This window comes from Asticcacaulis sp. P2_B1 (assembly GCF_056404915.1).
Window position 1 is genome coordinate 797,075 of the sequence record NZ_JBFUDD010000002.1, and the last position, 113,068, is coordinate 910,142.

The following is a 113,068-nucleotide window of genomic DNA, read 5'->3' on the forward strand; positions in this document are numbered from 1 at the left end:
TCGAGCAAGTCACCCCTGCGATGCGCCGCACTCGTTCCTTGCGCCCGCCGCGCCGCGATCACCCCGTCGACCATCCCGGCCCACCGCTTGCGAAACCGACGGCGCGCACCCTGGGCCCAGGCAAGATCGTCCTCGTCCTTCGCCATGGCATCGAGCGGATTGGGCCTTCCGGCGCCATTGAGGTAATCCCGCGTCATCGCCGCCAGCTCGGCGCGATCGCCGTCACCCGGCAAAGAAAACAGCGCCATCAGCACGGCATCCAGGGTCGAGCGATGAAACACCTCCGACATTTGCGTGCGATCGATGCCGTCCAGCCGCTGCAACATGCGCACCGAGGCTGTCTGGAAATGCGGGATCAGGTCGTTGGTCGCCGCCGGACTGAATAAGGGCGCCAGCATACGTCTCTGTTGCCGCCAGTCCTCCGCCTCGGCCAGGAACAGCCCCGAGCCCATGGCCGGGCGGAACAAACGCGGCTGGATGATCGGCCGGCGATAATTGGCCATATTGGCCTGAAGCACGTGATGGATGGCGGCGGGGTCGTTGACTGACAGGCTGTCGATACCAAACGCCTTCGCCCGCCCATACAGGATGTCGAACGCCTGTTCGGAATAAACCGACAATGGATTGATAAAAAATTGCGGCAACCACCGCCAGGTCGGAAGCGGCCCGGGATGGATCCGGTGAGCGGGTGGAAAAATGCGTGCGGAAAGGTCATCCATGCTGGCCACCATAGCCTGCGGGAGGTCGTTACCGCAACTGCGGCTGAACCGCGCATTCACCCCCGCTTAATCCTGGGAACACAAACCCCTTGAGATGGGTCTTTTTCGCGCCCTCGAATTGCCTTGCGGCACAGTTACGGTTAGATCGCACGAACACAAAAGGTAAAAACCATGACGACCCTGACCCGCCGCTTCTTCCTGACCGCTGCTACCGGCCTGACAGCCGCCGCGGCCGTCCCGGCCTTCGCCGGCAAGAACGACAACGGCCTGCTGTTCCAGCCGACCTTCAATCCCGCCGACAAGGCCCGTATCGCCAAGGCCACCGCCTATCTGCAAGCGCTCGGCACCGGCCAGGGCCGCTTCCAGCAGGTCGATTTCCGCGGCCGCACCACCAATGGCAACTGGTACCTGCAACGCCCGGGCAAGATCCGCTTCGAATATGACGCCCCCTATTCCCTGCTGATCGTCTCCGACGGCCGCAACGTCAATATGTGGGATCCGCGCCTGCAATCCTTCGATCAATATCCGCTCGACGAAACCCCATTGTCGCTTTTCCTGTCGAAACAGATCAGCTTCAATCAGGGCGTCATCATCGCGGCCGTGTCGTCCAATGCCGCCGGCTTCACCCTCAAGGCGCGCGATCGCCGCAAAAGCGTCGGCGGCTTCGTGACGATGAACTTCGCCCAAGATGCCGCCGGTAATGTGATGCTGAAAGAATGGACCGTCGTCGACCAACAAAACCGCCCGACAACGGTAAAATTGGTCAGTTTCACACGTGATTCGCGTCTCAAGCCCGAGTTATTCGTGCTCAATAAGCCGCAGAAGAAATAATAATCGCGTTTCCACTTTTACGCTTGCAGTTTTTTCGTGAGCGTGTTATTTTTCACACATTGGAAACAGGCGGCGGTGCGTTTCCAAAACGTGCGTTTTTCCCTTTTTTCTCTTCGTGTTATGTGCCAAAATCTTGCCCGGTTCGTCACCACGAACCGGGTTTTTTGTATATTCTCAAAGCCTTACTCAGTTAGCAGATTGTTAATCCATGCGTTTGTCGCTGGTCTCGTGGAACGTCAACTCCGTCCGGCTGCGCATGCCGCAGATCGCGCAATTCCTTAAGCAAACCGACACCGATCTCATCTGTTTGCAGGAGATCAAATGCCAGGAAGACGAATTTCCGCGCCAGGATTTCATCGATCTGGGCTTTCCGCACATCCATATTGCCGGCCAAAAAGGCTGGCATGGCGTTGCCCTGGCATCGAAACACCCGTTCGAAGTTCAGGAGCTTTTACCCTTCTGCCGTCGCGGCGAAGCGCGCGTCCAGGCCATCAAAATACAGGCGGGCGCCGGCCATCCGGTCGATATCTGGAACTTTTATATCCCGGCCGGCGGCGATGTTCCCGATCGCGAAGGCAATGACAAGTTCGATCACAAGCTGACCTTCTACGAACGCCTGACCGAACACCTGCACCACCGCGACCCGGACAAGCCCCTGCTGATTTGCGGCGACTTGAACATCGCGCCCGGTGAGTTCGATGTCTGGAGCCACCGGCAAATGCTGCGCGTCGTCAGCCATACGCCGGTCGAAATCGCAGCCTTCGACGCCCTGATGGTCGCCGGAAAGTTGCACGACCCCTTCCGCGTCACCTATCCCAACCCGCAAAAGATCTTTTCATGGTGGAGTTATCGCGCCGCCGATTTCCGCAAATCCAATCGCGGCCTGCGCCTCGATCACGTCCTGCTCAATCCCGGCCTGATGGCGCGCGTCGACGGCGATATCACGGCCAAAATCCACGACGATATCCGCGAATGGGAACGCCCATCGGATCACGCCCCGGTCCAGGTTGTCTTTGATATCGCCTAGACCTTGGCATCCTATAGAAGAATTTATCCACAGATAAGCACAGATAAGCACAGATGAAGTAAGTAAGACTTAACTCTAAAAGCACGAGAGAAACACAAAATCAGAGAGTGTCTTCGCGCGAAGCGCATAAATCCAGGATCAATATTCGCCCTTTGGGCGCAAACAGATTAAGCACTTAAATTTTTCGTGCTTTTGGCTTCGCCGAACTTCGTTTCGTGTTCAGAACCTTACTTACTTCATCTGTGCTTATCTGACTTATCTGTGGATAAAACCTTACTTACTATACTCCGAGATACATCATGTCCGAAGCCCAACTCCCACCCGCCCTCCTCGCCAAGGCCGATTTCCGCCACAACGAATATGCCTGGCGCGTCGCCGACCTGCCCGAAGTCATCGCCACGGCCAAGGCCATGGGCCTGCGCAATATCGGCGGCCAGCTGCAGATTCGCACCGCCGACGCCATTGGCGAATGTGATTGGGTCGGCATAGATGCCTGTCAACTGATCCCACCCATGCTGCCGTGGGAAGCGATGGTCGAGATGTCGGCCAATATCGCCCTGGCCGACTTGGCTCAGCTCCAGGCCGAATTCGACTTCGCCGCCGAAATCACCGAAGCCTTCCCCGGTCCGGTCGAACGCCATCTGACATCGGGCGGCACGCTCGACGACATCATCTGGTTCGTCTGGTACGCCGATTCCGAGGTAGAGGCTGCGGCTGCGGCACCGGAAGTGCCGGAAGGCTGACGTTGCACACGTGGCCTCACTTAACCCAAGCGGCTTCCCAGCCATCATAAGTGCCGTTTTTTGAGGCTGCCAGATCATCGAATTTGTGGCTAAGCGGCAAGATGTTGTCTTCGCTGGGGATCATGGTTTTGTTAGCCGCCAAGGTCCAGTCGGTATAACCGTCAATCTGATGGATATCGACGGTGAACCCCATGTCGGCAACGGTCGCCCGCAAGGATTCCGCGTCGGCCTGGGTCGGGAAATATAGATAGAAGATGACATCGGTCGGCTTGGTGATGTCCGAACCCTGCTCTTTCAATTGAGCAATGACCAACCTGTCGGCGTCATCAGCCGTGTTGGCTGTTGCGCCCAAGGTCACCTTTGATGTGGTATCCGCCCAAACCGGATTGTTTTGAGCCAACGCATTGTGGGCTGCGGACAGGATCGCCAGAGCAAACGCTCCGGTGATCATCGCTTTTGTTAGATGCGTCATTCTACCCCCCTTAGCAATGTTGGAACATAACGACTCCAGATTCAGTCGCCACACATATCCCCTCGCCCCTTTTAATGGGAGAGGGTGGCGGGCTTTAGCCCGCCGGGTGAGGGGTTCTTTCTTCCGGCTGTCGTTTCAATCCGAAGCCAACCCTAGAACTGTAGACGATACCCGCCGGCATCGGTCATCAATAACCGCGCATTGGCCGGATCGGGCTCAATCTTTTGCCGCAGCCGGTAAACGTGGGTTTCCAGCGTATGGGTGGTGACGCCGGCATTATAACCCCACACCTCGGTCAACAGCTCTTCACGCGTAATCGGCTTGCCGCCGGCGCGATAAAGATATTTGAGGATATTGGTTTCCTTCTCGGTCAGGCGCGTCTTCTTCTGCGTCTGATCGACCAGGACCTTCAGGGCCGGCTTGAATTCGTAAGGCCCGATGCGGAACGTTGCGTCCTCGCTGGTCTCATGCGACCGCACCTGGGCGCGAATGCGTGCCAAGAGGACGGCGAAGCGGAACGGCTTGGTGACATAGTCATTGGCGCCGGCGTCCAACCCCAGGATCGTGTCCGAATCCGAGGTCTGGCCCGTCAGCATGATCACCGGCGTCGTCAGCCCACCCTTGCGCAACAGGCGGCAGGCTTCGCGGCCGTCCATGTCGGGCAGGTCGACATCGAGCAGGATCAGGTCGGCATTGACGCTCTTGCCCAGCCTCAGGCCTTCGGAGCCGTTGGCGGCCTGAATGACCTTGAATTCTTCGTGAAGTTCGAGCTGCTCGGCCAAAGCTTCGCGCAGTTCATCGTCATCATCGACTATAAGGAGGGTTTTTTGTTGCACCATGATCCTGTATCTTGTGTCTTATCGTTATGATTAAGCAGCAAAAGCTTCGAAATGGTCAAGACTTTTACGGCACGGGCCGATCACACACTTGGCATAGACCAACATAGTGTGCGTTGCGCCCTGGGAAAAGGGGGCGTTCTGTCCGCCGCCGATAAAAGAGAGGGCGATGGCGCCACGCCGCTGGGAATCTGGCCCATCCGCTACGTATTTTACCGTCCCGACCGCCTCGCCAGACCTGAAACCGTCCTGCCGGTCGTGGCACTCGCCGAAGACGATGGCTGGTGCGACGACGTGTCGTCGCCAGACTATAACCGCCATATCAAGCTACCCTCCGCCTTCGGCCACGAAAAGCTTTGGCGTGACGATCATGTTTACGACCTGATCGTCGTCCTGGGTCACAATGACGATCCCGTCGTCCCGGGCATGGGCTCGGCCATCTTCCTCCACCTGGCGCGCGAGGATTATTCCGGCACCGAGGGCTGCGTCGCCGTCACCCAGGCGGATCTGCTCGAGCTATTGAAAGATGCCGAGCCGGACAGCGCTATTGAGGTCGTGGCCTAGCGACGCTCCGAATAGGAGCGATTCGGAGTGTCGATTTCACGTCATTATTTATATAATTCAACGGGTTAACATATTTCGGAGCGCTGCGGTATAGCCGATAAAGGGCCCACATCCACTCCGAATGATCCGGCCAGGCCCACACCGCGGCTCGGTTTACCGGGCGCCGAAGATCGCCGAGCCGACCCGGATTTCATGCGAACCGAAGGCCAGGGCCGTCTCATAATCGTCGCTCATACCCATGCTGAGATGGCCAATGCCGTTGCGTTCGGCGATTTTGCGCAGCAAGGCGAAATACGGCCCGCGCGGTCCCTCGACCGGCGGAATGCACATCAGCCCCGCAATCGTCAGCCCATGGACCTCCCGCGCCGCCGTCAGGAAAGCATCGGCCTCTATCGGCAAAACACCCGACTTCTGCTCCTCTTCGCCGATATTGACCTGGACATAGAGCGCCGGATGCCGACCCTGTTTCTGGATCTCGTCGGCCACCGCCCGCACGATCTTTTCCCGGTCCAGGCTCTCGATGACATCGAAAAATCCGACCGCCTCGGCCGCCTTATTGCTTTGCAACGGCCCGATCAGCCGCAGCTCCAGGTCCGGATAGCCCCCCCGCACCGGCGCCCACCGTTCCATGGCTTCCTGGACCCGGTTCTCGCCGAAACGCCTGTGCCCGGCCTCGAGTACCGGCGCGATCGCCCCCCACGGCTGGTTTTTCGATACCGCCGTCAGATAGGCCGCGTCGGTCGGGCGCCCTGCCGCCTTTAGGGCCTTGTGCATCTTCGCTATCAGCTTAATATAGGCCGCAATCGATGGCGCAGGCTGGGTATCCAACGATGACATATAAAACCCGCTTCAAGTATCTGTTCGACAAGGCCACAGACATAGCCCACGCGGCTCACGCTTTGAACCCCAAAGCGGCGCATCTGCCGGCCCTTTTTTTCTTCAGCGATCCACAGCGCACGCCCCACCCCGAGGACATAGCGACCCTGCTGCCCGAGGGCTGCGGCCTCGTCTATCGCCATTTCGGCGAAAGCCACGCCCCGCAGCGCGCGCGGCTGCTGCGCAAGATTGCCAGCGACCATGGCCTGACTCTTCTGATCGGTGAGGACCACGACCTGGCGATCGAAGTCGAGGCCGATGGCGTCCACCTGCGCGAACAAAGCCTGTGGCGCGCCGCCGGGCTCCACGCCGCCCACCCCGAACTCAAGCTGACCATAGCCTGTCACGATGCTGACAAGGTGCGCGACATCCCGACCGATGCCGGCCTGTGCGCCATCTTCGCTTCACCCGTCTTCGCCAGCGCCAGCCTGTCGGCCGCCGGCGTGACGCCGCTCGGACCCAAGGGCGCCCGCGCCTTCGTCGAAGCGGGCAGTCTGCCGGTCTACGGTTTGGGAGGGATCAATTGCGACAATATCGCTAACTTGCGCGACAGCGGTCTGTCGGGCGTCGGCGCCATCGATGCATTTAATGTAGTTTAGACGTTCAGAACTTGCCCGTTCTTAGAACTTAAACGTCGTCTCGAGACGGACGCGCGGCTGCTTCTTGTTTTGCAGCTGATTATTCGGTTCCGGCTTCAACGGGTCGCTCTTCTCACCGAAGCCGACCGTACCACCGACGCGCAGCGACGGGGTGAGCTTATAGAAGGCGCCGGCATCGATATCGTTCAGGCCGGACGGCGAGGTCTCGGGCTGGTTGACATCGAACTTCATGCCCCACTTGCCCTTCAGATTGAAGGTGTAGACCTTGGACTGGTTCTTGGAAAAACCTATGTCATTGGCGAACGTATCGCTGGCGGTCGCCAAAGGCGTCAGCGTCATAACATCGGCAGAAGACTTTTGTGCCGGAGCGGCATAGGTCAGGGTGCTGCTTCCGGCCAAAGCCAGAACAACCAAACCCGCCACCAAAGACACCCCACCACGGTTCATGTCACTTTATCTGCTTCAAGCTGCCCGGAGCACAAATTCCGGGACGTGTTCTACACACCTATTTAGGCATAGATATGTCAAATTTGGATTAAGGCCTAACGTCGCACCGGTCAAATATATATCTGACAAATAGCCTTAACCGATGAACTTCACTCATATGATGTGTTGAATCCGCAACGCCTTCCTCGTGGGAAACCTACCCAACAGGCGAGCGGCCCCACTATACCGCCATCCCCTCAACCGCGCTTTTCCCATATATTTCAAGCGAGAAGCGAACTATCACAGGCTTGCAGCATCTTTACGGCGGTTGCGCCTTTAATTTGCCTTTGTGGTGATAATCTTATAGCGCCACCTCTTGTCATACCCCCTCTCTCGCATGCTATAGAGGGGCAAATGCAGGAAACGGCGTTAATTTCAAGGAATCCCGGCTGAACAAAAGCGGATTCACATCAGATGCGGAGTGATCATTCAATGACGACTATGCGGACATCAGTCCTGGCCTTGGCTGCGCTCGCGGCGTGCCTGTCGCTCGGCGCCTGCGCCAGCCTGGGGTCGAAATCCGGCTCCACCGCGTCCGCCAACACCACGTCGCCCGAAGAAGACAAGATCCCTCTGGCTCACCTGTTCGGTTTCGGCGGCGATAAGAACAAGAAGTCGAGCTATAACGAGCAAGCCGGAATAGGCGTCAACGCCTATCTGTGGCGCGCTTCGCTCGACACCATCTCCTTCATGCCCCTGACCTCGGCCGATCCCTGGGGCGGCGTCATCATCACCGACTGGTACGCCAATCCGCAAAAGCCGGACGAACGTTTCAAGACTACCGTCTATATCCTGGATTCGCGCCTGCGCGCCGACGCCCTCAGCGTCTCGGTCTACAAGCAGGTCCAGCAAGGCGGCCAATGGGTCGATGCCGACGTCTCGGCGCAAACCCAAATCGATATCGAAAACGCCATCCTGACGCGCGCCCGCGAACTTCGTCTCTCCGACGTCAAGAACTAAGCACGCCTCCACTGCATCTTTAAGAGCCGCCGTGGGCAACCATGGCGGCTCTTTTTATGCTCCGCGGGCCAAGGGGCAAGCCCCTTGGAACCATGACAAAGCACTGGCATCGCAAGCCAAGCCACCTTATAAGCACCCTTCCCTCCAGATCGACGTAAAGCTTCATGGCCCGTTACAATCCCAAAGAGACCGAACCCCGTCAACGCCAGCGCTGGGACGACGCCCAGGTCTTTCTCACCCAAGAAGCACCGGGCAAGGATAAATATTATGTCCTCGAGATGTTCCCCTATCCGTCGGGGCGCATCCATATGGGCCACGTCCGCAACTACGCCATGGGCGACCTGGTCGCGCGCTTCAAACGCGCCCGCGGTTTCAATGTCCTCCACCCGATGGGTTGGGATGCCTTCGGCATGCCGGCCGAAAACGCCGCCATGGAACGCAAGATCCACCCCAAGGGCTGGACCTACGACAATATCGCCAATATGCGCAGCGAGCTGAAGCGGCTGGGCCTGTCGATCGACTGGACGCGCGAATTCGCCACCTGCGATCCGGCCTATTATGGTCAGCAGCAAAAGTGGTTTCTCGACCTGCTGAAAAATGACCTGGTCTATCGCCGCGAAAGCCAGGTCAACTGGGATCCGGTCGACATGACCGTCCTGGCCAACGAACAGGTCATCGAAGGCCGCGGCTGGCGCTCCGGCGCCCTGGTCGAAAAGAAGAAACTGACCCAATGGTTCATGCGCATCACGCGCTTCGCCGACGACCTGTTGACCGGGCTGGAAGGCCTGGAACGCTGGCCGGACAAGGTGCGCCTGATGCAGGCCAACTGGATCGGCAAGTCGCGCGGCCTGCGCATGCGCTTCCCGTTTGCCGGTGAGGCGCCGGCCGGTTTTGAGGCCGGGCTGGACATATACACCACCCGCCCCGACACCCTGTTCGGCGCCGGTTTCGTCGCCATCGCCGCCGATCATCCCTTGGCGGATCATGCAGCCGCGACCAATCCCGAACTGGCGGCCTTCCGCAAATCGATCGCCAAGGGCGGCACCTCCCAGGCCGATATCGACACCGGCGAAAAGCTGGGCTTCAATACCGGCATCCAGGTCGAACACCCCTTCAAGCCGGGCGAAACCCTCGACGTCTGGGTCGCCAATTTCGTCCTGATGGATTACGGCACCGGCGCCATTTTCGGCTGCCCCGCCCACGACCAGCGCGATTTGGATTTCGCCCGTAAATACGACCTGCCGGTCATCGAAGTCGTGCTCCCGCAAGGCGCCGATCCCGAAACCTTCAAGGTTGGTGACGAGGCCTATACCGGTCCCGGCCATATCTTCCATTCCGGCTTCCTCGACGGCCTGGATATCGAACACGCCAAGAACGCCGCCATCGACAAGATCGAGTCGATGAACCTGGGTGAAGGCGCCACCGTCTTCCGCCTGCGCGATTGGGGCGTGTCGCGGCAACGCTATTGGGGCTGCCCGATCCCGGTCATCCATTGCGATGACTGCGGCGTCGTGCCCGTGCCCGACGATCAGCTGCCGGTCGTCCTGCCCGAAGACGTCACGTTCGACGTCCCCGGCAACCCGCTGGAGCGCCATCCGACCTGGAAGCACGTCAAGTGCCCGCATTGCGGCAAGGATGCCCGTCGCGAGACCGATACGCTGGATACCTTCGTCGACTCGTCGTGGTATTTCGCCCGTTTCACCGACCCGACCTCGGCGACCCCGATCAACAAGGCAGCGGCCGACCACTGGCTGCCGGTCGACCAATATATCGGCGGTGTCGAACACGCCGTCCTGCACCTGCTCTATGCCCGTTTCATCACCCGGGCCCTGAACCACTGCGGCTATCTCGACGTCAAGGAACCTTTTGCCGGCCTGTTCACCCAGGGCATGCTGACCCACGAGACCTACGAAGATGGCGAGGGCAAGTGGGTCGAGCCGGCCGATGTCGAGCTGTCGAGCGAAAACAATGTCCGCAAGGCCACGCGTATCTCGACCGGCGAAGTGCTGACGATCGGCGACATCGAAAAGATGTCGAAATCGAAAAAGAACACCGTCGCGCCCGAGGATATTTTTGATACCTACGGTGTTGATTCGGCGCGCCTTTTCGTCCTGTCCGACTCACCGCCGGAACGCGACGTGCAATGGTCGACCTCAGGAGTCGAAGGCTCCTGGCGCCTGACCCACCGTATCTGGGACCTGTTCGACGCCCTGCCGGCCGAGGATGTGCCCGAGGTCGGCGACGCTGGCACGGCCCTTCTGAAAGCCGCCCATAAGACGGTCAAGTTCGTCACCGAAGGCTTCGAGGGTTTCCGCTTCAACGCCGCCATCGCCAAGCTGTACGAGCTGGTCAACACCATCCGCTCCAGCAACGTCTCTGAAACGGGCGCCAAGGCCCGCCGGGAGGCCTTGACCCTGCTGGCTGGCCTGATCGCGCCTGTGACGCCGCACCTGGCTGAGGAGTGCTGGACGCGCCTTGGCCACGACGGCCTGATCGCCAATGCACCCTGGCCGAAATTCGATCCGGCCCTGGCCCAGGACGACGTCTATGTCCTGCCCGTTCAGGTCAATGGCAAGAAGCGCGGCGAAATTTCCATTCCCAATGGCGCCAGCGAAGAGCAGATTCGCGAAACGGCCCTTGCGGATGAAGGCGTTAAGCGGCATCTTGACGGCGTTGCGATCCGCAAGATCATCATCGTGCCGGGCCGTATCCTCAACTTCGTGGTAGGCTGACCCTTATGCGCAATCTCCTCAGGCTCCTGACCCTGTGCTGTTTCGCCGGCGCCACGCTCGCCCTGTCGGCCTGCGGCTTCGCACCGCTCTATGCCCAACAGGGTTTGACGTCGAGCATGCGGCAGATCGGCATCGAGGTGCCGGACACCCGTACCGGCTATTTCCTGCAGCAGGACCTGCGCAACGGTTTCGGCGGCGATGACTCGTCGCCCAAGGCCTATATCTTGACCGTCAAGATGAGCGAGCGCCATTTCAGCATCGGCTACAAGGTCGACGACACGTCGACCAAGTCGGAAGTCACCAGCTCAGTCTCCTATGTCCTGGCCGATGCGAATACGGGCAAGGTGTTGTACAAGGACTCGTTCACCGAAACCGTCACCTATGACACCACCAGTTCGCCCTTGACCGGCGTGGTGTCGCAGCAGGATGCTCAGGAACGCATCGCCGTGGCTATTTCGCAAAAGATCCAAACCAATCTGGCGCTCTATTTCCATGATGGTGTCACGGGGCGAACACCTCCGGCCATTACGGTTCAGAAGGATAATCCGACGGACAGGAATCCGGTGGGACCCAAGGATTCGACATCTCAGGACGCAACATCTCAGGATTCAGTGAGCCAGTGATCGTTGTGATCGCAGCATGAAACTCGCCAAGCGACCCGAAATCGACGCCTTCTTCAAGAAACCGCCGGCCCACATGGTCGGCGCCCTGATCTATGGCAAGGACCGCAGCCAGGTCATCGAACGCGGCACGGTTCTCGCCAAACAGATCGTCCCGGACATTACCGATCCGTTCAACGTCTCCCTGCTCACCGACAGCGATCTGGAAAGCGATCCGGCGCGTCTCGAAGGCGAGCTGCAATCCCTGTCCTTGATGGGGGGACGGCGGTTGATCCGACTCAAATTTTTCACCGAAAAGGCGACGCTCGACAAGGCCGTTGCCGCCAGCCTGAAAGCCCACGCCGCCGGCGAATTCAACCAGGAAGCCTTTATCGTCATCGAAGCCGGCGGCTTGGGCGGCGATTCCAGCCTGCGCCGTCTGGCCGACGCCGACAAGAACTTGGCCAGCATCGCCTGTTACGAAGACGAGACCGGCGACGTCGTCCGCATGGCGCGTGAAACCCTTACCCAGAACGGCGTAGCCCTGACCAGCGCCGCCATGGACATCTTCGCCCAGCGCATGCCCAAGGAACGCGGCGTCGCCCAGCAGGAGGTCGAACGCCTGATCCTGTTTATCGGGCCCAATTCGCACCAGACGCTGAATGAACACGAGCTGGAAGAATTCCTGGGGGTCGAGCCCGATGCTTCGATGTTCAAGGCCGCAGCCGATGCCTTCGGCGGGCGCATGAAACCCGCCCAGGCGGGCTTGCGTCGCGCATTTGCTGAAGGTGAGAGCGGCGCCGACGCCCTGCGTGCGCTCAGCATGCACCTCAACAAGGTCAGGCTGCTTAAAAGCTTGATGCAGAAGGGCTTGGGCACCAAGGAGGCGACGCGCGCCGCCGGCGTCTTCTGGAAGGACGAGGCCGACATGTTACGCCAGGCCCAGGCATGGAACGACCATACGCTCGATCCGTTGGCCCGCGACCTGATCGAAGCCGACAAGGCGTGCAAATCGACCGGCATGCCCGACCATTTGATCGCCGAACGCCTGTATTTGCAGATCGCCGGCAAGGCCGCACGGGCAGGACTCTAAACAAAATCCGTTGCGCAGCCTTGTGTTCAGCGCATCAGCAAAAAGATTCGGAGTGGATCAGGCCGGTTTTCGGAGCGACACTCCGTAACCGGCGCTCCGAATGGGCTATTTCATCAGCTTGCGGCAGAGTTCATCAAGCTGTTCCAGGGTGCTGTAGCTGACGCGCAATTCGCCCTTGCCGCCCTTGTCATCGAGCTTGACCGTGAGGCCGAGGGCTTCCTGAAGATCCTGTTCGAGGGACAAGGTATCGGCATTGGGTTGTGTCTTGGCCTTGGGCTTGGCCGTTTTGGCCACCAGGCCTTCATCGCGCACCAGAGCCTCGGTTTCGCGCACCGACAGACCTTCGTCGATGACCTTTTGAGCCAGTTCGATCGGGCGATGGGCGGTGACCAGGGCACGGGCATGGCCGGCCGACAGCAGGCCGTGCATGACATGGTCCTGGACGACGTCGGGCAGGTTTATCAGGCGCAGGACATTGGCGATATGGCTGCGCGATTTGCCGACAACTTGGGCCAGGGCGTCCTGGGTACGACCGAAACGTTCGATCAGAACCCGGTAAGCCCTTGATTCTTCGATAGGATTCAGATCGGAGCGCTGGACGTTTTCGATAATGCCGATTTCCAGCGCCTCGATGTCGTCCATTTCCTTGATGATGACCGGCACGGTATGCAGGGCGGCCCTTTGGGCGGCGCGCCAGCGCCGTTCGCCGGCGATGATCTGGAATCGGCCGGGCCTACCCGGTGCTGCCCGGACCAGAATCGGCTGCAAAATGCCCTTCTCGCGGATCGACGCGGCCAGTTCCTCAAGGTCGCCATCGACGAAAAGACGACGCGGCTGATCGGGGTTCGGCATCAACAGTTCGATCGGCTGTTCCAACCCGCGAACCTGCTCGACCGAGCGTTCACCGGCATTTTCCGCATCGGTTTTGGGGCTATGAGTATCCTGTTCGCCCAACAGCGCCGACAGACCGCGGCCCAAACCTCTTTGTTTTTCAGACATTTATCGACTTTCTATGAGATCAGGCGGCTTTGGCGCGGCGCGTCCGTTCGCGCGCGACCAACTCCTTGGCCAGCTTGATATAGGCCTGGCTGCCCGAACATTTGATATCGTAGATCAGGGCCGGCTTGCCGAAGGACGGCGCTTCGGAGACACGGACATTGCGCGGTATGACCGTGTCATACACGAGATGACCGAAGTGTGACCGAACATCTTTTTCGACGTGGCCGGACAGGGCATTGCGCTTGTCGAACATGGTCAGGACAATACCCTGCAGGCTCAGTTTCGGGTTCAAGCTGCCGCGCACCAGATCGATCGTGCGCATCAGCTGGCTGAGACCTTCGAGAGCGAAGAATTCACACTGCAGAGGCACCATGACCGCGTCGGCCGCGCTCATGGCATTGACCGTCAGGAGGTTGAGCGACGGCGGACAATCGATCAGGATATAGTCATAGGGCGGATTATCCTGGTCCAGACCTTCGATGGCGTCGCGTAAACGGTACGAGCGGCGCTCGGCCTGACCCAGTTCGATTTCGACGCCGGACAGGTCGGGATCGGACGGCAGGAGGGATAATCCGGGTACGGACGTTTTGACGGTCGTGTCGGCGATCGGCTTTTGGTCGACGATGACATCATAGAGCGAGGTGGCGCGTTGGGCCTTGGCAACACCCAGGCCTGTCGAGGCATTACCCTGCGGATCGAGGTCGATGAGCAGGACTTTTTGCCCGATGGCCGCGAGCGCCGTACCGAGATTGATCGCCGTCGTCGTCTTGCCGACACCGCCTTTTTGGTTAGCGATGGCGAGGACACGTAGCTTGGAATCGAGATTATCGAGCACGGCGCAGCCTTTGAATATGGATCACCCGTCCGCGCGGATCGCTGATGGACTCACCTATACTTACGTCAAATCGCCAGCTTTTTCCAGCTTCCTGAAGCTCCTCATCGACCTTTTCCCCCTTTAAAAACCAAGCATCGGCGCCATTAACGATAAAGCCTTCGGCAAAGCCCAGCAGTTTGGTCATGGGGGCGCAGGCGCGCGCCGTGACGACGTCGACGCGAAGATCGACATTCTCGGCGCGGTCATTGATGACGGTTGCCGGCAGGTCGAGATCGGTGACGACGGTCTGCAGGAAACGGCAGCGCTTGGCGAGCGAATCGATGAGGTGGACATGCGGCCGGTCGATGCTGCTGTGCTTGAGCAGTATGGCCAGGACGATACCCGGAAAGCCGGCGCCGGCACCCAGGTCCGCCCAGGTCCGGGCATTGGGCCGGCGGTCGAGCAATTGCGCGCTGTCGAGCACGTGGCGCGACCAGAATTCCGGCAGGGTGGCCGGCCCGATCAGATTCATGACAGCATTTTGGGCGGCCAATTGATTGCGGAAGATCTTGAGGTCGGCAATGGCTTCGTGTTTCACGTGAAACATCAGCTTTGTCGCCATCTCTTCCGGCGTCATAAACTCATTCATGCGGTACGCTTAGCCTGGTTACGAACATAGAACAAAAGCGTCGTCAGGGCGCCCTGGGTCATGCCTTCGATACGGCCCGCCTGGCCCAGGGTTTGCGGGCGGATGCGCGCCAGCTTTTCCTTGGCTTCGTTCGACAGGCCATTGATGGCCATATAGTCGAGATCGTCCGGGAAGCTCAGGTTTTCGTCCTTGCGGAACGAGTCCATCTCCGCCTTTTGCCGGCCCATATAGCCGGCATAGAGGGCGTCGATTTCGACCTGTTCGTAGAGCGTGTCCGGCCAGTCGGCGATTTCCGGCCACAGGGTTTCGAGCTTGCCGCGGGTGCAGCTGTCATAGGCCAGGAGCTGCATGACATTGCGGCGTTGGCCATCGCCATTGACCTGGATGCCCTGGTCCAGGGCTTCCTTGGGCGTGGCGATGAGAGCGGCCGCCCGATCGCGGATGGCTTTCAGGGCTTCACGCTTGTCGGTCCAAGCGGCCTTGCGCGTGGAGCCGACGACACCAATGGCCAAGCCCTTGTCCGTCAGGCGCTGATCGGCATTGTCGGCACGCAGCGACAGGCGGAATTCGGCGCGGCTGGTGAACATGCGATAGGGTTCGGTGACGCCGCGGGTGACCAGGTCGTCGATCATGACGCCGATATAGGCTTCGTCGCGGCCGAGAATCGTCGGGCCATAACCGCCGGCGGCCGCGGCGGCGTTGATGCCGGCCATCAGGCCTTGGGCGCCGGCTTCTTCATAGCCGGTCGTGCCGTTGATCTGACCTGCCAGGTAGAGGCCCGGTAGATTCTTCAGTTCGAGGGTCGGGTGCAGTTCGCGGGGGTCGACATAGTCGTATTCGATGGCATAGCCGAAGCGCTTGATGACGACGTCTTCGAGGCCGACAATTGTGCGCAGGAAGGCTTCTTGCGTCGCTTCCGAGACGCTGGTCGAAATGCCGTTGGGATAGACGGTGTCGTCGTCATAGCCTTCGGGTTCGAGGAATATCTGATGCGAGATCTTGTCGGCGAACTTGACGACCTTGTCTTCGATCGACGGGCAATAGCGCGGGCCGCGGCCGGCGAGGAAACCGCCATAGACGGCGGATTCGTTGAGGCGATCGGCGATAATGGCGTGGGTTTTTTCGTTGGTATAGGTGATCCCGCAGGCGATCTGCGGCCGGTCGATCGACGCCGTCAGCATGGAAAAGGGCTGGATCGGAACGTCGCCCAGTTGTTGTTCCAGGCGGTCCCAATGGATGGTGTTGCCGTCGAGGCGCGCCGGCGTGCCGGTCTTTAGGCGCCCCATGTCGAGATTCAGATCGTAAAGGCGTTGGCCCAGGCCATTGGCCGGCGCGTCACCCCAGCGGCCGGCGGAGATGCGGGTTTCGCCGATATGGATGATACCGCGCAGGAATGTGCCGGTAGTGAGGACGACGGCCTTAGCGAGATAACGCGTATTTTCGCCGTCGATGACGCCGGTGACATGGCCGCTATCGACGATCAGATCTTCGGCGGCGCCTTCGATGATGGTCAGGTTGGGGGTTTGGAACAGCTCGGCCTGCATGGCTTCGCGGTAGAGTTTGCGGTCGATTTGGGCGCGCGGACCGCGGACGGCCGGGCCCTTGGACTTGTTCAGGACCTTGAACTGCATGCCACCGATGTCGGCGACGCGGCCCATTAGGCCGTCAAGGGCGTCGATTTCACGGACCAAGTGGCCTTTACCCAGGCCGCCGATGGCCGGGTTGCAAGACATTTCACCGAGGGTGGCGGATTTGTGGGTCAGGAGGAGGGTCTTGGCGCCCATGCGCGCAGACGCGGCCGCGGCTTCGCAGCCGGCATGGCCGCCGCCGACAACAATTACATCCCACAAGGTTTGGGTTTCGGTCATTATAGCTCTCTACAGGAAGGCGCTGGCTATAGCAGATAAGATAAGGCTGGTCGATTGGTAATGATGGGCCGGGCATGAGCCATAAGGAGGTCTCTGACCTATCTGGCACAGCGCACCATCGGACATTCTTGTCACTGGTGACTTCCGTTAATACGCCCCACCACCGCATCTAGCCGCGAAGGCGCGGCGTCGTGCGGTCCCCCTCCCCGGCAAGCGGGGAGGAACAAGTGGTTTACTCGTTCGTACCGTTATTTGCCGATGCAGAAGCTTGAGAAGATGACGTCGAGGACGCCTTCGACGTCGTAGCGGCCGAACAGGGCTTCGAAGCTGTTGACCGCAGAGCGGATGTTTTCAGCGGTCAATTCGGGGACAGACAGGTTCGAGCGCAGGGCGATGGTCAATTGATCGCGGGCTTCGGTCAGACGCTCGATATGGCGTTGGCGGGTAGCCGCGGGAAAGGTGCGGACGGAGAGTTGCTCGCTCACCGTGGTTTCGATGGTTTGGACCAGATCGGCGATGCCAACATCATTGGCGACGCTGACGGCAAACACCGATGTTTCACGTGAAACACGCAAGCGCGTGACGGCCGCCCTCTCCTCTTCGCCGGCTTCGTCGATCTTGTTGAAGACCATCAGATCGCCGGCGCGGAAATCATCGGGCAAGGCCGGCGCCGTGGCGTCGATGACCCAGAGGCGCAGATCGGCTTCTTCGGCCTTGGCGCGGGCGCGGCGGATGCCCTCGGCCTCGACGACCTCGTCGGTGTCGCGTAGGCCGGCGGTGTCGTAGAGCAGGACGGAATAGGGCCCGATGCGGAGTTGGGCTTCGATAACGTCACGTGTGGTGCCGGCGATCGGGGTTACGATGGCGGCTTCGGCCTTCAGCAGGGCATTGAACAGGCTTGATTTGCCGGCATTGGGCTCGCCGAGGATGACGATGCGATAGCCTTCGCGGATTTGGCGGCCGCGGTTGGAATCGGCGATGGCAGTGGTCAGGGCCTGTTCGACGGCGCGGATGCGGGCGAGAATGGTATCTGTCAGTTCCGCCGGCAGGTCTTCGTCGGGGAAGTCGATATAGACTTCGATGCGCGCCAGGACATCAATCAGGTCGGAACGCCAGGCTTCGTAGTGTTGTTTCAGGCCTCCGCCGAGTTGAGTCAGGGCCTGCTGGCGCTGGGCATCGGATTCAGCGTCGACCAGGTCGGCGATGGCTTCGGCCTGTGTGAGGTCGAGTTTACCGTGTTCGAGGGCGCGGCGGGAGAATTCACCGGGTTCGGCGAGGCGCAGGCCGAGTTCGGTCAGGAGGGTATAGAGGCGATCGAGAACCGCTTTTGAACCGTGGACGTGCAGTTCGACGCAGTCTTCGCCGGTGAAGCTGTGGGGGGCCTTGAACCAGAGGACGACGGCTTCGTCGATCAGCTCTTTCTTGTAGATGAGCGGGGTATAGGTGGCGACGCGGGGTTTGAGATGTTTGTCGATCAGGGTTTGGACGGTTGCGAGAGCCCGGTCGCCTGACAGCCGGATGATCGACACCCCTGCCCGGCCCTGGGCACTGGCCAGGGCGAAAATGGTGTGTTTCACGTGAAACACTCCTTACTTATGGTCGGGCTTGCCTGAATTGAACGGATTCATCGTCGCCTGGGCGGCCGATTGCATCAGCTTCATGAATTGGTCCTGGGCGTGAACGCCGACGCTGGACCACGATTTCATGATCTCTTCGGGCTGCATGGAGTGGATATTGGTCTCGACGCGTTTGCGCATCTGCTCGACCATGAAAGCGTTCAAGGGTTCGACGTCGGGGAGACCGAGAAAGGCCCGTGCTTCCGCCGGGGTGCATTCGACATCGACCGATACTTTCATGTTCGACTCCTAAATGATTCCAATCAGATATGAGCCTGTCATGGCTGATTGACAAGACGCGTGAAACGGCAGGACACCCCCCACCGCATCTAGCCGCAAAGAGGCGGCGTCGTGCGGTCCCCCTCCCCGCATAAATGCAGGGAGGCATAAGGGGTTTTCGCTTAGGTGTTCATGCTTTGGAAGAATTCGGCGTTGTTCTTCGTCTGGCGGAGTTTGTCGCTGAGGAACTCGATGGCATCCTGGGCGCCCATAGGGTTGAGGATCCGGCGCAGGACGTAGGTCTTTTGCAGGTTCGACTTGTCGGTGAGCAATTCTTCCTTGCGGGTGCCGGACTTGAGGACGTCCATGGCCGGGAAGACGCGTTTGTCGGCGACCTTGCGATCGAGGACGATTTCCGAGTTGCCGGTGCCTTTGAATTCTTCGAAGATGACTTCGTCCATGCGCGAACCGGTATCGATCAGGGCAGTGGCGATGATGGTCAGCGAGCCGCCTTCTTCGATATTACGGGCGGCGCCGAAGAAGCGTTTCGGGCGTTGCAGGGCGTTGGCGTCGACACCACCGGTCAGGACCTTGCCGGAGGACGGCACGACGGTGTTGTAGGCGCGGCCGAGGCGGGTGATCGAGTCGAGCAGGATGACGACGTCGCGTTTGTGTTCGACCAGGCGTTTGGCCTTTTCGATAACCATTTCAGCGACTTGCACGTGGCGGGTGGCCGGTTCGTCGAAGGTCGAGGAGATGACTTCACCGCGGACGGTGCGTTGCATGTCGGTGACTTCTTCCGGGCGTTCGTCGATAAGGAGAACGATCAGGTAGCAGTCGGGGTGGTTGGCGGCGACCGATTTGGCGATGTTTTGCAGCATGACGGTCTTGCCGACGCGCGGCGGGGCGACGATCAGGCAGCGTTGGCCTTTGCCGAGCGGGGCGACGATATCGATGATGCGGCCGGAGCGGTCTTTGAGGGTGGGATCTTCGATCTCCATCCACAGGCGTTGGTCGGGATAGAGGGGGGTCAGGTTATCGAAGTGGACCTTATGGCGGATGTTTTCCGGGTCTTCGAAATTGATCGCCTGAGTCTTGAGGAGGGCGAAATAGCGTTCGCCTTCGCGCGGGCTACGGATCGGTCCTTCGACGGTGTCGCCGGTGCGCAGGCCGTAGCGGCGGATTTGCAGGGGGCTGACATAGATGTCGTCGGGGCCCGGGAGGTAGTTGGCTTCGGGCGAGCGCAGGAAGCCGAAACCGTCCTGGAGGACTTCGATGACGCCCGAGCCGCTGATTTCGACGCCGTCTTCGGCGAGGGCTTTCAGGATGGCGAACATCATGTCTTGTTTGCGCATATTGCTGGCGTTTTCGACGCCCAGCGATTCGGCAAAGGTCAGGAGGTCGGTGGGGGTTTTGTCCTTCAGGGTTTGCAGGGACATTTTTTGGCCGGACAGCGGGCCTTCGACGGTATCGTCGCCCTCATCGCCTTCAAGTTCGTTGTCGTTATCGTCGGTGACTTGACCGGCTTCGACCAGTTCTTTTTCGGTGAGTTCGTTATTGCTGTCGTCGCTCATGGGGAGGTCTTTCTTATATTCAGGCGGGACGCAGAGGCTTGTGGCGGGCGAATGGCCCGCTGAAGCGTATTGAATGTCCCCTAGCCGTTTTCACGTAACGTATTGAAAAGGCTAAAATATCGATGTGTTTGATGAGGCTTTTCCACAGAACGTGGCGCCCTTGGGCTCGAGAGTGGTTCGAGCAGTCAGGTGTTAGATAGCGTATTGGTGGCTGGAATCAAGTGAATTTACGGGGCGTGGGGTCTGCGACCCCACATCCTTGCTTCTTCTTTTCTTGCCCTGGCCCAAAGGGCCGAGGCAAGAAAAGAACAGGGAAGACCTGGGGCCACAGACCCCAGACCCCGTAAGATTACCGTGATCCATACTCCAACGTCACAGACAACACCATGATGATGGCCAGGACAAACGGCACTTCGTTGATCATGCGCCAGAACTTTTCCTTCCCGACAATCTCGCCGGCCTGCATCTTCTTGAAGCGCACCGCCAGGAAATGATGATAGATCGTCATCAAGACCACACCCAACAGCTTGACGACGATCCAGGCGCTCAACAACGACGCCCAGTGGCTGTGAAAGCGCATATATAACAAGGTCAAACCCATGACCCAGGCGACAATCATCGCCGGGTTCATAATCACCCGCAACAGATTGCGCTCCATCACCTTGAAGACGTCCGTCACCGCCGGAACCTCAGCATTTTTGACGTGATAGACAAACAAGCGCGGCAGGTACAACAACCCGGCCATCCAGGCGATCACCGCCAGAATATGCAAGCCGCGAACTAAATCATACCAATTCATGCGCGCCTCCGCTTTGGGCAATAGCTGTGACAGGCCGCGCAATCATGATCACCGACCACCACACCGGCCGAACCGGCCACTTTCAATATCTCATCGCTCAAGGCCGAAATAAACCCGGGATTTGTCCCCAGAGCCGGCACGCGGATATAGTCCCCTACCCCATTTTCCTTTGCCAGATGGGCATATTCGATATCCAGCTCGACCAGGGTCTCGATATGCTCGGACACAAAGGCGATCGGCACCAAGATCACCGATTTGCCGTCGCGGCCAGCCTGCTTGATCGTCTCGTCCGTCGACGGACCGATCCATTTCATCGGCCCGACCCGGCTTTGATAACAGACGACATGGTCATGATCGCCGACGGTCGCCATGATCCTGGCGACGCAGGTTTCAACCTGCTCCTGATAGGGATCGCCCTTCTTGATAATGCTTTCCGGCAAGCCATGGGCCGAAAACAACAGACGGTAATCACCCGGATTCTTCACAGCCTTCAGCTTGTCCGTCACCGATTGGGCATGGGCGGCAATGAAGTTGGCGTTGTCGGAATAGCAACAGACGGCATTGACCGGCGCCGAACCCTTATAGGCCTTGGTAAAGGCCTCGAACGACGACAGGGTCGTGGTGCTGGAAAATTGCGGATAGAGCGGCAACAACACGATCTCGTCCGGACACCAGGCATCGATATCGGCCACGGTCTCTTCGATAAAGGGATGCCAGTAGCGCATGCCGATAAAGACACGGACGTCGGCGCCGGCGAGCTTGGCATTGATGTCGCTTTGCAGGGCAAAGGCTTGGGCCTGGGTTTCTTTCAGGATCGGCGAGCCACCACCCATATAGGCATAGTTCTTCTGCGCCGGCTTCTCGCGTCGGGTGGAAATCAGCTTGGCGACGCCCTGACGCAAACCCCACGGCAGGCTTATAATATAAGGATCAGCGAAGAGGTTATAGAGAAATCCTTTGACGTCCGCCTGACCCAGGGGCCCGCCGAGATTGAACAGGACGACCGCCAGGCGTTTTGGAGAAGGCTGGGTCATGCCCGGATCCGCCGCAAGGCCTGCTCGACGTGCTCGATCGGCGTGTCGGGGAAGATGCCATGGCCAAGATTGAAGATGTACGGCCCCTGCCCCCAGGCCCCGCGCAGGCGATCTACGGCTTCGTCGAGGGCCGGGCCGCCCGAACGCAGTACGACAGGGTCCAGGGCGCCTTGAATGGCCGTCCTGGCCTGTAATTCGACGCCGAGCTTCAACGGTGTGGCCGTCCCGAGCGCCAGGGCGTCGACGGGCACCTGGTCGAGATAGTCGTGGCAGCGGGCTTCGGCGCCGCGGGGGAAGCCGATGATCGGCAGGGTCACGCCCAGTTCGCGCACGCGTTTGACCAGGCGGAGATGGGGTTGGATGATCAGGGAGTCGAAATAGGGATCGGGAAAGCCTTCGGCCCAGCTTTCGAATATCTTCAGGACTTGCGCCCCCGATTGCGCTTGCATCAGGAGATACTGCGCCGAGGCTTCGATAACGATATCGATCAGGTCCAGCACGTTGGCGTAATCGTCATAGACGAAGGCGCGGATGAGGCTGCGATCGTGGGCTTTGCGGCCGTTGAGCATATAGGTGAGGACGGTCCAGGGCCCGCCGCAAAAACCGATCAGCGTGGTTTCGGGTCCGAGCTCGGCTTTGACGCGTTGCAGGGTTTCGCCAACGTTCTTAAGGGCTTCGCCGGCATGGGCCGCCTTTTCCCGCATGGCATCTTTGTTTGGCAGGTCTCCGAGGACTGGGCCTTCGCCGGCGGCAAAGGTCAGGTCTTGCCCCAGAGCGAGTGGGATCATGAGGATGTCGGAGAACAGGATGGCGGCGTCGAAGCCGAAGCGGCGAATGGGTTGCAGAGTCGCTTCGGCAGCTTTTTCAGGGTTAAGGCAGAAGTCGACAAAGCCTGAGGTGGAGGCGCGTAGTTCACGGTATTCCGGCAGGTAGCGCCCGGCCTGACGCATAAACCATACTGGGGGTACCGGAAGCGTTTGACCGCCGAGAACCGATAATAGCGATGGCTGAGTGGTGGTCATGAGTCAATCCGGGTTGGGCCAGGGTTAAACGAGCGCATACCTCTTGGCTTACTCTTTTAAAAAAAGAAAGGGTTTGAAGAGGTTTTAGTAGGTCGAATCCTGCGCAAAATCGTCGCAGATTTGTCAGGACTCACCGTTTTTTCACAGTCCGGCGCGATCGGGATAACCGCCGTCCACAGGCTGTGGGAAAGGCGCATAATTAACCAAATCTTTATTTTTCCTTAAGACTTTCTTAACCCTTTGAGCGATGGCCTGTGAAGGGTTAATAAAGTGTTAAGATACGCACACAAAACCGTCACACGTTTATACATTGTTAACCATAGGCGCGATTCCGGGATAAATGGCCAACTTGTCAACCGCCGTGCACAGGCGCTTCGGCGGCTTGGGTGATTTTGGCCGTGTGCCCACAAACTGTGCGTAGTTTTCCACCGATTCGAGTCACAACTTTATTTACGGGGTCGAGGGGCCCGAGGCCCCTCGCCTTCCCTTTCTCTTTCTTATATGAGTCTCTTATGTCTCTCGCACCCTTGAAAATCGGCACCTATTTCCACGTTCACCTGGTTTCGGATTCGACCGGTGAGACCTTGAACGCTTTGGCCAAGGCGGCGGCGGCGCGGTTCGAGGGCATTTTGCCGATCGAGCATATTTACGTGTTGATCCGCTCGGAGAAGCAGTTGGAGCGGGCCTTGGTGGAGATCGAGAGTTTCCCGGGGATTGTGTTGCACACCATGGTCGATATGGATTTGCGCAATGCTTTGGAGAGCCGGTGCCGGGAGTTGGATATACCGGCGATCGGGGTATTGGATCCGTTGGTGGTGGCGTTTTCGCGGCATTTGGGGGCGGCGGTATCGAAGCGGGTCGGGGCGCAGCACAATCTCGACAACGAGTATTTCGAGCGCATCGAGGCTTTGAATTATGCCATTGCGCATGATGACGGGGCGGCGGCGGACAAGTTGCGGCAGGCGGATGTGGTGTTGGTCGGGGTGTCGCGGACATCGAAGACGCCGACCTGTATTTACCTGGCGCACCGGGGGATCAAGGCGGCCAATATTCCGTTGGTGCCGGGGCGTGATCCGCCGGAGGATCTGGAGTCGATGAATATCCCGTTGATCGTAGGATTGATCGCGTCGCCGGAGCGGCTGATTTCGATCCGCAAGAACCGGTTATTGACGTTGAATGACGACCGGCCGAGTTCCTATACGGACCAGGAGGCGGTGCGTGAGGAGATTATCCGGGCCAGGCGATTGTTCGAGCGCAAGGGGTGGCCGGTGATCGATGTGACGCGGAGGTCGATCGAGGAGACGTCGGCGACGATTATCAGCTTGTTGAATGAGAAGCGGACGGGGAGGCTGGGCGGGATATAGTCCAAGGTTTAAGTTGCAGGGGCGGGGGCCCCTGCACCCCGATACGATACAGCGATTAAATGGCTTATAATAAAAAGTTTGGGCCCTTCGAGCCCAGACTTTTTATTATATAAGTCGCTTAAACACTGACATGTTATGGGGTGCAGGGGCCCCCGCCCCTGCAATCCTTATCCCTTTGAGACTATGACCCGCCTCATCCTCGCCTCCCAATCCGCCGCCCGTTCCCAGCTCCTCAGCCAAACCGGCCTGACCTTCGACAAAATCCCCGCCCATCTCGACGAGGACGGCATCAAGGACGACTGCCTGGCCCGCGGCCACAGCCCGAAATCCGTTGCGCTGCGCCTGGCCGAAGCCAAGGCCATGCACGTCGCCACCCGCCACCACGGCCTCGTCATCGGCGCCGACCAGGTCCTGCAACTCGAAAAAGACCTGATCAGCAAGTCGCGCGACCTGAAAGAAGCCCGCGCCCTCCTCAAACGCATGAGCGGCAAAACCCACTACCTTCACTCCGCCATGGCCCTGGCCGAAAACGGCTACCTTGTCTGGTCCCACGTCGAAACCGCCGAAATGTCCGTTCGGCCCCTCAGCGACCACTTCATCGACACCTATCTCGAACAAACCGGCGAAACCATCCTCAGCAGCGTCGGCTGCTACCAACTGGAAGGCGCCGGCATCCACCTGTTCGACGCCATCCGCGGCGACTATTTCACCGTGCTGGGCCTGCCCCTCCTCCCCCTCCTCGCTAAATTCCGCCAATTGGACGTCGTGACCGCATGAAAGACACTCTACCCACCGGCGCCGCCATGGTCGCTGCCATTGTCGGCCAGCCGGTCCACCACAGCCTGAGTCCGTTCCTGCATACGGCCTGGCTGCGCAATTTGGGCCTGAACGGCGTCTATGCCGCCTTCTCGCCCAAGGACGAACACGATTTCGACCGCCTGATCCTGTCGTGCCGCTCAAACGGCATCAAAGGCCTCAACGTCACGGCGCCGTTCAAAGCCCAGGCCCTGGCCATGGCCGATACCATAGCCGACAGTGCCAAGTCGTGCGGCTCGGCCAATCTCCTGACGTTTGACGAGGAGGGCTATGTCCACGCCCAAAGCACAGACGGCTACGGTCTGACCCGCGCGTTCGAGCTCCAGGCGCCGAAATGCGACCTGTCGGCCGGCCCGGTGGTGATCATGGGCGCAGGCGGAGCGTCGCGCGCCGCGGTCGCCGCCATGCTGGACGCCGGTTGCACGGACGTGCGGATCGTCAACCGGACGCTGGCCCGCGCCGAAGAGCTGGTTTTTACCTTCAAAACCGGGGTTACCGCCTATGATTTGACCCAGGTCGACCGGGCCTTTGCCGGCGCCGTGGCGGTGATCAATGCGGCTTCGGGCGGACCCCTGCCCTTGTTCGACGCCCTGCCCGATACGGCGACCGTCATGGACATGACCTACCGGCCGCTCAAAACCGCGTGGTTGCAGGCGGCCGAGGCGCGCGGCCTGGGGATCGTCGACGGTTTGCAGATGCTGATCGAGCAGGCCCGGCCCTCATTTGAGGCGTTTTATGGTGTTTTGCCGTTTGGTGGCTTCGATATCCGCGGTTTGGCGCTCGGCTATCTCGGGGAAAAGGCATGATCCGGCTGGGGCTGACCGGCTCGATCGGCATGGGGAAATCGACCATCGCCGGCATGTTCCGCGACGAAGGCGTGCCGGTGTGGGATGCCGATGAGTCGGTGCATCGGCTGTATGCGACGTCGGATGTGGCCAAGACGCGGTTGCGCCAGGCGTTCGGCGATGTGCTGACGGACGGGGTTGTCGACCGCGTCAAGTTGTCGGCGGCGCTGAAAATGCGGCCGGAGGGTTTTGAGACGCTCAATGCGATTGTGCATCCTTTGGTGGTTGGCGACCGGAGGGATTTTATCGCCGAGCATTTCGACGCGCCTTTGGTCGTGACCGACATTCCGCTGTTGTATGAGACTGGCGCCGAGGCCTTGCTGGACAAGGTGTTGGTGGTCAGCGCGCCGGCGGATGTGCAGCGGCAGCGGGTGATGGCGCGGCCGGGCATGACGGCTGAGAAGTTCGAGGCGATCCTGGCGCGGCAGATGAGCGATGAAGAGAAGCGCAAGCGGGCGGATTTCGTCATCGACACGTCGCAGAGTCTCGAGGCGTGCCGGGCAGAGGTGAGGGCGTTGATCGCCTCTTTACAAATCACCTAGCGTTCATCAATTAAGGGGGGTGTTAGTTAACGCGCTTTTTAATCCAAAAAGTGCGGTACACTTTTTGGAAAGCGCTTGTGGCCACAGAAATCGTCCTCGACACCGAAACCACCGGCATTGACCACAAGCGCGGGCATCGCCTGATCGAAGTGGGCTGCATCGAGATCGAGGATCTGTTGCCGACGGGCAAGACGTTTCACCGGTTTATCGACCCTGAGCGTGAGATCGAGGCGGATGCCATTCGCATTCACGGCATTACCAATGAGATGGTGCGCGGCAAGCCGTTGTTTTCGCATATTTGCGACGAGCTGACCGACTTTATTGGGGATCGGAAGATTATCGCGCACAATGCGGCGTTCGACCGCGGCTTCATCAATATGGAGTACGAGCGGCACAACCGGATGGGGCCGCCGACGGAGCAGTGGATCGATACGCTGGAGATCGCCCGGTTGAAGTTCCCGGGCAGCGCCAATTCGTTGGACGCTCTGTGCAAGAGGTTCAATATTTCCCTGGCTGAGCGGGATTTGCACGGCGCCTTGATCGATGCGCGTTTGCTGGCCAGTGTCTATTTGGAATTGCTGGGCGGGAAGGAGCGGGGGCTCGACCTGGAGATGGTGGGGGCGCGGGCCGAAGCGATCCAGATGGCTGGCCATTCCAGTTATGGTCCGCGGCCGAGGGCTTTGGCGCCCAGGATTACGGCGGGGGAGGCGGCGGCGCACCAGGCGTTTGTGGAGAAGTATCTCAAGGACAAGACATTGTGGAAGTGACGGGGCGTGGGGTCCGCGACCCCACATCTTTCTTCTTCCTGACTTAGCCTTGGCCCTTTGGGCCAGGCTTAGTCAGGAAAAGGGAAGGCTTGGGGCCTCAGGCCCCAAACCCCGATACTCCACTATGCCTGACCTTGTGCACTCTGCTGCGCCAACGCGTTCGCCTTCTGCTGCATATACAAGGTCCCGAAATCGATCGGATCCAGGAAGAAGGGCGGCGTGAAACCACCGTCAGCCGACACATCGGCAATGATGCGGCGGGCGAACGGGAAGAGATAACGCGGGCACTCGACCAGCAAGGTCGGCTCGACCATCGCCTCGGGAATATTGCCCAGCTGGAACAATCCGCCGTAAACCAGCTCGATCGCGAACATCGGACCTTCCGGCGTCGCCGCCTTGACCGTCAACTTCAAATCGACCTCGAACAAACCATCCGTGCGGCCCTTGGCGCTCATCTCGACGCCCAGATCGACTTCCGGACGCGCGTCCATGCGCAGACTGTTGGGCGCACGCGGATTTTCAAACGAAAAATCGCGGATGAATTGCGCCAGAACCTGCATGTTCGGCACGGCTTGCTCAGGTGCGCCGGTCTCGGCGGGCATATCAGACATTAACTTAGCTCCGAATTTGTCACCGGAAATACGGCTCCCGGCGTGTGTGGAAACGCTGCTAACAGATAAGAAAATTTTAAGCAATCAAACGAAGAGTTCCCCTGAACCAAAACTAATCCTATATAGTCGTGATACACAGGCTTTTAAGCCGGTCATAAAGAGATACCTCGTGCCGAATATGATTGCCCTGGGCATTTTTGCCGTCGTTGCCGTCGTCATCCTGTTCCAGCTCTATAACGTGCTGGGAAAGAAGGTCGGCTTCCGCGCGGAAGAAAAGCCCGCCGGCGCCCGCCCGGACGAACTGGAGCTGACGCCCCGCGTCGACAAACCGGCGGAATCGCGCATGCCGAATCTCGAAGCGCTCAAAACCCGCGACAGCAATTTCAACGAAATCAACTTCCTCGAAAAAGCCCGCGAAACCTACGAACAGGTCGTCATCGCCTTCCACAAAGGCGAGATCGACGGCATCAAAGACAAGCTGTCGGAAAAAGTCTTCTCCAGCTTCGCCAAAGCTGTCGCCGGCCGCGACAAAGCCCCCGAGAATACGGTCAGTTTCGTCGACGCCCCCAAGGCCGACCTCGACGTCATCGACTTCCAGGATGATGTCGCCCAGATCCGCGTCCGCTTCCTGTCCGAACTGGCCTACGAAAGCGCGCCCACGGCAGAGGTCATGGGCGAAACCCTGGCGCCGAAAGAAACTGACATCACACCGTCCGGCGTCCCCGTCACCCTGACCAAGGACAAGGACGCGCCCAAGCCGCACAAGACCTATAAGCGCACCGCCGAATACTGGACCTTCCAAAAAGGCCTGCGTACCCAGAACAGCCCCTGGCTGCTGACGAAAGTAGAGGCGGCGAAAGCATGAAGCTCCGAGTACTCTTGGGCCTTGCCCTGACCCTTCTGGTCGCTGCCTGCGCCGAGAGGCCCGTGACTCCACCGGTGGTGACCCCGCCGGTCACGCCCCCTGTCGTCACACCGACACCGCCCGTAACGCCGCCGGTCTATCTGCCCACGCCCGTGCCGGAAGGCAAACGCCTGGCCAACCTGCCGGGCTGGGACGCCACCGACCCCTTCATCGCCATCGAAGCCCTGCGCGCCACCTGCATCTACAAGCATGGCCGGCAATATGCCGATGTCTGCGCCGCCATGGCCGCAGAGGATTTCGAGTCGCCCGAACAGATCAAGGCCTTCCTCAACGCCCACCTGCAAATCGAGAAAATCGACGGGCAGGGGACCCTGACCGGCTATTTCGTCCCCGACTATGACGCTTCCTATAGCCAAACCACCGAATTCTCGCAGCCCGTGCGGCCACGCCCGGCCGACCTGGTCTATGTCGCCGGGTCGCAAATGACGCCGTCGCAAACCGCCGCCAAAGTGGCCGCGCGCAAGGTCGGCGACAAATACGTGCCCTATTATGCCCGCGCCGATATCGAACTGATGCCGGTCACGACATCCTACTACATGCGGCCGGAAGACTATTTCTACATGCAGCTGCAGGGCTCGGCCTTTCTCGACACCCCCGACGGCAAACGCGTCTATGCCGCCTATGCCGCCGATAACGGGCTGACCTTCGTCGGCATCGCCAAGGTGATGGTGCAACGCGGCTACCTGACGGCCAACCAAACCTCGGGCGACAATATCCACCAATGGCTGGCCGATCATCGCGGCCCGGAAGCCACCGACGTCATGAACGCCAATCCACGCTATGGCTTCTTCGCCATCCAGCCGGACCAGACCGAGCCGCTGGGCGCCGCCGGCCTGCCCCTGCCGCCAGGCTCGGCGATCGCGCTCGACCCAGCCTATCACGACCTGGGCGACCTGTTCTGGGTCGACGCCGATGCCGGCAACCTGAGCGGCGCCTTCCCGGTCTATCAACGCATGGTGTCCGGCCTGGATACGGGCGGCGCCATCAAGGGCAATATCCGCGCCGATCTCTATGTCGGCCACGGCCAGAAGGCTGGCACTGAAGCCGGCCGCATCAAGCACAATCTGCGTCTGTGGCGGGTCGTGCCCTACGTGGCGGAATAATCGGCGCCTTATTTTGCGTTAAGAACCATGCGCCGCCACCCAATCGGCAATCACTTTCAAGGCGACCGGCGCCATGGTTTCCTCGATGGCGCCGTACTCGCCGGGTGAGCCGGTCTTCGCGTCCTGGAACAGGTGGTTGAGACCCGGAAGTTCGGTTATGGTCACATCGGCATCGTCCTTCAGGGCAGCCTTGATAGCCGCCAGATTTTCCTCCGGCTCGACCTGCGTATCCAGCGACCCGTTGATCGCCAACACGGGCACGCGCACCTTGCGCAAGGTGGGCGCCGGATCGTAGCGCAGCATATAGTACATCCACGGACCGGTGATCAGGGCGATGGTCTGGTCGACTTCGTCGCTCTTGAGCTGGCCGGCCGCGATCGCCGGGGCCGTCAAGGCCTCGAGTTTCGCCTTGGCGTCGGTGGCGTCGCTCGAAGCCTCAATCACAGCAAACCCTCGGGCACGCAGGTTTCCGGCCCTGGCGATATCGGCCTCGGCGACGCCATTGGCACGCGCAATCCGTTCGCCCTGCTTGAGAAAAAGCGCATCGCCGCGCACCCCGGGGCCGGCCATCAGCACGATGAAGCTGACGGCGGGATCCGTAACGGCGACCGCGGGGGCAATGAGCCCGCCCTCCGAATGGCCGAGCAGGCCGATATGTTTTGGGTCGACGTCGGCGCGTGTCTTCAGATAGGCCACGGCAGCTTCGGCGTCCGAGGTGAAATCGGCCGTCGTCGCCGCTGCGTAATCGCTGGTCGAGGCGCCGATGCCACGTTTGTCGTAACGCAGCACGGCGATGCCCCGGCGGTTGAGATAATCGGCGAGGACCAAAAAGACCTTGTGGCCCGTCAGAGTTTCATCCCGGCTATTGGGGCCCGAGCCGGAAATCAGCACCACGGTTGGGAATGGCCCCGCGCCAGCGGGCTTGCTGAACGTGCCGTTCAAGGTCACGCCGGACACAGCGGCATTGGCGAAGGCGACGGGTTCGTTGCTATAGGGCAGGGGCCCTGCGGCAATGGCGTCTTCCTGCGGACGCTTCGGCGGCGCCAGGTCCGCCGGCTGGCCCGTCATCCGCGTCAGAACGAGCGGCAGGGATGTGTCTTGCGTCCAGTTCCCGACCCAGGCCTTTGTCTCGACATGCCAATGTCCCGCGTAGCTGGCGCTGATTTTGGCGACGGTGAAGCTCAGATGATCCGGATCGGTCACGACCGAGTCGACCGGCAGGACGAACTTGCCTTGATCGGGGCTTTCAAGCGTCGCCTGATAACGGCCGGCGCCGTCCTTTGTCACGTGCACGACGACATGAAACTGGCCGGCGATGATGCCGACCCAGTCCCCCGCCGCGTCTTCAGCCATGGCTGCGCCCGCGACCAGAGCCAGCAGGCTGGAGGCGGCAAACAGGCCCGTTATTTTTGTTGCYGGTTTTGTTTTCCAATATATGTGCAAGATCGATGTCCCTCTGCAACAACGCCGCATCGGCGTCAGGCCTGTAGTCGTGGCCCCGACATGAATCTTACGGCGCCCGGCCATGGAATATTTTTGTAATTCCTCTGTAAGATCGCAGGATCTTGAACGACTGAGAGTCATAGAGGATCGGGATGCCGCCGCTGTGTTAAGCCTTGAAGAGATTGTCGAAAAGCATGCGGGGATGGTCCGCCGCATCGCGACGGTCTATGAGCGCCATCCCGACCGGATCGACGATCTCGTGCAGGACGTCTGGCTGGCGGTGTGGCAGGCCTTGCCGCGTCTGAACAATCCGGCAATGCTCAAGCCCTATATCGCCCGTATGACCCAGAATATTTGTGTCACCCATGTGCGGCGCGCACTTGTCCGCAAGACCGAACCTCTGGTCGACAGCGTTCCGGACGCCTCCACGCCCGTCGACGAGGCCGCGGACCACGCCCGGCAACTGATCCGCCTGACCGAGGCGGTACGCAATCTGCCGGAGCCCCTCAAGGCTGTTGCCGGCCTTTACCTCGAAGATATCCCGATCAAGGATATCGCGACAATCCTCGGCATAAGTGAAAGCAACGCGTCGGTGCGCCTGCATCGTGCCAAAACCTTGATCCGGATGAGTTTCGGAGACGCCTTATGAGTGAGCCCCCGCACATGGATCCCTTCGCCCGGCTGTGGCAATCCGCCCCCAAACCGGACACCCGGCAACTCATGCTGGACTTGCGGCGGCTGCAGGCCGTGAATCAGTGGCACAACCGCGTCCTCATCCTCATTCTTTGCGCGACGGCCCTGCTTCTGGTTTTCGGCGCCGTAACCGTGCAGTCCCGGATTCTCTGGATCATAAGCGCGCTGTGGATCGCCTTCGTGGCCGGTGCGATCTGGTATCAACGTGTGCGTTGCCGCGCCAACGATGCGCTCGATCTCGATACGGTCAGCCTTCTGAAGCGTATGATCCAACGCGCCCGGCGCGGACTCACCCAGGCGCGCCGGCTTTACATCGGCGTGCCCGTGGCGGCGGCAGCGAGCGCGGTGGTGACGCGAATTCTGCTGCCGACCCCGCACTTAGGGGCGCATGCCCTCCACCCCTGGCTTGCGGTGACGTTCACGGCCCTCAGCCTGGTTATGCTGGTGGTCATGGTCGGCGCCGGCCTGATCCTGGCGCGTGCCAGGAAGCGCCAGCTTGAGGAGTTGACGCAGACATTGCGATCATTCGAAGATAATTTGTAAGAAAGTTTTCGCGGATGCGACTTTAGGTCTGCCAGCCGAGCTCAATTCGGCTCAAACGCACGGAGACACCATGTTGAAATCCAGCCTGACATTCATCCTTCTCAACCTTATCCTGGTCGGCGCCCTGTTGGCTGTGGCCTGGTACCAGAGGCACGGCGGCCCGGTCATCCTGCCGCAACAAGGCCTGCTCTTTGCCATTGTGAGCGTATTCCCGCTGACCAACCTGATTTTTACCTGGGCGCGCTGCAGGCCAGGCCGCGGCAAAACGTCGGGCGCCAACTGAGGAAAGCAGATTTTCAGTGCCTCATGGGCCGAACGTCGTGGCGGCTACGACGGTAGTAAGCTTGACCACGGATGAAGGCACGGATGCCGCTGCGCGGTCACGGATTGGCACGGATTTCAGGGTTGCGCATGCTTTGCGCGAAGCGTGTCGGCGATTTGAATGGCACGCGGAGCCGATTGCCCTTCGGGCATAGAAAGCTCAGCAAGCAGCATCCGTGCTCATCCCCTGTTTATCCGTGCCTCATCCGTGGTCGACCTTTACAAAGCCAGCCAGGTCTCCGGACTTTAGCCATTGAACGCCATCTGCAGTGCGCAGACGTATAGCGAGGTCGGTCGCGAAAACGAGCTGCTGGTGAGATTCGGAGTAGATCTGGCTCTATTCGAAGAAAACCGGCGCTCCGAATGGGTATCGGCGGGTCTTCTCGCGGACAAACATAACCAAGTTGACAAAGTTGCATCATGGGCACATTCTGTGAAGCAAGGAGTTCAAAATGGTTCAATCCGCCCAATCGAAGCCATCAATACAAGCCCAGCCCGACAAGACTAAGGGCCAGGCCCGTCATGCCGTTTCATACTTGATTACAGGCGATGCCGAGACCTTGAAGACCTTGGTTCTTCCAAAAGGTCTAAAGCTAAAGCGCTTCAAGGAAGCGGCGCGGAAACCGGCTGTGAAAGAGTCATTGGCGGGGACAACGTCACGCGTGAAGGTCGTTACGCCGAAGGCATTCGAGCCAGATGCCAAGGCCAAGGCCTTACTGGCTGGTGTCCGTATCTCTGAGCAAATTCTTGCCGAAGCCGGCGGCGCCTTCGAACTTAAGGATGTCGTCCTCCTGCTGAACAATATCTCGCGTCAGGCGGTGGACCGTCGCGTTCAGGACAACAATTTGCTGGCCGTGCCCGGCCCGGGAAACCGCAGATGGTACCCAACTCTGCAGTTTACGGAGCAAAGACACGTCGTTGATGGTTTGAAGCCCGTTCTTGACGCATTACCGACGGACAATCCCTGGGTGGCGCTCGGCTTCTTGTCACAGCCCAATGATCAGTTGGGCGGCGCCATTCCGATTAAACTCCTGAAGGCGGGCGAAGTCGATCGGGTGGTCCAGGCCGCGCGCGGTCTCAGTGAGCAGGGTGGGTGAGCCGCCCGTTTCCACCGGCGAACCTGGAGAGCAGACAACCGGCGCTTCTCACCCTTCCCGAGGGCACCATACTGCACCGGTTCTACACGGCTGCATTTGATCCAATCTATTTTGATCGAAGCACGGCCGGCCGATTGAACGCGCCCGATGCTTCATTCGGCACGCTTTATGCCGCCAAGACAACCAAGGGCGCGTTTGCGGAGACATTCTTGCGACGGCCGGGGCTGAATTTGATCGACGCGAAAATCCTGGTGGCGAAAGCTTACGTCAAGATCCGCGTAACGGCGTCGTTGTCCCTTATCGAACTGACTGGGCCCGGTCTTGCCATTTTGGGGGCCACAGCCGAGGTTACGCATGGTGGACTGCCCTACGACCTGCCTCAGCGCTGGTCCCAGGCTCTCCATGCTCACCCGTGCCAAGCGGATGGTATCGTTTACCGGTCGCGCCACGACGACAACGAACTTTGCTACGCGGTGTTTGACCGGGCTTCGGCCTCCATCTCCGTCCGCAATACGATTAAGGATCTGGACCAGAACTGGTTTTGGAAACTGATGGATCACTATTCCGTGGGTCTTGCGCCTTAACACAATCTCCCTGATCCTTCGAGATGCGCCAAACCAAGGGTACACGAAGAAGGCCTGCCCCTTCTCGGTCTATTTCCGCCACCACCAACGCTCGGCGGCCATCGAGCACACGCCGACACACACCAGGGTCGTTGTGATGCCGGCGAAAAATCCGAGCTCGCCGCTTAGAGGGCCGAACATCCCACCTGACCGGGCGAAGAGTGCGATCATAGCCAAGGGCATAACCAGGCACATGCCGACGCCTCCGCCCCATAAAGACGCCCATTTGCGTGCTTCGCGCTGGGCTTCGTCGAGGCGACCCCAGTCTTGAGATGTCAGCAAAAGCGTGATGGCGGCCACACTGGCCAAAAACAGCAGCACGGCCAGCGGATAGTCGGTCAAGTGCGACAGGGCCTGCAATCCGGCGCCCTGCTGCGACAGGAAGAACCCGCCGCTCACCACGGTCACGCCTCCGATAGCCAAGGCCAGTATAGTTTTCAGATGCATCATATGACTTATCCCCTCAATGAAACTTCGCCAGACCATAGATGGAACCGGCGCTTTGCCAGCCTGCAGCCTGACGTAAAATGACAAGGAAACTTTACATACGTGGGTGCGTGTGTCAAGTTTCCTTGTCATAGGAAAAGGGCATATGCGGAGAAGAGTGACGACGTGGCGGAGTAGCTGCCGCGGTAAGCCAAGGAAGTTTGTCCGCAGATTACGCAGATTGCGCAGATTTTTTCAGTGCCTTATGGGCTGAGCTTCGTGGCGGCTCGACGGCTGCAAGCTTGACCACGGATGAAGGCACGGATGCCGCTGCGCGGTCACGGATAGACACGGATTTCAGGGTCGCACATCGTTTGCGCGAAGCGCGTCAGCGACCGGAATGGCATGTGGAGCCGATTGCCCTTCGGGCGCAGAAAGCTCAGCGAGCTGTATCCGTGCTTATCCCCTTTTTATCCGTGCCTTATCCGTGGTCGACCTGATGCAGCTTCGGCACAAACCCATGGCGCAGTTAAAGCTCTGAAAAATCTGCGCAATCTGCGTAATCTGTGGACCAACCTCTAAAGCCAGCCAAGCCTGCCGGCTTTAGAAATTGAACGCCAGCTGCATCGCGCAGATGCACAGCAAGCCCAATACGCCTGAACTGGCGATAAACAGGCAGAAGCGGATTACGGCGATATTGCTGGTCGCCTGAACCAGCGAATGGACGACACGCAGCGCCACATACAGCCAGGCGAGATATTCGAGATCCGGGCTTTGCAGGCCGCTGAGATAGATGCCGAGACACAGGGCATAGAACAGGGTCGGCTGTTCCATCAGATTGTTGTAATTGTCGGCCGGCCATTGCACCTGCGGTGGCAGGCGGCGAACAGCCTCGCCGGTGGACAGCCTGGATTCGCTGACCGCATAGCGCACCAGTTCGGGCAGCCGCCGGGCATAAAGCCAAACAAGCATAACCATCGACCAGGCAATAAGGACGAGAACAGGCTGAATCATGTCTTCACCATATCGTGCAAGTCTAAAATATTATTGAATAAAGTTCGTTTTAATTCAAAGATTTATGCTTAACAAAAGCTTAGCCGACGGGGTGTCGCGTCACACAAGTGTGATGCCTCCGCTCTGGTGGCGACTCCCGCGAAGGTGTAAAACCGCCGCCATTGAGCTGCGTCTCTCTCGCGGCCCAACGCCGGGGATGAGACCTCACGGAATTGTCTCCGGCGGCCCTTATTGAGGCCTTCCGACGCATGCCGCACTTTTCCCCATGAAGGGCGTCATGCGCCTGAGCCGCCCGTCCGTTATGGATGGGCGGCTTTTTCGTGTGGTGCCAAGCTATGTCGTATCTTATGCAACTTTATACTGACTTGGCCGCGAGCATTTGTTAAAGAGTTTCCGTCATAATCATGATCACAAACCGGCACTATAAGAAGCGTTGAATCGCTCTGGCCTCGAAAAGCAGGGAATACCCCATGGACGACATCACCCCGACCTCCGATCACCGCATCTCGTCGCGCGAAAGCCTGACCAAGGGGTTCGTCTCCGCCATCGGGGCCAAGGACTTTTTACGCTTGGACGAAGCGGAAAAGGTTTTCCTCACCCAGATCCTCGAGGATTTCGAGCCTGAGGAACTGCCCGACCTGGAGATCGAAGACGTCAACCGCGCCATTGCCGACTTCTGGAATTACGGCGCCCAGCGCACCGGCAGCATCCAGACCCTGCGTCGCATCGTGCCGCTGCTCAACCGTGCCAAGCAGGCCACGCCCTACGACGTGATCGAAATCGTCCAGAACGACTCGCCCTTCATTGTCGAAACCGTCATGGGCGAACTGATCGACCAGGGCGTCTCCATCCGCTCGATGTTCCACCCGGTCATCACCGTCCATCGCGATTTCGACGGCAAGCGCGTCAAGACCGGCGACATCGTCAAGGAATCGATGATGCTGATCTTCATCGAACGCCAGGGCGCCGACAAACACAAGGCCATACTCGACGGCATCGATGAGAGCCTCAACGACCTGAAGCTGGCCGTGCGCGACTTCCCGCGCATGCAGAAACTGATGGCCCAGGAAATCGAGGCGCTGGAAGCTTTGAGAGGCAAGGGCCGCGTCGCCGAGGCCGTGCTCGATGAAAACCTGGCCTTCCTGCGCTGGGTCGACGCCAACCATTTCGTCTTCCTGGGCGCCAAGGGTTACACCTATCCGCGCAGCACGGACGGCGCCTATGCTAGAGAAGAACCGCTTAGCCAGCTGCAGGAAGGCTTCGGTGTCCTGCGCGACACCACGCGCCAGGTCCTGCGCCGCTCCAGCGAGCCGGCCATTCTCAGCCAGCAGCTGATGGCCCATATCGAAAATTCCGAGCCGGTGACGGTGGCCAAGGCCAATCTGAAATCGCGCGTCCACCGCCGCATCTATATGGACTATATCGGCGTCAAGCGTTACGGCGCCGACGGCAAGCCCTCCGGCGAGGTCCGGTTTGTCGGGCTGTTCACCAGCGAAGCCTATGACCGGCCGGCCTTCGAAGTGCCGCTGATCCGCAAGAAGGCCGAGCACGTGTTGCACGAAGCGGCGGCCTTGGGCCTGTCCGGCGGCTATAATGAAAAGCGCCTGAAGAACATCGTCGAGACCTATCCGCGCGACGAACTGTTCCAGATGACCGAGGACGACCTGCTGAGGATCGCCCGCGGCATATTGCACCTGTCCGACCGGCCGCGCGTCCGGCTGTTTACACGCAACGACCCGTTCGACCGCTTCATCTCGGTCATGTTGTATATCCCGCGCGAAATCTATCAGTCGCAGATGCAGAAACAGGCCGGCCAGATTCTGGCCAGGGCCTATGGCGGTCGGGTGAGCGCGTCTTACCCGTACATCACCGAATCGCTGCTGTCGTGCATCCACTATATTATCGGCGTGACCCCGGGCGACCACCTCGACCCCGATATTACGACCCTGGAAACCGCGATCGAGGACATGACGCGGTCATGGCAACAAAGGGTGTTCGCCACGGCGCATGACCTGTTCAGTGTCCCGGGTTTTGCCGCCGGCCTGCCTTCGGGCAGTGTTGGTTTCAATATCTCCAAATGGAGCCCGGCCTTCCCGGCGGGTTACCAGGAACGCTATTCGACCGAGGAGGCCGTCATCGACATGGCCTATCTGGCCGGTCTGGAGGAAGGTTCGCCCGGCAATTTGCGCGCCTATGCATCCGGCGACGATGCCAACCTGTTTTCGTTCAAGCTCTATACCCGCGGCGATCACGCCATTCCGCTGTCTGACGTTCTGCCCGTGCTTGACGCCATGGGCCTGAAGACGCTGGAAGAATACGGCTATAACGTCAAATCGCCCGACCTCGGTTGTTATTGGGTGCATGAGTTCATCGTCCGCCTGCCGCGCGGTCACGCCGTCGCCTTTGCCGATTTCCGCGATGAATTCGAGCAGACCATGCTGGCCATCTGGAACGGCAAGACCGAAAGCGACGGTTTCAATGCGCTGGCCCTGACCGGGCAAAGCTGGCGCGAGGTCGCATTGCTGCGTGCCCTGTGCCGGTACCGCGTGCAATCGGGCCTGGACCCCAGCCCCGATATCCAGCAGGCAGCGTTGCGTGAAAACCCCGATGTCGTCGAAGCCTTGCTGCACCTGTTCAACCTGAAATTTTCGCCCGAATACGGCACGGTTTCCGGTGGCATAGCCCAGCGCGAGCCGCTGGTCGACGAGGCCAAGGCTCAGGTCGAAGCCCTGTTGCAAAAGGTCGCCAGCCTCGATCACGACCGTGTTCTGCGGCGGATCTACCTGGTTCTGGGTGCCATGCGCCGCACCAACTATTTCCAGAAGGACGTCAAGGGACCCAATCTCGAGCAGCCCAAGGACTATATCTCGTTCAAGGTCGCCTCGCGCGAACTGGCCGACCTGCCCGAACCCAAGCCCTATCGCGAAATCTTCATCTGGGCGCCGCATGTCGAAGGCGTCCATTTGCGCTTCGGGCCCGTCGCCCGCGGCGGCCTGCGCTGGTCCGACCGCAAGGAGGATTTCCGCACTGAAGTCCTGGGCCTGGTCAAGGCGCAGCAGGTCAAGAACGCCGTCATCGTCCCGGTCGGATCGAAGGGCGGCTTCTTCCCGAAGATGCTGCCGCGCGGAGGATCACCCGATGCCGTGCGCACCGAGGCCATCCGCGCCTACAAGACCTTCCTCAGCGGCCTGCTCGACCTGACCGACAATATCGACTCGCGCGGCAAGATCGTGCCGCCGCCCCAGGTGGTGATGTGGGACGACCCCGATCCTTATCTGGTCGTTGCGGCCGACAAGGGTACGGCGACCTTCTCCGACATCGCCAACAGCGTTTCGGCCGATTACGGCTTTTGGCTGGGTGACGCCTTCGCTTCGGGCGGCAGCGTCGGTTACGACCACAAGGCCATGGGCATCACGGCCAAGGGCGCCTGGGAAGCCGTCAAGCGCCACTTCCGCGAGCTCGGCAAGAACATCCAGACGGAAGACTTTACCGTCGCCGGCGTCGGCGACATGTCGGGTGACGTGTTCGGCAACGGCATGCTGTTGTCGCAGAAAACCAAGCTGGTCGCGTGTTTCGACCACCGCGATATCTTTATCGACCCCAATCCGGACACGGCCAAATCGTTCGCCGAGCGCCAGCGCATGTTCGCCTTGCCGCGGTCGTCATGGCAGGATTACGACAAGGCGCTGATCTCCCAGGGTGGCGGCATCTTCCCGCGCAGCCTGAAATCGATCCCGCTGTCGCCGGAGATCAAGGCCCTTCTCGATTTGACGGCCGACGCCCTGTCGCCGTTCGAGCTGATGCAGGCCATTCTGAAGGCGCCCGTCGAACTGCTCTATTTTGGCGGCATCGGCACCTATATCAAGGCGCCGTCGCAATCGCATCTCGATGTCGGCGACAAGGCCAATGACGCCATCCGTATCGATGGTAACGAGGTCCGCGCCCAGGTCATCGGCGAAGGCGCCAATCTCGGCCTGACCCAGGCCGGCCGTATCGCCTGTGCCGATGCCGGCGTCCATCTCAATACCGACGCCATCGACAATTCCGCCGGCGTCGATTGTTCCGACCATGAGGTCAATATCAAGATCCTGCTGGGGCAATTGATGGCCTCGGGCAAGCTCGATCCGAAGAACCGCGACGCCTTGTTGGCCAGCATGACGGACGACGTGTCGCGCCATGTGTTGAAGCACAATTACGATCAGACGCTTTGCCTGTCCTTGCAGGAAGCCCATTCGGCCGACGACAACAGCGCCCAGCAGGCCTTTATGTCGGGGCTGGAAAAGCGCGGGCGTCTCGATCGCAAGGTCGAGGGCCTGCCAGCGAACTCAGGCCTGGAAGCGCGCAAGATGCAGGGCCGGGGCCTGTTCCGCCCGGAACTGGCCGTCATCACCGCCTATGCCAAGATCGTGCTGTTCGACGATATCGTGGCAGGCCAAGCGCCGGACGATGCCGGCTTCATGCCGGTGGCGATCACCTATTTCCCCGATGCCTTGCACAGCTTTACCGACGCGATTGCCAAGCACCGCCTGCATCGTGAAATCATCGCCACGGTGCTGAGCAACGACATCGTCAATATGACGGGCCCCAGTTTCGCGGCGCGGGTCACCAAGGCGGCCGGCGTCGACACGACCGGCTTCGTCCTGGCGTTCGAAGCGACGCGGCAGCTGTTCGGTATCAAGGCCTTGTGGGCGGAGGTCAACGGCCTTGACAACCGTATCCCGGCGGCGGCTCAGACGGCGCTATATAATGACCTGGCGGCGTTCGTCCGGCACCAGACCTACTGGATCGCCCGGCGCTTCTCGCAAACCGGCGGCGATTTGCAGTCGCGCATCAAGCCCTATAGTGACGGTGTTGCGGCCTTGCTGGCCCTGGGCGATACGGCCGCCAATGCCCCGACCCAGGCACGCATTGCCGCGCGGGTCGAGGCCCTGGTGGGGCAGGGCGCGCCGGAAGACCTGGCGCGCCGCATTACGGTTCTGACCGAGATGCACCAGTCGGCCGACATTATCGACCTGGCCGGCAAGAAGCCTTTGGACAAGACAGCGGAACTCTATTTCCTGACGGGCGAGCGTTTCGGTTTCGACGGACTGCGCGAAGGCGCCGGCGCGTTGTCGAGCGCCGATCCGTGGGACCGCATGGCGACACGGCGTCTGATCGAGGACGTATTGACCGAACAGAAGTCGGTGGTGCGGGCGATGATGAGCAAGATGGCGGTGACGGAAACGCCGCTGGAAATCATCCAGAACTGGGAGGCGGAAAACGCCGCCCTGATCCAGCCCTTGCAGCAGATGATGACGGATATGGAGACGGGCGGCTGGAGCTTTGCCAAGCTGACGATCGTCAATGCCGTGCTGCGTGAGTGGGTGGCGAAGCTCTAGTTACGGGGTCAAGGGGCCTGAGGCCCCTTGCCTTTGAACCTTTTTAGGCCCATTTACGCCTTAGGTTTATACAAGAGTACCCGCCATGTTTATCCAGACCGAAGCCACGCCCAATCCGGACGTCATCAAATTCCTGCCCGGCCGCGATGTCCTGGGCAAGGGATCGCGTCAGTTTGCCGATGCGAGCGAAGCCAAGGCCTCGCCTTTGGCCGAAAGCCTGTTCGCGATCGACGGTGTGTCGGCGGTCTATTTCGGCGGCGATTTCCTCACCGTGCGCCGCGACCCGGAATCGAGCCTGATCTGGGCGCAGTTGAAGGCGCCGATCCTGGCGGCCGTCATGGATTTTTATACCTCGGGCCAACCCATCCTGCGTGAAGAAGCCGTTGCCAGCGATATCGTCTACGAAGGCGAGCTGGGTCAGATCGTCGCCGAGATCAAGGATTTGCTGGAGACGCGCGTGCGTCCGGCGGTGGCTCAGGATGGCGGCGATATCGAATTCGACCGTTTCGATTTGGAGTCCGGCACGCTGTACCTGCATATGCGCGGCGCCTGTTCGGGGTGTCCGTCGTCATCGGCGACCCTGCGCCAGGGTGTCGAATCCCTGATGAAACACTATGTGCCGGAAGTGAAGTCGATCGAGGCCGTGCTGTAAGGAATGGCGCTGACCTTGGTCATCGATACGTCGCTTGCGGCCTGTTGCGCGGGACTTTTCCGTAACGGCGAGAGCGTCATCGAAGCCGTCGATCCGATGGATCGCGGCCATGCCGAGCGTATCGGCGTCCTGGTCGCCGAACTGTTCCGCGAAGTCGAACTGACGCCACGCGACCTCAACCATATCGGTGTCACCCTGGGGCCGGGATCGTTCACCGGTTTGCGCGTCGGTCTGGCCTTTGCCAAGGGCATGGCGTCGGGGCTGGGTCTGGCGCTGAAAGGCGCCGGCACGCTGGAGGCTCTGAACGCGCATCCCGATTTGGTTGGCCGCAGGCCGTTGAGCGTGATTCATGGCGGCCGCGGCAATCTCTATGTCCAATATCGTGCCGAGTCGCCGCGGACCCTGGCCTTTGCCGATCTCGAAGCCTTTACCGAAGCGCACGATATCGATGTTCTGACCGGTCCGGCCGTCGACTTGATCAAGGATCGCTTTGCCGGCATAGAGATCGTGGCCCAACCGTGGCCGTCGTTGAAGGCCTTGGCGGGTTTGGCTTTGCAGGCCGGCCACGACGATCTGACGCCGCTCTATATGCGTGACGCCGATGCCATTGCCTCGACCAAGGGCATCATTACGCTGGGGGCAGCATGACCACGATCCGCCGGCTCGATGCGCCTTCGAAACAGTTGGAAGACATCCATACGCGCTGTTTCGACTATGGCTGGAGCGAGGGCGTGTTCGCCGATCTGCTCATCAAGCCGCATCATCGCACCTATGTCTTCGAGCATGACGGCGAGATCGTCAGTTTCGTGGTGATGGCGGTGGTGGCTGGCGAGGGTGAGATTCTCACTATTGCGACCGATCCGGACTATCAGAACAAGGGTTTGGCGCGTCTGTTGCTTAACCAGGTCATCGGCAGCCTGCGCGGCGAGGGGGCGGAGTCGCTGTTTCTCGAAGTCGCTACCGACAATATCCACGCGATCAAGCTTTATGAGGCATGCGGCTTCAAGAAGACCGGCCGGCGCAAGGCCTATTACAGCCGCAAGGATTCGCCCCCTGTGGATGCCCATATTCTCAGGCTTGCGTTGTAGCCCGCAACACCTTAGATTTGCGGGCATTGACTGCGAATTAATCGCAAAATCCGGAGCCTGGCATGGATCGCATCGAACAACAGTGCATTGAAAAAGGCATGCGGATGACGGATCAGCGCCGGGTCGTGGCGCGGGTTTTGTCGGCGGCCGAAGACCATCCGGATGTCGAGGAGCTGTATCATCGTGCGGCGGCGGTCGATCCCAATATCTCGCTGGCGACGGTTTACCGGACGGTGCGGCTGTTCGAAGAGGCCGGCGTGGTGGAACGTCATGATTTCGGTGACGGCCGTTCGCGTTATGAGCAGGCGGGTGAGGATCACCACGATCACCTCATCAATATCAAGACCGGCCAGGTGGTGGAATTCTTCGATCAGGAGATCGAGGTGATGAAGGAAGCGCTGGCGGCCAAGCTGGGTTACAAGCTGGTCGGGCATAAGCTGGAACTTTATGGTGTGCCATTGGAAGAAGACAAGTAAAAGGGCAGGGGCCTCGGGCCCCTGCACCCCGAAACCATTTGAATAAATAACTAAGCCGGACCCCCTTCGGGCCCGGCTTAGTTATTTTCTCGAACGACTTATGGGGAGCAGGGGACTGCGTCCCCTGCTCTTTCCCTTGAATTTTCCTCGATAAACGATCATAAGGCGCGGATGAACGCCCCTCTCAAGAAGCTGCATATCAAAACCTACGGCTGTCAGATGAACGTCTATGACAGCGAACGCATGGTCGATCTCCTGCGTCCGCTTGGCTATGAAGTCTCCGACCACGCCGACGGCGCCGATCTCGTCCTGCTCAATACCTGCCATATCCGCGAAAAGGCCTCCGAAAAGGTCTATTCTGAAATCGGCCGGCTGAAAGAACTGCGCGACGAAAAGACCGCACGCGGCGAAGGCCGCATGACCATCGCCATCGCCGGCTGCGTCGCCCAGGCCGAAGGCGCCGAAATCATGCACCGTGCCCCGGCCGTCGACCTGGTCATCGGCCCGCAAGCCTATCACCAGCTGCCGGAACTGATCGCCCGCACCCACCGCTCCAAGGGCGAACGCCTGGCCGCCGACTTCGCACCCGAAGCCAAGTTCGACGCCCTGACCAGCGAACGTACCGTCACCGGCCCGACCGCCTTCCTCACCGTCCAGGAAGGCTGCGACAAGTTCTGCACCTTCTGCGTTGTGCCCTATACCCGCGGCGCCGAATGGTCGCGCCCGGTTGCCGCCATTGTCGACGAAGCCCGGGCCCTGGCTGCCAAGGGCGTGCGCGAACTGACCCTGCTGGGGCAAAACGTCAACGCCTATAATGGCGCCGGCAGCGACGGCACACCGTCGAGCCTGGCGAAACTGATGTACGCCCTGGCCGAGATCGACGGCATCGACCGCCTGCGCTACACGACCTCGCACCCCAACGATATGGGCGACGACCTGATCGACGCCCACCGCGATCTGCCGGCCGTCATGCCCTATCTCCACCTGCCGGTGCAGTCGGGCTCGGACAAGATCCTGCGCGCCATGAACCGCAAACATACGCGCCAAAGCTATTACGACCTGGTCGCCCGCATCAAGGCGGCACGGCCGGACCTGGCCCTGTCCGGTGATTTCATCGTCGGCTTCCCGGGCGAGACCGACAAGGATTTCGAAGACACGCTCGACCTGGTCCGCCACGTCGGCTACGCCTCGGCCTTCACGTTCAAATATTCGCCGCGCCCCGGTACGCCGGCCGCCGTTATGCCGAACCAGGTCGAAGAAGCCGTCGCCAATGACCGGCTGCAACGTTTAAACGCTTTGATCATCGAGCAACAGCAGGCCTTTAAGCAGCAATTGGTGGGTCAAACCATCCCCGTCCTGTTCGAGAAGCCCGGCCGCTATAACCAACAGGCGATCGGCCGTTCGCCGTGGCTGCAATCGGTGTTCGTTGAGGACGCCGCGCACCTGATCGGTCAAATCGTCAGTGTGCGGATCGTTGCCTTGGGCAATAACAGCCTGCAGGGCGAACTTGTGATGGTCTCCGCCTGATGGCCCCTGTTAAAGACGATTTTATCAGCCTGAACGAAGATTGCGTTCTGGCCGTTGTCGGACCTTCCGAACGCTACCTCGCCATGATCGAGGGCGCGTTCAAGGTGCTGGTCGAAATGCCCGGCGGCGGTTTGATCGTCTCCGGCGACGCCCGCGCGCGGCAAAAGGCCAAGGCGGTTATTATCGCTCTGGCCGATCTGTACGACCAGGGCATCGACATTACTGAAAAGGATGTCCGCCAGATCATTGACCACCCCGAAAGCACGACGGAATCGCGCGCTGCCGCGGCGCCGGTCGACCAACGCAATACCATCGTCATGGGCCGCCGTGGCGCCGTTGCCGCCAAGACCGCCGGTCAGGCTGCCTATCTGGCGGAGCTGGCGGAAAAAGACCTGGTCTTTGCCTTGGGTCCTGCAGGTTCCGGCAAGACCTTCCTGGCCGTCGCCCATGGTGTGTCGTTGTTGCTGTCGCGCAAGGTCGACAAGCTGATTATTACCCGTCCGGCGGTCGAAGCCGGCGAACGGCTGGGCTTCCTGCCGGGTGATCTCAATGAAAAGATCGATCCCTATCTAACGCCGATCTGGGGGGCTTTGGACGACATTCTCGGCGCCCAGGTCCTGGCGAAAAAGCGCGAGACCAAGGAAATCGAGGTCGCGCCGCTGGCCTATATGCGCGGCCGTACCCTGTCCTACGCCTATGTCATTATCGACGAGGCGCAGAACACGACCAAGATGCAGATGAAGATGATCCTGACGCGTCTCGGCGAAGGCTCGAAAATGGTCGTTACCGGCGATCCGTCGCAGATCGATTTGCCAAACCGCGCCGACTGCGGCCTGATTCATGCCGTGCGTTTATTGGGCAAGCTCAAGGGCGTCGGCACGGCGGAACTGACGGCTGAGGATATCGTGCGCCACGAACTGGTGGCACGGATTGTTCGTGCCTACGATAATGAATTTAAGACGGACGTCTGATGGATCCTTTGATTGATATCGAAGTCGAGGAAGAAGGCTGGCTCGACGTCCTGCCCGATGTCCGCGACGTGGTCGAAACCGGCGTTGTCGCCGCGCTCAAAACCGCCAATCTCAAGGAACAGGCTGATGTCGTGGTCCTCTTGTGCGATGACGCCGAAATGCGCGCGCTCAACAAGGAATACCGCAACAAGGACAACGCCACCAACGTCCTGAGCTTCCCGGCGCCCAAGTCGATGCGCATCAAGGGCGTGCTCAATCACCTCGGCGATATGGCGCTGGGGCTTCAAACCTGCGTGCGCGAAGCGAAAGAGCAGAACAAGAGCTTGAAAAATCACGTTATGCACCTCAGTATCCATGGCGCTCTGCATTTATTGGGCTATGACCATCTCCACGACGATGAGGCCACGGTAATGGAAAACCTCGAACGCGACATATTGAGTAAGCTCGGTGTCGCCGACCCTTACGGGCACAACGATGCCTGAACCTGAAGAGCGAAAATCGTTCCTGTCCATGCTGGGCTTCAAGACAAAGGCGCAAGGTCAAGCCGAAGCCGCCGCCATCGCCGCCGACGAAAAAAGCCCGGCCAATGAACTGATCGACCATGCGCGCGCCTTCCAGACCCTGAGTGTTGCCGATGTCATGACGCCACGGGTCGATATCGTCGCCATCGAGTTGTCGAGCACCCTGGCCGATGTCGTGCGCATCTGCGTCGAGTCCGAACATTCGCGCCTGCCGATCTTCCGCGAGACACTCGATGATCCGGTCGGCGTCGTCCACATCAAGGACATCTTGAAGCTGCTGAGTCCGGAACCGGGCCGGACGGGACCCAACTGGGCCGAACCTGTCCTGCATCGCCTGCGCCGTGAGTTGTTGTATGTGCCGTCATCGATGACGACCTCGGACCTGATGCTGCGCATGCAGGCTCAGCGCATCCACATGGCCCTGGTCATCGACGAATTCGGCGGCACCGACGGCCTGGTCACGCTCGAAGACCTGATCGAGGCCGTGGTCGGCAATATCGACGACGAATATGACGAGGCCTCCGAAGAGGAAATCCGTCTGCTCGACAACGGTCAGATCGAGGTCGACGGCCGGGTGGAACTGACCGATCTGGAAGAAAAGCTGGGCGTCAGCCTGTTCCCGGAGGACACCGAGGAAGAAATCGACACCCTGGCCGGTTTGGTCGCCGTCCTGGCCGGGCGCGTGCCGCAGCGCGGCGAGGTCGTGCCCTATGCTGCCGCCGGTTTCGATATCGAGGTGCTGGACGCCGATTCCCGCCGCATCAAGCGTTTGCGCCTGCACCGGCGCACATCCGCCACCGAAGAGACAACGCCCGCCGACCTGACGGCGGCCGATGATTGAGGCTTTCCGGAACTGGCTCAAATGGCTCGACCTGCCGGCGCGCCCGCGCCTGCTGGCGGCCCTGTCCGGCCTGCTGATCGGGTTGGCGCAACCGCCGTTCGGTATTTTGCCGGGTCTTCTGGGCTATGGCCTGTTGCTGTGGGCGCTGGAACGGGACCTGGGGCCCAATAAAAAGCGCACGGCTTTCTTCATGGGTTGGCTGGCTGGTTTCAGCTATTTCTTCGTCGGCTGTTTCTGGATCGCCGAAGCCTTCCTGGTCGATGCCGACACCTATGGCTGGATGGCGCCGTTCGCCGCGACGCTCCTGCCCAGCGGCATGGGCCTGTTCTGGGGCCTGTTCGCCGTACTCTATCTCCGTTTCGCGCCGCAGGGCATGAAGCGGTTCCTGTTTTTTGCCTGCCTGTTCTGCCTGCTGGAGTTGACACGCGGCACGATCATGTCGGGCTTTCCGTGGGATCCGGCTGGGTCGACCTGGCGCGCCGGCGGGGCCATGTCGCAAATGGCCGCCTATGTCGGCGTCTATGGTCTGAGCTTTATTACCGTGGCGACGTTTTGCAGCATCGGTGTCGCCCGCCGCGGCCGGGGTGTCGGCGGCTATGCGCCGGTCATCTGGAGCGTGCTGGTTTTGGCCGGTTGTTTTACACTGGGCCAGGTGCGGCTCAACACCACGTCCATAGGCAGGACCGGCTATATCGTTCGCATCGTCCAGCCCAATATCGGCCAGGCGGCGAAATGGACCCTGGGCAATTTCGAAACCCTGTTCATGAGCTATATCCATCTCAGCAAAGAGCCGCCCAAGCCCGGACATAAGGTGCCGGACCTGATTATCTGGCCCGAAGGCGCCTTGCCGTTCCCGATCGAGGACGTCATGGACGGCTGGCCGGCGGCCGATATGCGATCGCTGCTGCACGACAAGCAGATGCTGATCATGGGCACGACCAAACAGGAGGTCACACCCAAGGGCCGTTTGGTTTGGCGCAATGCGATGATGGCCTGGCGCCAGGATGGCAAGGCATTCAATGCGGTTGGCTCGTACAGCAAATTCAAGCTGGTGCCCTTCGGCGAATTCACGCCCTACCAGGATATTTTGAACCCGCTGGGCATGAAGGCCCTGACCCATTTCGACGACAGCTTCACGCCCGGCGAACGCACCAAACCGGTCAGCTTCGGTACGGTGCCGAGGTTCCTTCCGCTCATTTGCTATGAGGGGATTTTCCCCAGTCTGGATGGGCGGCATTACACCTCCCAGACGGACATATTTCGGCCGAAATGGATCGTCAACATCTCCAATGACGCCTGGTTCGGCCCGACCACGGGGCCCCTTCAGCACCTTAATTTAGCCAGTTACCGCGCCATCGAGGAAGGCTTGCCGATGATCAGGTCGACCCCGACCGGGATATCCGTGATGATCGATCCTTTGGGCCGTGTCGTGCCCGGTGAAGAGCTGGGCCTGAATCAAAGGGGCGTTCTGGACGTCGATCTTGTCGCGTCCCTGGCGCCGCCGCCCTACGCCTCACAACGTAGCATGGCGGAGGTGTTCATCGCCTTGCTTGGGTTGATTGTCATGATGGCCGACACGTGTTTACTTATGCTTAAAAATAAACCACCGCGGATGGATCTGTCTCGTTGAGCCATCCGTATAATTAAGACATGCGTTCTTTTTGTAGACGTATGTATGTATTGCGTAAGAGGTTAAGTTGGACGAAACTGACAAAGCAGACCGTGGCCCCAACCCGGTGGATTTGCACGTCGGCGCGCGTGTCAGGATGCGCCGTAAATTTCTCGGCATGAGCCAGGAGGCTCTGGCCGAGGCTATAGATCTTACCTTCCAGCAGGTTCAGAAATACGAGCGCGGGTCGAACCGTATCAGCGCTTCGAAACTGTACGAAATCGCAAAAGCCCTGAAAGCGCCCGTCACCTACTTCTTTGAAGGCTATGGCGAAAATGAAGCCGTCGAGGGTTTCAGCGAGTCGGAATCCGAGCAATTCGTCCATGGATTCTTGATGACGACCGAGGGCATAGAATTGGCCGAAGCTTTCCCGCGTATCAAGAACGCCAAGCACCGCCGCCGTATCCTGGAACTGGTGCGAGCCCTGGCGGACGATGACGATTCGTAGTTTCCGAAGATTTGTGCATTCGGTTACGCAAATGTGATTGTGGAAAAGCCTCGTCTTGCGACGGGGCTTTTTACTTGCGTTTTCGGCGAAAGAAGGGGCGGCATGACGATTATCCCCTTGCTCATATAAACATATCTTTATATGGTTATGGAACATTCGCGAAAGAAAGTTCCGTGCCCATGCGCCCGTCCTACATCTTCACCTCCGAAAGCGTCTCCGAAGGCCATCCCGACAAGGTGGCCGACCGGATCTCCGATGTCGTCGTCGACGCCTTTTTGTCGCGCGATCCGGAAGCGCGGGTGGCGTGCGAAACCCTGGTGACGACCAACCGCATCGTCCTGGCCGGCGAAGTCCGCGCCAGCGACAATGAGATCAGCGACATCATCAACGGTTTGGAAGACAAGGTCCGCGCCGCGGTCAAGACGATCGGCTATGCACAAAAAGGCTTTCACTGGGCGACGGCCGACTATGCCTGCTATCTGCACGCCCAATCGGCCGATATCGCCCAGGGCGTCGACGCCGGCCACAACAAGGACGAGGGCGCCGGCGACCAGGGCATCATGTTCGGCTATGCCACGGACGAGACGGCGGAGCTGACCTCGGCGCCTTTGCAATGGTCGCACAATATCCTGCACCGCCTGGCCCAGGCCCGTCATGCCGGCGAACACAGCCTGGAGCCCGACGCCAAGAGCCAGGTCACCGTGCAATACGAAAACGGCAAGCCGGCCAAGATTCTCAAGATCCTGGTATCGCATCAGCACAAGGACGGCCTGACGCCGAAAGACGTCGAAGCCATTATCAAGCCGTTGGCCCTGGAGGTCCTGCCGGGCGGCATGGTAGCGGACGACACCGAATGGCTGGTCAATCCGACGGGCAATTTCGTCATCGGCGGCCCTGACGGCGACGCCGGCCTGACCGGCCGCAAGATCATCGTCGACACCTACGGCGGCGCGGCGCCCCATGGTGGCGGCGCCTTCTCCGGTAAGGATCCGACCAAGGTCGATCGTTCGGCGGCTTATGCTCTGCGCTACCTGGCCAAGAATGTCGTTGCCGCCGGCCTCGCCAAGCGCTGTACGCTTCAGGTGTCCTATGCCATCGGCGTGTCGAAGCCGCTGTCCTTCTATGTCAACACCCACGGCACGTCCGAGGTCGATGAGGAGAAGCTGGAGCGGGTCCTGCCGGAACTGATAGGCGGATTGACGCCGCGCGCCATCCGCATGCATCTTGGCCTCAACCGTCCGATCTATGAGCGCACGACGGCCTATGGCCATTTCGGGCGGACGCCGGACGCCGAAGGCGGCTTCTCGTGGGAAAAAACCGACCTGATCAGCGCCCTGCGCGCCGAATTCTGATGCCCGAGGATAGTCAAGACGACAGGGCCCTGCCGCCGTCCTGGGGGCCGATGCGCTCGTTCGGGCGGATCAAGTCGCGCAAGCTCAAGCCGCAACAGGCGACCCTGTTCGATACGCTTCTGCCCAAGGTCGAGGTCACTGACGAACGTGTCCAGCCCTTGTTGGCTTCGGGCCGCGAGATCTGGCTGGAAATCGGCTTTGGCGGTGGTGAGCATCTGGCGGCTCAGGCGGCCTTGCATCCCGATGTGACCTTTATCGGCTGCGAGCCGTTCCTGAATGGCGTCGGATCGGTCCTGCGCCATATGGAAGAGGCCGGTCTTGACAATGTGCTGATCCTCGCCGGCGATGCCCGGCCCTTGCTGGATAAACTGCCGGACGGTGCGCTTGGCCGCATTTTTCTATTGTTCGCCGATCCGTGGCCCAAGGCGCGCCATCACAAGCGGCGTTTCCTGCAGCCCGAGACTGTCGCTGCCTTCGCGCGTGTCTTGAAAGTCGGGGGCAAGGCGCGCTTCGCCACCGACTGGGCGGACTATGCCGATTGGGGTTTGCAGCGATTTCTCGACGATGCTGATTTCGACTGGCCGGCACAGAGCCAGGCCGATTGGAACAACCCGCCGGCGGACCACATTACGACGCGTTACGAGACCAAGGGCCTGGGCGACTGCAAACCGGTGTTTCTCGATTTCGTCCGCAAGCCGCGTGGGTGAGTGAGGTCAAGAAGGCTTTTGCCACGGATAAGGCACGGATCGCCGTTACGCGGCGGCACGGATAGCAGGGGCGCCTTTGGTGTGCGGTAGGTAGCGCTGAGCATGCCGGGAAGTGGAGAAAAGTAGCATCCACAGATAAGCCAGATAAGCACAGATTATATGGGCAAATCTTACCACCGGAGGCGATTTTCAAGCGCGAAGCACTATCTGTGCTTATCTGGCTTATCTGTGGATGAAAATCTTTCCTATCCGCGTTGCCGCAGAGCGGCGATCCGTGCCTTATTCTGTGGCAAAAGCCTTTTTGTCTTCTTGACCTGAATAATTGAGATGATCGCGCTTTGCCGCCGCAGCATGCCAAGGCCTTAAATGTCGAGCTTGCTGTCGGCAGCTGATCGGTCTAGCCTTCACCTGTAACAAAGGGGGGCTCATGAAAAGGTTTATTGGAATTGTGATCGCTGCCGGCGTCTTGACTGCCCTGCCGGTCCGGGCAGGCGTGCCGGAACTTCTAAATGCCTTTGGTATGTTTCCACTCGACGCCAAGGTGTCCGAAACAGAACTTCGTGATGTTTGCAAAACCGAATCTGACGATCTTACAGACGCAGCCTACATCTGTCCTGATGGCTTGGAATATATCGTCTATTTCAACGCCATTACGACCATCCAATACATATTCATGGACGATAATACAAGCAAACCCATACTCGGCGTTCACGCTGGTGACAGTGAAGCGGTCGTTGTGAGTCACATCCAAAAAATGTACGGGGTCACACTCAAGAAAACTCGCGTTGAATCCTGGAACGTCTATTCTACCGACATGACCAGTGTCCGGTCGTGCGGGCAAAAATGTCACCTGGCTTTCTCATTCGACCAGAATGGCCACATCGCTGTCATATCGAAGGAGCCAGAACTACCATATATCTAGTGGCTGCGAGACCATTGGCCCCCAGAACCGAACGACCCAAAAGCCACAGCTCACGAACTTGTGAACCGCCCTGTAGCCAGGCACCAAATTTTAAGACATCGTTAACCACGTTTGTTAAGGATTTGGAGTGCGGATGGAACGGCTACACAAGGTCTCGGCGGGATTTGTTTTTGCCTTCATCTGTCTGCACTTCGCCAATCATTTTGCCGGCCTGTTCGGCGTCGCCACCCATATCCAGTTTATGGACGCGGTACGGCTGCTGTACCGGCAACCGATCGTCGAATGGGCCGTGCTGTTGGCTTTTGCCGTCCAGATTGTTACCGGCGTGCCGCTGATCTTCGAGATCTGGCGCAGGAAAAAGGACTTTATCCATCAGCTCCAGGCCTTATCGGGCCTCCTAATGCTGCTGTTTATCGTGATCCATATCGTCTGGGTCATGGTAGGGCGGTTGTTTCTCTATCTCGACACCAATTTCACCTATGCCGCCGCCGGTCTGATGTCGCCGCCATGGCATTACGCATTTGTGATCTTTTATGGCGCAGGCGTCGGCTCGCTGTTCGTCCATATGGGCTGCATTCTCTACGATATTTACAAGAAAACGAACAAGGCCGTGGGTTGGGTCCTGCTGATCGCCACGGTCGGCGCCGGTGGGTATATTACCTGGCTGCTAATCTTAATGTATGGCGGCCAGCTCTATCCGGTAACGATACCGGCGGATTATGCGCAGGTCTTTCCGCAAGCCGTCATGCCGCAGAAATAACTTGGCAAAACGGGACGGACGTCCTATATGACGCTCAACATCGTCCGATTGCCGCAAGGCTTCGGCGGCGGCCGGAAGCGGCCCGCCGCCTTTTTTATTGCTTGAAGAAACAAAGTGCGCGCCAAGACCAGCGAAGACCGCAAACTGCTTGAGATATTCGACCCGCTCGCTGAAGCGCTGGGCCTCGATATCGTCCGCGTGCGCCTGACCGGCTCCAACCGTCCGGGCGGCGCGCGTCGCCTGCAGGTCATGGCCGAGCGCAAGACCGACGGCGAGATCAATGTCAATCAATGCGCCCGCCTGTCGCGCGCCATCTCGGCCTTCATGGACGAGGCCGACCCGATCGAGGGCGAATATACCCTCGAAGTGTCGTCGCCCGGCATCGACCGGCCGCTGACGCGTCTTAAGGATTTCGAGACCTATGAAGGCCTGGAGGCCCGTATCGAGCTCGACCGTCTGGCCGAAGGGCGCAAGCGTTTCCGCGGTATCCTGGCCGGTATCGAAGGCGATCATGTCGCCATCGACCTGGAAGGCGAGGAAGAAACCGCCCTCATGCCGTTTGCCTGGGTCATCGACGCCAAGCTGCTGCTGACCGACGAGCTGCTGAAAAAGGGCGCCGAAGCCCGCGCGGCCCGCGGTGACGATGAAGATGACGACGACGAAGATAACGAAGATTCTGACGACGACTTCGAGGACGCAGACGACCTCGACGACGACGAAGACCCCGCCAACGATAAGTAAGGAAGACAAAAGATGAGCTTCACCGGTATCAGCGCCAACCACCAGGAACTGCTGCAAATCGCAGAGGCCGTGGCGCGCGAAAAGTCGATCGACAAGTCCGTGGTCCTGGCCTCGATCGAAGAAGCGATCCAGAAGGCTGCCCGTTCGCGTTTCGGCGCCGAGCACGACATCCGCGTCCATATCGATCCGCGCACGGGCGAGCGCACCATCACGCGCGTTGTCACCGTCGTGCCGGATGAGGAAATCGAGAACGAATACGCGCAAAAGACCCTGACCGACGCGCTGCGCGACGACAAGGAAGCCTTTGCCGGCAAGGAATATATCGAAGTCCTGCCGCCGTTCGAACTGGGCCGCGTCCAGACCCAGATGGCCCGCCAGGTCGTGACCCACAAGGTGCGCGAAGCCGAGCGTGAAAAGCAATATGACGAGTTCAAGGACCGCGTCGGCGAAATCGTCAACGGCACAGTCCGCCGCGTCGAATACGGCAATGTCATTGTCGATCTCGGCAAGGGCGAAGGCATTATGCGCCGCGACCAGTCGATCCCGCGCGAAGCCTTCCAGGTCAATGACCGCATCCGCGCCTATATCTACGACGTGCGCCGCGAAACCAAGGGCCCGCAGATCATGCTGTCGCGCGCCCACGGCGGCTTCATGGCGAAGCTGTTCGCCCAGGAAGTACCGGAAATCTACGACGGCGTCATCGAAATCAAGTCGGTCGCCCGCGACCCCGGTTCGCGCGCCAAGATGGCCGTTCTGTCCAACGACTCGTCGATTGATCCGGTCGGCGCCTGCGTCGGTATGCGCGGTTCGCGCGTCCAGGCGGTCGTTGCCGAACTGCAGAACGAAAAGATTGACATCATCCAGTGGTCGCCCGATGAAGCCACCTTCATCGTCAACGCCCTGGCGCCGGCCGAAGTCTCCAAGGTCGTGTTGGACGAAGAAGAAGACCGTGTCGAAGTGGTCGTGCCCGACGAACAATTGTCGCTGGCCATCGGCCGCCGCGGCCAGAATGTCCGCCTCGCGTCGCAACTGACCGGCTGGCAGGTCGACATCATCACCGAAGCCCAGGATTCCGAGCGCCGTCAGAAGGAATTCGCCGAGCGCACCGCCCTGTTCCAGGAAGCGCTCGATGTCGACGAAGTCATCGCCCAGCTGCTGGTCACCGAAGGCTTTACCTCGATCGAGGACCTTGCCTTTGTCGATGAAAACGAAATCGCCGTCATCGAAGGCTTCGACGAAGACACGGCTTCGGAACTGCAGGCCCGTGCCCGCGACTTCCTGGAGCGCGAAACCGCCGAACAGGACGCCAAGCGCCGCGAACTGGGCGTGCTGGACGAACTGCTGACCGTCAACGGCGTCACCATGCCGATGGCCGTTGCGCTGGGTGAAGCCGGTGTCAAGTCGATCGAGGACCTGGCCGACCTGGCCACCGACGAAATCCGCGGTGGCTTCGAGCAAAAGGGCGGCGAACGCGTTCGCGTCCCGGGCGCCCTGGAGTCGTTCAGCCTGTCGGTGCCGGATGCCGAAAGCCTGATCCTCAACGCCCGTATCGCGGCCGGCTGGATCGAAGCCCCAGAACCGGAAGCCGAGCCTGAGGCGGAAGCCATGGACGACGCCGAGGAAGAAGCCTACATCGAAGAAGGCGAACTGGAACAATTCGCCGCCGACAACGCGCCGGAAGACCACATTGACGAAGGGGGCGCAAATGAAGTCGCCACCACCGAACAATGAGTCCGCGCTCCTAACCCGAACGGACAACGCTGAAAACCCCGCCTTGGATGACGAGGCGGGGATTGCGATCCTGTGCGACGACGACTTTCCCGGCAAGGGTCTGGCCAAAGGGCTTAAAGGCAAACTGCAACGCCGCGACATCGCCAGCGGCCAAACCGTGACGACGGATGGCATGATCCGCTTCGTCGTTTCGCCGGACGGCATGCTGACGCCCGATATCGCGCACAAGCTGCCCGGCCGTGGCTTATGGATCGCGTCGGAACGCGCGGCCCTTGAAATCGCGCTGAAAAAGAACATATTCAACAGAGCCGCCAAACGCCAAGTGAAGGCGGCTCCCGATCTCATCCCCCTGGTGCACGACCTGTTGCGCCGCCGCTGCCTCGACCTTCTCGGTCTGGCGCGGCGCGAAGGCGGCATCGTCAACGGCTTCGAAAAAGCGTTGGCTGCCGTCAAATCGGGCAAGGCCGGGTGGATTATCGAGGCCAGTGACGGCTCCGATGATGGCCGCAAGCGCATTTTATATGCCGGAAGCCAGCAATCGCCCTCGCCAAACGTGTGCGGAAGCTTTAATAACGCGGAATTAAGTTTGGCTTTGGGTACGGAAAATGCCATACACGTCGCACTCCTGACGGGGCGACGCGTGCAGCGTTGGTCTTTAGAGATGAAAAGACTGTCCGGGTTCGAACCCCTAGTACCGGAAGGTTGGGGGCGACGGCCGGATACCTGAAGCGAGTGTAAGTTTCTCTGCCTTGACTGATTACGGCCACGGTGACGATCTCCACTCGGTGTGGTTTCGACGGCTGATGCTTTATCAGACGTTAGGCCACGACATATTTTTGCAACAGAAACCGGGCATATGGCCTTGGTTTCACAAGGGTTAGTAAGCAAGCCGCATGAGCGATGACGACAAGACCAACGACCAGTCTCCCAACCGTGAGCGCGCGCCGCTGACGCTGAAGCCGCGTATCGGCGGCAATGTTTCGACGGGTACCGTCAAGCAAAGCTTCAGCCATGGCCGCTCCAAGACCGTGGTCGTGGAAACCAAGCGCCGCATCAACGCGCCGACGCCCGGCACGCCGCCGCAGCATCAGCACCAGCGCCCGGCAGCTCCCGACCTGAACCTGAACCGTCCGCAGCAGCAGACCCAGCGTCCGCAGCAGACGTCGCAACGTCCGCAAGGCGGTGGTGGCCTGCGTCAGGAAGAGCAGGACGCCCGTCAACGCGCCATCGCTCAGGCCCTGGCCGACCAGCAACGCCGCGACGCCGAAGCGCGCGCCGCCGCCGCCCGTGCGGCAGCCGCTGCCGCTGCGGAAAAGCCGGCCCCTGCGCCGGCCGCAACCGTCGTGCCCCAGGCCCCGCAACCGGCAGCGGCGGCTCCGGCCGAAGCGCGTGTCGAAGCGGCGCCGCAACCTGCCGTGACGCCATCGGCGCCTCAGCCGGTTCAGGCCGCTCAACCGGCGCCCACACCCGTTCGCGAAGCTCCGCAACAGCCGGTCTTCCGTAACGAACGCGCGCCGCGTCCGCAATCCGAACGCCCGTCCTATCCTCCCCGCGACGGTCAAAGGGATGGCCAGAGAGACGGCCAGCGCAGCGATGCTCCGCGTGGCGATCGTCCGCCCTATCCGACTCGCGACCCGAACACCTCGCGTCCGCCCTATCCTCCCAGAGACGGCCAACGCGACGGCCAACGCAGCGATGCGCCGCGTGGCGATCGTCCGTCCTATCCCCCCCGCGACGGTCAACGCACGGACTCGCGTCCGCCGCGCGACCCGAACGCTCCGCGCACGCCCTATGTGCCGCGTGACCCCAATGCGCCGCCGCGTCCGCCGCGCGATCCGAACGCTCCGCGCGCTGAACGTGGCGAAACCGTTCGCTATAATGTCAATTCGCCGCGTCCGCCGCGTCCCGGCCAGGGCGTGTCCGCCAATGCGCCGGCAACGCCCGAAGTCGATCGTATCCGTTCGACTCGTGGCGCCACCGGTCCCGCCAAGGCTGTCGACGCCCGCAAGGTTATCGATGACGATGACGCCCGCGGCAAGCGCGGCAAGGCCGGCGCCGCCACCAAGGCTGTGTCGCAAACGCGCGGCGAGCCCAAGCGTCGCGAAGGCCGCCTGACCCTGCAAGCCGTTGTCGGTGACGATGAAGGCACCGCCGACCGCATGCGTTCGCTGGCCTCGGTGCGCCGGGCCCGTGAACGTGAACGCGAAAAGCGCAAGGGTCACACGACCGAGCAGGCGCGTACCGCCCGTGAAGTCATCATTCCCGACATCATCACCGTGCAGGAGCTGTCCAACCGGATGGCTGTCCGCGCCGTCGACATTATCAAGTTCCTGATGCGTCAGGGCATGATGCTGAAGATCAACGATGTGATCGATACCGACACCGCCGAGCTGGTGGCTTCGGAATTCGGCCACACCGTCAAGCGTGTCTCGGAAGCCGACGTTCTGGAAGGCTTTATCGATGCCGAGGACCACGACGACGACACCGTGTCGCGTCCGCCGGTCGTCGCCGTCATGGGTCACGTCGACCACGGCAAGACCTCGCTGCTCGACGCCCTGCGTTCGGCCGACGTCGCTTCGGGCGAAGCCGGCGGCATCACCCAGCATATCGGCGCCTATCAGGTCCGTTTGCCGGACGGTCAGCGCGTCACGTTCCTTGACACCCCGGGCCACGCCGCCTTCTCGGCCATGCGTGCCCGCGGCGCCAATGTGACGGATATCGTCGTGCTGGTCGTGGCGGCGGATGACGGCGTCATGCCGCAGACGATCGAAGCCATCAACCACGCCCGTGCCGCCCATACGCCGATGATTGTCGCCATCAACAAGATGGACAAGCCCGGCGCCAAGCCGCAGAACATCATCAATGAGCTGCTGCAGCACGAAGTTGTGGTCGAAGCGCTCGGTGGCGATACCCAGGTTGTCGAGGTTTCGGCCAAGACCCGCATGGGTCTCGACACCTTGATCGAAGCCATCCTGCTGCAATCGGAAGTCCTGGATCTTAAGGCCAATCCCGATCGTACGGCCGAAGGCATCGTTATCGAAGCCAAGCTCGACAAGGGCCGCGGTCCTGTCGCGACCGTCCTGGTCAAGCGCGGTACTTTGAAGCGCGGCGACATCGTCGTTGCCGGTTCGTCGTTCGGCCGCGTTCGCGCCCTGATCAACGAGCGTGACGAGCAACTGGATGCGGCCGGTCCTTCGGAACCGGTGGAAATCCTCGGCCTCGACGGCGCGCCCGATCCGGGTGAAGCTTTCGCCGTCGTCGAAAACGATGCCCGCGCTCGCGAAATCACCGAATATCGCGAACGTGTCCGCCGTGAAAAGACGATTGCCCCGGTTGGCGCCGTCTCGCTCACCGACATGATGAGCAAGCTGGCCGACAAGAAGGTCAAGGAACTGCCGCTCATCATCAAGTCGGACGTCCAGGGTTCGGGCGAAGCCATTGTCGGCTCGCTCGACAAGCTGGCCACCGACGAGGTGCGCGCGCGCATCATCCACTCGGCGGCCGGTGCGATCACCGAGTCCGATGTGCAGCTGGCCAAGGGTTCCGGCTCGCCGATCATCGGCTTCAACGTCCGTGCTTCGAAACAGGCGCGCGATCTGGCCGAGCGTGAAGGCGTCGAAATCCGCTACTATGCGATCATTTACGACCTGCTGGACGATATCAAGGGCGTGCTTTCGGGCATGCTGGCGCCGATCCAGCGCGAAACCTTCCTGGGCAATGCCGAGATCCTCGAGGTCTTCGACATCTCCAAGGTGGGCAAGGTCGCCGGTTGTATCGTCAAGGAAGGCAAGATGCAGAAGGGTGCTCGCATCCGGATCATCCGCGACGACGTCGTCATTCAGGAAATGGGTGTCTTGTCGACGCTCAAGCGCTTCAAGGACGAGGTCAACGAAGTCCAGGTTTCGCAGGAATGCGGCATGGCCTTCAATGGCTTCCAGGACCTCAAAAAGGGCGATTTCATCGAGTGCTTCACGGTCGAGGAAATCAAGCGTACGCTCTAACCTCCAAAAACGCTTTTGGCCCGCTTTACGCGGGCCAAATTCGTTTTATGGGTTAGGGTTTCGCTTGTGGTTCTTTAAATGTGTTAAGGGGTGTGGGGTCTGTGACCCCACGCCTTTTTCTTATCAAGGATGACAGGATGAAGCGCCTGAATTTCATACCGGTCTCCTTGCTGATTTTGGCGGGCTGTGCGTCGAATACGCTGCCTGCAATTGCGCTGTTGCCAACATGGCCGTATGAACAAACCGCGGCGCCGATTGTCACGCAGCCGAAAGACCAGGTGACGAACGATGACCTGATACGGGTGGTTATCGACTATGTTCATCAAACAAGGCATTGGGCTGACGAAGACTTCGAGATTCACCGTTATGGCCCGCAACGTGATGGCATATTTCTATTCGGAATTACCTATTTGCCTGACCAGCCTCCGCCGCAGGCAAAGCTCCGCTATACGGGTGAGTCACGTAATTCTTTTGGCATACTGGTTGACCCTGAAGGCAGGGTGTTAAGAGAAACTCATTTCGAGTAAGCGCGTTTGGAATTCGGCAATTCACGCCAAGCTTAACGGGTCAGCACGCCCATGATGAGGGTAGCAACGCCGATCCAAACGACCGCCGAAAATATGCCCGCGACCAAAAGTCCGACGCCAGGCGCAAATTTCCGAGCCGACGTATTATTGACGGTGTTGTCAAAATTTTGAGTGGGCGTAGAAACAAATTTGGCCATGGGACATTGCTCCATAAGGGGGTACAGATGGCCAATATCGTTAATTTACCAGAATGTCAAAAACCTATTTTACCCAAAAGCATAAATTTTCAACAAAAATTGAAGTTTTTGACCTCAGCGCGGAAAAAGTCGGTAAATTTCGTCCTCCAGAGTGCCGAAATCGCGCCCTTTGAGGTCATTTTGATCAAAGGTGCGCAGGACCTGGCCGTCGTGTAACAAAATGCCGCAGTCACACCGCGAGGCGAAGGTTGGCACGTCGTGCAGGGCGGTGATGACGATATGATGGTCGGCATAGGCGCGGATGGCGGCCTTGAGATCATAGGCGGCAACTGGATCGAGCCAGTTGAACGGCTCGTCGAGCAGGACCAGGTCGGGCTCCCCCAAGAAGGCGCAAAAGACGCTGATGCGCTGTTTCATGCCCGACGACATCTTGCCGATCAGGACGTCGTTGAGCTTGGCGACGCCCAGGGCCTGGTAAATGGCTTTGGGTTCGGCGGCATCGCAGCCGCGGAGGTCGGCCAGCAGACGGATGACTTCGCCGCCTTTCAGCCCTACGGGCAGGGTCTCGACCGGCGGGGCGAAGCCAAAGGTAGCGGCGCGGGCCGCGTCGTCCTTGGTCATATCGTTGCCGTTGAAGACGATGCTGCCGGAGGTCAGGGGCCAGCGCGCACACAATGCCTTTAGCAAAGTGGTTTTGCCGCTGCCGTTAATGCCCAGAATGCCGAACCAGCCGACGGGCGTTGCGAAACTCAAGCCTTTGAGGATGGGCTTGCCGGACAGCGTGACATTGAGATTGGAGACGGTCAGCATCAACCGGCCTCCCGCCAGCGGCCGTGCGCGGCGGCGCGCAGGTTGAGGACAATACGAACGACGAGATAGACGACGGCGAGCAGACCGAACAGAGCAAAGGATTTGATGATCAACGCCATGACGAGATCGCCGGCAGCCAGGCCTACGGCGCCACGGGGCGATCGCATCATGGCCTGAGGCATCAGCAATAACAGCCACAGGGCTAAAGCAACGGCGACGAAAACGGACGACGACAGGGCCATGGCCAGGCCGAGGCCGGCGAGGAGGTTGGCCGCAAGGGTAAATGCGGCGACCAATCCCAGGGGCGCCAGGCAGAACAGGGACAGCAGGCGCCAGACGGACACCGGCTGACGGGACGCCAACCGAACGAGGGCGAGATCGGGGAAGACGATCATGCCGCCGCTGATCAGGGCAAAGCCACTGACGATGGTAAATCCGGCGCCCGGGCTATGGTTATTATAGGCAGCCAGTCCGCCGACGGCGGTGCCCAGGATAAGAAGTGCCAGGGCCAGCAGCCATGCCGGCATAAAACCGAACCGGCGCCGCAGCCGCTGCAAGAGAATGGTCCAAACCGGCGTCGTCGGCCACCGGATAACCGGCCATTTGATCCTGGCGGTCCGACGGGCGGGCGCTGCGGCGCCATAGGTATAGATGCGAGAACAGACGGCCGCGCCCATAGCGGTGCCGACCGCGGACAGGGTCAAAAAGGGCAGGATGTCCGCCGGACGGACCGCAGCCACGATCATGGCCGTGATCGTGGAGACCACCGCGCTTACGGCGAGCGCGCGGATGGCGCTCCAGATAGCGAGGTTGTTGCCGAAGGCCGTCCATGGCTGAAAGATGCCGCCTTGCAGGCGTATGACCGCGCCCGAACCGGGTTTCAGCCAGGCGTAAGCGACGATCGCTGCGCCCCATCCTACGGCTGCCCAGGGCTTGATAGCCGGCATGGCTTCGACCGCCGCGACGCCGAGATGCAACATGGCGAGGGCGAACACGATAATGGCCGCCATGGCGACGACAAATGCGGCGTCCCGTGGCCCCAGGCGCAGATAGCTGCGCAGGTTGAGAAGCTCGGCGCGTGCCAAAGTTTTGATGAGATATCCGCCGTCAGTCGTCATGATCGCCACTAAGACGACGGCTTGGGACAATTTTGTGACCTGTTTTGTGTTGGCGGTGGGACTTATCCCCAGCGACCGCGGCGTTAAGACTTGCTTAACCGGATGTTGCGCTGCAATATGGCGGCAAATCGTTATTGCGTAAGCCTTCCGTCATCAAACTGTCATCGTGAAGGGGCCACGCCCATGTTCGACCTGTCGCATCATGTTTCGCCCGCCAGGCGAATCGCCCGGCCGAAAAACACACCCAAGGCGAAGATCGATCTCGCCATCGATGCCTATGACGAGATCGACGGCATGGGGATGGGGCGGCTGAGCGACGGCAGCGCCTATCTGACGCAACGCGGCTTGGCCCATCTGTGCGGGGTACAAAACGCCCATATCGGCACGATCAGCCGGGATTGGGATTCCGACAAGCCGCGCATCCTGGCCATCAAGGCGCGGCTCGGCCGTTTCGGTTATCACCGTGACAGTCCGCACCAGGTCCTGAGTTATGCTGGTCGCCGGCAACATTGCTACGATATGGTGGTGGTCCAGGCGGTGCTCGACTATTACGCCCTCGATGCTGCCAGACCCCAGGCTGAGGCCCAAGCCAATCGCCAACGGTTTCTCGGCGACGCGCTGGAAACCTATATTTTAAGCCAACTGGCGCCTGAAGCCGCGCCGGTCGAGCCGTTGAAATTCACGCCGCTGCGCAAAGCCGAACCCGACGTCTATGAAGCCATGGACGCGGTCATCATCTACATCTGCGGCCTCTATGCGCTGTCGATTTGGATGGCCAACACCTATCTCGAAGGCCTGAAGCAGCGCGCGATGAACGCCCCGTGGAATCGCCTTGGGCTTTACCTGCCGCTCAAGGCGATCCTGGAGATTCAGGCGGAAGCGGTCTTACGGATGAACGGGACTTTCAAGGTCAGATAGGTCGCGGCGCGCCACACCCATTCCAACGGTCCGTAAAGGAAATAGCGGAACCAGAGATGGGCGAAGGCGACCTGGGCCGAAAAGAAGCAGATGCCGAAGAGCAGGGCGCGCGGCTGACCGATCGTTGCGAACCAGCCGAGACCCCAGTGATAATAGAGAGCCGTGCCGATCACCGACTGCATGACATAGAGGGTCAGGGTCATGCGACCGGCGGGCGCCAGCAGGCGCAGGACCTTCTGAAAGACGCCGATCTGATAGAGCTCGATAAAGCCCAACACCCACATGAACATGCCGGCCAGGGCCTGCCACGAGTCGATGAGCGCATCGCGCGTCGCCGGGACAAGGAAATGCGCCTTGTCGGCGGTGATTGTCTCGGTCAACCAGGGCTTGGCGAAGTGGATTCCAAGGGCGATGGCCAGGGCGACCACAAAGCCGATACGGCGCGCGGTGTTGAACTTTTCCGGCTCGCTGAGGAAGCCGATCCGGCCCAGCATCAGGCCAACGAGAAACAGGCCGAGGATCTGCATGATGCGGCCATATTCCCACATGAAATCCCATTTGTTCGAAGGCCACAGATTGGCCTTCACCACCTCGAGGAAGGTGCCGTTGGCATAGACATCCAACGCCGGGTATTTCCATGAATGCAATGGTACATTGGCGGACACGTCGCTCATGGCCCGGCCCAACTGCACCAGCAGGAACGGCTCGGCGAAACAGATGATGGCCAGCGGCAGCAACCATTTCCAGCTCAGGCGATTGAGTGGCAGCAACACCAGGCCGCACAGAGCCAGGACTTGCAGGACCTCGCCGCCATAGAACAGGGCGTGGAAGAAACCGATGATGAACAGCACGACAATCCGCCACAGAAAGCGCATGGTAAAGTCGACGCCGCGCTTGGCCGCCCGGTCCATAATGATGAAGAAACTCAGGCCGAACATCAGGGCGAACATGGCAAACGCCTTGCCGGCGAACAGGCCGAAGACCCAGTCGTGGATGGCGTCGTGCTCTGGCGGATGCAGCCAGTAGAGCTCGAAATATTCCACGGCGTGGACAATGAACAGCCCCATCAGGGCGAAGCCGCGCAGGGCGTCGATACGATCGATGCGCGGTTGATAAACCGGTTGTGACGTCACGGGGTCTCCTCAGATTTTTTGTGGTTTTTTCTAATGGATAACCGCGGATGTCATTTTTGGATAGAAAAATCAGCAAAAACGCCTATATGAGCCCGATGAAACGACCTTCCTTTAAAGATAAAACGCACGGCCGTCCGCCGGTGGACCTTGGCCCGACCCAGCGCCAATTGCGTGCCGGCGAGCTGGTGCGCCACGCATTGGTGGAAATCCTGCGTGAAGAAGAAATCCACGACGACGCCCTGCATAATGTCTCGATCACCGTGACCGAAGTGCGTTGTTCGCCCGATCTGCGTCATGCCACCGTGTTCGTTGAGCCGTTGGGCGCCGGCCTGAATGGCGTCACGATCACGAAGGAACAGATCGGCCCGGCGATCGCCGCGCTCAACACACACGCCAAGTTCTTGCGCGGCGTGCTGGGGCGGATGATCGATATGAAATTCACGCCGGCCTTGCGGTTCCTGCACGACGAAAGCTTCAACGAAGCTGCAAGGATCGACGCGCTGTTTATGCGCCCGGATATCGCCCGCGATCTGCATCATGACGATGAGGATGAGCAGGAAGATTAAGAGCTGTTTCTCCTCCCTTGCGAGCCTTTAGGCGCTGCGGGGGGAGGAGATAGAAATTGACATATGGCCCGCAAGAAAAAAGGCGACCCGGTGCATGGCTGGGTCTGTTTCGACAAACCCTACGGTATGACCTCGACCTCGGCAGTCGGCAGGGTGCGCTGGTTGTACCAGGCGCAGAAGGCCGGGCATGCCGGCACGCTTGACCCGTTGGCGACCGGCATCTTGCCGATTGCGCTCGGCGAAGCGACCAAGACCGTGCCGTACCTGGTCGAGGCCGACAAGGTCTACAGCTTCACCATACTGTTCGGGAAAACTACGGCCACCTATGATGCCGAGGGCGAAACCATAGCCTCATCCGACGCGCGTCCGACGCGTGAGGCCATCCTCGCCATTCTGCCCGGCTATATCGGCACGATCGACCAGGTGCCGCCGGCCTTTTCCGCCATCAAGGTCGATGGCCAGCGCGCCTATGACCTGGCCCGCGCCGGCGTCGAGGTCGAACTGAAGGCCCGCGAAGTCGAGATTTTCGACCTGACCCTCGACGAACTGACCCCCGACACCGCCAGTTTCACCCTCCATTGCGGCAAGGGCACCTATGTCCGCTCCCTGGCGCGCGATCTTTGCCTCGATCTCGGCGTCTGCGGCCATGTCAGCGTGCTGCGTCGCGAAGCGGTCGGCGCATTTGCAACAAAAGACGCAATAGGGCTGGAAAAGCTGGAGGATTTAGTGCATAGAGGCGCCCATCTTGAGGCTTTGCTTGGCGTAGAGACGGCGCTGGACGACATCCCGGCCCTGCCTGTGACGCAAGACGAGGCTTCGAGATTGAAGCAAGGACGCGACCTTGCCCTTCTGCCCCGCCAGATTGAATCGTTGAATGCGGCTCTGAAAGCCCGTCGAGATGACGGCTATCTTGAGTTTCCCGACACGGTTCAGGCGCGGTTCCAGGGAGAGGTCTTAGCCTTGTGCGAACTGCGCGGCGGGACATTACACCCCGTTCGCGTTTTACAAACAGCTTCTCAATAAGGAGAAATCCGATGTCGATTACTGCTGATCGCAAGACAGAAGTCATCAAGACCCACGCCCGCACCGAAAACGATACGGGCGGCGCGGAAGTGCAAATCGCGATCCTGTCGGAACGCATTGCCAACCTGACCGAACACTTCAAGGAACACAAGAAGGACAACCACAGCCGCCGCGGCCTCCTGAAAATGGTGTCGCAACGCCGTCGTCTTCTTGACTACCTTAAGAATCGCCACACTGAACGCTACTCGGCGATTATCGAAACCCTCGGCCTGCGCCGTTAAGGTTTTCACGACCAAAGGGCTTGGGGTTCACTCCAAGCCCTTCTATATGACTCGTGCTAAAGCAGCGAAGCGGTAGCACAATGACAAAAGTGCTAAAGCAGCGAAGCGGCAGCACAACTAAAAACCAAAGAGTCGCTTAATTGGCGATTATGTACACCCCGCAAGGCACGGTGCCTTGCTGACACCCGGGCTTAGAAAAGTAGCCCCTTTAAACGCGCTGTCCCGATGACAGCAGACGCCGACGGCATGGGGCCGGTCCGCGTCCATAGAAAGAAAACATATGTTCGATATCAAAAGAAAATCCATCGATTGGGCTGGTCGCAAGTTCACGCTGGAAACGGGCCGTATCGCCCGTCAGGCCGACTCGGCCGTGCTGGCCACCTACGGTGAGACCACCGTCCTGGCCACCGTCGTTTACGCGCGCAAGCCGAAGCCCGGTCAGGACTTCTTCCCGCTGACCGTCAACTATCAGGAAAAGACCTTCGCCGCCGGCAAGATCCCGGGTGGTTATTTCAAGCGCGAAGGCCGTCCAAGCGAAAAGGAAACTCTGGTTTCGCGCCTGATCGACCGTCCGATCCGCCCGCTGTTCGTAAAGGGCTTCAAGAACGAAGTCCAGGTTGTCTGTACCGTGCTGTCGCACGACATGGAAAACGATCCGGACATCGTCGCCATGGTCGCGGCTTCCGCCGCTTTGACCTTCTCCGGCGTCCCCTTCATGGGCCCGATCGGTGGCGCCCGCGTCGGCATCATCGATGGTGAATACGTCCTCAACCCGACCGTCGATCAAATCAAGGAATCCGACCTCGACCTCGTCGTCGCCGGCACGCAAGACGCCCTGATGATGGTTGAATCGGAAGCCAAGGAATTGTCGGAAGACAAGATGCTGGGCGCCCTGATGTTCGCCCACCGCGGCATGCAACCCGTCATCGACGCCATCATCGAAATGGCCGAACACGTCGCCAAGGATCCGTTCGCCTTCGAACCGGAAGACTTCTCCGGCGTCGTCACGCAAATCAAGGCTTTGGTCGGCAACGACATCCGCGAAGCCTATTCGCACAAGGGCAAGGAAGACCGTCACAATGCCGTCGGCGTTGCCAAGTCCAAGGCTGCCGAAGCTCTGGTCGTCTCCGAAACCAATCCTGACGGCGTCGACGCCGCCAAGTTCGGCGCCGCTTTCAAGGAATGCGAAGCCGACGTCCTGCGCCGCGACATTATCGATCACGGCCGCCGCGTTGACGGCCGTCCGGTCGACAAGGTCCGTCAGATCGTTTCGGAAGTCGGCGTCTTGCCGCGCACCCACGGTTCGGCCCTGTTCACCCGCGGTGAAACCCAGGCTCTCGTCGTCGCCACGCTCGGCACCGGCGAAGACGAACAATATATCGACTCGCTGGAAGGCACCTACAAGGAGCGCTTCCTGCTGCACTACAACTTCCCTCCGTACAGCGTCGGTGAAACCGGCCGCATGGGTTCGCCCGGCCGCCGCGAAATCGGCCACGGCAAGCTGGCCTGGCGCGCTATTCGCCCGATGTTGCCCAAGGCGGAAGACTTCCCCTATACCCTGCGTGTCGTTTCGGAAATCACCGAGTCGAACGGCTCCTCCTCGATGGCGACCGTCTGCGGCACCTCGCTGGCCCTGATGGACGCCGGTGTGCCTTTGACGCGTCCGGTTTCGGGTATCGCCATGGGTCTGATCCTCGAAAAGGACGGCTTCGCCATCCTGTCCGACATCCTAGGTGACGAAGATCACCTGGGCGACATGGACTTCAAGGTCGCCGGCACGGAAAACGGCATCACCTCGCTGCAAATGGACATCAAGGTCGCCGGCATCACCGAAGAGATCATGACCAAGGCTTTGCGCCAGGCCAACGAAGGCCGCCTGCACATCCTGGGTGAAATGAACAAGGCGATCTCGGGCGCTCGTGAAGAGCTCGGCGAGTTTGCGCCGAAGATCGAAACGATCAAGATCGCGACCGACAAGATCCGTGAAGTCATCGGCACCGGTGGTAAGGTCATCCGCGAAATCGTCGAAAAGACGGGCGCCAAGATCGACATCGCTGACGACGGCACGATCAAGATCTCGGCTTCGGACCAGCACAAGATCGACGCCGCCCGCGATTGGGTCAAGTCGATCGCTTCGGAACCGGAAGTCGGCGCCATCTATAAGGGCAAGGTCGTGAAGGTTGTCGATTTCGGCGCTTTCGTGAACTTCTTCGGCGCCAAGGACGGCCTGGTTCACATCTCGCAGATCAAGAACGAAAAGGTCGGCAAGACCTCGGACGTCCTGAACGAAGGCGACGAAGTGAAGGTGAAGTTCCTGGGCTTCGACGACCGCGGCAAGACCAAGCTTTCGATGAAGGTGGTCGATCAGGAAACCGGCGAGGACCTGACTGAGAAGCTGGAAGCCGAACGCGCGGCCCGTAAGGCGTCGGGTGAAGAGCCCGAGCTGGAAATGGCTGAAGGCGGCGATCGTCCGGAACGCAGCGAGCGCGACCGTCGCCCGCGCCGTCCGCGTCGCGACTAGTTAAGGGGTGAAGGGGCCTGCGGCCCCTTCGTCTTCTCTTAAAAAAGAAAAAGGCGGCCCCTCTTAAAGGGGGTCGCCTTTTTCTTTATCAGGACAAGGCGAGGGGCCTCGGGCCCCTCGACCCCATAACTCGACGGAGTTCGATTGGCAAACGCCGCCAATGCGGATAGCGTAGTCACGAACGTCCTGAAAGAATCCCAATCATGGCTGATGAGTCTGTGGATGCCTCAATTGTCAAAACTCAACACAGCCTGCTGAATTGGCGAACGCTTGTTGCGTGGGGCGCGCCGCTCTGGCTCCTTTTCAGTTCCGTGATCTCTTCATGGCTCTTTAAAACGACACCCGAGTCCTTTTGCCCACCTGTGAACCCCGGAGGCCACGAATTCGCATGCGGCCTGCAGAACGAATATTTTCTTCCCTGGCTATGGGATTGGATTGATCGCGTCGTGCCATTGGCTTTGCTGGGAACAGGCCTTGTTTTGGCTATTCGTGGCCGACTAAACTGGTTCGGCGCGGCAGGCGTAGTTGTATCCCTGGTTCTGCTGTGCGTCATTTTATGGGTGGGATTTACAATGGTTGGGGACGATGCACCATGACGGAACAACTCACCGTTACCGATCAAATTCTCGACCGCGGCCGAGTCATGCTGCTGGCCGTCAAGGGCGTGCCCGTTCATCTGGTGGGGTGCGAGCTCGACGAGGCCGATCTGTCCGATATGATCCTCAATGGCTGGATCTTCGAACAATGCCTGTTCAAGAAAACCAAGCTCACCAGCGCCAAGCTGGAGCGGGCGCAATTTATCGGCTGCAAGGGCGCCCACGCTCATTTCGTCAGCACCATCCTGATCGAGGCCCAGTTCACCGCCTGCGATTTCAATAACAGCAAGTTCAGCGGCGCCACGATCTCCCAGGCCGCCTTCAAACGCTGCAAGCTGACCGGCTGTAATTTCGACGACACCAAGGCACTGGATGTCACTTTCGAAGAATGCCGGCTGAACGACGCCCGTTTGCGCAACTTTTCCTTCCGCAAGACGACCTTGAAGTCGCTCGACATGCACAATGCCGAGCTGCAACGCTGCGATTTCCGCGATGTCACCTTTGAGGACTGTTCCCTGCGCGATGCCGACCTCAAGGACGCCCGCTTCGAAGGCGCCGATCTGCGTGGCACCGATATCGGCGGTGTGCGCCTGGAAGACGCCCGGCGGTTCAAGGGCGCGACGATCTCCCGCGCCCAGGCGGCCGAGCTTCTATCCGAGCTTGGGCTGCACGTTCGGTAAGCGCAGCCGATGGCATTCGGAGTAGCGAGGGCCATATTCAGCGAAAACCCGCACTCCGAATGAAGTGCGCGGCCAGCGCGCTGTGCATTCTCTCGCCCTTTTTCGTTGGTAGCAGGGCACGTGACTCTTCGCATTTCAATGGTATGCAAACACCTGTCGCGTCTAACCGAATTGGCATTCGGAGTGCCGGTTTTCCTCAAAAAAGCCCAGGACTACTCCGAATGCCGGCGGCGGCAATCCTTATGGAATAAGGCCTGCCTCCTTCAATACAGCATCCATGGCCGGGTTGCCGCTGGGGCCATCCCAGTCGCGCACACCGGCCGCCAATAATAACCGCGTCCCTTCGGCATAGTCGCCGGCGCGGCAGTTGGTGGCGCCGTGATGCAGCCAGCCCGACGGCGGTGCGCCATAGGTGCTTTCTTTGGCATCCAGCGGCGCCCCGTGGCTGAGCAGCAGTTTGATCAGAGGGACATTGCCCTTCCAGCAGGCCCAGTGCAGGGCCGTCTCACCCATATCGCCGCGGGAGTCGAGCGGCACGCCGGCCTTCACCAGGGCTTCCACGGCCCTGACATTGCCGCTTTCCGCCAGTTGCGTCAGCAAACGCGCATTGATGGCGGAACCAGCATCGATTGGCGGCAGTTCGCCTATACCGGCGACAAAAGCATCAAACGGATCAATCCGCGTATTTGCGCCGCGCGCCGTCAGCAGATCGACGACTCCCGTGGCGCCGTGGACAGTGGCCATGGCAAAGGCCGTGCGGCCATCCTTGCGGCGGGCATCGATATCGACACCAGCGTCCAGAAGCATTTCAACGACCTTGGGGCTGCGCATACGGCGGACGGCCCAATGCAGGGCCGTGTCGCCCTGGGCATTGACCTCGTTGGGATCGGCGCCGGCATCGAGCAACAGCCGGACACCTTCCGGCGATTCCCAATCCAGGATGTGTTTCAAGGCATTGGTGCCATTGAGCTTGGCGCCGGCTTGCAGCAACAGCTTCATACATTCCAGGTCGTGATGCTCGGTGGAATGATAGAGGGATTCATTGTCCTCGGTATCGGCGCCGGCTTCGAGCAGGACACGCGTCAGGTCCGGATTGCCATGCAGGCCCGCCGCGGCATAGAGACAGGACAAGGGACCGTCGTCGCCGTGAAACGTCGTGCTGGGATCGGCGCCGCTTTGCAACAACAGCCGCACCGTCTCGACAATCTGCGGGGCAAAGCGGCCGCCCGGCCGGGCGAAGCGCGAAAAGCAGGCATAGATCAAGGGCTCGACCTTCTGCGGCCCGGATTTCGCCGTCGCCAGTTCGGGACGCGCCGCCAGATAAGGCCCGACGACCTGGGTAACACCCAGGACCAGGGCCGGGTAGAAGCCGGCGCGGGCCAATTGCGGATGGGCCGCCAGCAGGCTGCGGGCGCGCTCGAAATCCGAAGTCGCCGCATCGATAAAGGCATCGACCAGGCCGTGGAAATCCAACCGCGATTCGACGATAAACGCCTTGAAGCGCGGCCAGCTGGCGAACCCTTGTTCGCGGGCGATCGCCAATTGCGCGTCATGCAGGGCCGGGGCTGCAGACGGCAAACGCCGCGCGGCATCGGCATCACCTGCCTTGGCGGACTTCAACAGGGCCTTGGCCTGCTTGCGGTAAAATTCGATATTGAGATGTGAGGGATCGACGTCGGTCGACATAGCAGACTCCTTCCAGGAATGCCCATTGTCCGCAAAACGGGCTGAAAGAAGTATGACTTCAGGTCGTGAATGAAGGTGGGAAAATCCCTTTCCGCGGACCGGAAGCGCCCTTAAAGCTGGTGCCAGTATGCGACAAGACGATCGCGGATGCAAGCCGGGCCTGCGCCCTTTGAGGCTTCCCTCTTGCCTGTCGTCAGCACCGGTGCGACAAGCGCTGTTGATGCAGGGGAACCGATAAGCGATGACGACATTCTGGCAACTGGCCTTCAGCCGGCGTATTGCGTTCAACGCCCTGAAGGTGGCGGTGGTCATCGGCACGATCCTGAACGCCATCAATCAGGGCTCGGCCATCCTGGCCTGGCATGACATCCATTGGGGTCACGTCGCGCTCAACTATATCACGCCGTACTGCGTCGCCACCTGGAGCGCGGTCAAGAACGAGCTGGATCGCCGCAAGGGTAGCTAAATACGGGTGGGTGACTCTGGTCGCAACTGCGGTTATAGAGCCGCATGTCCGATAATCCAAATCCAGACGCCGCTCCGGCGCCCTATGCCGTCACCGTCCTGACCATGTTCCCGGAGGCCTTTCCGGGGCCGCTTGGCGTGTCTTTGATCGGGACGTCGTGGAAAGAATCTGGCCGCTGGTCCTTGGAAACACTGGACATTCGCAACTTTTCGAGCGATAAGCGCGGCTTTCTTGACGATACCCCCGCGGGCGGTGGCCCCGGTCAGGTCCTCAAGGCGGATGTGATCGCACAAGCTCTTGATTCGATGGAGCTTTCAGATCGCCCTCTCGTCTATATGAGCGCGCGCGGCAGGCCCCTGACGCAAGCGAAGGTCAAGGAATGGGCTTCCAAGCCCGGCCTGGTCGTTTTGTGCGGCCGGTTCGAAGGGGTGGATCAACGGGTGTTAGACGCCCGGGGGTTCGAGGAAATCAGCGTCGGCGACGCCGTCCTTGCGGGCGGAGAAGCGGCGGCGATGGTGACGATCGAGGCGGTGGTGCGGCTTATTCCGGGGGTTCTCGGCGCGTCCGCCAGTCTCGATAACGAAAGCTTTGAGGATGGCCTCCTCGAACAGCCGCAGTTCACAAGACCGCGGACATTCGAGGGCCTCGACATCCCCGAAGTGCTGCTCTCCGGCGACCATAAAAAGGCGGCGAAGTGGCGGCAGGAACAAAGAGAGGCAACGACGAAGGAACGGCGTCCCGATCTATGGGCCGCTTATCTTTCCAATTTACAGGCAAAAGGCATTCAAGCCCCAAAGAAAGGTTAGTACCATGAACTTACTGCAAACCATCGAGGCCGAAGAAGTCGCAAAGATGCGCGCTTCCAAGACCTTCCCCGAATTCCAGCCCGGCGACACCCTGCGCGTCAGCGTCAAGATCAAGGAAGGCGACCGCGAACGCGTCCAGGCCTTCGAAGGCGTATGCATTGCCCGCGCCGGCGCCGGCATCAACGAAAACTTCACGGTCCGCAAGATCAGCTTCGGTGAAGGCGTCGAGCGCGTATTCCCGCTGCTGTCGCCGCTGATCGAAGGCATCGAAGTCAAGCGCCGCGGTGTCGTCCGTCGCGCCAAGCTCTACTATCTGCGCGATCGCCGCGGCAAGTCGGCCCGTATCACCGAGCGTTCGATGAACTCGACGCGCGGTTCCAAGGGCGCCGAACTCCGCGCCGCCATGGCCAATGCCGAAGCGGCTCCGAACCCCGACGCAGAATAGGCCTTTTGGCTAAACTGAAAAAGAAAACCCCGTCAGGCTTGGCCTGGCGGGGTTTTTGTTTGGCGGGTTTCGCCCTTATTGCGACGTCGCGCTCGGCATGACGACCGGCGGCTCGGCCACCGGGGCGGCCTGCGACGACGGGCTGCTTTCGCTGCCGAACGGCAGGGTCAGATTACCCGGTAGTTTGTCGAGCAGCTGCTGCGGCCCCATAATGCCGTCAGACGCGCCCAAATCGTCACGAATGAAGTGATAGGCTTTTTCATTGGTGCAACCGCAGACGCGCAACTGATTGTTCTTGTCGCGCCAAATCACCAGCGGGAAACCCACCGTTACCTTATTGGCGCGCAACTGCGCGGCCAATTGGTTGACATAGTCCTGGGCGCCCAGCACCACGGCACGGCGACCCCAGTCGGTATCCGCCGAGGTCAGGCCTTCGGCGGTCCAGGTATCGTCGGTTGCCGACTGCCAGGCCTGATAGAAGGCCCAGTTCCGTGTCAGCCACAGTTCGGCGACAGTGGCGCGTTCCGGCGGGGTCGAGCGCTTGACGCCCTGGTTGTCGGCCAGGGTATAGACGATGACGCGGGTTTCGACGCCGGCGGCTTGCAGCTTGGGGAATTCCTGCTCTTCGTAGTTACGGCATTCCTTACAGCCGCGATAGGTGACGAGATAGACCCAGCGGTCCTTCTTGCCCGGCGACAGGTAATCGCCCTGGTCAAGCAGGGTTTGAATGGCGATCTGGCTTTCGACATTGGTGATGGTGACGGGCGCGTAGCGGATAAAGCGATCCCAATAGAGCCAGTATCCCGTCCCAAACAGGGCAGGAATAATGACGACCAATGCCATAGCCCACAACAGGAATTTCCTGCTCATTCCAACCCCCAACCGCATTAACCATGTCAAACTATAGCCGCAATTCGCCTCTTCGCAAAGGCTCATGGTCGATTGCGCGAACTTCAATGGTTTACAAATGGTTAATGTAAAAAATCGATATAATCCACAGGGTGGCGGTGCTCAGCCCTGATTTAGCATGGCGACAAGTGCAAAAATCACACACAAAACGCAGATAACCCAAAGAATCGCATAGGGGACGACTGATTTTGGCCGGCGGCGGTCTTCGTGCTCAGTCAAGTTTGGCGGTGTCACGTCGGGGTCGTCCTTTTGGTCCATGGCGGCAACCTAGCACCGAAAGGCGCGCCTTGCCAACGGACGAGTTTTGATCCAGAGCAGGGGCATGGGGAAACTGCATATCATCGACGAAATGATCTATGAGCGCGCGCCGCGATTGGTGCGGTCTCCCGTCTGGCCGGTCGTCAAGCCGGTGCTCTATGCCATCCTCGGGCGCAATACAGCCGTCCGCATGGCCGATGCGATCGCGGATATGGGCGGGCGTGAAGCGCTCGACTACGTATCGAACCTGTTGTCGCTGGATGTGCATGCCCATCATCTGGAGCGTTTGCCGGTGTCCGGGCGTTGCGTGGTTGTGTGTAATCATCCAACCGGGATTGCCGATGGCGTGGCCGTCTATGACGCCGTTATGAAGGTGCGGCCGGACGCTATCTTCTTTGCCAATGCCGATGCCTTAAGGGTTTGTCCGCGCTTTGCCGAAAGTCTGATCCCCGTCGAATGGGTAGAAGCCAAACGGACGCGCGACAAGACCCGCGCGACATTACAAGGCGCCAAGGATGCCTTTGAAGGCGAACGCTGCGTCGTCATGTTTCCGGCCGGACGGTTGGCGCGGCGCAATAAGGCCGGCGAGCTGATCGATCCGCCGTGGGCGTCGACGGCCGTGTCGCTGGCGCAGAAGTACAAGGCGCCGATCGTGCCGGTTCACGTGTCGGGCCCCGATTCCTTCTGGTTTCACCTGTTCAATCGCTTTTCCCAGGAATTGCGCGACATCACCCTGTTTCACGAACTGCTCAACAAGGCGGGCAAACGCTTCGATCTCGGCTTCGGGCCGGTGATCGATCCGGAAACGCCGGGCCTGGATACCGACAGTCTGAAGACCTATGTTGAACTTACCCTGGCGACGTCGGACGCGCCCTTCCGGCAACCGTGAGGCGGGATCCGTCATTGTTGCGATGGCGGAGCGTTTCGCATTTGGTTTGTTTAGTCAAGGGTTTACGGCCGTAGGCCGCGCTTCGCGCCCTTGACAAAGCAAACCAAAATGCGAGTACCATTCCATCATGGAAACAATGCCGAACCATCAATGTCAGATACAGTGTGAGTTATGCTGACGCCTGCGGACAGCGCTGAACTGGACCTGTCGCGGGAGCGTACCCTGCACCTGCCTGACGAGGCCGCCACGGCCGAACTCGGCGCCCTGATCGCGCCGCACCTGCGCGCCGGCGACGTCATATACCTCCATGGCGATCTCGGCGCCGGCAAGTCGTCCCTGGCTCGCGGCTTGATCCGCGCCCTGACCTCGCCCGACGAAGACGTGCCGTCACCCACCTTCACCCTGATGCAAACCTATGACGGTAACGCCTTCGACATCGTCCACCTCGACCTCTATCGCCTGAAGGCTCCAGAGGAGAGTTACGAGCTCGGCCTCGACGACGCCTTGCCTTCATCCGTCCTGATCATCGAATGGCCGGACAAATTGGCGCATTTGGGCTTTGACGACCGTCTCGATATCGTTCTAAAACAAGCCAATAAGACCAATTTGCCTGACGGACCTCCGGGCGGCCGCATTGCCACCCTTTCCCCCAAAGGCCGTTTCAGGGACTAAAACGCCGATGAGTAACAGAGAGGCCATCAAAAGCCGCTTTCTTTTGAGCGCCGGGTTTGCCGATGCCGTACGTCAGCCCCTGCCAGGCGATGCCTCCACCCGCACCTATGAACGCCTGGTCCGCAAAGACGGCTCGACCTTCATGCTGATGGACCAACCGCCGGCCCTGGAATCCCAGCCTTGCCGCCAGCACGAAACGGAAAGCGAACGCCGCCAGTCGGGCTATAATGCCATGGCGCGCCTGGCTGCCGGCCGCATCGAAGCCTTTGTCGCCGCCGCCCAATACCTGCGCGCCCAAGGGCTGTCGGCCCCTGAAATCATCGAAGTCGACGCCGCCAACGGCCTGTTGATCTCCGAAGACCTCGGCGACGACCTGTTTGCCGCCCTGATCGCCCGCGGCCAGGACGAACGCCCGCTCTATATCTCGGCCATCGAAGCCCAGGCCCAGTTGCACGAGCTGACGCCGCCCGACGTGCTGGAAGGCCACTGGCCGCTGCTCAGCTATGACGACCTGGCGCTGAAGACCGGCTGCGACCTGTTCGTCGAATGGTTCCCGAAATTCGACCCGTCGACCTCGGTCAGCGAGCGCGCTGTCGAGGAGTGGGAAGCCCTGTGGGCGCCGCTGCGCCAACGCGCCGAAGCCGGCGCCACGGTCTTCATCCATCGCGATTACCACGCTGAAAACCTGATGTGGCTGCCCGAACGCGAAGGCGTCGCCCGCGTTGGCATGATCGATTTCCAGGACGCCCTGCGCTCGCACCCGTCGTGGGACCTGCTGTCCCTGCTTCAGGACGCCCGCCGCGATGTCTCGCCCGAACTCGAGGCCGCCTGCCTGGATCATTATTTCAGCCTGCGCCCCAGCGTCGACCGTACCGCCTTCATGCGCGACTATACGGCGCTCGCCACCCTGAACGAATGCCGTATCCTCGGCATCTTCGCCCGCCTGGTCTATCGCGACCACAAACCGCGTTACGAAGCCTTCATGCCGCGCATGTGGGGCCATCTGGGCCGCAACCTCCAGGCCGCGGGCATGGAAGGTCTGAAGGACTGGTTCGAACGCTACGGCTTTGCTGCCAAGCTGAACACCACCGTGCCGGCATGACTTCGGCACCGACGACCGCTTTTGTCCTCGCCGCCGGCCTCGGCACGCGTATGCGGCCGTTGACCAATGACCGGCCGAAAGCCCTGGTCGAGGTCGCCGGCAAGACCTTGATCGATCACATGCTGGACCGCCTGCGCGACGCCGGCGCCAAGCGGTTCGTCGTTAATGTCCACTATTTCGCCGATAAGCTGGAAGCCCATCTCAGGGCCCGCACCGACATCGATATCGTTATCTCCGACGAACGCGGCGAATTGCTGGAAACCGGCGGCGGCCTGAAAAAAGCCCGACCGCTGCTCGGCGAAGAGCCCATTTGGGTCGCCAATACCGACAGCGTGTGGATCGAAGACGGCCAGGCGCTGAACGACCTGGTCAGGCTGTGGGACCCTGAGACGATGGATGTCGCCCTGCTGTTGGCGCAAATGAAGCGCACAACCGGTTTCGACGGCGCCGGTGACTTTTTCATGGACGCCAATAGCCGACTGACCTTCCGCAACGACGCGCCGGCCGCGCCGCTCAACTATATGGGCGTCCACATCACCAAGCCGCAGATCGTCGATGCGGTCTCTGAGGAAGCCTTTTCGCTGGCGAAAATCTGGCGCGAACTGGCCCCACAAGGCCGTCTGGCCGGCAGCCTGATGGACGGCGACTGGATGCACGTCGGCGATCCTCAGGCCCTGGCCGAGGCCGAACAACGCCTGCAAAAGCTTTAATTGACAGGCGACTCAGACCAAGGTCGCGCCATGTCCGCCATATCCGACATTTTCGCTCATGATGGGCCACGCTGGTATTCAATCCCCGCCGGCCGCTGCTTCCTCAACGATCTGGCCCACGGTTTGTGCCAATCCTTGGGTGATCGTCTGTCGACGGCGCAGATCCTAACACCGACGCGGCGTGGCGCCCGTTCGCTGGCGCAGTCCTTTTCCATGCTGACCCGCGGCGGCGCGCTTTTGCTGCCGCAGATCCGCGCCATCGGCGATCTCGACGAAGGCGAACCGCCCTTCGATCTCGAAATCCTCGGCCTTGACTTAGCCCCGGCGCTGAGTGGCGTCCGCCGGCGCTTCGAGTTGGCCCGCCTTGTGCTGGAAAACTATAACGACAGCCGCGACATGACGGCGAAACGCTCGCTCGAACTGGCCGACAGCCTGGCCAAGTTCTTCGACTCACTGGCGCTTGAAGAGGTCGATGCCTCCGACAAGCTCGACAACCTGGTGGCCGGCACCGGCGAAGACCAATATGCGCTGGAAACCTGGGCGGAGCACTGGCAGATCTCGGCACGTTTCCTGAAAGTCGCTGTCCACGCTTGGCCGAAACGCCTGGCCGAGCTGAAACTGATGGACCCGAGCGAGCGCCAGGTCGTCCTCATCCGCCGGCTGGTCAATCAATGGCGCGAACGCACGCCGGAAACGCCGCTGATCCTGGCCGGCACCACGGGTTCGGCGCCTTCAACCGCCGACCTGGCCCACGTGGTGTCGCGCGCCCCGCAAGGCGCCGTCGTCTTGCCGGGACTCGACCTCAACCTCGCCGACGATGTCTGGAAACTGATCGAGGATTCGCACCCGCAAAACACCATGAAACGCATGCTCGACCGCCATAAGGTCGACCGCAATGTGGTCCGCGTCTGGCCTGCCTCGATCGACGCGGGTCGCCGCGCCCATGCCCGCCGCCGGCTGCTCAATGAAGCCCTGCGTCCGGCCGAAGCGACCAAGGACTGGCTGACGCAAATTGCCAACCTCAAGGCCGAGGGCGACAACATGATCGGCGAAGGCCTCGACGGCCTGTGCGAAATCGCCACCGCCCGCGACGAAGAAGCCGCCTCCGTCATTGCCCTGTTGATGCGTGAAACCCTGGAAACCCCGGGTAAGGTGGCGGCACTTGTGACGCCCGATCAGGGCTTGGCCCGCCGCGTCAGCGCCCGCCTGACGCGCTGGGGTTTGCAAGCCGACTCCTCGGCCGGCGACCCATTGGCCAACAGCCTCACGGGGCAATTCATCCTGACGGCGCTGGGTCTGATGTGCACGCCGCACGATCCCGTTGCCCTGCTGGCGCTGTTCAACCATCCGTTTTCGATTTTCTCCGGCCGCAAGGGTCTGTTTTTTGTCGAACGCTACGGTCTGCGCGGGGCTGCGCCCAACGATCTCGCCACCATCACCGCCATGGTGCAGGTCGTCCCCGAAGAGCGCCGCGATCCCGACGGCCTGGCTCTATGGACCGACTATGTCGCCGTCATCACACGCTACCGCGACCCGGTCGGCGACCTCGCCGAAGCCATCCGCCGGGTCGTTACACTGGCCGAAGCGTTGAGCAACGACCAGCTTTTGTGGGCCGGCGCGCCGGGCGCCCTGGCGTCGGAACTGTTTTCCGAACTCATCCGCGAAAGTGCCGGTTTCCAGGTCGCCAGTTTGAAAGAGGTCGAGGACATACTGAGCCACGTCATCGGCCAGGCCAAGGTCCGCACCGGTGGCAATACCCATCCCCGTCTGTTGATCCTGGGCGCCATCGAGGCCCGTCTCGTCAAGGCCGACCGATTGATTCTGGCCGGCCTCGAAGAAGGCGTGTGGCCCCAGGCGCCGGAGCTCGATCCCTTCCTGTCGCGGCCGATGCGCGCCAAGCTGGGCCTGCCCAGTCCCGAACGCCGCACCGGCTTGTCGGCCCACGACTTCGTTCAGGCGGCGTCGGCGCCCGACGTCTATCTCGTCACCCGGGCGCGGCGAGAAGGCGAGCCCCAGGTGCAATCGCGCTGGCTGTGGCGGCTGAAAACCCTGTGCGATGGCGCCGGCGCCGACATCCCCGGCTGTCAGCGCATGCTCGACTGGGCACGCACCATGGACCGCGGTTTGACCGTCAAACCGGCGACCCTGAAACCGGCGCAACGCCCCAACCCCAAGCCGCCGGTCGCCGCCCGACCGAAAACCCTGCCGGTGACCGATGTCGAGGTCCTGGTTCGCGACCCCTATGCCATCTACGCCAAGCGGGTGATGGGATTGCGGCCGCTCGACCGGCCCAACGAACCCGTCGAAGCGCGTCAACGCGGCACCGCCATTCACACCAGTCTGGAACGCTTCGTCCGCGAAGACGTACCGCTCGGCCGCGCGGGCGCCGAACGGTTGCGCAACCTGCTGGAGGACGAACTGGCCGCCACCCATTTGTCGCCGGCGCAACTGGCCCTGCAAAGGCCGCTCCTGCCCGACATGGCGTCGGCCTTTGTCGATTTCGAGCAGGAACGCCGCCGCGACCGGCCGCGTTTGCGCATTGAAGAGCAGGGCAAGCTGACCTTCGCGACGGCCGCCGGCGACTTCACCGTGACCGCGCGCGCCGACCGGTTGGAGGTGCGAGACGACCGGATCGATATCCTCGATTTCAAGACTGGCATGCCGCCCTCTACGAAGCAGGTCGTCGCCGGCTTCTATCCGCAACTGACCCTGACGGCGGCGATTATCAAACACGGTGGCTTTGCCGGTATCGGCGGTAAAGACATCGGCGACCTGGTCTATGTCCGCGTCTCGCCCGACGGCACCTCGGTCAAACCGGTGCGCGACAAGGACGGCGCCACCAGCGACGACCTGGCCGAGGCCGCGCTTGCCAGCCTCAAACACCGGTTGGCGGGCTATGCCGAGGCCGACAAGGGCTATCTGTCGTGGACGGCGCCGCAGTTCCTCAAGACCCGCGGCGGCGATTACGATCAACTGGCCCGCCTCTACGAATGGCATGTCCTCGGTGACGACGATTCCGCCAGTGACGGCGATGAGGAGCTATCCTCATGATCAACAACCAAAACGTCGCCGCCGATCCGACCGCCTCGTCCTTCCTGACCGCCAATGCCGGCTCGGGCAAGACCTCGACCCTGGTTAACCGGGTCGCCCGTCTGTTGCTGAATGGCGCCCGTCCGGAACACATCCTGTGCGTCACCTATACCAAGGCCGCGGCCGCCGAAATGCAGGGCCGCCTGTTCGAACGCCTGGGCGGTTGGGCGATCGCCAGCGATGAAAAACTGGCCGAAGACCTGGCCGGCATCGACGAATCCTTCCGTGACCTGGCCGAAGCCCGCGCCCTGTTCGCCCGCGCCCTGGAAACACCGGGCGGCTTGAAGATCCAGACCATCCACGCCTTTTGCGAAAAGCTGCTGCGGCGTTTTCCGCTCGAAGCCAAGCTATCGCCCGCCTTCCAGGTCCTGGACGACCTGATCGCCCAGGACCTGGCTCAGAACGCCATCGCCGACCTGTTGACGATGCCAAAGCCCGACTCCCTGGCAGAGTCCCGCGATCGTTTGATCCGTAAACTGAAGGTGTTCGGCTTCGAGAAGCTGCTGGCGCAATACATCCTCCAGCACGACGATATCGCCGAAGCGTTTGCCGATCTCACGAACCGCGACGATGACTGGCAACACGCTCTGTTCCATCGTCTCGGCCTGGATGGTGTGTGCACGACGCATGACTGCCTCGACGCCTACGCCCGGCGCATCGAATGGACGGTGATCAAGGATTTGGCCGGCGCCCTCAGCGCCGGTTCGTCCAAGACCAATATCGAGGCCGGCCGCGCCCTGTTCGAACTGCACCTCAATTTCGAATCCGGCAACGGCTTCGACATCGAACTGATCAAGCCGGTCTTCTTCACCAAGACCGGGGGCCTGCGCAAATCGGTCTACACCAAGGAGACCGCGATTTCGGACGCCATGATGCTCGATCGCATGGCTGTCGAAATCGCCGCCCTCGTCGACACCCTGAAAGCCGTCGAAATCGCCTCCAATACCCTCGATGCCCTGCTGCTGTTCCAATATTTCAGCCTGATCTACACCACGGCCAAACGCGACGAGGGCGCCCTCGATTTCCAGGACCTGATCAACCGGACCAAGGCCCTGCTGAATGACGGCGATATGTCGGCCTGGGTCCTGTTCAAACTGGACGGTGGCCTCGAACATATCCTGGTCGACGAAGCCCAGGACACCTCCGACGACCAATGGCGCATCGTGAAGGCCCTGTCCGCCGAGTTCTTCACCGGTCGCGGTCAAGCCGACGCCTCACGCACCATCTTCGCCGTCGGCGACGAAAAGCAGTCCATCTATGGCTTCCAGGGCGCCGAGCCGCAGATATTTCTCGATGAGAGCCGCTATTTCGCCGGCCTGGCCAAAGCAGCCGGGCAAAAATTCGTCGCACCGGAACTGGTCGAAAGTTATCGCTCCCTGCCCGAAATCCTCAGTTTCGTCGACGCCGTCTTCGACGCGCCCGACCTGTCCGAAGCCCTCAACTTCACCAGCCAGCCCATCGTCCACGAAGCCAAGCGCATCGGTCATAAGGGTCTTGTCGAGCTGTGGCCGCTTGTCCTGCCCATAGATGCGCCGGAAACAACGGCCGATGACGAGGATATCGCCCCGGTCGATGCCCCGTCGCGCGAACCGCCGCAAAAGCGCCTGGCCCAGCAGCTGGCGGCGACCATCAAGGCCGAAATCGCCATCGGCCGCAGCGTTTTCGATAAGACCGCCAAGCGCTGGCATCCCATGCATGCCGGCGATGTGCTGATCCTGGTGCGCAAGCGCGACGCCCTGTTTGAACATATCATCCGTGAACTGAAGATGGCCGGCGTCCCGGTTTCCGGCGCCGACCGCCTGAAACTGGGCGACCATATCGCTTTCCAGGATCTGCGCGCCCTGATGCGCTTCTGCCTGCAACCCAATGACGACCTGTCTTTGGCGTGCATTTTGCGCAGTCCGCTGTGCGATGTCAGCGAAGACGAGCTCTTCCGTCTCGGCCACGGCCGCCGCACATCCTTATGGCAAACCCTGCTTCATCATCCGGACACGGATGGTTCGTTCGACGCGGCACGTGTCTTCCTGCTGTGGGCGCAAAAGGCGGCGCTCCATCTCACCGCTTTTGACTTCCTGGCGCGCGTCCTCAACCGCCGCGACATGGCCGGCCGCAGTTTCAAGCAGCGCTTCCTGACCCGCCTGGGTGATGAATGCGAAGATGTGCTCGATGAAACCCTGGCCCTGGCCCTGAAAGGCGAGGGCGTCGGCGCCACCTCGCTCAGCGCCTGCCTCGACCTGTTCGAATTTCACGCCTCGCAGATCAAGCGCGAACAGGAGGAGGGCGGCAGCAGCGTCCGCGTCATGACCGTCCACGGCTCCAAGGGCCTCGAAGCGCCCTGGGTCATCCTGCCGATCGGACCGCAGCACAGCATCGCGCGCAAGGACGATCTGTTACTGACCGGCGACGACGGTGACCTCTATCTTTGCGCCGGCGGCCGCAAAGCCGACACCGCCAATATTGCCGACATCCGCACGGCCAAAGCCTTGAAGGACGACAAGGAGGGCCTGCGCCTGCTCTATGTCGCCCTGACGCGGTCGCGCGACCGGCTAACCGTGTGCGGCTATGCCGGCAAGAAGGCCGCGGCGCGTGGCGCTTTTCCGGCCTGGTACGACCTCGCGGCCGAAGCCTTCGATCGCCTGGACGCGGAGGTCACGCTCGATGTCATGCGGCTGAAGGCGCCGTTCGACGATCTCGAACTCAGCCGCGAGGCGGTGGTGCGGCTCTATGGCCAACGCTCCGAAGCCATGACCGCCGAAGCCGCCCTGCGCCCGGCCGAAACGCCGCTACCTGATTTCGTCACCGCCATGGTCGCCCAGGGCGATGTCGACACCGAACGCTGGCAGGCCATTTCGCAGCTCGGCGATGAAGACCGCGAAGCTGAAGATCGCGCGCCGTCACCGCTCGAATCCCAGACCGGGCTCGGCCGTTATCGCCGCGGCAATCTGATCCACAAACTGTTCGAAATCCTGCCCGACATTGCGCCCGATAAACGCGACGACGTGGCGGCGCGCTACCTGGCTAAGCAGGTGGATCTTGACGACGAACAACGCCGCGAAATGGCCGGCGCCGTCATGGCGGTTCTCACCGATGCGCGTTTTGCCGAAGCCTTTGGGCCCGACTCCCGCCCGGAGGTCGCCCTGGCCGGCCGCATCGGCGAAGGCGCTGGCGGGCATGCGCTGATGCTGTCGGGCCGGATCGACCGTCTGGTCGTCACCGCCGACCGCGTGCTGGTCATCGATTACAAGTCCAATCGCCCGGCTCCTGACCGCGCCGACGACGCCGCCATTGCCTATCAACGCCAGATGGCAGGCTATGTCGCCCTGCTGCGCCAGATCTATCCGCACAAGTCGGTTGAAGCGGCCCTGCTGTGGACCGACGGCCCGAAGTTAACGCCCTTAAGTGAGGCATTAGTAAATCTGCGCCTTGGCGAAGTTTTGAGTCGTTGATTTATGAGCTCTGAGTTACTACCTGTAATTCAGAAAGTTCACTGAGGATCACCTCCATGACCACGCATAAAATTACCGACGAAACCTTTGAAAACGACGTGCTGAAGTCCGACACGCCGGTCCTGGTCGATTTCTGGGCCGAATGGTGCGGACCCTGTAAGCAGATCGCCCCGATTCTCGAGGAAGTCGCCGAGGGCCTGGGCTCCAAGATCAAGGTCGCCAAGATCAATATCGAAGACTCGCCGATGACGCCGTCGCGCTTCGGCGTCCGCGGCATCCCGACCATGATGCTGTTCAAGAACGGTCAAATGACCTCGATGAAGGTCGGCGCCATGCCGAAGGCGAAACTCCTCGAATGGCTGTCCGAACAGAGCATCGCTTGAAATTGGCGATAGTCGTCGCAGTCTGCGCTTGCAGGTATTAGATATACCTGCTGCGCTTGCCGGCTAGCCTCTCATCCAATTTGAAGCGATGCTCGCGTCTGCGTTAGGTTGGATACGTGTCCGGCGATAGCGCCAGACAATCGCCGACCAGATAGAGCGAGCCACAGATCAGGACACGCACCGCCTGGTTCGGCAAGGACTGAAGAGCTGCCAAAGGGCTTGTTGCGGACACCGCGGCAAGCCCTTTGCTTTGCGCGGCCTGCACCAGATCGTCCGGTGGGATGGCGGCGTCGCTGCTGAAAGGCACGCATGTCACCTGGGCGTCGAGCCCTTCGAAGGAAGCAAAAAACTCGGTCGCGTCCTTGGTGTTGATCAAACCGCAGATCAGTTGTAGCGGCTTCGGGTCGCGCATCTGCATCTGGTCGATAAAGTCGCGCAGGGCCCGCGCCGCATGGGGATTGTGGCCGCCGTCCAGCCATAACTCCGACCCCTTGTCCGGCAAGGCCTCAAATAACGGTCCGGCGCGCAGTTGCTGCAACCGCCCCGGCCACTGCGCCGTTTGCAATCCGCGCTCTATGGCGTCGGTAGTGAAGTCCAGCATCAGCGCCGCCTTGATCGCCAGGGCGGCATTGTCGACCTGATGCTCGCCCGGCAGGCGCGGCCGCGGCAGATCGTAAAGCGCCTCCTCGTCCTGGAAGACCAGCCGGTCGCCTTCACGCCAGATATCGAACCCGTCGCCGAGGAAGTCCACGCGCACCCTTAATTTCAAGGCTTGGCGTTCCAGCGAATGCCTGGCTTCGTCGATCTGACGTGCGCTCAGGGCGGGCACGCCGGTCTTGAAAATGCCGGCCTTTTCGCGGGCGATCTGCGACAGCTCATTGCCGAGAAAGGCCTGATGATCGTAATCGATCGGCGTGATGATAGTCAGTTTCGGCCGGGTGATGATATTGGTGGCGTCGAGCGCGCCGCCGAGACCGGTTTCCAGCAATAACAGGTCGGCGGGAACCTCGCTGAAAGCGAGGAATGCCGCCGCCGTTGTCGACTCGAAAAAGGTCAGCGGTTCGCCGGCATTGGCGGCCTCGACCCTTTGCAAAACCTCGGACAGATAGGCTTCTTCGATCAAGGTCCCGGCCAGCCGGATGCGCTCGGCAAAGCGGACGAGATGCGGGCTGGTATAGACGTGAACGCGCAGGCCCTGTGCCTCGGCCATGGCACGCAGCAGGGCAATGGTCGAACCCTTGCCGTTGGTGCCCGCGACATGCACGGTCGGTGGCAGCTTGTCCTGCGGATGACCCAAGGCCTCGCATACCCGCAGCATGCGCTCGAGATTGAGGTCGATCAGCTTGGGATGCAGGGCTTTCAGCCGTTCCAGCGGCGCATCGAAGGGCAAGAGACGGTCGGTCATGGCGCCGTTTTAGGCGTGTTCGCCGGCCCCGTCCATTGCGATCAGTCCGGCAGGGTGTCGAACACCTTGAGGCTATCCGGCAGCACGACCCAATCCGGCCGGTCGCGGTTGAAAATGACCATGGTCGGCTTGAAAGCCGCCGGATCGTCGAGCGACCCGGCATAGACGGTATGGTTGGTGCTTTCGCCGACAATGCCACCGAAAACCAGGCTGTCGCACACCGGGCAGGTGTTGCGCACGGCGTCACCGCCGCGAAAGGCCGGCGACCTGAACTGCGCGGTCTTGCCGCTAAAACGCAATGCGCTGCTCTTGAAGCCCATGAATGGGATAAAGCCGGAACCCGACGCCTTGCGGCAGTCCCGGCAGCAGCAATAGCCGGCATATTGCGGCTGACCATCGGCTTCATAGCGCAAAGCACCGCAAAGACAGCTGCCGGTTATCATTATTGTGTCTTAAGCCGCCTTGCGCCGTCCGCTCATCAGCATCGACATCAGGGCGCCGAGCACTTCCGGCAGTTCCGAGCGCGGTACGACACGGTCGACCATGCCCTTTTCGACGAGATATTCGGCGCGCTGGAAACCTTCCGGCAGTTTTTCGCGGATGGTGGTCTCGATGACACGCGGACCGGCGAAACCGATCAGGGCGCCGGGCTCGGCCAGATGGATATCGCCCAGCATGGCGTAGGAGGCCGTTACACCGCCGGTCGTCGGGTCGGTCAGAACGACGATATAGGGCAGTTGGTGGTTCTTCAGTTCCTGGATCGCCAGGGTGGTGCGCGCCATCTGCATCAGCGAGAGGGCGCCTTCCTGCATGCGGGCGCCGCCGGCGGCCGTGAACACCACCATCGGGCATTTACGTTCAATGGCGGCGCGGGCAGCGGCGATAAAGCCCTCGCCGGCGGCCATGCCGAGACTGCCGCCCATAAAGGCGAAGTCCTGGACCAGGGCGATACAGGGCGTGCCCTGGACCTGGCCATAGCCGATGGTCATGACGTCGCGCGCCTTGGTGGCGGCGCGGGCGGCCTTCAGGCGTTCACTATAGGGCTTGCCGTCGGAAAAATGCAGCGGATCCTCGACCACTTCGGGCGTCGGCAGGGCTTCCCACTGGCCATCGTCGAAGGTGAACTTCATGCGCAGGTCGGGACCGATGCGCATATGGCGGCCGCTTGGGGTGACCCACAAAGCGGTTTCCAGGTCCGAGCGATAGATCATATCGCCGGTGTCCGGGTCCTTGACCCACAGGTTTTCCGGCGTTTCGCGCTTGTTATTGACGAAGTTGGAGATGCCGGGAGCGATCTTGCTCAGCCAGCCACCCCGTTCGCGACGCTCGGCAGCCTTGGGGGCGGCCGGCAATTTGGGGCCTTTGTTCGTCGTATCAGCCACAGCCATACTTAACTCCAGTTAGCGCGAAGCAACCGATTAGGCGTGCTTCGCTCTAATTTTTTGTTTACGCGCAAACGGTTCGAAACCTCAACCGATTGCGTTTTGCCGCGCGGAATGCACAGCCTGTGCCAAAATTGCGGCCTTTTCCAGCACTTTTACGCGCGCAGTGCCAAAATCGGGTAAAGAATTCTTGATTTCGTCGACCAGGGCCGAACCGACAACCGCGGCATCGGCGATACGGGCGACGTCGGCCGCCTGTTGCGGTGAGCGGATTCCGAAGCCGACGGCGACCGGAAGGCCCGAAGCCGTGCGCACTTCGGCGACGGCATCGGCGATCGCATCGGCATTGACCGATTTAACGCCCGTAACGCCGGCGACGGAAACATAATAGATGAAACCATGAGTGCGCTTGACCAGGGTTTTGAGGCGGTGGGTATCGCTGGTCGGGGTCGCCAGGCGAATCAGGGCGATATCGTGGGCGTCGAGGGCGTCGGTCAGGCCGTCGGCCTCTTCCGGCGGGCAGTCGACGACGATCAGGCCATCGGCGCCGGCGTCGGCCATGGCGGCGGCCCATGCGCCGTGACCCATGGATTCGACCGGGTTCATATAGCCCATCAGGATGATCGGCGTATCCTGGTCGTTTTCGCGGAAACGGCGCACCAGCTCGAAGACCTGGCGGATCTTGGTGCCGGCCTTCAACGACCGTTCGGCCGCGTGCTGGATGGTCGGGCCTTCGGCCATCGGATCGGAGAAGGGAAAGCCGAGCTCGATAATATCGGCGCCGGCGGCCGGCAGGCCTTTCAGGATATCGAACGAGGTTTCAAGATCGGGATCTCCGGCCATGATATAGGCGATAAAGGCCGATTTGTTTTGCGCCTTCAGGTCGGCAAAGCGCTTGTCGATACGTGCAACACTCATGACAACGCACCCCCGTCCTTATCACCCATATGCTTGGCGACGGTAGCGATGTCCTTGTCGCCGCGGCCCGACAAATTGAGCACAACGATACCGCCCTTGCCGACCTCGCGCGCCAGCTCCCCGACGCGGGCAATGGCGTGCGACGATTCCAGTGCCGGGATGATGCCTTCGAGCTTGCAGGTCAGGGCGAAGGCTTCCAACGCTTCGTTGTCGGTACAGGTGACATATTTCGCCCGTCCGATATCGAAGAGATAGGCGTGTTCCGGCCCGATACCGGGATAGTCGAGGCCCGCCGAGATCGAATGGCCTTCCAAGATCTGGCCATCGTCGTCCTGCAGCAGATAGGTGCGGTTACCGTGGAGGACGCCCGGGCGGCCGCCGTTCAAGGAAGCAGCGTGGCCGTTATAGACGTCCAGTCCGTGGCCCGACGCTTCGACCCCGACCAGTTTCACGCTGTCGTCGTCGATAAACGGATGGAACATGCCGATGGCGTTCGATCCGCCGCCGACGCAGGCGATGACGGCGTCGGGCAGGCGGCCTTCCTGTTCCAGGATCTGGGCGCGGGTTTCCTTGCCGATGACGCTTTGGAAGTCGCGGACCATTTCCGGATAAGGGTGCATGCCGGCGGCCGTGCCGATCATGTAATAGGTGTCGTGAACATTGGTGACCCAGTCACGCAGCGCCTCGTTCATGGCGTCCTTGAGCGTGCCATGGCCATTGGTCACCGGCACGACCTGGGTCCCGAGCAGGCCCATGCGGAAGACATTGGGCTTTTGGCGTTCGACATCGGTGGCGCCCATATAGACGATGCACGGCAGGTCGAAGCGGGCGCAGACCGTGGCCGAGGCGACGCCATGCTGGCCGGCGCCGGTTTCGGCGATGATGCGGGTGCGGCCCATGCGCTTGGCCAGCAGGACCTGGCCGATGCAGTTATTGATCTTATGGGCGCCGGTGTGGTTGAGCTCTTCGCGCTTGAAATAGATTTTCGCGCCGCCGTGATGTTCGGTCAGGCGTTCGGCAAAATAGAGCGGCGAGGGGCGGCCGACGAAGTGTTTCAGCAGGCCGTGGAACTCGGACCAAAAGGCGGGATCGTTCTTGGCGTCTTGCCAGGCGGCGTTAAGCTCCAAAACCAGCGGCATCAGGGTTTCGGGGACATATAGCCCGCCGAAATCACCGAACCGGCCCTTGGCGTCCGGTTGGCTGTAGGTATTGGGTCGCAGAACGGGATCGCTCACCGTGGTCGTTCCTCTTGGTTGAGATGCTCCGAAGGACAATATGTCCTTCGGCAAGCGCGACTGCGCGCCAGAGCTCGTGCGAGGAGCCCCGCGGCGCTTGAGCGCTAGAATGGCGCCTTATATAGCTTTTGCCGCTTTAAGGAAGTCCGAAATGAGTCGGTTATCCTTAACGCCGGGGGCTGTTTCGACACCCGATGAGACATCAACCATCCTGGCACCGCTCTCTTGTACGGCGGCGGCCACGTTGTCGGATGACAGGCCGCCAGCCAAAAACCACGGTTTGACTGCGGCGTGGTGACGCATGATCGACCAGTCGAAGCTCAATCCCAGGCCGCCGGGCAGGGCCGCGTCCTTGGGCGCCTTGGCATCGAACATCATATATTCGACATGCGGTTCATAGGCGCCGGCGTCAGCCAAATCGTTAATATCGCTGACACTTATGGCCTTAATCAGCGGAATTCGGATAGTCGCGGCAATCGCGGCAACGCGCTCGGGCGTCTCCTTGCCGTGCAGTTGAATCAGGTCTGGCCGGACACGATCGCGCAGGGCTTCCAGGAGCGCATTGTCGGGGTTGACGACAACGCTGACAAGGCGTGCCGCACCCCCTTGATCGCGAATCGCTGCCATCAAGCCGGCCATGGCTTCCAGGGTTAAATGGCGTGGGCTTTTGGCGAAGTGAATGAAGCCCAAAAAGTCAGCGCTGTCATTAAGCGCGGTTTGCGCTGCCTCAAGCGTCGAAATACCGCAGATTTTACAGCTTATTTGCATAAAACACCCATTTCCCACCTCGCTTAAGCCATAGCTTTAGTAAAAATCAATATTTCGATTTTAAATAGGTCTATTAACCAAGCTGGTGCGTCAGACGCCGGCATAATTAAGAACGATTGAGAACGGGGTCACTATGCCGGATTATGTGTTGTTAGCCGACATAAGTAATGGGTCATATCTAAAACTCGCGCTCGCCCGCCGTGGCGACCGGCCGGACGCGACAACCCATTATGCCTGCAATAGCCTCGCGGAGTTCAAAACCGCTATCTCCGATTTTCTCGACGCCCAGGACCGCCCGCGGCTGGGCGGTGCGGCGATTTCCGCGGCCGGCTGGGAAAAAGGCGGCGTTATCCATCTGCCCAATCACGGCTTTTCCATCGACCGCGCCGATATCCGGCAGTTTCTTGATATCCAGCGTCTCAACCTGGTCAACGACTTCGTCGCCAAGGCCCTGGCCATTCCTCGTCTCGAGCCGCATGAGCGCGAACAGATTTGCGGTGGTGACATCGTCGAAGAACAGGTGATCGCGGTGATCGGACCGCACAATGGTCTTGGGGTTTCTGCCTTGGCGCCTGACGGTATGGGCAACTGGACGGCCATGCCGACTGAAGGCGGTCACTCCGATCTGGCGCCGACGACCGATCTCGAAGACGCGGTCTTGCGGATTCTCAGCCGGAAATACGGTCATGTCTCGCGCGAACGCGTCATTTCCATTCCTGGTCTGGTCGAACTGTGGGCGGCCCTGGCCCAAATCGACGGCGACACGTCCGATGCCCCGGGCGCCGAACAGATTATCGCCCTGGCCAGCACGGGCGACGCCCGCAGCCTTCAGGTTATCGACCTCAGCATGGGTTGGTTCGCCGCCATGGCGTCCGACGTCGCACTCATCCTGGGCGCGCGCGGCGGCGTCTATCTGTCCGGCGATCTGATCGATATGATCGGCGATCTGTTCAATGTCGACGCCTTCGTCAAACGCTATGCCGCAAAGGGCCGGCTCAGCGGCTATGTCGGTGAAATTCCGGTTTTCAAGACAACGGCGCGCGACATCGAAGTTATTGGTTTGGCCACACTTTTCGACTAATCTGCCCGCATAACGGGATTCGCTGATCATGTCCGATTCGGTCTTGCTGTGTGATTTTACGATTGGCGCCTCAGTCAAGATGGCCTTGGCGCGCCCCGGCACGCGACCGCACGACTCAACGCTTTACAGCTGTCCCAACCGGGAGGCCTTTGACGAGGCGGCACTTGATTTTCTGGGTCGCCAGGGTCAGCCGAAGCTGATCGGTGTGGCGATTTCGTCGCGCGGCTGGGAACGCAAGGGCATATTGCAACTACCGCAAGACGGCATGACGATCGTCCGCGACGAGGTCCGCGACCTGTTGGGCGTGAAGCGCATTAACCTGGTCAACAATTTTGTCGCCCGCGCCCTGGCCATCCCGCGCCTCCATGCCAACGAAGTTGAAAAGATCTGTGGCGCCACGGCCATGGAAGAACAGGTGATCGCTGTCCTGGGGCCCCACCACGGTTTGGGCCTGGCGGCCCTGGCGCCCGACGGCGCCGGCGGCTGGACCGCCATCCCCTGCGAAGGCGGTCATTCCGACCTGCCGGTGACGACGCCGCGCGAATGGGACGTTTTCAAGGTCCTGCGCGCCAGGTACGGTCATGTGGCGCGCGAACACGCCGTATCGTTGGCGGGTCTGGTCGACGTCTTTCAAGCGCTGTCGAAGATTGATAGTGCCGATAGCACGGCAACCACGCCCGAAGAAATCATCGCCCTGGCCAGTATCGGCGATCCCATCGCCTCCGAAGCGGTCGGCCTGTGCCTGGGTTGGCTGGCGGCCATGGCGTCCGACGTGGCCCTGATCATGGGCGCGCGCGGCGGTATCTACCTGACCGGCGATCTGATGGATCTGTTGGCGGACATGTTCGACGGCCACGCCTTCTGCAAGCGCTATCTCGATAAAGGCCGGTTGAGCGGGTATGTCGCCGAGATTCCGGTTTATAAGACGCTGGCCAAAGACTTGGAAATCATAGGTCTCGCCACTCTTTTCGACTGACCTAAGCTAGCCCTAGCCTAAGCCGGCTCTGCCGGGCTGCAAACGCGTCATTTCTTTGCGCGCGCTTGCTCGTGTATAAGAATACACGTCGCTGCACGTGCTCAAGAGCTAACGGTTTTCGCCGCAGCATAGCGGCTTAGGGCGCCGGTTAGATAGAAAGATAAGAAAGAAAAAAATAGGAAAGCTAAAGGCCGGAGTTTCCCCCGGCCTCTGGTCTTATTTCTTCTTCAGTTCGGCCAGAATGGCGGCCAGCAGGTCTTTTTCGCTGGGGCCTATATCAATGGGCGTTGGCGGCGGAGGGGGTGGCGCCGGCATCAGCTTGTTGATCGCCTTGACGACCAGGAAGATGGCGGTGCCGATGATCAGGAACTGGATGACGGTATTGATAAACACACCGTAGGAGATGGCGACCTCGGCAGCCTTGGTGGCGGCATCCGCGGGCTTTAGCACCAGCTTCAGATTGGAAAAATCGACCCCGCCGGTCACATAGCCGATCGGCGGCATGATGATATTGTCGACCAGCGAGGAGACGATCTTACCGAAGGCGCCGCCGATAACGACGCCGACCGCCAGGTCGACGACATTGCCGCGCATCAGAAAGGTTTTGAATTCGGAGACTATGCTCATGGGTGGCTCCTCAGAAAGCCGGCCAAATTAATCGTTGTCGTCACCCGACAGGTTCAGGCGTTCGCRCAATTCCTTGCCGCTTTTAAAGAAGGGCACATGTTTGGCGGGGACCTTGACCGATTCGCCGGTGCGCGGATTGCGGCCGGCACGGGCGGGACGCGAGCGGACGCTCAAGGCGCCGAAGCCGCGGAGTTCGACACGGCCGCCCTTTTCGAGAGTCGAAATCATCGATTCCAGGATGAGGTTAACAGCCCGTTCGACGTCTTTTTGCGTCAGATGCGGGTACTCGGAAGCCAGACGTTCGATGAGTTCTGATTTGAGCATCGATCTCTCCCCCAATAAGTGAACCTGAAAAGTGAGCCCGGAAGGTAAGCGGCCCAAGCATGATGGAAAATTAAAATGAGTTCAAGGGGTTGGATAAAATTTAACGTGTTGATAGCGCTACCATATGTAAGTTTTTTCCGTGACCGCGAAAATTTCTCTTATCCCCGCCTTTACCCTGATGACGGGTATCATATGAAAACCCCCGCGGAGTCGGGGTTTTGAAAAAACCCTTTCCCCACGGGGGGTTAAGGAAAAGCCATATAATTAACGGTGTCAGCGCCCTTGGTAGGGAAACAGGTTTCGCAGCTTTTCGTCACGCAACCACAGCCCGCCCCACATGAACAGTCCCAGATAGACGCCGAACAGGTCGTGGCTGAACAATGGGCTGTCGATACGCAGGTGGGTGGCGATGGCGCCGCCCAGAACGCTCATCATCAGAATGGCGCCGAGGATGGCCGTACGCGGAAAGACATAGAGGGCGATGCAGACCAGTTCGATGACACCGATGGTGACAGCCTTGGCAGGCGCCCAACCGAGCGCTTGCATGGTTGTAGCGACGATCGGCAGCTGCATCAGCTTGATGGTGATGTCGAAGATCATGAACAGGACGAACAGGCCGCTTAAGGCATAGCCCGCGATCGTCAGGGTTTTCGTCTGGGCCATGGCGTCAGTTCTTCTTGGCCGGCGAATTGATCGCCCAGCGAATGCCGAACGGGTCCTTCAGCTCGCCATAATAGTCGCCCCAGAACTCGATCTTGAGGTCCGAGACGATATCGCAGCCGGCTTCGACGGCGCGGTTCCACCACAGGTCGGCGTCGTCGACGACCAGGGTCATGAGGAAGCTGTGCGACGGTTGTTGCTCGCGGCCGTATTCGGGAAAAGCGTCCGACATCATGAGCGAGCCGCCATGGATCTTGAGATGGCAGTGCATCAGGCGCTTGCCGTCCTGGGCCGGTAAACGGCGCAGTTCTTCGGCGACGAAGGCCTTTTTGTAAAAAGTCGCCGCGGCGTCGGCGCCGTCAACGCTGATATAGGGGATGACGCCGTTATAGATGGCCGGGTCGGTCATGCCTTCCGCGGTGCTGGTGATGGTATCGGTCATGGGTTTCTCTCCTTTGATGGGGTAGTCTGAAACAAGGACGATCGGCGCAAGTGCAAGCCGACAATCACACGGAATTTTTTTCGAGTTGATCCAGATGCTGGCGGATATGGGCGGCTTCGCTCAAACTGCCGGCGCATGCGATGGCGCGGGTAAAGGCTTTGCGGGCGGCGCCGGCATGGCCCAGCTGTTGTTCGAACGCGCCGATCGCGCCATGGAAATAGAAATAGCCGTCCAGCGCCTCGGCCAGGGGCAGGATGAGATCGAGCGCCGCTTGCGGGCCGTCCAGCTTGGCAACGGCAACAGCGCGGTTAAGGGTGACGACCGGCGACGGCTGCAAACGCTCCAGGGTCCGGTATAAGAGCTCGATCTCGGTCCAGTCGGTGTCGGCCGCCGTGGCGGCGCGAGCGTGCAGGGCGGCGATGGCGGCCTGAACCTGGAACGGACCCGGCGCGCGATGGCGCATCGCCTTGTCGATCAGGGCCAGACCTTCATTGATCAGCGGCCGTTTCCACAGGCTACGGTCTTGCGCTTCCAACAATATGGCCTCGCCCTGGGCGTCGAAGCGGGCATCGGCACGAGCATGTTGAATCAGCAGCAGCGCCAGAAGTCCCATGATTTCGGGCTCGGCCGGGAACAGCTGCAGCAACATCCGCGCCAAACGGATGGCTTCGCCGCACAAGGGCGCCCGCGCTCCGGACTGTTGCGCGTTGCCGGTATAGCCTTCGTTGAACACGAGATAGATCATGGTGGCGACGCTGGCCACGCGTTCGGCCCGCTCGGCGGGCGTTGGCGTATCGAACGGGACGTCGCTTTGGGCGATGCGTGCCTTGGCGCGGGTGATGCGTTGTTCCATGGCCGCGGGGCCGACGAAGAAGGCGCGGGCGATCTGAGGCACGCTCAGGCCGCAGACGATGCGCAGGGCAAGCGTCACCTGATGGACCGCCGGCAAATCGGGATGCGAGCAGATAAACAGCAATCGCAGGATGTCATCACGATAATCGGCGCTGTCGAGCCGTTCGGCCAAGGGGCTTTCGACATCGTCGAGATCGGACAAAAGCTCTTCGGCCGGCAGGGCGGTCTGTTTTGCCCGCCGGCGCGTCTGGTCGAGGCCGGCATTGCGTCCGACAAAGATCAGCCAGGCGGCGGCATCGCGCGGCGGCCCCTTGACCGGCCAGGTTTTCAGCGCGCGCAGGCAGGCGTCCTGGAAGGCCTCTTCGGCGAGATCGAGGTCGCGGAAATAGCGCAGCAGGGCGGCCACGGCCTGGGGCCGGGCAGCGGTGACGGCGGCGCCTATCCACGACAGATCGGTCATGAGCTGAAACTTCCTGGAATAAAGACGGACATGGGGCGGATTTCGTAACAGCCGGCCGAGGCGCTGGCGGCGGCCAGCTGCTTGGCGGCGTCGACGGCTTCATCGAGCGTGGCGCAGTCGACCAGGAAGAAGCCGAGCAGTTGTTCCTTGGTCTCGGCGAAGGGACCGTCGATGACCATGGTGTCGCGGCCCTTGCGCAGGGTGACGGCGGCGGTGGTCGGCATCAGCCGCGCGACGGGCCCGAGCTTGCCTTCAGACGTCAGGCGGTCCTGCACCTGGCCGAGGTCGTGCATGACCTGGGCGTCTTTTTCCTTGGACCAGGCGGTGATCGCGGCCTCGGAATCGTAACAGAGAATGGCGTAGTGCATGGCTTTGGGTCCTGTGCCTGGAGTGAAGACGATTGAGATCGCCTCAAGCCGACATATCGCCGCAAAAAAATCAAGTCGCGTTCCTGGGGAGGAAAGCAATGGCCCGTCTCAGGCTTTGGCGGGCAAAGGGAAGGTTGAACACAGATAAGAAGGGATAAGAAGGAGATAAGAGGGCCACTACCGCGTCCCCGATGCGTTAACATTTGCGCATTAACCTGACGCGAAGCGTCGCTATTTGACTGTCTAGCGGCCGACGCTTCGCGTCAATAAGTGCACCGGCCATGCCACAGCAGGGACGCGGTAGCGGCCCTCTTATCCACTTCTTATCTGTGCTTATCTGTGTTCAATCCTTCCTTTTTAAGGCACCACGTGCTCAGGCGCAGACAACAAAAAAGCCGGAACCCAAAGGCCCCGGCTTTTCTTGTCGTAAGTTCAAAAACTTAAGGTCGAACGACCCTTATTCCTTGACCTTGTCGCGCAGGGCGGCGCCCAGGATGTCACCCAGCGACGCGCCGGAGTCCTGCGAACCGTATTGCTCGATGGCTTCCTTTTCGGTGGCCATTTCCAGCGCCTTGATCGAGACGGAGACCTTGCGGGCCGCCTTGTCGATATTGGTCACCTGGGCGTCGATACGATCGCCGACGGCATAACGCTCGACGCGTTGCTCGTTGCGGTCGCGCGACAGGTCGCTCTTGCGGATGAAGGCCGACATCGGCGCGGTATCTTCGCCGAACTTGACTTCGATGCCGCCCGAGGTGACTTCCGTCACGGTCACGGTGATGGTTTGACCCTTCTTATAGGTGTCGCCCGTCATCGGGTCGCTGCCCAGCTGCTTGATGCCGAGGCTGATGCGTTCCTTTTCGACGTCAACGTCGAGGACCTTGGACTTGACGACATCGCCCTTCTTGTACTTGGCGATGGCTTCTTCACCCGGCAGGTTCCAGTCGAGGTCGGACAGGTGGACCATGCCGTCGATGTCGTTTTCAAAGCCGATGAACAGACCGAATTCGGTCGCGTTCTTGACTTCGCCTTCGATCGTCGAACCGATCGGATGGGCTTTCACGAAGGATTCCCACGGATTGTCCTGGGCTTGCTTCAGGCCCAGCGAAACGCGGCGCTTGGAGGCGTCGACTTCGAGCACGACGACTTCGACTTCTTGCGAGGTCGAAACGATCTTGCCCGGATGGACGTTCTTCTTGGTCCACGACATTTCCGAAACGTGAACCAGGCCTTCGACGCCGGATTCCAGTTCGACGAAGGCGCCGTAATCGGTGATGTTGGTGATACGGCCCGAGAACTTGCCGCCGACCGGATACTTCTGGTCAACACCGTCCCACGGATCGGACTGCAATTGCTTCATGCCCAGGCTGATGCGTTGCGTGTCGGGATTGATCTTGATGATCTGGACGCGGACAGCGTCGCCGACATTGAGGACTTGCGACGGGTGCGAAACGCGCTTCCACGACATGTCCGTAACGTGCAGCAGGCCGTCGATGCCGCCCAGGTCGACGAACGCACCGTAATCGGTGATGTTCTTGACGACGCCGTCGCGGATCTCGCCTTCGGCCAGTTGGCCGACCAGCTCGGTGCGTTGTTCGGCACGGGCTTCTTCGAGGATGGCGCGACGCGACACGACGATATTGCCGCGCGGACGGTCCATCTTCAGGATGGCGAAGGGTTGTTCCTTGTTCATCAAAGGCGCGACGTCGCGCACGGGGCGGATGTCGACTTGGCTGCCGGGCAGGAAGCCCGAAGCGCCGTCCATGTCGACGGTGAAGCCGCCCTTGACGCGGCCGACGATGGTACCCATGACGGGTTCGCCGCGGTTGAAGATGGCTTCCAGACGAGTCCAGGCTTCTTCACGACGGGCCTTTTCGCGGCTGATGACCGCTTCGCCCATGGCGTTCTCAACGCGTTCCAGATAGACTTCGACGGTGTCGCCAACCTTGAGGGCTGCGCCTTCCGCGCCGAATTCCTTGATGGAAACGCGGCCTTCGGTCTTCAGACCGACGTCAACAATGATAAAGTCTTTTTCGACGCCGACGACGAGGCCGTGAATGACCTGGCCTTCGAGCATGTCGCGGCCGTGCATGGATTCGTCAAGCAGGGCGGCAAAATCGTCACGCGATGGATTATATTCGCTCATAGAGTCTCTTTTGTTTGTGGGCGCGTGTCCGGACCGGGATTTCCAAATGGCTTGTCGAGGCACAAGCGGCCTTGGGCGGTGCGCGGGGGTGCGGCTTTGTTTTTTGTGAAAGCTAAAGTTGGGGGCGTCAAATGACGCTTCCAATCAGGTGCGATGCAGGCCGTAAAGCCCCGAAGACGTCCCTTTGTGTTGCCTCAACAAGCCGCTGTTGGATTTGACACTATCAGGTGCCGCACCGGCTTTTCACAAGGGATCGCGCAGTCGCGATGGCGGCTTCTATACCCAAGTCGGAGGTATCTAGCAAGAGCGCATCTTCAGCCATTTCGAGCGGCGCGTCGCTGCGGCCGGAATCGCGGGCGTCGCGGACGCGGATATCGCCTAAAACTTCGTCGAACGTGAGGGCCGGATTGAGCTTGACCAGCTGCAGCCAGCGGCGTTTGGCCCGGATGTCCTGGTCGGCGGTGACGAAGATTTTCACGGTCGCATCCGGCGCGATGACGGTGCCGATATCGCGGCCATCCAGCACCGCGCCGCCCGGTTGGTGGGCGAAGTCGATCTGGTATTGCTTTAAGGCGGCGCGTACCGCCGGAAGGGCCGCCACCTGGCTGGCGCGTTCGCCGGCTTCGCGGCCGCGCAAGGCGTCGTTAGCCAGGAGGTCGGGCGTGATCAGGGTGGCGGCGACGGCAGGGTCGATATTCTTGATGTGCGCCAGGTGGCCGGCGGCGCGATAGATCAGGCCGGTGTCGAGAAACGGCAGGCCGTAATCGGCGGCGATGACGCTGGCGAGCGTCCCCTTGCCGGAGGCGGCCGGCCCGTCAAAGGCGATGAGCAAGGGTCGCGTCGTCATTCGAAATGCATCTCAACACCGACACTGGCCAGGTCGCGCCAGTAGCCCGGATAGGTCTTGGCCGTGCAGCCGGGATCGAGGATGCGGAGGCCGTCGATGACCAGGGCGGCCTGGGCAAAGGCCATGGCGATGCGGTGGTCGTGATAGGTGTGGATGGCGACATCCACCGTACGGCCGATCAGGCTGCGGTCGGGCGTGACCAGCAGGTCGTCGCCGATCTCCTCGGCCAGGCCCGGCTGGATGCGGTTGAGCTCGGTGGCCAGGGCATGGGTGCGGTCGCATTCCTTGACGCGCAGATTGGCGATGCCGACGAAGCGGACCGGGTGGTTATTGAAGGCGGCCAGGACGGCGATGGTCGGGATGGCGTCCTGCATCTGGCTGCCGTCGATGACGCCCGGCAGATCGGGAAATTGCGCGATGAACTCGTAAGCCCTGGCGTCCGGCTGCATCATGTTCTCCGGCGCGATGCCGATAGAAATATTGGCGTTCAGCAGGGCATTGATGCCCCAGACATAGGTGGCGGCGCTGGCGTCGGGCTCGACCCAATAGTCGCGCGCCCGGTAAGGTGTGTTGGCGATCTCCCAGCTCAAGGCACCCGTCTGGGCGATGCCGGCGCCGAAGGCGCTCATGCAGTCGAGTGTGATGTCGATATAGCCGCGGGCGCCGATATCGCCATCCTTGACGGTGAGGCTGAACGGAGCGTCGCCGGAGGTCGCCGCCATCATCAGGGCGGAGACATATTGGCTCGACAGGCTGGCATCGACAGCGATCGTGCGGTTGGTGAAGCCGCCATCGCTTGTCACCGTCACGGGCGGGCAGCCGCTGGGCGCCGTGGCCGTGACGCCGGCCGCGTTGAGCGCATCGACCAGGGGCGCGATCGGGCGCTTCTGCATATGTTCGTCGCCGGTCAGGACGGTGGTGCCCTTGATATTGGCGGCCGCCGCGGTGAGAAAACGCACGGCGGTGCCGGCATTGCCGAGAAAAAGCGACTCTTGAGACGGGCTAAGCGTGCCGTTGCTTTCGACCAGAAAATCGGTATCGCCGGCGTCGGTGACGGTGACGCCCAGTTGCCGCAAGGCGCGCGCCATATAGGTCGTATCATCGCTTTTGAGGGCGCCGCTGATATGGCTCCGGCCGTCCGCCAGGGCTGCGATCAGCAGGACGCGGTTGGTGATCGATTTCGAGCCGGGAAGGGCGATTTTCCCGGTCAGCGCGGCCGCGGGCGGCACAAGTCTTACGGCGTTTAAGGGGCTTGGCATATTGAACGTTTACGGGAAAAGTATCAGCATATACGAAAAAATGAACGTCGCCCCCAAAAGGGCCTTTGACAGGAGGCTTATCTAGTGGCAAGGGGGCCGACGCAACTCATTTTTTCGACCAGATTGCATTAAATAAAGGACGTCTCGTGGCTGATCCTGCCTTAGGTACCAAACAAGTTTGCCCCAATTGTACGGCAAAGTTCTACGATCTGAACAAGCATCCGGCGCACTGCCCRCGATGCGACACCGAGTTCGACCAGGAAGAAGTCGTCCGCACGCGCCGTTCGCGCGTCCGCACCACCGCGCCTGACTATGAAGATGCCGATGAGGAATCCGAGGATCAGGTGAAGGCCAAGGTCGCGTCGGAAGACGAGGACGAAGAGCCGGAAGTGATCACGCCGGAAATCGACGAAGTCGTCGCCGACGATCCGCTGCTGGTCGACGAAGACGAAGACCTCGACCCGGCCGATCCTGCCCGTGTCGGTACGCCCGACGCCGTCGACATGGATATCGAAGACGCCGACCTGGTCGATGACGACGCCGACGACGTGCCCTTCCTCGAAGACGACGAGGACGCCGATTTCGACGAAGAAATCGACGGCCTGCCGGACGACGAAGATCGCGATATCTAAGAGATTTAAGGCCGCCGGATCGCTCCGGCGGCCTTTTTCCTGGGCGCTCCGAATGTGTCGCCCTTGCTGGGTAGGGTTTTGCGGTAGATTCGGAGTAGATGTGGCATATGAGCCAAAAATCGACGCTCCGAATGTAATCAGAATGCGTTGCATTCGCATAATTTGTGCCGGCGAGGCTTTATTTATAGCTCCAGGCCGAACAGGTTTTGCACGGTGCCCGCCAACTCATCCGGGTGCACACTCCGAATCGTCATCACGCCGTCTTCGAAGCTTTTCAGCGAATGTCCTGCGAGGATATGCCGGCCCGTCGCCGTGTGGCGCACCAGCAAGAGCTTCTGCACGAAGACGGCGTCGGGGTGGCTGGAGTTGTAATAGTTGGCCGGGACGAAATCGACCAGCTCGAACGGGCTCGTATTGAAGCTGTAGAGATTGCCCCACTCCGATTTGTCGCCGGCGATGATCGCCTGAACGACATAGTCGTCGCCGTCGCGGATCAGGCGATAGGTATCGCGGTCCTGCTGAACGCTTGTGTCGAGGACGGCAAGATTGAGCGGTTGGCGCAGGCTCAAACCGCCATAACCGGCATCGCAGAGATAGCGCTGACCATCGACCTCGGCCAGGATGACCATATGGGTGCGCGCCCACTTGGTCGGGTAACTCATTGGCCGGGCGCCGGCGAGACTGTAGGGGATGCCGATGGCAGCGAGCGCCATGGCGAACAGGCTGTTGACCTCGTAGCAATAGCCGCCGCGGTTGGTCGGGATGATCTTGGCGACGATGTCTTCGGGTTTGATCGAGACCAGCTTGCCCGCCTGGACGTCGAGATTCTCGAACGGCACGTTGCGCAACTGGCCCTGCATCAAGCGCGTCAGGCTGTCGAGGTCGGCTTTCGGCGTGCCGTCGAAGCCGATGCGCTTGAGATAGTCGTCGAGCCTGAAATTATCCGCCTGCATGCATCCTATCCCGGTCTTGATTGGCGGCCTTGAGCCTAGAGTGAAATGACTCTAGAAAGAATCGCCATTTCGCTCTAGATTTTTGTTTTGACGCGCAATTTATCCAAAAAGTGGGAGCCACTTTTATGGATTGCGCTTTGGCGCAACAAAAACGAAAAAACTTGCGAAAAAGGGCTTGCATGCGCCGGGAGGCTGAACTAGAAGTCGCCGCCTTGGTTCAACCAAGCTATATCATTGATGGTATGGGGCTTTAGCTCAGCTGGTAGAGCGCTTGCATGGCATGCAAGAGGTCAGCGGTTCGACTCCGCTAAGCTCCACCAACAAAAACGCCACCCCTCTCGGGTGGCTTTTTTGTTGGTGAATCTTACCAGTGTCGAACCGCGCGGTTCGGCGCGACAGGTGCGGGCACGCGACGCCGCAGGCGCCCCTCGAAAAATCAAAACTAAAATGTGGGGCAAGCATCGTCAAAACGATGCGCGTCACTCCGCCCCTCAGCGCGCGCAGAACCTCTTTGCCACTGTCGAATGTCAAGCCTCAGCGACTTTGTGGTGCCCAGCTGATCCTCTGAAGATTTCGGAGTATTGCCACTGCTCACAGTAGTTCGTTATAGATTTTGATACACATTGTGTATCAAAATCGCTATGATCATGAATATGGAGGCACCCATGGCGACACCGACAACCAGCAACGACACGCAGGCCAAGCCTGTCAATTTACGGGTACGAACCGACATTCGCACCCTGATCGATCGTGCCGCCAGCCTTCAGGGCAAAAGCCGGTCCGACTTCATGATCGACGCCGCCCGCCGTGCTGCCGAAGAAACTCTGCTGGACCAAACCCTGATCCGCGTGGACCAGGCCACCTATGACCGCTACCTGGAAATCCTCGACAAGCCCGCCACCGGACCTGGTATCGACCGCCTGATGAACGCGCCCTTGCCCTGGACTCAATGAGCGCCGCCTTATCGCCTCTGGCCGCGCCCGCGCCTCTTGCGGATGATCACGATCTCGACGCCTTCTCATGCGGCATCGCCACCCTAGATGACTGGCTGAAACGCCGCGCCCGCGCCAATCACGCCGGTGGGGCCTCGCGCAGCTATGTCATTGCCAGCGAAAATCGGGTGGTCGGATATTACTGCCTGTCTTCCGGCGCAATCGCCGCCGTCGAGGCCCCGGGCAAGATCAAGCGCAACATGCCCGATCCGATCCCTGTGGCCGTACTGGGACGGTTGGCGATCGACCGGAACTGGCAAGGCAAGGGGATCGGTGTGGGCTTGCTGAAAGACGCGGTTTTGCGCGCATCACAGGCTGCGCAGATTCTCGGCATTCGCGGTGTTCTCGTTCATGCGATCTCGGACCAAGCCAAGGCGTTTTACGAGCATCATGGCTTCGTCGTTTCACCGTCGAACCCGATGACATTGATCCTATCGTTGCAAGGCATCAGAACGGAGTAGGCGTTGCGCCTCAGCTCGCGGCCTTCAACGCCTCTACCAGGCTGCGGACATCGCGCGGACCATCGTAACGCTCGCCATTGATAAACAGGGATGGGGTGCCGTTGACGCCGCTCATGACGCCGCCCTGGAAGTCGTGCTTGATGCGCTTGGCGTAGGTCTGATCGTTGACTTCGCGCACGAAGCGTTCACGGTCCAGGCCCAGTTGCTCGGCATAGATGACGAGAGACTCCGGCGTCAGGTCGTACTGGTTTTCATACAGCTTGTCGTGCATTGGCCAGAACTTGCCCTGGGCGGCGGCGGCTTCCGCGGCTTCGGCGGCGATAAAGGCCTGAGGATGGGCCGAGGTGATCGGGAAGTTGCGGAAAACGAAGCGCAGCTTCTTGCCCATCTTGGCCTGAACTTCCTTCAGGACCGGATAGGCCTCGCCGCAATAGGAACACTGATAGTCGCCGTATTCCACCAGGGTCACCGGAGCGGTATCCGGCCCCTGGGCATGGTCATTGGGGCCGACGGGTTCGGTCAGGACATTGTCGTTGCTCATGACTGCAGTCCTTGTAAAGCTTTGAGAATGCCGTTGGCGCCTGGATTGACGCCGACCGGCGAGACATAGCTGTAACGGACGACGCCCGCCTCATCGATGACGAAGATGGCGCGCTCGCTGGTGCCCTCGGCCTCGCGATAGACGCCGTAGGCCCTGGCCACGGCGCCCTTGGGTTCGAAATCGGCCAGCAGGGTGAGATGAAAGCCGCGATCCCTGGCGAAGGCCAGATGGCACCAGATGCCGTCGACCGAAATACCGAGCAGGGTGGCGTTGAAATCGTCGAACTGATCGCGCAACTCGTTATAGAGGGTCAGCTGATCGCCGCACACCGGCGACCAGTCGGCGGGATAGAAGACGAGGATAATATTGCGGCCTTTGAATTCCGACAGGGATACCTTCTGGTCGGGTGTCGAGGGCAGGGCGAAATCGGGAGCGGGCGTGCCGGTTGGAAGTGCGGTCATGGTGTCCTCCAGGCCACGCATATAGGACGCGGCGGACGCCATCGCCATAGCCGTCTTGCACCCCAGTCCGATTTCGATTAGCCAGACGATGGGCCAAGAGAAGGGGACACGTGGATGAAAGAGCTTGAACTTCTCACTCTGGACGGGCTCAAGAGCATCTTCAAGCGCGGCGACCATCCCTTTGTCATCGAGCCCGGCACCTTGTGCGCCAACTGCGGCACCGAGTTGATGGGTCTGTACTGCTACACCTGCGGCCAGACGGCGGACGACCACCACCGCTCCTTTTTCCATCTCGTGTGGGAGGCCATCGAAGGCCTATTCCATTTCGACGGCCGCCTGTGGCGCACCCTGCCGCCCCTGATGTTCCGTCCCGGCCTGCTCAATCGCGACCTGCTGGAACGGCGCATCCAGCGCCATGTCCCGCCATTGCGACTGTTCTTCGTCGCCCTGCTGCTGTTCATGTTCGCCGCCGAACACCGTCTGGAGGTCCTGCGCGAGGCCGGTGCCGAGCGCACCCGTGAGGCCGAGGAGATCGCCCGCGATCCGGTCAAGCTTCAAGCCGCCCTGACCGCCGTCCAGACCGAGGCCAATAAAGACTATGCCGAGGAGGTTCAGGAAGCACGCAGCGACCGCGACGAAGCGTTGAAGGACGCGGAAAATGACGGTGAACGCGCCGGGGCGGAGGCCACCTACCAGGGCGACCTGATCAAGGCGGCGAAAAACCGCGACAGGGACATCGTCAATGGCGAAGCCCGGGTGCGCAGGGGCGAGGCGGACGGCTTCGACATGTTCACCATGACGCCCGATCAGGCCAGGACCTATTCCGATGGCAAGACCTTTGCGGCCGATGCCAAGCCCACCACGGATTTCAAATCCAGGTTCAAGAACGCTATCCATCGGGTCATGAGCAATCTCGACCTGTTTTATGTCACCCTGTTCACCTGGGCGCATCGGCTGGCCATCCTGCTGTGGCCGATCATGGGCTTTAGCCTGGGCCTTCTGTACATCCACAAACGCCAGTACTTTATCTACGATCACATGCTGGTCGCGGCCAATATGCTGTCCTTCTTCTTCCTGACCAATGCCGTGGCCCTCACCCTGCCCGACGGCTGGAGCGGCTGGTTCTGCCTGCTCCTGATGGTGTGGACGCCGGTCAATATCTTCATGACCCTGCGCGGCGCCTATGGTTCGTCGATCCTGGGCGCCGTCCTCAAGACCCTGATCCTGTGGACCCTGGCGACGGTCAGCTTCGTCTGTGTCCTGCTGGGTGTTGTCTACGTCGCGATGATGTCGGTTTAGGGCGCCATTGACAATCCCGTGCCGTCTCGCTCTATCTGAGGCATGACGACGACTGCCAAAAACTTCATCCAGGCCGGCCTGCGCAATCCGCAGCTGATGCAGGCGGCGCTCGCCTTGCACGAAAATCGGCTGGAGATCGCCGAGCCGATCCTGCGCGGCCATTTGAAAAGCGACCCGTTCGATGTCGCCGCCATCCGCATGCTGGCGGAAGTCGCCGCGCGTGTCGGCCGGCCGAAGGATTCCGAGACCCTGTTGCGCCGGGCGCTTGAGATCGCGCCCGATTTCGGCGCCGCCCGCGCCAATCTGGCCACCGTCCTCTACAAGCAGCACCGCTCGGCCGAGGCGATCGCCGAGCTCGACCTGTTGATCGGTACCGATGACGAACATCTCGGCCACAGCAATCTGAAAGCCGCGGCGCTGAGCAAGATCGGCGGCTTCGACGAAGCCATCGAGCTTTATCAGGCCGTTTTGGGCCAGGCGCCCAACCAGCCCAAGGTTTGGATGAGCCTGGGTCACATGCTGAAGACGGTCGGCCGGACGGAGGAGGGCGTTAGCGCCTATCGCCGCGCCATTGAGATTACGCCGTCGCTCGGTGAAGTGTGGTGGAGCCTGGCCAATCTGAAGACGGTGCGTTTTACGCCCGACGACGTTACGGCCATGCAACAGGCCCTCAACCAGCCGGACCTGCGCGACGAAGACCGTTTCCACCTTGATTTCGCGCTCGGTAAGGCGCTGGAAGATGCCAAGGATTATGGCGCGTCGTTCGCCCATTATAACGCCGGCAACGTCCTGCGGAAAAAGACGCTCGATTACGATCCGGACGAGACGACGGATTTCGTCGACGCCAGCATCGCCCTGTTCACAGCGGAATTCTTCGCCGAACGCTCAGGCCAGGGCCGCGACGCCCGCGATCCGATTTTCGTGCTGGGCATGCCGCGCGCCGGCTCGACCCTCGTCGAACAGATCCTGTCGAGTCATTCCCAGGTCGAAGGCACGTCGGAACTGCCCGATATCCCGGCCCTGGCGCGACGGGCCCCTAACTATCCACAGCGCCTGATCGATCTGGCGCCGGATCGCCTGAAGGCCCTGGGCGAAGACTATCTCGAACGCACCCGCGTACAGCGCAAGACCGACCGGCCGTTGTTTATCGACAAGCTGCCCAACAACTGGGCGCATGTGCCGTTCATTCACCTCATCCTGCCCAATGCCATCATTATCGATGCCCGCCGTCATCCGATGGGGTGCTGTTTTTCCAACTTCAAACAGCATTTCGCCCGCGGCCAGGCTTTCAGCTACGGCCTCGACGATCTCGGCCGTTACTATGCCGACTATGTCCGCCTGATGGCGCATGTCGATACCGTCCTGCCGGGCCGGGTTCACCGCGTCATCTATGAACGCATGGTCGACGATACCGAAGCCGAGGTGCGCGCGCTCCTGGCCGCCTGCGGCCTTGAGTTCGAAGAATCGTGCCTGCGTTTCCATGAAACCGAGCGCGCCGTGCGCACCGCCTCGTCGGAACAGGTGCGCCGGCCGATCTTCCGTGAGGGCACGGAAGCCTGGCAGGGTTTCGAACCGTGGCTGGGGCCGTTGAAGGCCGCCCTGGGCCCCGTTCTTGACGCCTATCCCGAAGCGCCGAAAAGCTTCCGTTAGGTCAGAACTTCGTCCGGATTCAACATTTTACCGCCGGGCGGGTATCCGGTTCATGGCCTAAGCGTGTCAAAAGTGACACGCTTGTGATCACACTGTTGCGCCGCAATAATAAGATGTTGACGGCATCCCTCATCAAGTCACAGTCTTGTCACAAATTCAACCATGAGGGCTACCATGACGACGCGCCGCTCACTGACCGCCACCTTGCTGACCAGCACGGTGTTGGCCACACTCCCAGCCTTTATCCTGGCATCGGGCGCTTTCGCCCAAGATACCGCCGCGCCGGCCGCGGCGCCGGCCGCGGACACCACGACCGAAAACCCGATCGAGGTCATCGTGACGGCGCAAAAGCGCAGCCAGAAGCTCCAGGACGTGCCGATCAGCATCCAGGTCCTGGGCACCAAGAAGCTCGACGACCTCAATGTGTCCGGCCTCAGCGACTTTGTCGCGCAATTGCCCAGCGTCGTCTTCCAGAACAGTCCCTATCAGGGCAGCAGCGTCTATATCCGCGGCGTGGCTTCCGGCGGCGACGGCAACCACTCCGGCCCTCAGCCCAGCGTCGGTATCTATCTCGACGAACAGCCGGTGACAACGATCGGCGGCCCGGTCGACGTCCATATCTATGACATCGCCCGCATCGAATCCCTGGCCGGCCCGCAGGGCACGCTGTACGGCGCTTCGTCCGAAGCCGGCACCATCCGCATCATCACCAACAAGCCCAGCACCTCGGCCTTCTACGGCCGCGTCGATGTCGAAGGCGACCGGGTGGCTCACGGCGGTTATGGTCACAAGATCGAAGGCATGCTGAACGTACCGTTGGGCGACCGCATGGCGGCGCGCTTCGTCGGCTGGTCGCAACATGTCGCCGGCTTTATCGACAACGTGCCGGGCACGCGCAGCTTCCTGCCGACCGAAGGCGGCATCACCGTCAACAACAATGCCTTCGTCGAGAAGAACTATAACGACGCCGATATCGTCGGTGGCCGCGCCGCCCTGAAGATCGATCTCGACGACAATTGGACCGCGACGGCCACGCTCATCGGCCAGGACCAGAAGAATCACGGCTCCGGTGGCTATGACCCCAGCGTCGGCGACCTCAAGGTTCAGCACTTCTATCCCGAACATTTCTATGACAAGTTCACCCAGGCGTCGCTGACCTTGCAGGGCAAGATCGGCAAGTTCGACCTGACCTATGCCGGCGCCTATCTCGACCGCAAGATCGACAGCATCGCCGACTATACCGACTACGCCGAATCCTACGACCAGATGTATTCCGATGTCGGCGGCAATGCCGGCTATTTCTACTTCTGGAACGACAATGGCGACGTCATCGATCCGCGCCAATATATCATCGGCAAGGATGACTTCACCAAGCTGTCGCACGAGTTCCGCATCGCCTCGCCGGCCGAAGATCGCCTGCGTTTCGTTGCCGGCGCCTTCTATCAGCGTCAAACCCACCATATCTTCCAGAACTATGTCGTGCCGAACCTGGCCACCGACCTGTCGGTTGAGGGTTATCCCGGCACATTGTGGCTGACCAAGCAGAACCGTATCGACCGCGACACGGCCTTGTTCGGCGAAGTCAGTTTCGATTTCGTGCCGACCGTGACCCTGACCGCTGGTGTGCGCGCCTATCAATATGACAACAGCCTGATCGGCTTCTTCGGCTTCGGCTCGAACGACGCCTTCCGCAATGGCGAGGACTTTCCGCCGAACGGCACCTATGGTTCCAGCGGTGTGCGCCGCTGTCTGACCACGGATACGTTCGGCCAGGTCAATCCGAAAGACCCGACCGGCGACCTGCTGCCGGCCAGCATTTCGGGCACGCCCTGTACCGATCTCGGCGTGCAGAATTCCGACGGCACGATCTCGCCGAAGCAGGCCAAGGATAACGGCACCACCTACCGCCTGAATCTGACCTGGAAGATCACGCCGGATCGGATGGTTTACGGCACGATTTCGACGGGCTTCCGTCCGGGCGGCATCAACCGCCGCTCGACCATCGCCAATTATGACGCCGATACCCTGACCAATTACGAGCTCGGCTTCAAGACGACCCTGTTCGACAAGACCTTGCGTTTGAACGGCGCCGTCTACGACCAGAAATGGGACAAGTTCCAGTACGCCTTCCTGGGCGCCAACAGCTTCACCGAAGTGCATAACGGCCCCGACGCCGACATCAAGGGTCTGGAAGCCGACCTGACCTGGACGGGTATCGAGGGCCTGACCCTGAATGCGTCCGGCGCCTATACAGACGCCAAGACGACCAACAATCTGTGTACCTTTGTCGGCGATCCCGATCCGAACTGCGGCGGTATCGTCACCACGACCGAAACCGTGACCAACGTCGTCGAAACCACCGACAATCAGGACTTTATCGCGGCGCCCAAGGGCACGCGTCTGCCGATCACGCCCAAGGTCAAGCTGGCCGCCACGGCGCGCTATCAATGGACTGTCGGCAAGTATTCGCCCTTCTGGCAACTGGGTGTGAATTACCAGTCCTCGGCCTCGTCCGATATCCGCACCCATATCTTGCAGATCCATACGGGTGCCGATCAAAACCCCGCAGCCCTGACCGGCCGGCTGGCTGCCTATACGACCGTCAACCTGTCGTTCGGCGCCGAATGGGACAAGTGGACGGCGGAAATGTATATCGAGAACCTGACCGATGAGCGGGCGCAGCTCGGGCGTTATCAGGAATGCGGCGAGTGCTTCCAGCGGCCGTATATCATCACCAATACGCCGCGCACTCTGGGTATCCGCCTGGGTTCGAAGTTCTAAACACGGTTAGAAGCGATGGATTGCCAATCATGGCCCGGCCTTTTAAGGTCGGGCCATGATCACGCAACTGGCCATTTCAGGATATCGCTCGCTGCGTGATGTGCGGCTTGAGCTCGATCAGCTCAATGTCGTCACCGGCGCCAATGGTTCGGGCAAATCGAGCCTGTATCGCGCCCTGCGTCTTCTGGCCGAAATCGCCCATGGCGGTGTGGTGCGCGCCATCGCGGCCGAAGGCGGCCTGGATTCGACGCTATGGGCCGGGCCGGAAAAGTTTTCCCGCGCCATGATCTCCGGCGAACAGCGCGTCCAGGGAACGGTGCGCAAAAACCCCGTCAGCCTGAAACTGGGCTTTACCTATGACGATTACGGCTATGCCATCGACCTTGGCTTGCCGGTGGGCGCGACCGCCTTTTCCAACGATCCGCAGATCAAGACGGAAAGCCTGTGGATCGGGCAGACCCTGAGCCTACGCAATGAGATCGCCAACCGCAAAGGTCCGCTGGTCCGGGTGCGCGACGCCAGCCACAGCTGGAACAATGTCATGACCAATTTGTCTGCGTTCGACAGCATGATGACCCAGGCCAGCGACCCGCGCGAAGGCGCCGAGATCCTGCTGGTCCGCGATTCCATGCGCAACTGGCGCTTCTACGATCATTTCCGCACCGATCGCGATGCCCCCGTACGGCGGCCGCAGATCGGCACCTATACGCCCGTCCTGGCCGGCGACGGTGTCGATCTGGCCGCCGCCATCCGCACCCTGCGCTTTATCGGCGACCCCGACGCCTTCGACGAAGCGGTTGACGACGCCTTTCCCGGTTCGGTGGTTGGCGTTGAGGGCGATGAACTTGTCATGCTGCAAAAAGGTCTGCTGCGGCCGTTGGGGGTTGCCGAACTGTCCGACGGAACCTTGCGCTATCTGTTGCTGATCGCCGCCCTGCTGTCGCCCCGGCCACCGTTCCTGATGGTGCTCAACGAACCGGAAATGAGCCTGCACCCTGATCTTCTGGCGCCGCTCGGTCGGCTGATCGCCCAGGCCTCGCAAAGGTCCCAGGTCATTGTCGTGTCGCACTCGGATGCGCTGGTTGCGGCCATTGCCGAATCCGCCGCAACCCGCCGGCTGGTATTGGAAAAGGTGCTCGGCGAAACGACGGTGAGCGGCTGCGAGGAGCCTGCCTGGGCTTGGCCGCAGCGTTAATTCCGGATTCAGGTTTTCATCATCGAATCTTGACATCTTTCACGTATAAATGGTCGCATACAGTCAAAAAGGGCCGTCGCAGAGCGGTCTTGTGGGATCGAAACGATGCAAAAGATCAACGCCGCCAACTGGATATCCGCCGCCCGCTCATGTTCGCCCGCCGGTCATCCATCCGCCTACCCCTCGGCCATGGCCCAGCCGCGCGGCAGCTTTGCCGACACGCACCGCCAGCCCCAGGGCGGCCGTAATTAAAGCCCTCGCCACAGTCCGGTCATATTGACCAGGTCTTTGCTGGCGCCACCCGGCGCGCGAAAGCCTTTGAATGTCTTCGCCACACCGGCGAGTTGACGCTTACGGCATTGTTATCACATGTCCGTGTCGTAATAATTTTAATACATCTTTACAGAAGATTAAGCGTGCCCGGCGTAGTCTCGTTATGCTGGACAAAAGCGCAATTGGCGCTAACTTCCGCATGGGCAAAAAATACGCACAGGGGCGAGCGATGGGCAATGTCAGCCATAAGTCGAACTGTAGGTCGGCGCGGAAGCACACGTGGTTGAAATGGGCGGCTCTCGGCGCCTCGCTCTTGGTCCTCGGCGCCTGCGGCGGCGACAACGGCGGCGGTACTACCAGTTCCAGCAGCGCCGACACCTCGGGTGGCGGCAGCAACGCCATCGGCATCACCAACCATCCCAATGAAGTCGATGCCGGCCGCTTCCTGACCCAGGCGACCTTCGGACCGACCGACGCCTCGATCACCGCCCTGACGGCGTCCAGCTACGATTCCTGGATCACCATGCAGGAGGCCTTGCCGCCGACCTCGCACCTTGCCGATCTCGATGCCCGCCTGGCCCTCTATCGTCTGACCGAGCCCGATCGCTATATCTACGAAGACGATTTTTACGACAGTTTCTGGGACCAGGCCGTCACCGGCGACGATCAGTTGCGTCAGCGCGTCAAGCTGGCCCTGTCGGAAATCTTCGTCGTCTCCTTCACCAATCCCAATGTCGACGCCCGCGGCATGGCCGATTTCTACGACATGCTGGGTCGCGACGCCTTCGGCAATTATCGC

General features: G+C 60.5%; 112 protein-coding genes and 1 tRNA gene (2 of these 113 cut by a window edge). 70 read left to right on the plus strand and 43 right to left on the minus strand.

The genetic code is table 11. The features are described from left to right. On the minus strand, positions 1-719 hold the 5' portion of the coding sequence (locus tag AC1DX3_RS08000; RefSeq protein ID WP_476988726.1) for a cytochrome P450. It extends 655 nt beyond the left edge of the window; only the first 719 of its 1,374 coding nucleotides appear in the window; it begins with the start codon at positions 717-719; its stop codon lies off the left edge, out of view. Between the two features lie 171 nt (positions 720-890). Here AC1DX3_RS08000 and AC1DX3_RS08005 point away from each other — a divergent pair, with 171 nt between their 5' ends. From AC1DX3_RS08005 to AC1DX3_RS08015, 3 genes are all read left to right on the plus strand, one after another. Then, a complete protein-coding gene (locus AC1DX3_RS08005) occupies positions 891-1,550 on the plus strand; it encodes a LolA family protein (RefSeq protein WP_476988727.1) in 660 nt (219 codons plus the stop codon). 208 nt (positions 1,551-1,758) lie between these two features. Continuing rightward, positions 1,759-2,577: an exodeoxyribonuclease III gene (gene xth / locus AC1DX3_RS08010; protein WP_476988728.1), complete on the plus strand. Its 819-nt coding sequence runs from the start codon at positions 1,759-1,761 to the stop codon at positions 2,575-2,577. Positions 2,578-2,876: 299 nt separating this feature from the next. Next, positions 2,877-3,320: a hypothetical protein gene (locus AC1DX3_RS08015; protein ID WP_476988729.1), complete on the plus strand. Its 444-nt coding sequence runs from the start codon at positions 2,877-2,879 to the stop codon at positions 3,318-3,320. 16 nt (positions 3,321-3,336) lie between these two features. Here AC1DX3_RS08015 and AC1DX3_RS08020 read toward each other — a convergent pair whose 3' ends face one another. Together AC1DX3_RS08020 and AC1DX3_RS08025 are read right to left on the minus strand one after the other, a co-directional pair. Beyond that, entirely contained in the window at positions 3,337-3,792 is a 456-nt protein-coding gene (locus tag AC1DX3_RS08020) for a ribonuclease E inhibitor RraB (RefSeq protein ID WP_476988730.1), read from the minus strand. Positions 3,793-3,944: 152 nt separating this feature from the next. Further along, positions 3,945-4,631: a response regulator transcription factor gene (locus AC1DX3_RS08025; RefSeq protein WP_476988731.1), complete on the minus strand. Its 687-nt coding sequence runs from the start codon at positions 4,629-4,631 to the stop codon at positions 3,945-3,947. Between the two features lie 51 nt (positions 4,632-4,682). Between AC1DX3_RS08025 and AC1DX3_RS08030 the strand changes: the two genes are divergently transcribed. Then, entirely contained in the window at positions 4,683-5,192 is a 510-nt protein-coding gene (locus AC1DX3_RS08030; RefSeq protein WP_476988732.1) for a L,D-transpeptidase family protein, read from the plus strand. Between the two features lie 153 nt (positions 5,193-5,345). On the opposite strand, the gene AC1DX3_RS08035 is transcribed toward AC1DX3_RS08030, so the two are convergent. Next, on the minus strand, positions 5,346-6,029 hold the full coding sequence (locus AC1DX3_RS08035; protein ID WP_476988733.1) for a YggS family pyridoxal phosphate-dependent enzyme: 684 nt from the start codon (positions 6,027-6,029) through the stop codon (positions 5,346-5,348). Here AC1DX3_RS08035 and AC1DX3_RS08040 point away from each other — a divergent pair. Then, positions 6,023-6,667: a thiamine phosphate synthase gene (locus tag AC1DX3_RS08040; RefSeq protein WP_476988734.1), complete on the plus strand. Its 645-nt coding sequence runs from the start codon at positions 6,023-6,025 to the stop codon at positions 6,665-6,667. The two genes, AC1DX3_RS08035 and AC1DX3_RS08040, sit on opposite strands and share 7 nt — an antisense overlap. Positions 6,668-6,688: 21 nt before the next feature. On the opposite strand, the gene AC1DX3_RS08045 is transcribed toward AC1DX3_RS08040, so the two are convergent. After that, entirely contained in the window at positions 6,689-7,114 is a 426-nt protein-coding gene (locus AC1DX3_RS08045) for an NtrZ family periplasmic regulatory protein (RefSeq protein ID WP_476988735.1), read from the minus strand. Positions 7,115-7,585: 471 nt separating this feature from the next. Here AC1DX3_RS08045 and AC1DX3_RS08050 point away from each other — a divergent pair, with 471 nt between their 5' ends. The 4 genes from AC1DX3_RS08050 (at position 7,586) to holA (ending at position 12,537) form a co-directional block, all read left to right on the plus strand. Then, on the plus strand, positions 7,586-8,113 hold the full coding sequence (locus AC1DX3_RS08050; RefSeq protein WP_476988736.1) for a DUF3576 domain-containing protein: 528 nt from the start codon (positions 7,586-7,588) through the stop codon (positions 8,111-8,113). 164 nt (positions 8,114-8,277) lie between these two features. Further along, positions 8,278-10,845: a leucine--tRNA ligase gene (leuS, locus tag AC1DX3_RS08055; RefSeq protein ID WP_476988737.1), complete on the plus strand. Its 2,568-nt coding sequence runs from the start codon at positions 8,278-8,280 to the stop codon at positions 10,843-10,845. 5 nt (positions 10,846-10,850) lie between these two features. Further along, positions 10,851-11,468 (plus strand): hypothetical protein, encoded by a 618-nt coding sequence (locus AC1DX3_RS08060; protein ID WP_476988738.1) that lies wholly within the window; start codon positions 10,851-10,853, stop codon positions 11,466-11,468. Between the two features lie 16 nt (positions 11,469-11,484). After that, positions 11,485-12,537 (plus strand): DNA polymerase III subunit delta, encoded by a 1,053-nt coding sequence (gene holA, locus AC1DX3_RS08065; RefSeq protein WP_476988739.1) that lies wholly within the window; start codon positions 11,485-11,487, stop codon positions 12,535-12,537. Between the two features lie 105 nt (positions 12,538-12,642). Here the strand turns inward: holA and AC1DX3_RS08070 are convergent, their stop codons facing one another. The 10 genes from AC1DX3_RS08070 to hemE all read right to left on the minus strand — a co-directional run bounded on the left by AC1DX3_RS08070 (position 12,643) and on the right by hemE (position 23,131). Beyond that, complete coding sequence (locus AC1DX3_RS08070; protein ID WP_476988740.1) at positions 12,643-13,536, minus strand: ParB/RepB/Spo0J family partition protein; 894 nt, start codon at positions 13,534-13,536, stop codon at positions 12,643-12,645. Positions 13,537-13,555: 19 nt separating this feature from the next. Beyond that, positions 13,556-14,371, minus strand: a complete 816-nt coding sequence (locus AC1DX3_RS08075) for a ParA family protein (protein ID WP_476988741.1) — start codon at positions 14,369-14,371, stop codon at positions 13,556-13,558. Continuing rightward, positions 14,361-14,987, minus strand: coding sequence for a 16S rRNA (guanine(527)-N(7))-methyltransferase RsmG (rsmG, locus tag AC1DX3_RS08080; protein ID WP_476988961.1), 627 nt, complete (start codon positions 14,985-14,987; stop codon positions 14,361-14,363). Before rsmG ends, AC1DX3_RS08075 begins: the two co-directional genes overlap by 11 nt. Positions 14,988-14,995: 8 nt before the next feature. Further along, a complete protein-coding gene (mnmG, locus tag AC1DX3_RS08085) occupies positions 14,996-16,867 on the minus strand; it encodes a tRNA uridine-5-carboxymethylaminomethyl(34) synthesis enzyme MnmG (RefSeq protein WP_476988742.1) in 1,872 nt (623 codons plus the stop codon). Positions 16,868-17,115: 248 nt separating this feature from the next. Continuing rightward, positions 17,116-18,444: a tRNA uridine-5-carboxymethylaminomethyl(34) synthesis GTPase MnmE gene (gene mnmE / locus AC1DX3_RS08090; protein WP_476988743.1), complete on the minus strand. Its 1,329-nt coding sequence runs from the start codon at positions 18,442-18,444 to the stop codon at positions 17,116-17,118. Positions 18,445-18,456: 12 nt separating this feature from the next. Continuing rightward, positions 18,457-18,723, minus strand: a complete 267-nt coding sequence (locus tag AC1DX3_RS08095; RefSeq protein ID WP_476988744.1) for a DUF6489 family protein — start codon at positions 18,721-18,723, stop codon at positions 18,457-18,459. 161 nt (positions 18,724-18,884) lie between these two features. Beyond that, positions 18,885-20,276, minus strand: a complete 1,392-nt coding sequence (gene rho, locus AC1DX3_RS08100; protein ID WP_476988745.1) for a transcription termination factor Rho — start codon at positions 20,274-20,276, stop codon at positions 18,885-18,887. Between the two features lie 349 nt (positions 20,277-20,625). Beyond that, complete coding sequence (locus AC1DX3_RS08105) at positions 20,626-21,075, minus strand: CopD family protein (RefSeq protein ID WP_476988746.1); 450 nt, start codon at positions 21,073-21,075, stop codon at positions 20,626-20,628. Then, positions 21,072-22,109, minus strand: coding sequence for a ferrochelatase (gene hemH / locus AC1DX3_RS08110; protein ID WP_476988747.1), 1,038 nt, complete (start codon positions 22,107-22,109; stop codon positions 21,072-21,074). Before hemH ends, AC1DX3_RS08105 begins: the two co-directional genes overlap by 4 nt. After that, entirely contained in the window at positions 22,106-23,131 is a 1,026-nt protein-coding gene (gene hemE / locus AC1DX3_RS08115; protein WP_476988748.1) for a uroporphyrinogen decarboxylase, read from the minus strand. The genes hemH and hemE overlap by 4 nt, the downstream gene beginning before the upstream one ends. A 512-nt stretch (positions 23,132-23,643) precedes the next feature. On the opposite strand from hemE, the gene AC1DX3_RS08120 reads away from it, so the two are divergent. The 5 genes from AC1DX3_RS08120 (at position 23,644) to dnaQ (ending at position 27,465) form a co-directional block, all read left to right on the plus strand. Next, positions 23,644-24,495, plus strand: coding sequence for a pyruvate, water dikinase regulatory protein (locus AC1DX3_RS08120; RefSeq protein ID WP_476988749.1), 852 nt, complete (start codon positions 23,644-23,646; stop codon positions 24,493-24,495). A 183-nt stretch (positions 24,496-24,678) separates the two neighbouring features. Further along, a complete protein-coding gene (locus AC1DX3_RS08125; RefSeq protein WP_476988750.1) occupies positions 24,679-25,272 on the plus strand; it encodes a Maf family protein in 594 nt (197 codons plus the stop codon). Beyond that, complete coding sequence (locus tag AC1DX3_RS08130) at positions 25,269-26,117, plus strand: shikimate dehydrogenase family protein (RefSeq protein ID WP_476988751.1); 849 nt, start codon at positions 25,269-25,271, stop codon at positions 26,115-26,117. Before AC1DX3_RS08125 ends, AC1DX3_RS08130 begins: the two co-directional genes overlap by 4 nt. Continuing rightward, positions 26,114-26,698, plus strand: a complete 585-nt coding sequence (gene coaE, locus AC1DX3_RS08135; RefSeq protein WP_476988752.1) for a dephospho-CoA kinase — start codon at positions 26,114-26,116, stop codon at positions 26,696-26,698. Before AC1DX3_RS08130 ends, coaE begins: the two co-directional genes overlap by 4 nt. Before the next feature lie 77 nt (positions 26,699-26,775). Continuing rightward, positions 26,776-27,465 carry a DNA polymerase III subunit epsilon gene (dnaQ, locus tag AC1DX3_RS08140; RefSeq protein ID WP_476988753.1) on the plus strand — a complete coding sequence of 230 codons (690 nt, stop codon included), beginning with the start codon at positions 26,776-26,778 and terminating at the stop codon, positions 27,463-27,465. Between the two features lie 122 nt (positions 27,466-27,587). Here dnaQ and secB read toward each other — a convergent pair whose 3' ends face one another. Then, on the minus strand, positions 27,588-28,076 hold the full coding sequence (gene secB, locus AC1DX3_RS08145) for a protein-export chaperone SecB (protein WP_476988754.1): 489 nt from the start codon (positions 28,074-28,076) through the stop codon (positions 27,588-27,590). A 178-nt stretch (positions 28,077-28,254) separates the two neighbouring features. Here secB and AC1DX3_RS08150 point away from each other — a divergent pair, with 178 nt between their 5' ends. Next, positions 28,255-28,941, plus strand: a complete 687-nt coding sequence (locus tag AC1DX3_RS08150) for a Tim44/TimA family putative adaptor protein (protein WP_476988962.1) — start codon at positions 28,255-28,257, stop codon at positions 28,939-28,941. Further along, positions 28,938-30,104, plus strand: a complete 1,167-nt coding sequence (locus tag AC1DX3_RS08155; protein ID WP_476988755.1) for an MltA domain-containing protein — start codon at positions 28,938-28,940, stop codon at positions 30,102-30,104. The genes AC1DX3_RS08150 and AC1DX3_RS08155 overlap by 4 nt, the downstream gene beginning before the upstream one ends. 18 nt (positions 30,105-30,122) lie before the next feature. On the opposite strand, the gene AC1DX3_RS08160 is transcribed toward AC1DX3_RS08155, so the two are convergent. Continuing rightward, positions 30,123-31,457 (minus strand): alpha/beta hydrolase family protein, encoded by a 1,335-nt coding sequence (locus tag AC1DX3_RS08160; RefSeq protein ID WP_476988756.1) that lies wholly within the window; start codon positions 31,455-31,457, stop codon positions 30,123-30,125. 172 nt (positions 31,458-31,629) lie between these two features. Between AC1DX3_RS08160 and AC1DX3_RS08165 the strand changes: the two genes are divergently transcribed. The 5 genes from AC1DX3_RS08165 to AC1DX3_RS08185 all read left to right on the plus strand — a co-directional run bounded on the left by AC1DX3_RS08165 (position 31,630) and on the right by AC1DX3_RS08185 (position 34,785). Then, positions 31,630-32,196: an RNA polymerase sigma factor gene (locus tag AC1DX3_RS08165; protein ID WP_476988757.1), complete on the plus strand. Its 567-nt coding sequence runs from the start codon at positions 31,630-31,632 to the stop codon at positions 32,194-32,196. Positions 32,197-32,210: 14 nt separating this feature from the next. After that, the gene (locus AC1DX3_RS08170) at positions 32,211-32,783 is read left to right on the plus strand and encodes a hypothetical protein (RefSeq protein WP_476988758.1); all 573 of its coding nucleotides are present in this window, start codon (positions 32,211-32,213) and stop codon (positions 32,781-32,783) included. A 70-nt stretch (positions 32,784-32,853) separates the two neighbouring features. After that, positions 32,854-33,066 carry a hypothetical protein gene (locus AC1DX3_RS08175; RefSeq protein WP_476988759.1) on the plus strand — a complete coding sequence of 71 codons (213 nt, stop codon included), beginning with the start codon at positions 32,854-32,856 and terminating at the stop codon, positions 33,064-33,066. Positions 33,067-33,556: 490 nt separating this feature from the next. After that, the gene (locus tag AC1DX3_RS08180) at positions 33,557-34,201 is read left to right on the plus strand and encodes a hypothetical protein (RefSeq protein ID WP_476988760.1); all 645 of its coding nucleotides are present in this window, start codon (positions 33,557-33,559) and stop codon (positions 34,199-34,201) included. Further along, positions 34,198-34,785, plus strand: a complete 588-nt coding sequence (locus AC1DX3_RS08185; protein WP_476988761.1) for an RES family NAD+ phosphorylase — start codon at positions 34,198-34,200, stop codon at positions 34,783-34,785. The genes AC1DX3_RS08180 and AC1DX3_RS08185 overlap by 4 nt, the downstream gene beginning before the upstream one ends. A gap of 69 nt (positions 34,786-34,854) precedes the next feature. On the opposite strand, the gene AC1DX3_RS08190 is transcribed toward AC1DX3_RS08185, so the two are convergent. Together AC1DX3_RS08190 and AC1DX3_RS08195 are read right to left on the minus strand one after the other, a co-directional pair. After that, a complete protein-coding gene (locus AC1DX3_RS08190) occupies positions 34,855-35,274 on the minus strand; it encodes a hypothetical protein (protein WP_476988762.1) in 420 nt (139 codons plus the stop codon). A gap of 579 nt (positions 35,275-35,853) precedes the next feature. Next, the gene (locus AC1DX3_RS08195; protein ID WP_476988763.1) at positions 35,854-36,264 is read right to left on the minus strand and encodes an MAPEG family protein; all 411 of its coding nucleotides are present in this window, start codon (positions 36,262-36,264) and stop codon (positions 35,854-35,856) included. Between the two features lie 470 nt (positions 36,265-36,734). On the opposite strand from AC1DX3_RS08195, the gene AC1DX3_RS08200 reads away from it, so the two are divergent. The 20 genes from AC1DX3_RS08200 to AC1DX3_RS08295 all read left to right on the plus strand — a co-directional run bounded on the left by AC1DX3_RS08200 (position 36,735) and on the right by AC1DX3_RS08295 (position 60,576). Further along, positions 36,735-41,642, plus strand: a complete 4,908-nt coding sequence (locus AC1DX3_RS08200; RefSeq protein WP_476988764.1) for an NAD-glutamate dehydrogenase — start codon at positions 36,735-36,737, stop codon at positions 41,640-41,642. Between the two features lie 85 nt (positions 41,643-41,727). Continuing rightward, the gene (locus tag AC1DX3_RS08205; protein WP_476988765.1) at positions 41,728-42,294 is read left to right on the plus strand and encodes a NifU family protein; all 567 of its coding nucleotides are present in this window, start codon (positions 41,728-41,730) and stop codon (positions 42,292-42,294) included. 3 nt (positions 42,295-42,297) lie between these two features. Next, entirely contained in the window at positions 42,298-42,942 is a 645-nt protein-coding gene (tsaB, locus tag AC1DX3_RS08210) for a tRNA (adenosine(37)-N6)-threonylcarbamoyltransferase complex dimerization subunit type 1 TsaB (RefSeq protein ID WP_476988766.1), read from the plus strand. Then, on the plus strand, positions 42,939-43,382 hold the full coding sequence (gene rimI, locus AC1DX3_RS08215; protein ID WP_476988767.1) for a ribosomal protein S18-alanine N-acetyltransferase: 444 nt from the start codon (positions 42,939-42,941) through the stop codon (positions 43,380-43,382). The genes tsaB and rimI overlap by 4 nt, the downstream gene beginning before the upstream one ends. 62 nt (positions 43,383-43,444) lie before the next feature. Further along, complete coding sequence (locus tag AC1DX3_RS08220; RefSeq protein ID WP_476988768.1) at positions 43,445-43,858, plus strand: Fur family transcriptional regulator; 414 nt, start codon at positions 43,445-43,447, stop codon at positions 43,856-43,858. Between the two features lie 171 nt (positions 43,859-44,029). After that, positions 44,030-45,385, plus strand: a complete 1,356-nt coding sequence (miaB, locus tag AC1DX3_RS08225) for a tRNA (N6-isopentenyl adenosine(37)-C2)-methylthiotransferase MiaB (RefSeq protein WP_476988769.1) — start codon at positions 44,030-44,032, stop codon at positions 45,383-45,385. After that, positions 45,385-46,356: a PhoH family protein gene (locus AC1DX3_RS08230; protein ID WP_476988770.1), complete on the plus strand. Its 972-nt coding sequence runs from the start codon at positions 45,385-45,387 to the stop codon at positions 46,354-46,356. Before miaB ends, AC1DX3_RS08230 begins: the two co-directional genes overlap by 1 nt. Then, positions 46,356-46,838 (plus strand): rRNA maturation RNase YbeY, encoded by a 483-nt coding sequence (gene ybeY / locus AC1DX3_RS08235; RefSeq protein ID WP_476988771.1) that lies wholly within the window; start codon positions 46,356-46,358, stop codon positions 46,836-46,838. The genes AC1DX3_RS08230 and ybeY overlap by 1 nt, the downstream gene beginning before the upstream one ends. Beyond that, positions 46,831-47,718 (plus strand): hemolysin family protein, encoded by an 888-nt coding sequence (locus tag AC1DX3_RS08240; protein WP_476988772.1) that lies wholly within the window; start codon positions 46,831-46,833, stop codon positions 47,716-47,718. The genes ybeY and AC1DX3_RS08240 overlap by 8 nt, the downstream gene beginning before the upstream one ends. Next, complete coding sequence (gene lnt / locus AC1DX3_RS08245) at positions 47,711-49,348, plus strand: apolipoprotein N-acyltransferase (RefSeq protein WP_476988773.1); 1,638 nt, start codon at positions 47,711-47,713, stop codon at positions 49,346-49,348. The genes AC1DX3_RS08240 and lnt overlap by 8 nt, the downstream gene beginning before the upstream one ends. Before the next feature lie 67 nt (positions 49,349-49,415). Then, positions 49,416-49,835 (plus strand): helix-turn-helix domain-containing protein, encoded by a 420-nt coding sequence (locus tag AC1DX3_RS08250; protein WP_476988774.1) that lies wholly within the window; start codon positions 49,416-49,418, stop codon positions 49,833-49,835. Between the two features lie 179 nt (positions 49,836-50,014). After that, the gene (gene metK / locus AC1DX3_RS08255) at positions 50,015-51,187 is read left to right on the plus strand and encodes a methionine adenosyltransferase (protein ID WP_476988775.1); all 1,173 of its coding nucleotides are present in this window, start codon (positions 50,015-50,017) and stop codon (positions 51,185-51,187) included. Beyond that, positions 51,187-51,894 (plus strand): tRNA (guanosine(46)-N7)-methyltransferase TrmB, encoded by a 708-nt coding sequence (gene trmB / locus AC1DX3_RS08260; protein WP_476988776.1) that lies wholly within the window; start codon positions 51,187-51,189, stop codon positions 51,892-51,894. The genes metK and trmB overlap by 1 nt, the downstream gene beginning before the upstream one ends. Positions 51,895-52,321: 427 nt before the next feature. Further along, the gene (locus AC1DX3_RS08265) at positions 52,322-52,816 is read left to right on the plus strand and encodes a hypothetical protein (RefSeq protein WP_476988777.1); all 495 of its coding nucleotides are present in this window, start codon (positions 52,322-52,324) and stop codon (positions 52,814-52,816) included. 133 nt (positions 52,817-52,949) lie between these two features. Next, positions 52,950-53,576 carry a DUF4405 domain-containing protein gene (locus AC1DX3_RS08270; protein ID WP_476988778.1) on the plus strand — a complete coding sequence of 209 codons (627 nt, stop codon included), beginning with the start codon at positions 52,950-52,952 and terminating at the stop codon, positions 53,574-53,576. Between the two features lie 114 nt (positions 53,577-53,690). Beyond that, positions 53,691-54,317, plus strand: coding sequence for a ribosome maturation factor RimP (gene rimP, locus AC1DX3_RS08275; protein ID WP_476988779.1), 627 nt, complete (start codon positions 53,691-53,693; stop codon positions 54,315-54,317). 12 nt (positions 54,318-54,329) lie between these two features. Beyond that, positions 54,330-56,048: a transcription termination factor NusA gene (nusA, locus tag AC1DX3_RS08280; protein WP_476988780.1), complete on the plus strand. Its 1,719-nt coding sequence runs from the start codon at positions 54,330-54,332 to the stop codon at positions 56,046-56,048. Beyond that, entirely contained in the window at positions 56,023-56,775 is a 753-nt protein-coding gene (locus AC1DX3_RS08285) for an RNA-binding protein (protein ID WP_476988781.1), read from the plus strand. Before nusA ends, AC1DX3_RS08285 begins: the two co-directional genes overlap by 26 nt. A 166-nt stretch (positions 56,776-56,941) precedes the next feature. Continuing rightward, positions 56,942-60,049, plus strand: a complete 3,108-nt coding sequence (gene infB, locus AC1DX3_RS08290) for a translation initiation factor IF-2 (RefSeq protein WP_476988782.1) — start codon at positions 56,942-56,944, stop codon at positions 60,047-60,049. A gap of 137 nt (positions 60,050-60,186) precedes the next feature. Further along, a complete protein-coding gene (locus tag AC1DX3_RS08295; RefSeq protein WP_476988783.1) occupies positions 60,187-60,576 on the plus strand; it encodes a hypothetical protein in 390 nt (129 codons plus the stop codon). 32 nt (positions 60,577-60,608) lie between these two features. Here the strand turns inward: AC1DX3_RS08295 and AC1DX3_RS08300 are convergent, their stop codons facing one another. From AC1DX3_RS08300 to AC1DX3_RS08310, 3 genes are all read right to left on the minus strand, one after another. After that, positions 60,609-60,773 carry a hypothetical protein gene (locus AC1DX3_RS08300; protein WP_476988784.1) on the minus strand — a complete coding sequence of 55 codons (165 nt, stop codon included), beginning with the start codon at positions 60,771-60,773 and terminating at the stop codon, positions 60,609-60,611. Positions 60,774-60,887: 114 nt separating this feature from the next. Continuing rightward, positions 60,888-61,583 carry an ATP-binding cassette domain-containing protein gene (locus tag AC1DX3_RS08305; protein ID WP_476988785.1) on the minus strand — a complete coding sequence of 232 codons (696 nt, stop codon included), beginning with the start codon at positions 61,581-61,583 and terminating at the stop codon, positions 60,888-60,890. Beyond that, positions 61,583-62,731: a hypothetical protein gene (locus AC1DX3_RS08310; RefSeq protein WP_476988786.1), complete on the minus strand. Its 1,149-nt coding sequence runs from the start codon at positions 62,729-62,731 to the stop codon at positions 61,583-61,585. The genes AC1DX3_RS08305 and AC1DX3_RS08310 overlap by 1 nt, the downstream gene beginning before the upstream one ends. A gap of 153 nt (positions 62,732-62,884) precedes the next feature. Between AC1DX3_RS08310 and AC1DX3_RS08315 the strand changes: the two genes are divergently transcribed. Further along, entirely contained in the window at positions 62,885-63,619 is a 735-nt protein-coding gene (locus AC1DX3_RS08315) for a hypothetical protein (protein ID WP_476988787.1), read from the plus strand. Here AC1DX3_RS08315 and AC1DX3_RS08320 read toward each other — a convergent pair. Next, positions 63,571-64,752, minus strand: coding sequence for a DUF418 domain-containing protein (locus AC1DX3_RS08320; protein ID WP_476988788.1), 1,182 nt, complete (start codon positions 64,750-64,752; stop codon positions 63,571-63,573). The two genes, AC1DX3_RS08315 and AC1DX3_RS08320, sit on opposite strands and share 49 nt — an antisense overlap. Positions 64,753-64,847: 95 nt before the next feature. Between AC1DX3_RS08320 and rbfA the strand changes: the two genes are divergently transcribed. The 6 genes from rbfA to AC1DX3_RS08350 all read left to right on the plus strand — a co-directional run bounded on the left by rbfA (position 64,848) and on the right by AC1DX3_RS08350 (position 70,419). Beyond that, on the plus strand, positions 64,848-65,318 hold the full coding sequence (gene rbfA, locus AC1DX3_RS08325; RefSeq protein ID WP_476988963.1) for a 30S ribosome-binding factor RbfA: 471 nt from the start codon (positions 64,848-64,850) through the stop codon (positions 65,316-65,318). A gap of 63 nt (positions 65,319-65,381) precedes the next feature. Beyond that, positions 65,382-66,341, plus strand: coding sequence for a tRNA pseudouridine(55) synthase TruB (gene truB / locus AC1DX3_RS08330; protein WP_476988789.1), 960 nt, complete (start codon positions 65,382-65,384; stop codon positions 66,339-66,341). Positions 66,342-66,352: 11 nt separating this feature from the next. Next, entirely contained in the window at positions 66,353-66,622 is a 270-nt protein-coding gene (gene rpsO, locus AC1DX3_RS08335; protein WP_476988790.1) for a 30S ribosomal protein S15, read from the plus strand. Between the two features lie 280 nt (positions 66,623-66,902). Next, complete coding sequence (gene pnp / locus AC1DX3_RS08340; protein WP_476988791.1) at positions 66,903-69,143, plus strand: polyribonucleotide nucleotidyltransferase; 2,241 nt, start codon at positions 66,903-66,905, stop codon at positions 69,141-69,143. 203 nt (positions 69,144-69,346) lie between these two features. Then, positions 69,347-69,739, plus strand: coding sequence for a hypothetical protein (locus AC1DX3_RS08345; RefSeq protein ID WP_476988792.1), 393 nt, complete (start codon positions 69,347-69,349; stop codon positions 69,737-69,739). Next, the gene (locus AC1DX3_RS08350) at positions 69,736-70,419 is read left to right on the plus strand and encodes a pentapeptide repeat-containing protein (protein ID WP_476988793.1); all 684 of its coding nucleotides are present in this window, start codon (positions 69,736-69,738) and stop codon (positions 70,417-70,419) included. The genes AC1DX3_RS08345 and AC1DX3_RS08350 overlap by 4 nt, the downstream gene beginning before the upstream one ends. Positions 70,420-70,659: 240 nt before the next feature. Here the strand turns inward: AC1DX3_RS08350 and AC1DX3_RS08355 are convergent, their stop codons facing one another. Then, complete coding sequence (locus tag AC1DX3_RS08355) at positions 70,660-72,105, minus strand: ankyrin repeat domain-containing protein (protein ID WP_476988794.1); 1,446 nt, start codon at positions 72,103-72,105, stop codon at positions 70,660-70,662. A 241-nt stretch (positions 72,106-72,346) separates the two neighbouring features. Here AC1DX3_RS08355 and nrtS point away from each other — a divergent pair, with 241 nt between their 5' ends. The 3 genes from nrtS to rplS are packed head-to-tail and all read left to right on the plus strand — an operon-like array spanning position 72,347 to position 73,822. Beyond that, positions 72,347-72,571 carry a nitrate/nitrite transporter NrtS gene (gene nrtS / locus AC1DX3_RS08360; protein ID WP_476988795.1) on the plus strand — a complete coding sequence of 75 codons (225 nt, stop codon included), beginning with the start codon at positions 72,347-72,349 and terminating at the stop codon, positions 72,569-72,571. A gap of 44 nt (positions 72,572-72,615) precedes the next feature. Next, positions 72,616-73,377, plus strand: coding sequence for a tRNA (guanosine(37)-N1)-methyltransferase TrmD (trmD, locus tag AC1DX3_RS08365; protein WP_476988796.1), 762 nt, complete (start codon positions 72,616-72,618; stop codon positions 73,375-73,377). 4 nt (positions 73,378-73,381) lie between these two features. After that, positions 73,382-73,822, plus strand: a complete 441-nt coding sequence (gene rplS / locus AC1DX3_RS08370; RefSeq protein WP_476988797.1) for a 50S ribosomal protein L19 — start codon at positions 73,382-73,384, stop codon at positions 73,820-73,822. 75 nt (positions 73,823-73,897) lie between these two features. Here rplS and AC1DX3_RS08375 read toward each other — a convergent pair whose 3' ends face one another. Further along, a complete protein-coding gene (locus AC1DX3_RS08375) occupies positions 73,898-74,692 on the minus strand; it encodes a hypothetical protein (protein ID WP_476988798.1) in 795 nt (264 codons plus the stop codon). 361 nt (positions 74,693-75,053) lie between these two features. Here AC1DX3_RS08375 and AC1DX3_RS08380 point away from each other — a divergent pair, with 361 nt between their 5' ends. The 7 genes from AC1DX3_RS08380 (at position 75,054) to trxA (ending at position 85,281) form a co-directional block, all read left to right on the plus strand. Next, positions 75,054-75,878: a GNAT family N-acetyltransferase gene (locus tag AC1DX3_RS08380; RefSeq protein WP_476988799.1), complete on the plus strand. Its 825-nt coding sequence runs from the start codon at positions 75,054-75,056 to the stop codon at positions 75,876-75,878. Between the two features lie 171 nt (positions 75,879-76,049). After that, positions 76,050-76,550, plus strand: a complete 501-nt coding sequence (gene tsaE / locus AC1DX3_RS08385) for a tRNA (adenosine(37)-N6)-threonylcarbamoyltransferase complex ATPase subunit type 1 TsaE (protein ID WP_476988800.1) — start codon at positions 76,050-76,052, stop codon at positions 76,548-76,550. 7 nt (positions 76,551-76,557) lie between these two features. Beyond that, on the plus strand, positions 76,558-77,652 hold the full coding sequence (amgK, locus tag AC1DX3_RS08390; protein ID WP_476988801.1) for an N-acetylmuramate/N-acetylglucosamine kinase AmgK: 1,095 nt from the start codon (positions 76,558-76,560) through the stop codon (positions 77,650-77,652). Then, positions 77,649-78,362: an N-acetylmuramate alpha-1-phosphate uridylyltransferase MurU gene (gene murU, locus AC1DX3_RS08395; RefSeq protein WP_476988802.1), complete on the plus strand. Its 714-nt coding sequence runs from the start codon at positions 77,649-77,651 to the stop codon at positions 78,360-78,362. Before amgK ends, murU begins: the two co-directional genes overlap by 4 nt. 30 nt (positions 78,363-78,392) lie before the next feature. After that, a complete protein-coding gene (addB, locus tag AC1DX3_RS08400; RefSeq protein ID WP_476988803.1) occupies positions 78,393-81,413 on the plus strand; it encodes a double-strand break repair protein AddB in 3,021 nt (1,006 codons plus the stop codon). Then, complete coding sequence (addA, locus tag AC1DX3_RS08405; RefSeq protein WP_476988804.1) at positions 81,410-84,898, plus strand: double-strand break repair helicase AddA; 3,489 nt, start codon at positions 81,410-81,412, stop codon at positions 84,896-84,898. The genes addB and addA overlap by 4 nt, the downstream gene beginning before the upstream one ends. A gap of 56 nt (positions 84,899-84,954) precedes the next feature. After that, the gene (gene trxA, locus AC1DX3_RS08410) at positions 84,955-85,281 is read left to right on the plus strand and encodes a thioredoxin (protein WP_476988805.1); all 327 of its coding nucleotides are present in this window, start codon (positions 84,955-84,957) and stop codon (positions 85,279-85,281) included. A gap of 103 nt (positions 85,282-85,384) precedes the next feature. Here trxA and AC1DX3_RS08415 read toward each other — a convergent pair whose 3' ends face one another. From AC1DX3_RS08415 to AC1DX3_RS08440, 6 genes are all read right to left on the minus strand, one after another. Continuing rightward, positions 85,385-86,686 carry a bifunctional folylpolyglutamate synthase/dihydrofolate synthase gene (locus tag AC1DX3_RS08415; RefSeq protein WP_476988806.1) on the minus strand — a complete coding sequence of 434 codons (1,302 nt, stop codon included), beginning with the start codon at positions 86,684-86,686 and terminating at the stop codon, positions 85,385-85,387. A 41-nt stretch (positions 86,687-86,727) separates the two neighbouring features. Next, a complete protein-coding gene (locus AC1DX3_RS08420) occupies positions 86,728-87,129 on the minus strand; it encodes a GFA family protein (RefSeq protein ID WP_476988807.1) in 402 nt (133 codons plus the stop codon). Positions 87,130-87,138: 9 nt separating this feature from the next. Beyond that, positions 87,139-88,074: an acetyl-CoA carboxylase carboxyltransferase subunit beta gene (locus AC1DX3_RS08425; protein WP_476988808.1), complete on the minus strand. Its 936-nt coding sequence runs from the start codon at positions 88,072-88,074 to the stop codon at positions 87,139-87,141. A gap of 81 nt (positions 88,075-88,155) precedes the next feature. Beyond that, positions 88,156-88,986: a tryptophan synthase subunit alpha gene (gene trpA, locus AC1DX3_RS08430; RefSeq protein WP_476988809.1), complete on the minus strand. Its 831-nt coding sequence runs from the start codon at positions 88,984-88,986 to the stop codon at positions 88,156-88,158. Beyond that, positions 88,983-90,206 (minus strand): tryptophan synthase subunit beta, encoded by a 1,224-nt coding sequence (gene trpB / locus AC1DX3_RS08435; protein ID WP_476988964.1) that lies wholly within the window; start codon positions 90,204-90,206, stop codon positions 88,983-88,985. Before trpB ends, trpA begins: the two co-directional genes overlap by 4 nt. A gap of 132 nt (positions 90,207-90,338) precedes the next feature. After that, positions 90,339-90,989, minus strand: coding sequence for a phosphoribosylanthranilate isomerase (locus AC1DX3_RS08440; RefSeq protein WP_476988810.1), 651 nt, complete (start codon positions 90,987-90,989; stop codon positions 90,339-90,341). 145 nt (positions 90,990-91,134) lie between these two features. Between AC1DX3_RS08440 and AC1DX3_RS08445 the strand changes: the two genes are divergently transcribed. Further along, positions 91,135-92,070: a glucokinase gene (locus AC1DX3_RS08445; protein ID WP_476988965.1), complete on the plus strand. Its 936-nt coding sequence runs from the start codon at positions 91,135-91,137 to the stop codon at positions 92,068-92,070. A 28-nt stretch (positions 92,071-92,098) separates the two neighbouring features. Beyond that, a complete protein-coding gene (locus AC1DX3_RS08450; protein WP_476988811.1) occupies positions 92,099-93,046 on the plus strand; it encodes a glucokinase in 948 nt (315 codons plus the stop codon). A 216-nt stretch (positions 93,047-93,262) separates the two neighbouring features. Here AC1DX3_RS08450 and mscL read toward each other — a convergent pair whose 3' ends face one another. The 9 genes from mscL to AC1DX3_RS08495 all read right to left on the minus strand — a co-directional run bounded on the left by mscL (position 93,263) and on the right by AC1DX3_RS08495 (position 101,031). After that, positions 93,263-93,673 carry a large-conductance mechanosensitive channel protein MscL gene (gene mscL, locus AC1DX3_RS08455; protein WP_476988812.1) on the minus strand — a complete coding sequence of 137 codons (411 nt, stop codon included), beginning with the start codon at positions 93,671-93,673 and terminating at the stop codon, positions 93,263-93,265. A gap of 27 nt (positions 93,674-93,700) precedes the next feature. Continuing rightward, complete coding sequence (locus AC1DX3_RS08460) at positions 93,701-93,997, minus strand: integration host factor subunit beta (protein WP_476988813.1); 297 nt, start codon at positions 93,995-93,997, stop codon at positions 93,701-93,703. A gap of 273 nt (positions 93,998-94,270) precedes the next feature. Then, a complete protein-coding gene (locus AC1DX3_RS08465) occupies positions 94,271-94,660 on the minus strand; it encodes a DoxX family protein (RefSeq protein WP_476988814.1) in 390 nt (129 codons plus the stop codon). Positions 94,661-94,664: 4 nt separating this feature from the next. Further along, positions 94,665-95,099, minus strand: coding sequence for a VOC family protein (locus tag AC1DX3_RS08470; protein WP_476988815.1), 435 nt, complete (start codon positions 95,097-95,099; stop codon positions 94,665-94,667). A gap of 64 nt (positions 95,100-95,163) precedes the next feature. Further along, on the minus strand, positions 95,164-96,411 hold the full coding sequence (locus AC1DX3_RS08475; RefSeq protein ID WP_476988816.1) for an RNA polymerase sigma factor: 1,248 nt from the start codon (positions 96,409-96,411) through the stop codon (positions 95,164-95,166). After that, positions 96,408-96,779, minus strand: a complete 372-nt coding sequence (locus AC1DX3_RS08480; protein WP_476988817.1) for a YciI family protein — start codon at positions 96,777-96,779, stop codon at positions 96,408-96,410. The genes AC1DX3_RS08475 and AC1DX3_RS08480 overlap by 4 nt, the downstream gene beginning before the upstream one ends. Positions 96,780-97,236: 457 nt before the next feature. After that, positions 97,237-98,925 carry a 30S ribosomal protein S1 gene (rpsA, locus tag AC1DX3_RS08485; RefSeq protein ID WP_476988818.1) on the minus strand — a complete coding sequence of 563 codons (1,689 nt, stop codon included), beginning with the start codon at positions 98,923-98,925 and terminating at the stop codon, positions 97,237-97,239. Between the two features lie 223 nt (positions 98,926-99,148). After that, on the minus strand, positions 99,149-99,772 hold the full coding sequence (locus AC1DX3_RS08490; protein ID WP_476988819.1) for a (d)CMP kinase: 624 nt from the start codon (positions 99,770-99,772) through the stop codon (positions 99,149-99,151). Next, a complete protein-coding gene (locus AC1DX3_RS08495) occupies positions 99,769-101,031 on the minus strand; it encodes a 3-phosphoshikimate 1-carboxyvinyltransferase (RefSeq protein WP_476988820.1) in 1,263 nt (420 codons plus the stop codon). The genes AC1DX3_RS08490 and AC1DX3_RS08495 overlap by 4 nt, the downstream gene beginning before the upstream one ends. A gap of 146 nt (positions 101,032-101,177) precedes the next feature. On the opposite strand from AC1DX3_RS08495, the gene AC1DX3_RS08500 reads away from it, so the two are divergent. Next, a complete protein-coding gene (locus AC1DX3_RS08500; RefSeq protein ID WP_476988821.1) occupies positions 101,178-101,663 on the plus strand; it encodes a TIGR02300 family protein in 486 nt (161 codons plus the stop codon). A 182-nt stretch (positions 101,664-101,845) separates the two neighbouring features. Here the strand turns inward: AC1DX3_RS08500 and AC1DX3_RS08505 are convergent, their stop codons facing one another. Continuing rightward, positions 101,846-102,616 carry an arylamine N-acetyltransferase family protein gene (locus tag AC1DX3_RS08505; RefSeq protein WP_476988822.1) on the minus strand — a complete coding sequence of 257 codons (771 nt, stop codon included), beginning with the start codon at positions 102,614-102,616 and terminating at the stop codon, positions 101,846-101,848. 244 nt (positions 102,617-102,860) lie between these two features. On the opposite strand from AC1DX3_RS08505, the gene AC1DX3_RS08510 reads away from it, so the two are divergent. From AC1DX3_RS08510 to AC1DX3_RS08520, 3 genes are all read left to right on the plus strand, one after another. Further along, a tRNA-Ala gene (locus AC1DX3_RS08510) sits at positions 102,861-102,936 on the plus strand. A 345-nt stretch (positions 102,937-103,281) separates the two neighbouring features. Further along, positions 103,282-103,569, plus strand: coding sequence for a type II toxin-antitoxin system TacA family antitoxin (locus AC1DX3_RS08515; RefSeq protein ID WP_476988823.1), 288 nt, complete (start codon positions 103,282-103,284; stop codon positions 103,567-103,569). Then, complete coding sequence (locus AC1DX3_RS08520) at positions 103,566-104,069, plus strand: GNAT family N-acetyltransferase (protein ID WP_476988824.1); 504 nt, start codon at positions 103,566-103,568, stop codon at positions 104,067-104,069. The genes AC1DX3_RS08515 and AC1DX3_RS08520 overlap by 4 nt, the downstream gene beginning before the upstream one ends. Before the next feature lie 10 nt (positions 104,070-104,079). On the opposite strand, the gene AC1DX3_RS08525 is transcribed toward AC1DX3_RS08520, so the two are convergent. Both AC1DX3_RS08525 and AC1DX3_RS08530 read right to left on the minus strand, forming a co-directional pair. Continuing rightward, positions 104,080-104,610, minus strand: a complete 531-nt coding sequence (locus AC1DX3_RS08525; protein WP_476988825.1) for a DsbA family protein — start codon at positions 104,608-104,610, stop codon at positions 104,080-104,082. Further along, positions 104,607-105,071, minus strand: coding sequence for a redoxin domain-containing protein (locus AC1DX3_RS08530; protein ID WP_476988826.1), 465 nt, complete (start codon positions 105,069-105,071; stop codon positions 104,607-104,609). Before AC1DX3_RS08530 ends, AC1DX3_RS08525 begins: the two co-directional genes overlap by 4 nt. A 114-nt stretch (positions 105,072-105,185) precedes the next feature. Here AC1DX3_RS08530 and AC1DX3_RS08535 point away from each other — a divergent pair, with 114 nt between their 5' ends. The 6 genes from AC1DX3_RS08535 to AC1DX3_RS08560 form a co-directional block, all read left to right on the plus strand. Then, on the plus strand, positions 105,186-106,370 hold the full coding sequence (locus tag AC1DX3_RS08535; protein ID WP_476988827.1) for a DUF3667 domain-containing protein: 1,185 nt from the start codon (positions 105,186-105,188) through the stop codon (positions 106,368-106,370). A 42-nt stretch (positions 106,371-106,412) separates the two neighbouring features. Continuing rightward, positions 106,413-108,020, plus strand: a complete 1,608-nt coding sequence (locus AC1DX3_RS08540) for a sulfotransferase family protein (RefSeq protein ID WP_476988828.1) — start codon at positions 106,413-106,415, stop codon at positions 108,018-108,020. Between the two features lie 174 nt (positions 108,021-108,194). Beyond that, on the plus strand, positions 108,195-110,801 hold the full coding sequence (locus AC1DX3_RS08545) for a TonB-dependent receptor (RefSeq protein ID WP_476988829.1): 2,607 nt from the start codon (positions 108,195-108,197) through the stop codon (positions 110,799-110,801). A gap of 55 nt (positions 110,802-110,856) precedes the next feature. After that, complete coding sequence (locus AC1DX3_RS08550) at positions 110,857-111,996, plus strand: AAA family ATPase (protein ID WP_476988830.1); 1,140 nt, start codon at positions 110,857-110,859, stop codon at positions 111,994-111,996. Between the two features lie 105 nt (positions 111,997-112,101). Next, positions 112,102-112,248: a hypothetical protein gene (locus AC1DX3_RS08555; RefSeq protein WP_476988831.1), complete on the plus strand. Its 147-nt coding sequence runs from the start codon at positions 112,102-112,104 to the stop codon at positions 112,246-112,248. 250 nt (positions 112,249-112,498) lie between these two features. Further along, positions 112,499-113,068: the start of a DUF1800 domain-containing protein gene (locus AC1DX3_RS08560; protein ID WP_476988832.1), read on the plus strand. It continues 1,260 nt past the right edge of the window; 570 of the gene's 1,830 nt are visible here — the first part of the coding sequence; it begins with the start codon at positions 112,499-112,501; its stop codon lies off the right edge, out of view.

Coding starts and splice junctions, on each gene's coding strand:
- AC1DX3_RS08005 (WP_476988727.1), top strand. CDS start 891: ATGACGACCCTGACCCGCCGCTTCTTCCTGACCGCTGCTACCGGCCTG.
- xth (WP_476988728.1), top strand. CDS start 1,759: ATGCGTTTGTCGCTGGTCTCGTGGAACGTCAACTCCGTCCGGCTGCGC.
- AC1DX3_RS08015 (WP_476988729.1), top strand. CDS start 2,877: ATGTCCGAAGCCCAACTCCCACCCGCCCTCCTCGCCAAGGCCGATTTC.
- AC1DX3_RS08020 (WP_476988730.1), bottom strand. CDS start 3,792: ATGACGCATCTAACAAAAGCGATGATCACCGGAGCGTTTGCTCTGGCG.
- AC1DX3_RS08025 (WP_476988731.1), bottom strand. CDS start 4,631: ATGGTGCAACAAAAAACCCTCCTTATAGTCGATGATGACGATGAACTG.
- AC1DX3_RS08030 (WP_476988732.1), top strand. CDS start 4,683: ATGGTCAAGACTTTTACGGCACGGGCCGATCACACACTTGGCATAGAC.
- AC1DX3_RS08040 (WP_476988734.1), top strand. CDS start 6,023: ATGACATATAAAACCCGCTTCAAGTATCTGTTCGACAAGGCCACAGAC.
- AC1DX3_RS08035 (WP_476988733.1), bottom strand. CDS start 6,029: ATGTCATCGTTGGATACCCAGCCTGCGCCATCGATTGCGGCCTATATT.
- AC1DX3_RS08045 (WP_476988735.1), bottom strand. CDS start 7,114: ATGAACCGTGGTGGGGTGTCTTTGGTGGCGGGTTTGGTTGTTCTGGCT.
- AC1DX3_RS08050 (WP_476988736.1), top strand. CDS start 7,586: ATGACGACTATGCGGACATCAGTCCTGGCCTTGGCTGCGCTCGCGGCG.
- leuS (WP_476988737.1), top strand. CDS start 8,278: ATGGCCCGTTACAATCCCAAAGAGACCGAACCCCGTCAACGCCAGCGC.
- AC1DX3_RS08060 (WP_476988738.1), top strand. CDS start 10,851: ATGCGCAATCTCCTCAGGCTCCTGACCCTGTGCTGTTTCGCCGGCGCC.
- holA (WP_476988739.1), top strand. CDS start 11,485: ATGAAACTCGCCAAGCGACCCGAAATCGACGCCTTCTTCAAGAAACCG.
- AC1DX3_RS08070 (WP_476988740.1), bottom strand. CDS start 13,536: ATGTCTGAAAAACAAAGAGGTTTGGGCCGCGGTCTGTCGGCGCTGTTG.
- rsmG (WP_476988961.1), bottom strand. CDS start 14,987: ATGACGCCGGAAGAGATGGCGACAAAGCTGATGTTTCACGTGAAACAC.
- mnmG (WP_476988742.1), bottom strand. CDS start 16,867: ATGACCGAAACCCAAACCTTGTGGGATGTAATTGTTGTCGGCGGCGGC.
- AC1DX3_RS08095 (WP_476988744.1), bottom strand. CDS start 18,723: ATGAAAGTATCGGTCGATGTCGAATGCACCCCGGCGGAAGCACGGGCC.
- rho (WP_476988745.1), bottom strand. CDS start 20,276: ATGAGCGACGACAGCAATAACGAACTCACCGAAAAAGAACTGGTCGAA.
- AC1DX3_RS08105 (WP_476988746.1), bottom strand. CDS start 21,075: ATGAATTGGTATGATTTAGTTCGCGGCTTGCATATTCTGGCGGTGATC.
- hemH (WP_476988747.1), bottom strand. CDS start 22,109: ATGACCCAGCCTTCTCCAAAACGCCTGGCGGTCGTCCTGTTCAATCTC.
- hemE (WP_476988748.1), bottom strand. CDS start 23,131: ATGACCACCACTCAGCCATCGCTATTATCGGTTCTCGGCGGTCAAACG.
- AC1DX3_RS08120 (WP_476988749.1), top strand. CDS start 23,644: ATGTCTCTCGCACCCTTGAAAATCGGCACCTATTTCCACGTTCACCTG.
- AC1DX3_RS08125 (WP_476988750.1), top strand. CDS start 24,679: ATGACCCGCCTCATCCTCGCCTCCCAATCCGCCGCCCGTTCCCAGCTC.
- AC1DX3_RS08130 (WP_476988751.1), top strand. CDS start 25,269: ATGAAAGACACTCTACCCACCGGCGCCGCCATGGTCGCTGCCATTGTC.
- coaE (WP_476988752.1), top strand. CDS start 26,114: ATGATCCGGCTGGGGCTGACCGGCTCGATCGGCATGGGGAAATCGACC.
- secB (WP_476988754.1), bottom strand. CDS start 28,076: ATGTCTGATATGCCCGCCGAGACCGGCGCACCTGAGCAAGCCGTGCCG.
- AC1DX3_RS08150 (WP_476988962.1), top strand. CDS start 28,255: ATGATTGCCCTGGGCATTTTTGCCGTCGTTGCCGTCGTCATCCTGTTC.
- AC1DX3_RS08155 (WP_476988755.1), top strand. CDS start 28,938: ATGAAGCTCCGAGTACTCTTGGGCCTTGCCCTGACCCTTCTGGTCGCT.
- AC1DX3_RS08160 (WP_476988756.1), bottom strand. CDS start 31,457: ATGGCTGAAGACGCGGCGGGGGACTGGGTCGGCATCATCGCCGGCCAG.
- AC1DX3_RS08165 (WP_476988757.1), top strand. CDS start 31,630: ATGGAATATTTTTGTAATTCCTCTGTAAGATCGCAGGATCTTGAACGA.
- AC1DX3_RS08170 (WP_476988758.1), top strand. CDS start 32,211: ATGGATCCCTTCGCCCGGCTGTGGCAATCCGCCCCCAAACCGGACACC.
- AC1DX3_RS08175 (WP_476988759.1), top strand. CDS start 32,854: ATGTTGAAATCCAGCCTGACATTCATCCTTCTCAACCTTATCCTGGTC.
- AC1DX3_RS08180 (WP_476988760.1), top strand. CDS start 33,557: ATGGTTCAATCCGCCCAATCGAAGCCATCAATACAAGCCCAGCCCGAC.
- AC1DX3_RS08190 (WP_476988762.1), bottom strand. CDS start 35,274: ATGATGCATCTGAAAACTATACTGGCCTTGGCTATCGGAGGCGTGACC.
- AC1DX3_RS08195 (WP_476988763.1), bottom strand. CDS start 36,264: ATGATTCAGCCTGTTCTCGTCCTTATTGCCTGGTCGATGGTTATGCTT.
- AC1DX3_RS08200 (WP_476988764.1), top strand. CDS start 36,735: ATGGACGACATCACCCCGACCTCCGATCACCGCATCTCGTCGCGCGAA.
- AC1DX3_RS08205 (WP_476988765.1), top strand. CDS start 41,728: ATGTTTATCCAGACCGAAGCCACGCCCAATCCGGACGTCATCAAATTC.
- tsaB (WP_476988766.1), top strand. CDS start 42,298: ATGGCGCTGACCTTGGTCATCGATACGTCGCTTGCGGCCTGTTGCGCG.
- rimI (WP_476988767.1), top strand. CDS start 42,939: ATGACCACGATCCGCCGGCTCGATGCGCCTTCGAAACAGTTGGAAGAC.
- AC1DX3_RS08220 (WP_476988768.1), top strand. CDS start 43,445: ATGGATCGCATCGAACAACAGTGCATTGAAAAAGGCATGCGGATGACG.
- miaB (WP_476988769.1), top strand. CDS start 44,030: ATGAACGCCCCTCTCAAGAAGCTGCATATCAAAACCTACGGCTGTCAG.
- AC1DX3_RS08230 (WP_476988770.1), top strand. CDS start 45,385: ATGGCCCCTGTTAAAGACGATTTTATCAGCCTGAACGAAGATTGCGTT.
- ybeY (WP_476988771.1), top strand. CDS start 46,356: ATGGATCCTTTGATTGATATCGAAGTCGAGGAAGAAGGCTGGCTCGAC.
- AC1DX3_RS08240 (WP_476988772.1), top strand. CDS start 46,831: ATGCCTGAACCTGAAGAGCGAAAATCGTTCCTGTCCATGCTGGGCTTC.
- lnt (WP_476988773.1), top strand. CDS start 47,711: ATGATTGAGGCTTTCCGGAACTGGCTCAAATGGCTCGACCTGCCGGCG.
- metK (WP_476988775.1), top strand. CDS start 50,015: ATGCGCCCGTCCTACATCTTCACCTCCGAAAGCGTCTCCGAAGGCCAT.
- trmB (WP_476988776.1), top strand. CDS start 51,187: ATGCCCGAGGATAGTCAAGACGACAGGGCCCTGCCGCCGTCCTGGGGG.
- AC1DX3_RS08265 (WP_476988777.1), top strand. CDS start 52,322: ATGAAAAGGTTTATTGGAATTGTGATCGCTGCCGGCGTCTTGACTGCC.
- AC1DX3_RS08270 (WP_476988778.1), top strand. CDS start 52,950: ATGGAACGGCTACACAAGGTCTCGGCGGGATTTGTTTTTGCCTTCATC.
- nusA (WP_476988780.1), top strand. CDS start 54,330: ATGAGCTTCACCGGTATCAGCGCCAACCACCAGGAACTGCTGCAAATC.
- AC1DX3_RS08285 (WP_476988781.1), top strand. CDS start 56,023: ATGAAGTCGCCACCACCGAACAATGAGTCCGCGCTCCTAACCCGAACG.
- infB (WP_476988782.1), top strand. CDS start 56,942: ATGAGCGATGACGACAAGACCAACGACCAGTCTCCCAACCGTGAGCGC.
- AC1DX3_RS08295 (WP_476988783.1), top strand. CDS start 60,187: ATGAAGCGCCTGAATTTCATACCGGTCTCCTTGCTGATTTTGGCGGGC.
- AC1DX3_RS08300 (WP_476988784.1), bottom strand. CDS start 60,773: ATGGCCAAATTTGTTTCTACGCCCACTCAAAATTTTGACAACACCGTC.
- AC1DX3_RS08305 (WP_476988785.1), bottom strand. CDS start 61,583: ATGCTGACCGTCTCCAATCTCAATGTCACGCTGTCCGGCAAGCCCATC.
- AC1DX3_RS08315 (WP_476988787.1), top strand. CDS start 62,885: ATGTTCGACCTGTCGCATCATGTTTCGCCCGCCAGGCGAATCGCCCGG.
- rbfA (WP_476988963.1), top strand. CDS start 64,848: ATGAAACGACCTTCCTTTAAAGATAAAACGCACGGCCGTCCGCCGGTG.
- truB (WP_476988789.1), top strand. CDS start 65,382: ATGGCCCGCAAGAAAAAAGGCGACCCGGTGCATGGCTGGGTCTGTTTC.
- rpsO (WP_476988790.1), top strand. CDS start 66,353: ATGTCGATTACTGCTGATCGCAAGACAGAAGTCATCAAGACCCACGCC.
- pnp (WP_476988791.1), top strand. CDS start 66,903: ATGTTCGATATCAAAAGAAAATCCATCGATTGGGCTGGTCGCAAGTTC.
- AC1DX3_RS08345 (WP_476988792.1), top strand. CDS start 69,347: ATGGCTGATGAGTCTGTGGATGCCTCAATTGTCAAAACTCAACACAGC.
- AC1DX3_RS08350 (WP_476988793.1), top strand. CDS start 69,736: ATGACGGAACAACTCACCGTTACCGATCAAATTCTCGACCGCGGCCGA.
- AC1DX3_RS08355 (WP_476988794.1), bottom strand. CDS start 72,105: ATGTCGACCGACGTCGATCCCTCACATCTCAATATCGAATTTTACCGC.
- nrtS (WP_476988795.1), top strand. CDS start 72,347: ATGACGACATTCTGGCAACTGGCCTTCAGCCGGCGTATTGCGTTCAAC.
- trmD (WP_476988796.1), top strand. CDS start 72,616: ATGTCCGATAATCCAAATCCAGACGCCGCTCCGGCGCCCTATGCCGTC.
- rplS (WP_476988797.1), top strand. CDS start 73,382: ATGAACTTACTGCAAACCATCGAGGCCGAAGAAGTCGCAAAGATGCGC.
- AC1DX3_RS08375 (WP_476988798.1), bottom strand. CDS start 74,692: ATGAGCAGGAAATTCCTGTTGTGGGCTATGGCATTGGTCGTCATTATT.
- AC1DX3_RS08380 (WP_476988799.1), top strand. CDS start 75,054: ATGGGGAAACTGCATATCATCGACGAAATGATCTATGAGCGCGCGCCG.
- tsaE (WP_476988800.1), top strand. CDS start 76,050: ATGCTGACGCCTGCGGACAGCGCTGAACTGGACCTGTCGCGGGAGCGT.
- amgK (WP_476988801.1), top strand. CDS start 76,558: ATGAGTAACAGAGAGGCCATCAAAAGCCGCTTTCTTTTGAGCGCCGGG.
- murU (WP_476988802.1), top strand. CDS start 77,649: ATGACTTCGGCACCGACGACCGCTTTTGTCCTCGCCGCCGGCCTCGGC.
- addB (WP_476988803.1), top strand. CDS start 78,393: ATGTCCGCCATATCCGACATTTTCGCTCATGATGGGCCACGCTGGTAT.
- addA (WP_476988804.1), top strand. CDS start 81,410: ATGATCAACAACCAAAACGTCGCCGCCGATCCGACCGCCTCGTCCTTC.
- trxA (WP_476988805.1), top strand. CDS start 84,955: ATGACCACGCATAAAATTACCGACGAAACCTTTGAAAACGACGTGCTG.
- AC1DX3_RS08415 (WP_476988806.1), bottom strand. CDS start 86,686: ATGACCGACCGTCTCTTGCCCTTCGATGCGCCGCTGGAACGGCTGAAA.
- AC1DX3_RS08420 (WP_476988807.1), bottom strand. CDS start 87,129: ATGATAACCGGCAGCTGTCTTTGCGGTGCTTTGCGCTATGAAGCCGAT.
- AC1DX3_RS08425 (WP_476988808.1), bottom strand. CDS start 88,074: ATGGCTGTGGCTGATACGACGAACAAAGGCCCCAAATTGCCGGCCGCC.
- trpA (WP_476988809.1), bottom strand. CDS start 88,986: ATGAGTGTTGCACGTATCGACAAGCGCTTTGCCGACCTGAAGGCGCAA.
- AC1DX3_RS08440 (WP_476988810.1), bottom strand. CDS start 90,989: ATGCAAATAAGCTGTAAAATCTGCGGTATTTCGACGCTTGAGGCAGCG.
- AC1DX3_RS08450 (WP_476988811.1), top strand. CDS start 92,099: ATGTCCGATTCGGTCTTGCTGTGTGATTTTACGATTGGCGCCTCAGTC.
- mscL (WP_476988812.1), bottom strand. CDS start 93,673: ATGAGCATAGTCTCCGAATTCAAAACCTTTCTGATGCGCGGCAATGTC.
- AC1DX3_RS08465 (WP_476988814.1), bottom strand. CDS start 94,660: ATGGCCCAGACGAAAACCCTGACGATCGCGGGCTATGCCTTAAGCGGC.
- AC1DX3_RS08470 (WP_476988815.1), bottom strand. CDS start 95,099: ATGACCGATACCATCACCAGCACCGCGGAAGGCATGACCGACCCGGCC.
- AC1DX3_RS08475 (WP_476988816.1), bottom strand. CDS start 96,411: ATGACCGATCTGTCGTGGATAGGCGCCGCCGTCACCGCTGCCCGGCCC.
- AC1DX3_RS08480 (WP_476988817.1), bottom strand. CDS start 96,779: ATGCACTACGCCATTCTCTGTTACGATTCCGAGGCCGCGATCACCGCC.
- rpsA (WP_476988818.1), bottom strand. CDS start 98,925: ATGAGCGAATATAATCCATCGCGTGACGATTTTGCCGCCCTGCTTGAC.
- AC1DX3_RS08490 (WP_476988819.1), bottom strand. CDS start 99,772: ATGACGACGCGACCCTTGCTCATCGCCTTTGACGGGCCGGCCGCCTCC.
- AC1DX3_RS08495 (WP_476988820.1), bottom strand. CDS start 101,031: ATGCCAAGCCCCTTAAACGCCGTAAGACTTGTGCCGCCCGCGGCCGCG.
- AC1DX3_RS08505 (WP_476988822.1), bottom strand. CDS start 102,616: ATGCAGGCGGATAATTTCAGGCTCGACGACTATCTCAAGCGCATCGGC.
- AC1DX3_RS08515 (WP_476988823.1), top strand. CDS start 103,282: ATGGCGACACCGACAACCAGCAACGACACGCAGGCCAAGCCTGTCAAT.
- AC1DX3_RS08520 (WP_476988824.1), top strand. CDS start 103,566: ATGAGCGCCGCCTTATCGCCTCTGGCCGCGCCCGCGCCTCTTGCGGAT.
- AC1DX3_RS08525 (WP_476988825.1), bottom strand. CDS start 104,610: ATGAGCAACGACAATGTCCTGACCGAACCCGTCGGCCCCAATGACCAT.
- AC1DX3_RS08530 (WP_476988826.1), bottom strand. CDS start 105,071: ATGACCGCACTTCCAACCGGCACGCCCGCTCCCGATTTCGCCCTGCCC.
- AC1DX3_RS08535 (WP_476988827.1), top strand. CDS start 105,186: ATGAAAGAGCTTGAACTTCTCACTCTGGACGGGCTCAAGAGCATCTTC.
- AC1DX3_RS08540 (WP_476988828.1), top strand. CDS start 106,413: ATGACGACGACTGCCAAAAACTTCATCCAGGCCGGCCTGCGCAATCCG.
- AC1DX3_RS08545 (WP_476988829.1), top strand. CDS start 108,195: ATGACGACGCGCCGCTCACTGACCGCCACCTTGCTGACCAGCACGGTG.
- AC1DX3_RS08550 (WP_476988830.1), top strand. CDS start 110,857: ATGATCACGCAACTGGCCATTTCAGGATATCGCTCGCTGCGTGATGTG.
- AC1DX3_RS08555 (WP_476988831.1), top strand. CDS start 112,102: ATGCAAAAGATCAACGCCGCCAACTGGATATCCGCCGCCCGCTCATGT.